General features: G+C 65.8%; 100 protein-coding genes and 1 tRNA gene (2 of these 101 running past the window's edge). 33 read left to right on the top strand and 68 right to left on the bottom strand.

What is annotated here, in order from left to right; genetic code table 11:
- The 10 genes from OHZ10_RS23995 to OHZ10_RS23950 form a co-directional block, all read right to left on the bottom strand.
- A protein-coding gene (locus OHZ10_RS23995; protein ID WP_174992723.1) for an SPOR domain-containing protein crosses the window boundary here: on the bottom strand, positions 1 to 762 show its 5' portion. It extends 78 nt beyond the left edge of the window; 762 of the gene's 840 nt are visible here — the first part of the coding sequence; the start codon lies at positions 760 to 762; the stop codon falls past the left edge of the window.
- 29 nt (positions 763 to 791) lie between these two features.
- Positions 792 to 2,102, bottom strand: a complete 1,311-nt coding sequence (folC, locus tag OHZ10_RS23990; RefSeq protein WP_059237230.1) for a bifunctional tetrahydrofolate synthase/dihydrofolate synthase — start codon at positions 2,100 to 2,102, stop codon at positions 792 to 794.
- Positions 2,103 to 2,202: 100 nt separating this feature from the next.
- A complete protein-coding gene (accD, locus tag OHZ10_RS23985) occupies positions 2,203 to 3,075 on the bottom strand; it encodes an acetyl-CoA carboxylase, carboxyltransferase subunit beta (protein WP_059237231.1) in 873 nt (290 codons plus the stop codon).
- Positions 3,076 to 3,137: 62 nt separating this feature from the next.
- Positions 3,138 to 3,953 (bottom strand): tryptophan synthase subunit alpha, encoded by an 816-nt coding sequence (trpA, locus tag OHZ10_RS23980; RefSeq protein WP_059237232.1) that lies wholly within the window; start codon positions 3,951 to 3,953, stop codon positions 3,138 to 3,140.
- A 90-nt stretch (positions 3,954 to 4,043) separates the two neighbouring features.
- Positions 4,044 to 4,895: a DNA-methyltransferase gene (locus tag OHZ10_RS23975; RefSeq protein ID WP_059237233.1), complete on the bottom strand. Its 852-nt coding sequence runs from the start codon at positions 4,893 to 4,895 to the stop codon at positions 4,044 to 4,046.
- Between the two features lie 9 nt (positions 4,896 to 4,904).
- Complete coding sequence (gene trpB / locus OHZ10_RS23970; protein ID WP_059237234.1) at positions 4,905 to 6,098, bottom strand: tryptophan synthase subunit beta; 1,194 nt, start codon at positions 6,096 to 6,098, stop codon at positions 4,905 to 4,907.
- Between the two features lie 54 nt (positions 6,099 to 6,152).
- A complete protein-coding gene (locus tag OHZ10_RS23965) occupies positions 6,153 to 6,854 on the bottom strand; it encodes a phosphoribosylanthranilate isomerase (RefSeq protein ID WP_342705908.1) in 702 nt (233 codons plus the stop codon).
- Positions 6,851 to 7,666: a tRNA pseudouridine(38-40) synthase TruA gene (gene truA / locus OHZ10_RS23960; protein ID WP_342705907.1), complete on the bottom strand. Its 816-nt coding sequence runs from the start codon at positions 7,664 to 7,666 to the stop codon at positions 6,851 to 6,853. Before truA ends, OHZ10_RS23965 begins: the two co-directional genes overlap by 4 nt.
- Positions 7,663 to 9,774, bottom strand: coding sequence for a FimV/HubP family polar landmark protein (locus tag OHZ10_RS23955; protein WP_342705906.1), 2,112 nt, complete (start codon positions 9,772 to 9,774; stop codon positions 7,663 to 7,665). The genes truA and OHZ10_RS23955 overlap by 4 nt, the downstream gene beginning before the upstream one ends.
- Before the next feature lie 608 nt (positions 9,775 to 10,382).
- Positions 10,383 to 10,580, bottom strand: coding sequence for a hypothetical protein (locus OHZ10_RS23950; RefSeq protein ID WP_155627210.1), 198 nt, complete (start codon positions 10,578 to 10,580; stop codon positions 10,383 to 10,385).
- A 26-nt stretch (positions 10,581 to 10,606) separates the two neighbouring features.
- On the opposite strand from OHZ10_RS23950, the gene flgE reads away from it, so the two are divergent.
- Positions 10,607 to 11,851, top strand: a complete 1,245-nt coding sequence (gene flgE, locus OHZ10_RS23945) for a flagellar hook protein FlgE (protein WP_059237238.1) — start codon at positions 10,607 to 10,609, stop codon at positions 11,849 to 11,851.
- 98 nt (positions 11,852 to 11,949) lie between these two features.
- Here the strand turns inward: flgE and asd are convergent, their stop codons facing one another.
- From asd to OHZ10_RS23905, 8 genes are all read right to left on the bottom strand, one after another.
- Positions 11,950 to 13,071, bottom strand: coding sequence for an aspartate-semialdehyde dehydrogenase (asd, locus tag OHZ10_RS23940; protein WP_059237239.1), 1,122 nt, complete (start codon positions 13,069 to 13,071; stop codon positions 11,950 to 11,952).
- Between the two features lie 85 nt (positions 13,072 to 13,156).
- Positions 13,157 to 13,276 carry a hypothetical protein gene (locus OHZ10_RS23935; protein WP_006756675.1) on the bottom strand — a complete coding sequence of 40 codons (120 nt, stop codon included), beginning with the start codon at positions 13,274 to 13,276 and terminating at the stop codon, positions 13,157 to 13,159.
- Between the two features lie 110 nt (positions 13,277 to 13,386).
- Positions 13,387 to 14,454: a 3-isopropylmalate dehydrogenase gene (leuB, locus tag OHZ10_RS23930; RefSeq protein WP_059237240.1), complete on the bottom strand. Its 1,068-nt coding sequence runs from the start codon at positions 14,452 to 14,454 to the stop codon at positions 13,387 to 13,389.
- 79 nt (positions 14,455 to 14,533) lie between these two features.
- Positions 14,534 to 15,184: a 3-isopropylmalate dehydratase small subunit gene (gene leuD / locus OHZ10_RS23925; protein WP_059237241.1), complete on the bottom strand. Its 651-nt coding sequence runs from the start codon at positions 15,182 to 15,184 to the stop codon at positions 14,534 to 14,536.
- A 67-nt stretch (positions 15,185 to 15,251) separates the two neighbouring features.
- A complete protein-coding gene (locus tag OHZ10_RS23920) occupies positions 15,252 to 15,398 on the bottom strand; it encodes an entericidin A/B family lipoprotein (protein ID WP_059237242.1) in 147 nt (48 codons plus the stop codon).
- Positions 15,399 to 15,401: 3 nt separating this feature from the next.
- Positions 15,402 to 16,811, bottom strand: coding sequence for a 3-isopropylmalate dehydratase large subunit (leuC, locus tag OHZ10_RS23915; protein ID WP_059237243.1), 1,410 nt, complete (start codon positions 16,809 to 16,811; stop codon positions 15,402 to 15,404).
- A 234-nt stretch (positions 16,812 to 17,045) separates the two neighbouring features.
- Positions 17,046 to 17,804 (bottom strand): hypothetical protein, encoded by a 759-nt coding sequence (locus OHZ10_RS23910; RefSeq protein WP_059237244.1) that lies wholly within the window; start codon positions 17,802 to 17,804, stop codon positions 17,046 to 17,048.
- A gap of 32 nt (positions 17,805 to 17,836) precedes the next feature.
- Positions 17,837 to 18,658: a hypothetical protein gene (locus tag OHZ10_RS23905; protein ID WP_059237245.1), complete on the bottom strand. Its 822-nt coding sequence runs from the start codon at positions 18,656 to 18,658 to the stop codon at positions 17,837 to 17,839.
- 366 nt (positions 18,659 to 19,024) lie between these two features.
- Between OHZ10_RS23905 and OHZ10_RS23900 the strand changes: the two genes are divergently transcribed.
- Complete coding sequence (locus OHZ10_RS23900) at positions 19,025 to 19,345, top strand: cupin domain-containing protein (protein WP_342705905.1); 321 nt, start codon at positions 19,025 to 19,027, stop codon at positions 19,343 to 19,345.
- Positions 19,346 to 19,466: 121 nt separating this feature from the next.
- Positions 19,467 to 20,192, top strand: a complete 726-nt coding sequence (locus tag OHZ10_RS23895) for a glutathione S-transferase family protein (RefSeq protein WP_256086588.1) — start codon at positions 19,467 to 19,469, stop codon at positions 20,190 to 20,192.
- Positions 20,193 to 20,213: 21 nt separating this feature from the next.
- On the opposite strand, the gene OHZ10_RS23890 is transcribed toward OHZ10_RS23895, so the two are convergent.
- Together OHZ10_RS23890 and OHZ10_RS23885 are read right to left on the bottom strand one after the other, a co-directional pair.
- Positions 20,214 to 20,612, bottom strand: a complete 399-nt coding sequence (locus OHZ10_RS23890) for a hypothetical protein (protein WP_059237248.1) — start codon at positions 20,610 to 20,612, stop codon at positions 20,214 to 20,216.
- 15 nt (positions 20,613 to 20,627) lie between these two features.
- Complete coding sequence (locus tag OHZ10_RS23885; RefSeq protein WP_059237249.1) at positions 20,628 to 22,013, bottom strand: MFS transporter; 1,386 nt, start codon at positions 22,011 to 22,013, stop codon at positions 20,628 to 20,630.
- Positions 22,014 to 22,214: 201 nt separating this feature from the next.
- Here OHZ10_RS23885 and OHZ10_RS23880 point away from each other — a divergent pair, with 201 nt between their 5' ends.
- Positions 22,215 to 23,129 carry a LysR family transcriptional regulator gene (locus OHZ10_RS23880; RefSeq protein ID WP_059237250.1) on the top strand — a complete coding sequence of 305 codons (915 nt, stop codon included), beginning with the start codon at positions 22,215 to 22,217 and terminating at the stop codon, positions 23,127 to 23,129.
- Between the two features lie 94 nt (positions 23,130 to 23,223).
- Here the strand turns inward: OHZ10_RS23880 and OHZ10_RS23875 are convergent, their stop codons facing one another.
- The 5 genes from OHZ10_RS23875 to OHZ10_RS23855 form a co-directional block, all read right to left on the bottom strand.
- Entirely contained in the window at positions 23,224 to 24,756 is a 1,533-nt protein-coding gene (locus OHZ10_RS23875; RefSeq protein ID WP_342705904.1) for an amino acid permease, read from the bottom strand.
- A gap of 102 nt (positions 24,757 to 24,858) precedes the next feature.
- A complete protein-coding gene (locus OHZ10_RS23870; protein ID WP_049028515.1) occupies positions 24,859 to 25,323 on the bottom strand; it encodes an Lrp/AsnC family transcriptional regulator in 465 nt (154 codons plus the stop codon).
- Positions 25,324 to 25,421: 98 nt separating this feature from the next.
- Positions 25,422 to 26,180, bottom strand: a complete 759-nt coding sequence (locus tag OHZ10_RS23865) for a dimethylarginine dimethylaminohydrolase family protein (protein ID WP_059240762.1) — start codon at positions 26,178 to 26,180, stop codon at positions 25,422 to 25,424.
- Between the two features lie 209 nt (positions 26,181 to 26,389).
- Positions 26,390 to 27,640, bottom strand: coding sequence for a DUF1479 domain-containing protein (locus OHZ10_RS23860; protein WP_342705903.1), 1,251 nt, complete (start codon positions 27,638 to 27,640; stop codon positions 26,390 to 26,392).
- 110 nt (positions 27,641 to 27,750) lie between these two features.
- A complete protein-coding gene (locus OHZ10_RS23855; protein ID WP_256086593.1) occupies positions 27,751 to 28,140 on the bottom strand; it encodes a VOC family protein in 390 nt (129 codons plus the stop codon).
- 73 nt (positions 28,141 to 28,213) lie between these two features.
- On the opposite strand from OHZ10_RS23855, the gene OHZ10_RS23850 reads away from it, so the two are divergent.
- On the top strand, positions 28,214 to 29,179 hold the full coding sequence (locus tag OHZ10_RS23850) for an AraC family transcriptional regulator (RefSeq protein ID WP_340625160.1): 966 nt from the start codon (positions 28,214 to 28,216) through the stop codon (positions 29,177 to 29,179).
- A gap of 91 nt (positions 29,180 to 29,270) precedes the next feature.
- Here the strand turns inward: OHZ10_RS23850 and gltA are convergent, their stop codons facing one another.
- The 7 genes from gltA to OHZ10_RS23815 all read right to left on the bottom strand — a co-directional run bounded on the left by gltA (position 29,271) and on the right by OHZ10_RS23815 (position 35,207).
- Positions 29,271 to 30,572 carry a citrate synthase gene (gene gltA / locus OHZ10_RS23845; RefSeq protein WP_048250513.1) on the bottom strand — a complete coding sequence of 434 codons (1,302 nt, stop codon included), beginning with the start codon at positions 30,570 to 30,572 and terminating at the stop codon, positions 29,271 to 29,273.
- A gap of 66 nt (positions 30,573 to 30,638) precedes the next feature.
- The gene (locus OHZ10_RS23840; protein WP_011355742.1) at positions 30,639 to 30,911 is read right to left on the bottom strand and encodes a succinate dehydrogenase assembly factor 2; all 273 of its coding nucleotides are present in this window, start codon (positions 30,909 to 30,911) and stop codon (positions 30,639 to 30,641) included.
- Between the two features lie 10 nt (positions 30,912 to 30,921).
- Positions 30,922 to 31,623: a succinate dehydrogenase iron-sulfur subunit gene (locus OHZ10_RS23835; protein ID WP_059237255.1), complete on the bottom strand. Its 702-nt coding sequence runs from the start codon at positions 31,621 to 31,623 to the stop codon at positions 30,922 to 30,924.
- Between the two features lie 21 nt (positions 31,624 to 31,644).
- Entirely contained in the window at positions 31,645 to 33,420 is a 1,776-nt protein-coding gene (sdhA, locus tag OHZ10_RS23830) for a succinate dehydrogenase flavoprotein subunit (RefSeq protein WP_059237256.1), read from the bottom strand.
- Between the two features lie 3 nt (positions 33,421 to 33,423).
- The gene (sdhD, locus tag OHZ10_RS23825) at positions 33,424 to 33,792 is read right to left on the bottom strand and encodes a succinate dehydrogenase, hydrophobic membrane anchor protein (RefSeq protein WP_011355745.1); all 369 of its coding nucleotides are present in this window, start codon (positions 33,790 to 33,792) and stop codon (positions 33,424 to 33,426) included.
- A gap of 4 nt (positions 33,793 to 33,796) precedes the next feature.
- Positions 33,797 to 34,213 carry a succinate dehydrogenase, cytochrome b556 subunit gene (gene sdhC, locus OHZ10_RS23820; RefSeq protein WP_034185792.1) on the bottom strand — a complete coding sequence of 139 codons (417 nt, stop codon included), beginning with the start codon at positions 34,211 to 34,213 and terminating at the stop codon, positions 33,797 to 33,799.
- Positions 34,214 to 34,382: 169 nt separating this feature from the next.
- Positions 34,383 to 35,207, bottom strand: a complete 825-nt coding sequence (locus tag OHZ10_RS23815; protein WP_081051930.1) for a GntR family transcriptional regulator — start codon at positions 35,205 to 35,207, stop codon at positions 34,383 to 34,385.
- Between the two features lie 288 nt (positions 35,208 to 35,495).
- Between OHZ10_RS23815 and OHZ10_RS23810 the strand changes: the two genes are divergently transcribed.
- The 6 genes from OHZ10_RS23810 (at position 35,496) to OHZ10_RS23785 (ending at position 43,795) form a co-directional block, all read left to right on the top strand.
- Complete coding sequence (locus OHZ10_RS23810; protein ID WP_059237257.1) at positions 35,496 to 36,482, top strand: malate dehydrogenase; 987 nt, start codon at positions 35,496 to 35,498, stop codon at positions 36,480 to 36,482.
- A 184-nt stretch (positions 36,483 to 36,666) separates the two neighbouring features.
- Complete coding sequence (locus tag OHZ10_RS23805; protein ID WP_174992734.1) at positions 36,667 to 37,674, top strand: HpcH/HpaI aldolase/citrate lyase family protein; 1,008 nt, start codon at positions 36,667 to 36,669, stop codon at positions 37,672 to 37,674.
- 230 nt (positions 37,675 to 37,904) lie between these two features.
- The gene (locus OHZ10_RS23800; protein ID WP_059237259.1) at positions 37,905 to 38,420 is read left to right on the top strand and encodes a hypothetical protein; all 516 of its coding nucleotides are present in this window, start codon (positions 37,905 to 37,907) and stop codon (positions 38,418 to 38,420) included.
- A gap of 22 nt (positions 38,421 to 38,442) precedes the next feature.
- Positions 38,443 to 39,894 carry a bifunctional 2-methylcitrate dehydratase/aconitate hydratase gene (locus tag OHZ10_RS23795; RefSeq protein WP_342705902.1) on the top strand — a complete coding sequence of 484 codons (1,452 nt, stop codon included), beginning with the start codon at positions 38,443 to 38,445 and terminating at the stop codon, positions 39,892 to 39,894.
- A gap of 52 nt (positions 39,895 to 39,946) precedes the next feature.
- On the top strand, positions 39,947 to 42,664 hold the full coding sequence (acnA, locus tag OHZ10_RS23790) for an aconitate hydratase AcnA (RefSeq protein WP_342705901.1): 2,718 nt from the start codon (positions 39,947 to 39,949) through the stop codon (positions 42,662 to 42,664).
- A 51-nt stretch (positions 42,665 to 42,715) separates the two neighbouring features.
- A complete protein-coding gene (locus OHZ10_RS23785; RefSeq protein ID WP_342705900.1) occupies positions 42,716 to 43,795 on the top strand; it encodes a hypothetical protein in 1,080 nt (359 codons plus the stop codon).
- Between the two features lie 15 nt (positions 43,796 to 43,810).
- On the opposite strand, the gene OHZ10_RS23780 is transcribed toward OHZ10_RS23785, so the two are convergent.
- The 4 genes from OHZ10_RS23780 to OHZ10_RS23765 form a co-directional block, all read right to left on the bottom strand.
- Positions 43,811 to 44,245, bottom strand: a complete 435-nt coding sequence (locus OHZ10_RS23780) for a DUF1801 domain-containing protein (RefSeq protein WP_059237263.1) — start codon at positions 44,243 to 44,245, stop codon at positions 43,811 to 43,813.
- A complete protein-coding gene (locus OHZ10_RS23775) occupies positions 44,242 to 44,673 on the bottom strand; it encodes an SRPBCC family protein (protein ID WP_059237264.1) in 432 nt (143 codons plus the stop codon). The genes OHZ10_RS23780 and OHZ10_RS23775 overlap by 4 nt, the downstream gene beginning before the upstream one ends.
- The gene (locus OHZ10_RS23770; RefSeq protein ID WP_342705899.1) at positions 44,673 to 44,996 is read right to left on the bottom strand and encodes a metalloregulator ArsR/SmtB family transcription factor; all 324 of its coding nucleotides are present in this window, start codon (positions 44,994 to 44,996) and stop codon (positions 44,673 to 44,675) included. The genes OHZ10_RS23775 and OHZ10_RS23770 overlap by 1 nt, the downstream gene beginning before the upstream one ends.
- A 116-nt stretch (positions 44,997 to 45,112) precedes the next feature.
- The gene (locus tag OHZ10_RS23765) at positions 45,113 to 45,304 is read right to left on the bottom strand and encodes a hypothetical protein (RefSeq protein ID WP_174992737.1); all 192 of its coding nucleotides are present in this window, start codon (positions 45,302 to 45,304) and stop codon (positions 45,113 to 45,115) included.
- Between the two features lie 341 nt (positions 45,305 to 45,645).
- Between OHZ10_RS23765 and OHZ10_RS23760 the strand changes: the two genes are divergently transcribed.
- Positions 45,646 to 47,379, top strand: coding sequence for a S53 family peptidase (locus OHZ10_RS23760; RefSeq protein ID WP_059237265.1), 1,734 nt, complete (start codon positions 45,646 to 45,648; stop codon positions 47,377 to 47,379).
- Between the two features lie 64 nt (positions 47,380 to 47,443).
- On the opposite strand, the gene OHZ10_RS23755 is transcribed toward OHZ10_RS23760, so the two are convergent.
- The 5 genes from OHZ10_RS23755 to OHZ10_RS23735 all read right to left on the bottom strand — a co-directional run bounded on the left by OHZ10_RS23755 (position 47,444) and on the right by OHZ10_RS23735 (position 53,513).
- Positions 47,444 to 48,862: an MFS transporter gene (locus OHZ10_RS23755; RefSeq protein WP_059240765.1), complete on the bottom strand. Its 1,419-nt coding sequence runs from the start codon at positions 48,860 to 48,862 to the stop codon at positions 47,444 to 47,446.
- Positions 48,863 to 49,044: 182 nt separating this feature from the next.
- A complete protein-coding gene (locus OHZ10_RS23750) occupies positions 49,045 to 49,881 on the bottom strand; it encodes an ABC transporter permease (protein ID WP_059237266.1) in 837 nt (278 codons plus the stop codon).
- Between the two features lie 46 nt (positions 49,882 to 49,927).
- Entirely contained in the window at positions 49,928 to 51,184 is a 1,257-nt protein-coding gene (locus OHZ10_RS23745; protein WP_256087313.1) for an ABC transporter permease, read from the bottom strand.
- 111 nt (positions 51,185 to 51,295) lie between these two features.
- Positions 51,296 to 52,342, bottom strand: coding sequence for an ABC transporter substrate-binding protein (locus tag OHZ10_RS23740; protein WP_059237268.1), 1,047 nt, complete (start codon positions 52,340 to 52,342; stop codon positions 51,296 to 51,298).
- A gap of 76 nt (positions 52,343 to 52,418) precedes the next feature.
- Positions 52,419 to 53,513 (bottom strand): ABC transporter ATP-binding protein, encoded by a 1,095-nt coding sequence (locus OHZ10_RS23735; protein ID WP_059237269.1) that lies wholly within the window; start codon positions 53,511 to 53,513, stop codon positions 52,419 to 52,421.
- 108 nt (positions 53,514 to 53,621) lie between these two features.
- On the opposite strand from OHZ10_RS23735, the gene OHZ10_RS23730 reads away from it, so the two are divergent.
- Positions 53,622 to 55,145, top strand: a complete 1,524-nt coding sequence (locus tag OHZ10_RS23730; protein ID WP_340625165.1) for a PLP-dependent aminotransferase family protein — start codon at positions 53,622 to 53,624, stop codon at positions 55,143 to 55,145.
- Between the two features lie 27 nt (positions 55,146 to 55,172).
- On the opposite strand, the gene OHZ10_RS23725 is transcribed toward OHZ10_RS23730, so the two are convergent.
- The 5 genes from OHZ10_RS23725 to OHZ10_RS23705 all read right to left on the bottom strand — a co-directional run bounded on the left by OHZ10_RS23725 (position 55,173) and on the right by OHZ10_RS23705 (position 60,809).
- A complete protein-coding gene (locus OHZ10_RS23725) occupies positions 55,173 to 56,207 on the bottom strand; it encodes a lipase secretion chaperone (protein WP_342705898.1) in 1,035 nt (344 codons plus the stop codon).
- A gap of 3 nt (positions 56,208 to 56,210) precedes the next feature.
- Entirely contained in the window at positions 56,211 to 57,305 is a 1,095-nt protein-coding gene (locus OHZ10_RS23720) for a triacylglycerol lipase (protein WP_340625167.1), read from the bottom strand.
- Between the two features lie 228 nt (positions 57,306 to 57,533).
- Positions 57,534 to 59,666 carry a TonB-dependent copper receptor gene (locus OHZ10_RS23715; protein ID WP_059237273.1) on the bottom strand — a complete coding sequence of 711 codons (2,133 nt, stop codon included), beginning with the start codon at positions 59,664 to 59,666 and terminating at the stop codon, positions 57,534 to 57,536.
- An 83-nt stretch (positions 59,667 to 59,749) separates the two neighbouring features.
- Positions 59,750 to 60,118, bottom strand: coding sequence for a DUF2946 domain-containing protein (locus OHZ10_RS23710; RefSeq protein ID WP_174992742.1), 369 nt, complete (start codon positions 60,116 to 60,118; stop codon positions 59,750 to 59,752).
- A gap of 154 nt (positions 60,119 to 60,272) precedes the next feature.
- The gene (locus tag OHZ10_RS23705; protein WP_256086600.1) at positions 60,273 to 60,809 is read right to left on the bottom strand and encodes a cytochrome b; all 537 of its coding nucleotides are present in this window, start codon (positions 60,807 to 60,809) and stop codon (positions 60,273 to 60,275) included.
- A gap of 228 nt (positions 60,810 to 61,037) precedes the next feature.
- Here OHZ10_RS23705 and OHZ10_RS23700 point away from each other — a divergent pair, with 228 nt between their 5' ends.
- Positions 61,038 to 61,676: a Pr6Pr family membrane protein gene (locus OHZ10_RS23700; RefSeq protein WP_059240766.1), complete on the top strand. Its 639-nt coding sequence runs from the start codon at positions 61,038 to 61,040 to the stop codon at positions 61,674 to 61,676.
- A 48-nt stretch (positions 61,677 to 61,724) separates the two neighbouring features.
- Here OHZ10_RS23700 and OHZ10_RS23695 read toward each other — a convergent pair whose 3' ends face one another.
- Positions 61,725 to 62,456 carry a peptidoglycan DD-metalloendopeptidase family protein gene (locus OHZ10_RS23695; protein ID WP_059237276.1) on the bottom strand — a complete coding sequence of 244 codons (732 nt, stop codon included), beginning with the start codon at positions 62,454 to 62,456 and terminating at the stop codon, positions 61,725 to 61,727.
- A gap of 425 nt (positions 62,457 to 62,881) precedes the next feature.
- Here OHZ10_RS23695 and OHZ10_RS23690 point away from each other — a divergent pair, with 425 nt between their 5' ends.
- Positions 62,882 to 63,202 (top strand): hypothetical protein, encoded by a 321-nt coding sequence (locus OHZ10_RS23690; protein WP_059237277.1) that lies wholly within the window; start codon positions 62,882 to 62,884, stop codon positions 63,200 to 63,202.
- Between the two features lie 111 nt (positions 63,203 to 63,313).
- Here OHZ10_RS23690 and OHZ10_RS23685 read toward each other — a convergent pair whose 3' ends face one another.
- From OHZ10_RS23685 to OHZ10_RS23670, 4 genes are all read right to left on the bottom strand, one after another.
- Positions 63,314 to 63,658 (bottom strand): DUF4148 domain-containing protein, encoded by a 345-nt coding sequence (locus tag OHZ10_RS23685; protein WP_174992744.1) that lies wholly within the window; start codon positions 63,656 to 63,658, stop codon positions 63,314 to 63,316.
- Between the two features lie 200 nt (positions 63,659 to 63,858).
- On the bottom strand, positions 63,859 to 65,271 hold the full coding sequence (gene gndA / locus OHZ10_RS23680) for an NADP-dependent phosphogluconate dehydrogenase (protein WP_059237279.1): 1,413 nt from the start codon (positions 65,269 to 65,271) through the stop codon (positions 63,859 to 63,861).
- 97 nt (positions 65,272 to 65,368) lie between these two features.
- Positions 65,369 to 66,010, bottom strand: a complete 642-nt coding sequence (locus OHZ10_RS23675) for a DUF938 domain-containing protein (protein ID WP_256086602.1) — start codon at positions 66,008 to 66,010, stop codon at positions 65,369 to 65,371.
- Entirely contained in the window at positions 66,007 to 66,903 is an 897-nt protein-coding gene (locus tag OHZ10_RS23670) for an NAD-dependent protein deacetylase (RefSeq protein ID WP_342705897.1), read from the bottom strand. The genes OHZ10_RS23675 and OHZ10_RS23670 overlap by 4 nt, the downstream gene beginning before the upstream one ends.
- Positions 66,904 to 67,949: 1,046 nt before the next feature.
- Here OHZ10_RS23670 and OHZ10_RS23665 point away from each other — a divergent pair.
- The 3 genes from OHZ10_RS23665 to OHZ10_RS23655 all read left to right on the top strand — a co-directional run bounded on the left by OHZ10_RS23665 (position 67,950) and on the right by OHZ10_RS23655 (position 72,566).
- Positions 67,950 to 68,681, top strand: coding sequence for a GNAT family N-acetyltransferase (locus OHZ10_RS23665; RefSeq protein WP_342705896.1), 732 nt, complete (start codon positions 67,950 to 67,952; stop codon positions 68,679 to 68,681).
- Positions 68,682 to 68,789: 108 nt separating this feature from the next.
- Positions 68,790 to 69,749, top strand: coding sequence for an LLM class oxidoreductase (locus OHZ10_RS23660; protein ID WP_342705895.1), 960 nt, complete (start codon positions 68,790 to 68,792; stop codon positions 69,747 to 69,749).
- Positions 69,750 to 70,097: 348 nt separating this feature from the next.
- A complete protein-coding gene (locus tag OHZ10_RS23655; protein WP_342705894.1) occupies positions 70,098 to 72,566 on the top strand; it encodes a mechanosensitive ion channel family protein in 2,469 nt (822 codons plus the stop codon).
- A gap of 27 nt (positions 72,567 to 72,593) precedes the next feature.
- On the opposite strand, the gene OHZ10_RS23650 is transcribed toward OHZ10_RS23655, so the two are convergent.
- Positions 72,594 to 73,430 (bottom strand): CerR family C-terminal domain-containing protein, encoded by an 837-nt coding sequence (locus OHZ10_RS23650; RefSeq protein WP_342705893.1) that lies wholly within the window; start codon positions 73,428 to 73,430, stop codon positions 72,594 to 72,596.
- Between the two features lie 92 nt (positions 73,431 to 73,522).
- Between OHZ10_RS23650 and OHZ10_RS23645 the strand changes: the two genes are divergently transcribed.
- The 6 genes from OHZ10_RS23645 (at position 73,523) to OHZ10_RS23620 (ending at position 81,386) form a co-directional block, all read left to right on the top strand.
- Positions 73,523 to 74,647: an HlyD family secretion protein gene (locus OHZ10_RS23645; protein WP_342705892.1), complete on the top strand. Its 1,125-nt coding sequence runs from the start codon at positions 73,523 to 73,525 to the stop codon at positions 74,645 to 74,647.
- Complete coding sequence (locus tag OHZ10_RS23640; protein ID WP_342705891.1) at positions 74,640 to 76,226, top strand: MDR family MFS transporter; 1,587 nt, start codon at positions 74,640 to 74,642, stop codon at positions 76,224 to 76,226. The genes OHZ10_RS23645 and OHZ10_RS23640 overlap by 8 nt, the downstream gene beginning before the upstream one ends.
- A 13-nt stretch (positions 76,227 to 76,239) precedes the next feature.
- Positions 76,240 to 77,727 carry an efflux transporter outer membrane subunit gene (locus tag OHZ10_RS23635; RefSeq protein WP_342705890.1) on the top strand — a complete coding sequence of 496 codons (1,488 nt, stop codon included), beginning with the start codon at positions 76,240 to 76,242 and terminating at the stop codon, positions 77,725 to 77,727.
- Positions 77,728 to 77,952: 225 nt separating this feature from the next.
- Entirely contained in the window at positions 77,953 to 79,488 is a 1,536-nt protein-coding gene (locus tag OHZ10_RS23630) for a catalase (protein ID WP_342705889.1), read from the top strand.
- A gap of 77 nt (positions 79,489 to 79,565) precedes the next feature.
- A complete protein-coding gene (locus OHZ10_RS23625; RefSeq protein WP_342705888.1) occupies positions 79,566 to 80,177 on the top strand; it encodes an ankyrin repeat domain-containing protein in 612 nt (203 codons plus the stop codon).
- Between the two features lie 357 nt (positions 80,178 to 80,534).
- Positions 80,535 to 81,386, top strand: coding sequence for a D-alanyl-D-alanine carboxypeptidase family protein (locus OHZ10_RS23620; protein ID WP_174992755.1), 852 nt, complete (start codon positions 80,535 to 80,537; stop codon positions 81,384 to 81,386).
- A gap of 34 nt (positions 81,387 to 81,420) precedes the next feature.
- Here the strand turns inward: OHZ10_RS23620 and OHZ10_RS23615 are convergent, their stop codons facing one another.
- On the bottom strand, positions 81,421 to 82,215 hold the full coding sequence (locus OHZ10_RS23615) for an APH(3')-II family aminoglycoside O-phosphotransferase (protein ID WP_425394796.1): 795 nt from the start codon (positions 82,213 to 82,215) through the stop codon (positions 81,421 to 81,423).
- 237 nt (positions 82,216 to 82,452) lie between these two features.
- Here OHZ10_RS23615 and OHZ10_RS23610 point away from each other — a divergent pair, with 237 nt between their 5' ends.
- From OHZ10_RS23610 to OHZ10_RS23580, 7 genes are all read left to right on the top strand, one after another.
- Complete coding sequence (locus tag OHZ10_RS23610) at positions 82,453 to 83,613, top strand: efflux RND transporter periplasmic adaptor subunit (protein ID WP_342705887.1); 1,161 nt, start codon at positions 82,453 to 82,455, stop codon at positions 83,611 to 83,613.
- Between the two features lie 20 nt (positions 83,614 to 83,633).
- Positions 83,634 to 86,777, top strand: coding sequence for a multidrug efflux RND transporter permease subunit (locus tag OHZ10_RS23605; protein WP_059237292.1), 3,144 nt, complete (start codon positions 83,634 to 83,636; stop codon positions 86,775 to 86,777).
- 4 nt (positions 86,778 to 86,781) lie between these two features.
- Positions 86,782 to 88,212 carry an efflux transporter outer membrane subunit gene (locus OHZ10_RS23600; protein ID WP_174992758.1) on the top strand — a complete coding sequence of 477 codons (1,431 nt, stop codon included), beginning with the start codon at positions 86,782 to 86,784 and terminating at the stop codon, positions 88,210 to 88,212.
- A 101-nt stretch (positions 88,213 to 88,313) separates the two neighbouring features.
- Positions 88,314 to 89,006, top strand: a complete 693-nt coding sequence (locus OHZ10_RS23595) for a response regulator (RefSeq protein ID WP_256086616.1) — start codon at positions 88,314 to 88,316, stop codon at positions 89,004 to 89,006.
- Positions 89,007 to 89,179: 173 nt separating this feature from the next.
- Positions 89,180 to 90,025 (top strand): sensor histidine kinase, encoded by an 846-nt coding sequence (locus tag OHZ10_RS23590; protein ID WP_226195959.1) that lies wholly within the window; start codon positions 89,180 to 89,182, stop codon positions 90,023 to 90,025.
- Between the two features lie 629 nt (positions 90,026 to 90,654).
- Positions 90,655 to 92,487 (top strand): S53 family peptidase, encoded by a 1,833-nt coding sequence (locus OHZ10_RS23585; protein ID WP_342705886.1) that lies wholly within the window; start codon positions 90,655 to 90,657, stop codon positions 92,485 to 92,487.
- A gap of 404 nt (positions 92,488 to 92,891) precedes the next feature.
- A complete protein-coding gene (locus OHZ10_RS23580) occupies positions 92,892 to 94,556 on the top strand; it encodes a DUF3300 domain-containing protein (protein WP_340625180.1) in 1,665 nt (554 codons plus the stop codon).
- 138 nt (positions 94,557 to 94,694) lie between these two features.
- Here OHZ10_RS23580 and OHZ10_RS23575 read toward each other — a convergent pair whose 3' ends face one another.
- Positions 94,695 to 95,345 carry a pyridoxamine 5'-phosphate oxidase family protein gene (locus OHZ10_RS23575; protein WP_340625181.1) on the bottom strand — a complete coding sequence of 217 codons (651 nt, stop codon included), beginning with the start codon at positions 95,343 to 95,345 and terminating at the stop codon, positions 94,695 to 94,697.
- Positions 95,346 to 95,671: 326 nt separating this feature from the next.
- Between OHZ10_RS23575 and OHZ10_RS23570 the strand changes: the two genes are divergently transcribed.
- Positions 95,672 to 97,138, top strand: coding sequence for a PLP-dependent aminotransferase family protein (locus OHZ10_RS23570; protein WP_342705885.1), 1,467 nt, complete (start codon positions 95,672 to 95,674; stop codon positions 97,136 to 97,138).
- Between the two features lie 22 nt (positions 97,139 to 97,160).
- Here the strand turns inward: OHZ10_RS23570 and OHZ10_RS23565 are convergent, their stop codons facing one another.
- Complete coding sequence (locus tag OHZ10_RS23565) at positions 97,161 to 98,711, bottom strand: phospholipase D family protein (RefSeq protein WP_174992764.1); 1,551 nt, start codon at positions 98,709 to 98,711, stop codon at positions 97,161 to 97,163.
- 615 nt (positions 98,712 to 99,326) lie between these two features.
- On the opposite strand from OHZ10_RS23565, the gene OHZ10_RS23560 reads away from it, so the two are divergent.
- Positions 99,327 to 99,611, top strand: coding sequence for an H-NS histone family protein (locus OHZ10_RS23560; RefSeq protein ID WP_340625182.1), 285 nt, complete (start codon positions 99,327 to 99,329; stop codon positions 99,609 to 99,611).
- Positions 99,612 to 99,829: 218 nt separating this feature from the next.
- Here the strand turns inward: OHZ10_RS23560 and OHZ10_RS23555 are convergent, their stop codons facing one another.
- The 13 genes from OHZ10_RS23555 to dnaG all read right to left on the bottom strand — a co-directional run.
- Entirely contained in the window at positions 99,830 to 100,795 is a 966-nt protein-coding gene (locus OHZ10_RS23555) for a Csu type fimbrial protein (protein ID WP_059237300.1), read from the bottom strand.
- 10 nt (positions 100,796 to 100,805) lie between these two features.
- Positions 100,806 to 103,190: a fimbria/pilus outer membrane usher protein gene (locus OHZ10_RS23550; RefSeq protein WP_342705884.1), complete on the bottom strand. Its 2,385-nt coding sequence runs from the start codon at positions 103,188 to 103,190 to the stop codon at positions 100,806 to 100,808.
- Between the two features lie 79 nt (positions 103,191 to 103,269).
- Positions 103,270 to 104,097, bottom strand: coding sequence for a fimbrial biogenesis chaperone (locus tag OHZ10_RS23545; protein WP_425394795.1), 828 nt, complete (start codon positions 104,095 to 104,097; stop codon positions 103,270 to 103,272).
- A gap of 18 nt (positions 104,098 to 104,115) precedes the next feature.
- Entirely contained in the window at positions 104,116 to 104,637 is a 522-nt protein-coding gene (locus tag OHZ10_RS23540) for a spore coat U domain-containing protein (protein WP_340625184.1), read from the bottom strand.
- 75 nt (positions 104,638 to 104,712) lie between these two features.
- Positions 104,713 to 105,273: a spore coat protein U domain-containing protein gene (locus tag OHZ10_RS23535; RefSeq protein ID WP_059237303.1), complete on the bottom strand. Its 561-nt coding sequence runs from the start codon at positions 105,271 to 105,273 to the stop codon at positions 104,713 to 104,715.
- 422 nt (positions 105,274 to 105,695) lie between these two features.
- Complete coding sequence (locus OHZ10_RS23530) at positions 105,696 to 106,193, bottom strand: hypothetical protein (RefSeq protein WP_155627212.1); 498 nt, start codon at positions 106,191 to 106,193, stop codon at positions 105,696 to 105,698.
- 12 nt (positions 106,194 to 106,205) lie between these two features.
- Positions 106,206 to 108,131 (bottom strand): S8 family serine peptidase, encoded by a 1,926-nt coding sequence (locus OHZ10_RS23525; protein WP_059237305.1) that lies wholly within the window; start codon positions 108,129 to 108,131, stop codon positions 106,206 to 106,208.
- 141 nt (positions 108,132 to 108,272) lie between these two features.
- Complete coding sequence (locus tag OHZ10_RS23520; protein WP_342705882.1) at positions 108,273 to 109,037, bottom strand: response regulator transcription factor; 765 nt, start codon at positions 109,035 to 109,037, stop codon at positions 108,273 to 108,275.
- 243 nt (positions 109,038 to 109,280) lie between these two features.
- Positions 109,281 to 110,288, bottom strand: coding sequence for an AraC family transcriptional regulator (locus tag OHZ10_RS23515; RefSeq protein ID WP_174992770.1), 1,008 nt, complete (start codon positions 110,286 to 110,288; stop codon positions 109,281 to 109,283).
- A gap of 911 nt (positions 110,289 to 111,199) precedes the next feature.
- Positions 111,200 to 112,231, bottom strand: a complete 1,032-nt coding sequence (locus OHZ10_RS23510; RefSeq protein WP_342705881.1) for a helix-turn-helix transcriptional regulator — start codon at positions 112,229 to 112,231, stop codon at positions 111,200 to 111,202.
- A gap of 361 nt (positions 112,232 to 112,592) precedes the next feature.
- Positions 112,593 to 112,668: transfer RNA gene (locus OHZ10_RS23505), tRNA-Ile, on the bottom strand.
- Positions 112,669 to 112,797: 129 nt separating this feature from the next.
- Entirely contained in the window at positions 112,798 to 115,215 is a 2,418-nt protein-coding gene (gene rpoD / locus OHZ10_RS23500) for an RNA polymerase sigma factor RpoD (RefSeq protein WP_081051933.1), read from the bottom strand.
- An 88-nt stretch (positions 115,216 to 115,303) separates the two neighbouring features.
- A protein-coding gene (gene dnaG, locus OHZ10_RS23495) for a DNA primase (protein WP_059237310.1) crosses the window boundary here: on the bottom strand, positions 115,304 to 115,343 show its final stretch. Its footprint extends 1,829 nt past the window's final position; 40 of the gene's 1,869 nt are visible here — the last part of the coding sequence; its start codon lies off the right edge, out of view; it ends in the stop codon at positions 115,304 to 115,306.

Genomic DNA, 115,343 nt, shown 5'->3' with positions numbered 1-115,343 from the left:
CAACAGTGTAGCCGTGCTGCCGTCTGCCTGCTTGCGATGCTCGACATATGCGGGCACACCCGCCGATTTCAATTTGGTCGCCCACGAACGGGCCGTCGCGTCATCCTTGAACGACCCGAGCTGCACCGCGAAGCGCGCACCGGCCGGCGAGGCCGGCGACGATGCGTCGCCGCTGTCCGGGCTCGCGGCGTCGGCATTCGCGACGGTGGCGGGCGCGGGTTTCGGCGCAGCCGGTTTCGCCGCGGGGGCGGCCGGCTTCGGCGCGGGCTTCGGCGGCGTCACGCTCGCGGTGGTCGTCGTATCGGGTTTCGCGGCCGGCTTGGCTGCGGGCGCCGGCACAGGTGCCGGTGCGGCCACAACGGCCGTATCGGATGCCGGCGGCTCGTCATGCGCGACGCCGGCCTGCACGTCGGACGCATCGTCGTCGCGCGGCGCGACCGCCTGGTGCGCGGGCCGGTTCGGGATGTCGATCGCGATGTCGTCCGTGACCGGCTTCGGGTGCGAATCGAGCACCATCGGCAGCACGATCACGGCCGCCACGACGAGCGCGATCGCACCCACGAGGCGACGGCGTGCGCGTTGCTTTTCTGGAAGGGTCGGATCAAGGAGCAGCGCGTCCGATTCCGGACGCTCGGTGCGGCGCGAGCGGCGCTCGACGCGTTCAGTGGTGCGCTCCGTGCGCACGTTCCGGGAGGTCCCGGTGCGACCGCCGCGCCGCGGGGGCGCGTCGTCGTCTTTTTTGCCGAACGAGAAAATTCCCATGAATGGCTGAGTCCGAAACTGCCCGTCAGTCAGTGTTGCTGCGATTTACGGTAGGCCAGCACGCCGGCAACCGTATGGAAACTGCCGAAAACCACGATTCTATCATTCTCGGATGCTCTTTTTAGTGCATCGCGAAACGCTTCTGCCGGCGACGCGTAACGCGTCACGCTCGAATCGGGCCCCTCCTCCACGCCTGCCTTGCGCAGCGCGGCTTCGAGCTGCTCCGCGGAGGCCGCGCGCGGCAGCGGCAGGTCGGTCACGCACCAGTGGTCGATCTCGCCCTTCAGGTGCTGCAGCACGCCGTCGATGTCCTTGTCGTGCATCGCGCCGAACACCGCGTACGTGTACGGGAAGAAGCCCATGTTGCCGAGGTTCTGCTCGAGCACGGCCGACGCATGCGGGTTGTGCGCGACGTCGAGCACGATCGCCGGCTTGCCGGGCAGCACCTGGAAGCGCCCCGGCAGCTCGACGTTCGCGAGCCCGAGCCGGATGTCCTGCGCGGACACTGGCAGCACCGGGCGCAACGCCTCGAGCGCGGCGAGCGCGGCCGACGCATTGATCAGCTGATTCGCGCCGCGCAGCGCCGGGTATGCGAGCGCCGGATAGCGCTTCTCGCGGCCGAGGTAGCTCCACTGCTGGCGCTCCGCGCCTGCCTGCGCCTCGTAGCGGAAATCGCGGCCGACCAGCCACAGGTCGGCGCCGATCGCTTCGGCGTGGTCGATCAGCGTTTGCGGCGCGGCCGGATCGCCGCAGATTGCCGGCTTGCCCGCGCGGAAGATCCCGGCCTTCTCGAACGCAATCTTCTCGCGCGTGTCGCCGAGGTATTCGGTGTGGTCGATGTCGATGCTCGTGACGATCGCGCAATCGGTATCGATGATGTTGACCGCATCGAGCCGGCCGCCGAGGCCGACTTCGAGGATCACCGCGTCGAGCCCGCGCGACGCGAACAGGTGCATGATCGCGAGCGTCGTGAATTCGAAATACGTGAGCGACACGGGCTCGGGCAGCGACGTGCGCGCGGCTTCGACCGCCTCGAAATGCGGCAGCAGTTCGTCATCGGTGACGTTCTGGCCGTTCACGCGTGCGCGCTCGTTGAATTCGAGCAGGTGCGGCGACGTATGGCAGCCGACCTTGTAGCCCGCGCGCACGAGGATCGTCTCGAGGAACGCACAGGTCGAGCCCTTGCCGTTCGTGCCGCCGACGGTGATGACGGGGCATGCGAATTCAAGCTGCAGCGCCGCCTTGACCTGCCCGATGCGGGTCAGACCCATGTCGATGCCGACCGGGTGCGCGCGTTCGAGATGCGAAAGCCACGCGTCGAGAGTGGGAAAAGTGCTCATCGGATCAAATCTGGATCGGTACCGCCACTACGCCAAAAAACGAAGCGCGCCGCCTGACGCTGAAGCCAGGCGACGCGCAGAGTTCACAACCTTGCGCCGGTCAAGCCAGCGCGTCGGCCGGCTGTCGCTGCAGCAGCGCGAGCAATTGCGCGATTTCGTCGCGCATCCTGCGGCGGTCGACGATCATGTCGATCGCGCCCGTCTTCAGCAGGAATTCGGCGCGCTGGAAGCCTTCCGGCAGCTTTTCACGCACCGTCTGCTCGATCACGCGCGGGCCGGCGAAGCCGATCAGCGCCTTCGGCTCGGCGATCACGACGTCGCCGAGGAACGCAAAGCTCGCCGACACGCCGCCCATCGTCGGGTCGGTCAGCACCGAGATGAACGGCAGCTTCGCCTCGGCCAGCTTGGTCAGCATCGCGGTGGTCTTGGCCATCTGCAGCAGCGACAGCAGGCTTTCCTGCATCCGTGCGCCGCCCGATGCGGTGAAGCAGATGAACGGCACGTGCTGTTCCAGCGCGTTCTGCGCGCCGCGCGCGAAGCGCTCGCCGACGACCGAACCCATCGAGCCGCCCATGAACGAGAACTCGAAGCAGGCCGCGACGACGGGCAGCGTGTGGATCGCCCCGCCCATCACGACCATCGCGTCGGTCTCGCCCGTCTCGTCCATCGCTTCCTTCAGACGATCGGGGTACTTGCGGCTGTCCTTGAACTTCAGCGTGTCGACCGGCACGATTTCCTGGCCGATTTCATAGCGGCCTTCCGGATCGAGCAGCCCGTCGAGACGCTCACGCGCGCCGATGCGCATGTGGTGATCGCACTTCGGGCATACGTGCAGGTTCGCATCCACGTCGTTGCGGTACAGCACGGCCTCGCAGGACGGGCACTTGACCCACAGGCCTTCCGGAATGCCCTTGCGGCTTTTCGGGTCGGTCTGCTTGATCTTCGGCGGCAACAGTTTGTCGAGCCAGCTCATCGTATGGTTTCCTGTTCCGTGGCGGGACGGGCCGCTTGGCCCGCCCGCTTCCTGTGTTGTGTTTATCGCGCCGTCTTGCCCGCGCCGTCCAGGGCGGCACGCAGCTCGGCGATGAAGGTCTTCAGCGCGGCGGCGGCAGCATCCGGCGCAGCGCTTTCGAGCAGCTGCACGAGGCGGCTGCCGATCACGACGGCGTCCGACACTTCGGCCACCGCGCGCGCCGTTTCGGCGTCGCGGATACCGAAGCCGACGCCCACCGGAACCGGCACGCGCGACTTGATGGCCGGGATTTTACCCGCAATGCTCGAAACATCCAGATTTCCCGCGCCGGTCACCCCCTTGAGCGACACGTAATACACGTAGCCGCTCGCGATCTTGCCGACGTCGGCGATGCGTTCGTCGGTCGACGTGGGCGCGAGCAGGAAGATCGGATCGATCTGCGCGGCACGCATCTTTTCGGCGAATACGCCCGCCTCTTCCGGCGGATAGTCGACGACCAGCACGCCGTCGACGCCGGCCGCGTGCGCCTCGGCCGCGAACGCGTCGACGCCCATCCGTTCGATCGGGTTCGCATAGCCCATCAGCACGACGGGGGTTTTAGGGTCGGTCTCGCGAAAACGCTTCACGTCGGCCAGCACGCTCTTGAGCGTGACGCCGCGCGCGAGCGCGCGCTCCGACGAGCGCTGGATCACGGGGCCGTCGGCCATCGGGTCCGAGAACGGCACGCCGAGTTCGATCACGTCCGCGCCGCCGGCGGCGAGCGCGTGCATGAATTCGACGGTTTTCGCGGGATCGGGGTCGCCGGCCGTGATGAACGGGATCAGGCCCTTACGGCCTTGTTCGGCGAGCGCGGCGAAGGTTTGCTGAATACGGGACATGGCAATTTTCCTGTGTCGATCCGGAGTTGGCGCTTCAGCGCTTACTCCGGACCCATACAAAGTTAGAGTTCGGCGATGCGGCGGCGCGATTCACGCGCACGCCGGCGCAGCGAGCGCGTTCACGCGCTCGTGCGCGATCGCACAATAACTTTCGTTGATCTCGTAGCCGACGAAGTTGCGCCCCTGCCGTGCGCAGGCCACCGCGGTCGTGCCGCTGCCCATGAACGGATCGAGCACGCGGCCGCCCGGCGGGCAGCTTGCGAGCACCATCCGCTCGATGATTTCCAGCGGCTTCTGGGTCGGATGATCGACGCGCTCCGCGTGTTGCCGGTGCAGGCGCGAGACCGACCAGACGTCCTTCGGGTTGTAGCCCATCTCCAGCCACTTGCTGCCCTCGAACAGCTTGCGCGAGCGGGCCTTCTTCGTATCGGCGTCGTACGGGATGCGGACCGGATCGAGATCGAAGTAATACGCCTTGGAAACCGCGAAAAAGCCGATGTTGTCGTGCACCGACGTGAAACGGCGCGTCGTGCCGCCCATGCTCGGCACGCGCCGGTCCCAGATGATCTCGTTGACCATCGTGAGCTTCGTCTTCAGGAAACTGAAGATTTCCGGCGCGTACTGCCACGTGCAGAAGATGTACATCGACCCGCTCGGCTTCAGCTTCGGAATCGCGAGCTCGAGCCACTCGCGCGTCCACGCGAGGAAATCGTCGCCCGAACGCTTGTCCGAGTCGTTGCCGTAGTCCTTGCCGAGCCCGTACGGCGGATCGGCGACGATCAGGTCGATCGACGCATCCGGCAGGTGCGCGGCATCGGTCAGGAAATCGCGGTTATGCAGTTCGATCCCGGACGGCAGCGCGCGCGGCACCGCGACGGCGGGCTGAACCGCCTCCGCCTCGCTCGCGGCACCGCCGCCCGGTTCTTCGATCAGGTCACGCATCGGTCGGGGTCAGAGGTCGATACCCGATCGCTCGGCGACCGTGTGCATGTCCTTGTCGCCACGGCCCGACAGGTTGACGAGCAGGATCTTGTCCTTCGGCAACGTCGGCGCGAGCTTCACGCCATACGCGATCGCGTGGCTCGACTCGAGCGCGGGAATGATCCCTTCGATCCGGCAGCAATCGTGGAATGCCTTCAGCGCTTCGTCGTCGGTGATCGGCACGTACTGCGCGCGGCCGCTGTCCTTCAGCCATGCGTGTTCGGGGCCGACGCCCGGATAGTCGAGACCTGCCGACACCGAATGCGTCTCGATGATCTGGCCGTTGTCGTCCTGCAGCAGGTACGTGCGGTTGCCGTGCAGCACGCCCGGGCTGCCGGCGATCAGCGATGCCGCGTGATGGCCGGTGTCGAGGCCGTCGCCGGCCGCTTCGACGCCGATCAGCTGCACCGACGTGTCGTCGATGTACGGATAGAAGATGCCCATTGCGTTCGAGCCGCCGCCGACGCAGGCGATCACCGCGTCGGGCTGCCGGCCCGCGAGTTCAGGCATCTGCACCTTGCACTCGTCGCCGATCACGCGCTGGAAGTCGCGCACCATCATCGGGTACGGGTGCGGGCCCGCCACCGTGCCGATGATGTAGAACGTGCTTTCGATGTTCGTGACCCAGTCGCGCATCGCCTCGTTCAGCGCATCCTTCAGCGTGCGCGAGCCCGACTCGACCGGCACGACCGTCGCGCCGAGCAGCTTCATCCGGTACACGTTCGCGGCCTGCCGGCGCACGTCTTCGGCGCCCATGTAGACGATGCACTCCATCCCGAAGCGCGCGCAGATCGTCGCGGTTGCAACGCCGTGCTGGCCGGCGCCCGTTTCCGCGATCACGCGCTTCTTGCCCATGCGCTTCGCGAGCAGCGCCTGGCCGATCACGTTGTTGATCTTGTGCGCGCCCGTGTGGTTCAGGTCTTCGCGCTTCAGGTAGATCTGCGCGCCGCCCAGCATCTCGCTCCAGCGCTGCGCGTGATAGATCGGCGACGGACGGCCGACGAAATACTTCAGTTCGCGCTCGTACTCGGCGACGAAATCGGGGTCGTTCTGGAATTTTTCATACGCCGCGCGCAGTTCGTCCAGCGCGTGAATCAGCGTCTCGGCGACGAACACGCCGCCATACGGGCCGAAATGGCCGCGATCATCAGGAAGGTTGTACATGGTGTCTCTCTCGATCGGTCGGCGCGCCCCGCTTGTCAGGCCGCACCGCTTGCATCACCGGGCGTCCGCTTCGCGCACCGCGCGTACGAACGCCGCCATCCGGGCGTGGTCCTTCACGCCCTTTGCGCCCTCCACTTCGATGCCACTCGAGACATCGACAGCAAACGGACGCAGCTGGCGGATCGCATCACCGACGTTTTGCGCGCTCAAGCCACCACTCAAAACGGCCCGATGCGCGAGCTCTGCGGGAATAAGAGACCAATCGAAGACCTTGCCGCTACCGCCGTAATCCGGCACCAGGGTGTCGAACAGGAGGCCGCGCGCTTTCGAGTAATGAAGAGCCGATTCTACCAAATCGGACGGCTGCGTCGAGGGGCCGACGCGCACCGCGCGCAGCCACGGCAGCCGTGCCGCGCGACCGAGCGCATCGCACTGCCCGGGTGTCTCGTCGCCGTGGAACTGCAGCACCGTCAGCGGCACGTCGCGCACGACGGACTCGATCTCGGCTTCGGTCGCATTCACGAACAGCCCGACCACCGACACGAACGGCGGCGCGAGGCTCGCCAGCTCGGCCGCCTGCGCGATGGTCACCGCCCGCGGGCTCTTCGGATAGAACACGAGGCCGATCGCGTCGGCGCCGAGCGCCGCCGCGTGCAGCACGTCCTCGGGACGCGACAGCCCGCACAGCTTGATGCGCGTGCGCGGCGCCAGGCCGGTCGCGGCGGAAGTCGGGGAAGACACGGCGTGATCCGTCATGATTGAGGGTCCAGATCGGCCCAGACGCTGCTCCACGGCACGCTGCCGAGCTGCGCGGGCGGGACGGCGAATTCCGCCGGGTAGCCGACGTGGGCGAGGTACAGCCCGTCGGCCATGAAAGTGGGCGCCGCGAGATTGCGGTCGCGCCCGGCCAGCACGTCGGCGAGCCAGTCGGCCGGATAGCGGCCGCGCCCGACCGCGACGAGACAGCCCATCAGGTTGCGCACCATGTGATGCAGGAACGCGTTGGCGCGGAAGCGGAAATGGATGAAATGCCCGTCGCGCCGCACGTCGATCCGATACAGGTGTTTGACCGGTGTCTTCGACTGGCATTCCGACGACCGGAACGACGAGAAGTCGCGCTCGCCGATCAGGTGCGCGGCGGCGGCGCGCATCGCATCGTCGTCGAGCGGCGTGTGGATCCAGCCCGCACGCCCGGCCAGCATCGGCGAGCGCACGGGATGCACGTACAGCGCGTAGTAATAGGTGCGCTCGAATGCCGAGAACCGGGCGTGGAACGTGTCCGGCATCGGCTTCGCCCATTGCACCGACACGGTCGACGGCAGGAACGCGTTGGTGCCGCGCACCCACGAGAACACCTCACGGTCGAGGTCGGTGTCGAAGTGCACGACTTGCCCGAGCCCGTGCACGCCGGTGTCGGTCCGCCCGGCCACCGTCGTGTGCAGCGGCACCCGTGCGAACTCGGCCAGTGCATGTTCGAGCCGGTCCTGTACGGTCTTGCCGTGCGGCTGCGCCTGCCAGCCGCAAAACGCCGCACCGTCGTACTGGACACCCAGCGCGATCCGCTTCACGCCTCGTCCGCCAGTTTCGCGAGCAGCGCACGCGCGTCGTCGCGCGTCGCGGTGTCGTTCGCGTCGACCACTTCCTGCAGCAGCGTCCGCGCGCCGGACAGGTCGCCCAATTCGACGTACTCCGACGCGAGATCGAGCTTGTTGCGCGCAATGCGGGCGAGTTCGTCCGGCGTGAGCGCAGGCAGCGCGGCGCCCGGCGCGGACGGCAGGTCGAGATCGAAATCGAGCTTCAACGCGCCGAACTGCGCGCCGCCGAGCGGCGGCAGCGACGACGTCGCGAGCGGGCTGCCCGCGTGGCCGGCAGGCGTCGCCGCGTCCGGATCCCAGTCGAACTCGTCGTCCTGATCGGCCGGATGTTCCAGGGCCGCATCGTTCGAGCCAATCGGCAGGTGCTGGGCGGATTGACCGTTAGTTGCAATTTTCTCGGCGTCGAACTGCCCTGCCCGCGCGGACAGCTCGTCCGGCGTCAACGCCGGTTCGTCCATCGCGCGCGGCGGCAGCGGCATGTCGAGACTGTTGAGCGCGCTGATCGCGTTCTGCATCAGCGTCGCGTGCTGCGCTTCGGTCACGGAAGGCGTGGCGGGTACGGCGCTCCGCTCGGCCTGCTCGGCCTGCTTGTCCACGGCAGCGGCTTGTTCTGCCTGATCCGCGTCATGCGGCGCCGAAGCCGAAACCGCCTCGTTCGCAGGCGATACCGCAGCGTGGGCAGACGGCAAGCCGAGCGGCTCGTCGTGCGTCGTCACTTCGGACGCAGGCGATACATCCGCCGCAAGCGGCTCGATCGTCTCGGCTGCTGCGGCAGTCGCCGCGGCGAGGTTCATGTCGGAAGCCGCGTCGCGCGCGACCGGCATTTCGGGCTGGATCGGCAGCTCGCGTTCGACGGGCGGCGCGGCTTCCGCAGCCGCGCCGCCACCCGTTGCAACAGCGGCAGCCGCCGCCCCCTCATCACCCGATTGCCGGCCTTTCCGGCGCTTGCGCCACGCAAAGCCGGCCGCGAGGACGATCACGGCTGCACCGGCCACGGCGGCCGGGCGCCAGTCCATCTGCTCGGTACGGCGGGCGGGCGTCGCAACCGGGGCGACAGGAGCGGCCGGCTGCGCAGAAGCCGATGCCGGTTGCGGCGCGCTGGCAGCCGCACCCGACGCGGCTTCGCCTGCCGTCGATGCAGCGGCCGGCGCACCCGTGTCGTTCGCGGCCGGACGCGGTGCGGCGGGCACCGGCCCGGGCGCAGGCGCGACGCCGGTCGTCGTAGCCTGCTTGCCGATGCCGTGCTTCTGCAACTCCATCAGCACACGATTCTTCAGCGCCAGCAATTGCTGCAGGCTCGACGGGCGCGGTTGCGACGCGCCCGTGGCAGGCGCCGCGCCGGCCGGTTCGTGCACACCCGAAACCTGGCTGCCCGGCATCGACTGAACCGCGGCCTCGCTCGCGGACGACGGCGCCGATTGGATCGCACCGCTCCAGACATGCGGCCCGCTTGCACCCGCGGCAGGCGCCGCCGGCGTGCTTTCGACGGCCGATGCACCATGCGCGGCCGAGGCGCCGATCGAAGCCGACGCCCCCGCAGCCGTCGCAACACTCGCACCGCTCACCGGCGCCGCATGCACGGCCGGCACCGGCGGCGCGGACTGCACGGCCGAGCCGGGATGCGGCGCGGATGCGCCATGCTGCGCGAGCGCCGCCCCGCCCGATGCGGCGGCGGGTGCGGAAGCGGCCGCCGCGCCGGAGGCAGCGGCGGCGCCAGCCGGCACGAGCGCCGCGCCGGTCGCGTCGAGCGCGGGCACGGTCAGCGTCGCGCCGACTTTCAGGCGGCTCGCGTCGCGCTTCATGAACGCCTGCGGATTGGCGTCGAACAGTGCGCGACCGGCGCGCGCGAGCACGCCGGGATCGTGCGATTGCGTCGCCGCTTTCGCGATGTCGTTCAGCGACTGGCCAGGCTGGACCGTCACGGTAAGCGGTGCGGTGGCGCCGGCAGCGGAGGACGCCGGCAGTTCGCCGGCGCCGGCCGCCCAGGCCGATGCAGCTGCGCCGAGCGCCAGGATCGCCAGCGCGCCACGCACGGCGCGCGACAGACGGGACTGACGCGGAAACAAGGAAATTCGGGACATCGTTGGCTCTATCGCCGCGCGCGGGCGCGGCTCGGATTCGCGGTTGGAAGCGTCAATAAAGTTGCCGCAGAAATGCAAAAGCGTCGCGCGGAACGCGACGCTTTCGGCGGGTCTGTGCGTCGTAACCGCGTAGTTTACTTCACGCGCTCACGTTCGGGCCGAATTCCTCGCCGGCAGGTGCAACCGGCGCGATCAGGCGTCCGGGCCGCCCGGTCCGCACGCGGCATGCCGCATGCCGCATGCCGCAGCCTGTGCACCGGATCGGCCGGATCGCGCCCGCATCCATTGCCCGAAGCCGTCGCGGCAGCATCGCCCGCCGGCCCGGACGACGCGGCTTGCCGGCGTTCACTGCACATCGGCCGGAGGGCCAGGGCGGCAGAATCGGGACGCGTTCGCTCAACAATTCGCGCCGCCTGCCGTTAATGGATTAACAGCCGGAAATCAAAAAAATCCCGACCGGCCGCCAATTCCACTCCAATCCATTTCAATTCACCGATAAGAAGGCAATTCTCCTCTCTTATCGACGAAATGAAGATTCCCCCCGCCAAACCCCCGCCCCATAAGGCTTTCAGCCGATACCGCACGACCCTTTGCTCATACAAAAGCGGTCATTTCTTCACCAATTCAATTACATTACACAAAATTACACAGATCAAATAATTGCCGTCGCTAGGATCGTCTTCAAACAGGAATCGGCACATTTCGACCTTCGTGCCTGCACATGCCGGAAAGGCGGGAGCACGATCGGCCGGGCTGATGCCGTGAAGTGCCAGAGGGTCATCGCGCAGTCGCACGACTGCATTCACTCACCAGCTCGTTACGGGGATCGAACATGGGCTATCAGCAGGGTTTGAGCGGGTTGGCCGGCGCGTCGAGCAATCTCGACGTGATTGGCAACAACATCGCGAATGCAAACACGGTTGGCTTCAAGCAGGGGCGCGCGCACTTCGCCGACATGTACGCGAATTCAGTCGCGACGTCGGTCAACACGCAGATCGGCATCGGCACACACCTCGCATCGGTGGAACAGAATTTCAGCCAGGGGTCGATCAATTCGACGAAGTCGTCGCTCGACGTTGCCATCAACGGCAACGGCTTCTTCCAGATGTCGAACAACGGCGTGACCACCTACTCGCGCGACGGCACGTTCCACCGCGACAAGAACGGCGCCATCGTCGACGCGCAAGGCCGCAACCTGATGGGCTATGCGGCAGGCGCGGGCGGCGTGATCAACACCGCGCAGACCGTGCCGCTGCAGGCGCCGACCAACAACATCGCGCCGCGCGCGACGAACAAGATCACCGGCCAGTTCAACCTGAACTCGCAGGACAAGGTGCCGGCCAAGACGCCGTTCAACGCGAGCGACAACACCACGTACAACTACAACTCGTCGATCCAGGTCTACGACACGCTCGGCGGCTCGCAGCAGGTCACGATGTACTTCGCGAAGAGTGCTGCCGGCACGTGGCAGGCCTACGCGGGCGTGCAGGGCCAGACGCCGACCAACCTCGGCACCGTCACGTTCGACGCGTCGGGCCGGATCAGCTCGACGACGTCGGCCGCGACCGGCCAGCCGACGCCGAGCCTCGGCCAGTTCGCGTTCTCGATCCCGAACACGACGGGCGGCGCGAACCCGCAGAACCTGACGCTCGACCTCGGCGGCACCACGCAGTACGGCGGCAAGGACGGCGTGACCAACCTCGCGCAGGATGGCTTCGCGAGCGGCACGCTGACGACGTTCTCGATCGGCACCGACGGCAAGCTGACCGGCAACTACTCGAACGGCCAGAGCGCGGTGCTCGGCCTGATCGCGCTCGCGAACTTCAACAATCCGAACGGGCTCGTGAACATCGGCGGCAACCAGTATGCGGAAAGTGCCGCATCGGGCGTCCCGCAGATCTCCGCGCCGGGCAGCACGAATCACGGCACGCTGCAGGGCAGCGCGCAGGAAAACTCGAACGTCAACCTGACGACCGAGCTCGTGAACCTGATCACTGCGCAGCGCAATTACCAGGCCAACGCGCAGACGATCAAGACCCAGCAGGCGGTCGACCAGACGCTGCTGAACCTGCGCTGATCCACGCATGAAAACGCGCCGCGCCAGCCTCGAATCTCGAGGCCGGCGCGGCGCGTCGTCATGTGCCGCCCGGCCCGCAGGCCGGGCCGGCAGCGTACTTACTTGTCGAGCAGGATGCGCAGCATGCGGCGCAGCGGCTCGGCCGCGCCCCACAGCAGCTGGTCGCCGACCGTGAACGCCGACAGGTACTCGCCGCCCATCGCGAGCTTGCGCAGGCGGCCGACCGGCACCGTCAGCGTGCCCGTGATCTTCGCCGGCGACAGGTCGCGCATCGACGCTTCACGCTCGTTCGGCACGACCTTCACCCAGTCGTTCGCCGACGCGAGGATGCCGTTGATCTCGTCGAGCGGCACGTCCTTCTTCAGCTTGATCGTCAGTGCCTGCGAGTGGCAACGCATTGCGCCGATCCGCACGCACAGCCCGTCGACCGGGATCGAACCCGGCTCGCCCATCGCCGGCTTGCCGAGGATCTTGTTGGTTTCCGCGCCGCCCTTCCACTCTTCCTTCGACATCCCGTTGCCGAGATCCTTGTCGATCCACGGAATCAGCGAGCCGGCCAGCGGCACGCCGAAGTGGCTCGTCGGCATCGCATCGCTGTTCATCGCGGCCAGCACGCGGCGGTCGATGTCGAGGATCGCGGAAGCCGGATCGGCCAGCTGTTCCTGCACCGCGCCGTTCAGCGCACCCATCTGCGACAGCAGCTCGCGCATGTTCTGCGCGCCGGCGCCCGATGCGGCCTGGTAGGTCATCGCCGTCATCCAGTCGACCAGGTTCTCGCGGAACAGGCCGCCGAGCGCCATCAGCATCAGGCTGACCGTGCAGTTGCCGCCGACGAAGTTCTTCGTGCCCTTGACGAGCGCGTCCTTGATCACGTCGAGGTTGACCGGATCGAGGATGATCACCGCGTCATCCTTCATCCGCAGCGACGATGCCGCGTCGATCCAGTAGCCGTTCCAGCCGGCCGCGCGCAGCTTCGGGAACACGTCGTTCGTGTAGTCGCCGCCCTGGCACGTGATGATCACGTCGCACTTCTTCAGCTCGTCGACGTTGGTCGCGTCCTTGAGCGTAGTCTCGTTTTTCGCGAACGACGGCGCTTTGCCGCCCGTGTTGCTGGTGCTGAAAAACACCGGTTCGATCAGGTCGAAATCGCCCTCTTCCTGCATGCGCTGCATCAGGACGCTGCCGACCATGCCGCGCCAACCTACGAGACCTACGTTCATGACTAACCCTTTGCTTTGAATGGAGCTTCCCCGCCATTTCCGTCCCCGCGTGACCGCGCGGGGAAACAGGCGGGCACGACGGCGATCAGCGTTTAATGATCGTTTTCGTGGTAATGGTTTTCGTGATGACGATGGCGCGCGCACCCGCACGGGCAGTGTTGCCGTGGAGTTTCAGGACCGGGGAGATCAGGGAAATCAGCGCCATCGTTCGAGTCTACACAAAGCCGGTGGCCCGCACAACGGCCAACCGTGGGCGAACCGGCCGATTTTCGCGGCCCGTTCGCGCCCTTTCTACACTATCGGTGCCGCATCGCGTTACAGCGCCGCGACCACCGCGTCACCCATCGCCGTCGTGCCGACCTGCCGGCAGCCCGGCGTGGCGATGTCGCCCGTACGGTAACCCTGCTCGAGCACCGTTTTCACCGCGCGCTCGATACGATCGGCCTGCTCCGCACGATTCAGCGAGTAGCGCAGCATCATCGCAGCCGACAGGATCGTTGCGAGCGGGTTGGCAATGCCCTTGCCCGCGATGTCCGGCGCCGAACCGTGCGACGGCTCGTACAGACCCTTGTTGTTCTTGTCGAGCGACGCCGACGGCAGCATGCCGATCGACCCCGTCAGCATCGACGCTTCGTCCGACAGGATGTCGCCGAACATGTTGCCCGTGACGATCACGTCGAACTGCTTCGGCGCCTTCGCGAGCTGCATCGCCGCGTTGTCGACGTACATGTGCGACAGCTCGACGTCCGCGTATTCCTTCGACACGTCGATCATGATGTCGCGCCAGAACTGCGACGTTTCGAGCACGTTCGCCTTGTCGACCGACAGCAGCTTCTTCGCGCGCTTGCGGGCGGCCTGGAACGCGACGTGCGCGATGCGGCGCACTTCCGGTTCCGAGTAGCGCATCGTGTCGAAGCCTTCGCGCTCGCCCGCGAACGGGCCGTCCGGTGCAGCGCGCACGCCGCGCGGCTGGCCGAAGTAGATGTCGCCGTTCAGTTCGCGCACGATCAGGATGTCGAGGCCCGCGACGAGCTCGGCTTTGAGCGGCGACGCATCGACGAGCTGCGGATAGCAGATCGCCGGGCGGAAGTTCGCGAACAGCTCGAGATGCTTGCGCAGCCCGAGGATCGCCTGCTCGGGGCGCAGCGCGCGCTCGAGCGAGTCGTACTTCCAGTCGCCGACCGCGCCGAACAGGATCGCGTCGGCTTCCTTTGCGAGCGCCAGCGTCGCGTCGGGCAGCGGATGGCCGCTCGCCTCGTAGCCCGCGCCGCCGACCGGCGCCTGTTCGAGTTCGAACTTCTCGTCGAGTGCGTTCAGCACCTTCACGGCTTCATTGACGATTTCCGGACCGATGCCGTCGCCGGGCAGCACTGCAATCTTCATGCGAAATTCCTGACTGGGTAGGTGGTTATGGAGGCAGGCCGGCGAACGCGCCGCCGGCGCGCCCGCCCGAAAGGCACGATCAGCCGACCAGCTTGGTGTTGAGCCACGGCTGCTTGACGAGCCGCTCGGCTTCGAACTGGCGGATCTTGTCCGCGTGGCGCAGCGTGAGGCCGATGTCGTCGAAGCCGTTCAGCAGGCAGTACTTGCGGAACGCGGCGATCTCGAACGGATACTCGCGGCCGTCACCTGAACGCACGACCTGTGCGTCGAGGTCGATCGTCAGTTGAAAGCCGTTGAACGCAACCGTCTCGTTGAACAGGTGATCGACCTGCTGCTCGGTCAGCACGATCGGCAGCAGACCGTTCTTGTAGCAGTTGTTGAAGAAGATGTCCGCGAAGCTCGGCGCGATGATCGCGCGGAAGCCGTACTGCTGCAGCGCCCATGGCGCGTGCTCGCGCGAGCTGCCGCAACCGAAGTTCTTGCGTGCGATCAGCACCGACGCGCCCTGGTAACGCGGCTGGTTCAGCACGAAGTCGGGATTCAGCGGGCGCTTCGAGTTGTCCTGGCCCGGCTCGCCGTGATCGAGGTAACGCCATTCGTCGAACGCATTCGGACCGAAGCCCGTGCGCTTGATCGACTTCAGGAACTGCTTCGGGATGATCGCGTCGGTGTCCACGTTCTCGCGATCGAGCGGCGCCACGACGCCGGTATGTACAGTGAATTTTTCCATGATCCGTCTATCCGGTTGAAGGGCCGGCACGCGGCCGGCACACATCGACAAATTCTCGGTGGCAGTGTCAGTCCGCGGCGCGCTGAAGCGCGTTGCCCGCGGCGTTGACGTCCTCGCCGAAGCCTCGGACGGTATTGCAGCCCGCGAGGCCGAAGCCCAGCCCCGCCAGCGCCAGCGCGGCAACCAGCCGCGCGATGACCTTCGATACCGTCACGCGTTACCCCAGCTGGCGAATGTCGACGAAGTGGCCTTCGATCGCCGCGGCTGCCGCCATCGCGGGGCTCACGAGGTGCGTGCGGCCGCCCGCGCCCTGCCGGCCCTCGAAGTTGCGGTTCGACGTCGACGCGCAACGCTCGCCCGGATCGAGCCGGTCGGCGTTCATCGCGAGGCACATCGAGCAGCCCGGTTCGCGCCATTCGAAGCCGGCGTCCGTGAACACCTTGTCGAGCCCTTCGCGCTCGGCCTGCGCCTTCACGAGGCCCGAACCCGGCACGACCATCGCGAGCCGCACGTTCGATGCGATGCGACGGTTCAGCTTCTTCACGACGTACGCGGCCGCGCGGATATCTTCGATCCGTGCGTTCGTGCACGAGCCGATGAAGATCTTGTCGACCTTGATCGATTCGATCGGCGTGTTCGGCTCGAGCGCCATGTACGCCAGCGCGCGCTCCATCGCGTCGCGCTTGACCGGATCCTTCTCGCGCTCGGGATCGGGCACGCGACCGTCGATCGACGTGACCATTTCCGGCGACGTGCCCCACGTGACCTGCGGGACGATCTCGGCTGCATTCAGCTCGACCACGCGGTCGAACTGCGCGCCGTCGTCCGACTTGAACTGGCGCCAGTATTCGACGGCCTGGTCCCATTCCGCGCCGGTCGGCACGAACGGACGGCCCAACAGGTAATCGATCGTCGTGTCGTCGACGGCGACCATGCCCGCGCGCGCGCCGGCTTCGATCGCCATGTTGCAGACGGTCATGCGGCCTTCCATCGTCAGCGCGCGGATCGTCGAGCCGCCGAATTCGATTGCGTAGCCCGTGCCGCCTGCCGTGCCGATCTTGCCGATGATCGCGAGCACGATGTCCTTCGCGGTACAGCCGCGCGGCAGTGCGCCCTCGACCTTCACGAGCATGTTCTTGCTCTTCTTCTGCAGCAAGGTTTGGGTGGCGAGCACGTGCTCGACTTCCGACGTGCCGATGCCGTGCGCGAGCGCGCCGAACGCGCCGTGCGTCGACGTGTGCGAATCGCCGCACACGATCGTCATGCCCGGCAGCGTCGCGCCCTGCTCCGGCCCGATGATGTGGACGATGCCCTGGCGCACGTCGTTCATCTTGAACTGCGTGATGCCGAACGCATCGCAGTTCGCGTCGAGCGTATCGACCTGCAGCTTCGAGACGGGATCGGCGATGCCGTGGCTGCGGTCCGTCGTCGGCACGTTGTGGTCCGACACGGCCAGGTTCGCGCTGATGCGCCATACCGGACGCTGCGCGATCTTCAGCCCTTCGAACGCCTGCGGGCTCGTGACTTCGTGCAGCAGCTGACGGTCGATATAGAGCAGGGTCGTGCCGTCTTCCTCGGTGTGGACCACGTGGGTGTTCCACAGTTTGTCGTAGAGAGTCTGTGCCATGGGTATGCGGGGTCGTTGTGACTACAAGCCTTGCGGATGGAGTCGATTATGCCACGCAGTGCGCGTCGCGGCGCAGGCCGGACGCGAAAAAACCCATTAAAAACAGTGGTTTGGCTGGTAGTGCCAATACCTGTATCGGCATTACCCGGCAAAACGGGGCACGCACGATCCGGCGGGCGGCGATCGCGCAAACGCGTCGCCCGGATCCCGCGCCGTGCCCCGTGGCCGGCGGCGTCAGCCGTTCGGGTACTCGCGGTTGATCAGGTCGAGCCGCAGCATCGCGAGCTGCATGCCGGCGTTGCTCAGCAGGTAGAGATCGCGCCGCCGCATGGCCGGCATCTGCGCGGCCGTATCGTAGAGCGACGGCAGCGCGAAGGCAGCCGGCACCGCCGCCTGCATCCCCGCCGCATTCGACACGCGCACGGCGAGCGACGCCTGATCCAGATGCGTGACGACGCCGACCTTGCCGGGCGCCGAGGCCGAGCCGGCCTGTTTGACGATCGCGGCGGCGACGCCGTCGGGCGTCGGTATCGGGCTGCCTGCGGCCACGGCAGGTGTCGCGATCGACGTCACGCCGGCCGTCAGGCCGTATTTCGATGCGAGCACGCTCGCGATCTCCTGCTGCGCGAAGACCGGCGCCGTGACCTTCTGCCGAAGCTGGAACACGGCGTCGGCAATCGCCTCGTTGACGGGACCCGGCACCGGTGCGGCGGCCGATGCGCCGGCACGACTGCCAAAGCTGAACGCGACAATCGTATTGATGGCGGCCACGGCGACGGTCGGCGGCGTCCACGAGAAAAACGTGTCGAGCAGATAGCCGGTTTCGTCGGTGGCGGTCGCGCGATCGTTCAGTTCGTTCGTCAGCTTGCCGAGCATCTGGCGCTGCAGTTCCGCATCGGAAACGGGGGCATCGCTCGCGAAAGCGGGCGCCGCGGCGGCGCACGATGCGGCGAGCAAGGAAGTGGAAGCCAGGAAATGGCGGCGGTTCGTCATGGTCACGGAATTCGAATGGGAAACGGAAGGCATCAGCCCTTCGGGAACGCCTGCATCGTCGCGGTCATCGCGCGCGTCAGCATCTGCGCATACATGTCGTGCACGAGGTAGAGGCTGCGGTTGCGCGTCCACGGCTGGCCCGACTGCGGGTCGTACGTCGTCGGCAGCGGCACCTCGGCAACCGCTGCCGCCTTCATGCCCGCCTGCTGCGACGTCTGGATGCAGCGCTTCGCGTGATCGCGATGGCCGACCACCGCGACGGTGCCCATCGCCGTCGCGCCGCCCGCGCGTGACACGGCCACGGCCGCGACGCCTGCCGTGCTCAGGTACACGATCGAGCCGTCGCTCGCGATCACCGGTTCGACCGACGACAGCACGTCGGCGCCCATCCCGTATTTCGACACGAGGAAACGCGCGATTTCCCACTGCGCATAGACCTTGACGGGCTTCAGCTGACGGATGCGGTACACGGCATCCGCGAGCGCTTCGTTCACGGGCCCCGGATCGGGCAGCGCCGACTGGTTGCCGCCGGTGCTCGACGTGTTGCCGCTCGCCGCGTTCGGACGGTTGCCGAAGCTGTATGCGACGATCGCGCCGATCTGCGCGGCCGGCACCGTCGGCAGGTCCCACGTGAAGCCGACGTCGGTCAGCGCCGGTACGATCGCGTTGACCGTCGCCGCATCGCCGAGCTGGGCGTTCAGTTTCGCGGACATTTGCGCGGCGAGCGCGCTGTCGGCGATCGGCGCCGGCGTGACGTCGTCGCCCCCGCATGCGCTCAGCAGTGACGAGGCCGCGACGGCTGGCGCGGCGGCGAGGAATTTTCTTCGGGACGAAGCCGGGGAATGCTGACTCATGAGCACGATACGCAATGATGCGAATGACGACCGTGCCTGAGGACAGGCAGGGTCAACGCAATTCGCAGGGGTCAAGGGGAAAGGCAATCGGGCAACCGCGCGCGAACCGGAATCGCGGCGCGCCACCGATCGACGAAGCGCGATCCTAGGCGGCGTTGGTTAAATTGCGGTGAAAGCGCCGGCTGAATCCGCTCGATCGCCGCGCCGTTTCGCCGGCGGACGATTTTGTTTCACATGCGGTGAGCGAACCGCCTGCCTGTTTCGCCGGTGGAGCGCTCGCGACAGGCACGGGGTTTCGATGTCGCGACACCCGCGCTACGATGGCGCAACACACGTCCCCACGATCCGGACCCGGAGCCCACCACGATGAAGCTCGGCCTGAACGAATCGCTCGCGCGCCTCGACGACGAAGGCACGCTGTTCACGACACTGTTTCGCCACGGCACGCTCGACGTCGAGCTGTACCGGCCGCGCGTCGAGGACCTGCAGACGCCGCACTCGCGCGACGAGGTCTACGTGATCGCGACCGGCACGTCGCGCTTCGTCGTCGACGGCCGCGAATGCGACGTCGCGGCCGGTGACACGCTATTCGTTCCCGCCTGCGCGGCGCATCGCTTCGTCGGCTTCTCCGACGATTTCTCGACCTGGGTGTTCTTCTACGGCCCGGAAGGCGGCGAGCGCACGTGACGCACGATGCGCGCGGCGCTTTTCCTGCGATCGCCTAGACTGTCTATTCGCAACGGGCGGCGCACGGCCGCCCGGTCGTCACGATGCCGGCAGCATCCGGTTCAACGAACAGGAAGACAGCATGCGATATGAACTCTATTACTGGCCCGAGATCCAGGGTCGCGGCGAGTACGTGCGGCTCGCGCTGGAGGCAGCCGAGGCCGACTATGTCGACGTCGCGCGCGAGTCGGGGCGCGGGATGGGCGTACCGGCAATGATGCGCATGATGAACAGCACGCAGGCCGAATGCGTGCCGTTCGCGCCGCCATTCCTGAAGGCCGGCGACCTGGTCGTCGGGCAAACGGCGAACATCCTGCTGTTTCTCGGCGCACGGCTCGGGCTCGCGCCCGACGACGAAGCCGGCCGCCTGTGGGTACACCAGCTCCAGTTGACCGTCGCCGACTTCGTCACCGAGATCCACGACACGCATCACCCGATCGCCAGCGGCCTGTACTACGAGGACCAGAAGGCGGAAGCGGCCGAGCGTGCGGCCGATTTCCTCGAGAACCGGCTACCGAAATTCCTCGGTTACTTCGATCGCGTGCTCGGACAGAATCCGCACAGGAGCGGCTATATCGCGGGCAGTGCGCTGAGCTATGCGGACCTGTCGATATTCCAGATCGTCGAGGGCCTGCGCTATGCGTTTCCGAAAGCGATGAAGCGCGCGGAGCGGAACATCCCGGCGCTCGTTGCGCTGCATGATCGCGTCGCGCAGCATCCGCCCGTCGCGCGCTATCTCGAATCGGAACGCCGCATCCCGTTCAACGACATGGGGATCTTCCGGCACTATCCGGAGTTGGACGCATAGCGGCGCGGCGAGCGCTCGGGCTTATGCGGCGACCGCTGTCTCGTGCAGATGACGCCACGCGATCAAGCCATCGGCCTCGCGCCGGAACATGGCCGTCGAGCGCCGCACCGTGCGCCGCCCTTCTCCGTCGGTTTGCGTCTCGCGATAGCCGATCGCCGCGCCGTCGGACCACACGGCAAGCGCGCGCAATTCGTCGATGCCGATCACCAGCCCGGGACGCGCGCCGTGCCCATGTGAAAACAGCGCATCGACGCCTGCGTAATCGAGCACCGTGCCCGACATCGTTATCATCGAAAATTCCGGTGAAAAGCGCGCCATCAGCGTCGCGAGCCGCTCGCGGCCCGCACGGCCGGACAGCCAGCATTCGATGTCGGCGACGGTATCGACGACTTCCTTGAAAAACGGATTCGGCAGATTCATACGGCTCTCAGGTTCTCAATAGTGGGATGAAACGGGTTGCGCGACCGGCGCGCGGTGCCCGGGCAGCCGGGCGATCAGGCCGAGCGGCAGCAACGTCAGCAGCGCCGCCAGCCCGAAGCACCACCGGTACGGCGCGAGCGGCGGGCCGCCCGCATCGAACGCCAGCAACGCGTTGAGCGCGCTGCCAAGCACGGCCACGCCGATGCAAAAGCTCAATTGGCGATTGATGTTCCACAGCGCACTCGCGTCGCCCATCCGCTCCGCCGGCACCCCGGTGAACGCCGCGCTTTGCGACGTGCTCGTGCACAGGCTCGCGCCGTACCCCATCGCGACGAACGCCACGATACGCACGGCTTCGACGCTCGCCCACGGCGTTGCGAGCAGCGCGATGCCGACACAATCGATCGCGATCCCGCACACGAACAGCGGCTTCGCGCCATGGCGAGGAAAACAGCGGCGTGTCGTCGCGATCGCGAAGAACGCCGCGATTGCCCACGGCAGCATCAGCGCGCCGGCATGCGCGGCGCTCAACCCGAGCGCGTTCTGCAGGTAGAGCGACGCGACGAGATTGACGCCCGTGAAGATGCCCGGCACGCACAGATAGACCGCGACACCAGTGCGCAGCAACGGTTGCGCGAGCAGGCTCAGGTCGAGCACCGGCGACGCGGCACGACGCGCATGCCACACGTAACCGGTACCGGCGGTCACCGCGATCGCCAGCATCGCAAGCGGAAAGGCCGCGCCGCCGGGCTGCCCCGCCGCGGTCAGCCCGAGCAGCAACGCGACGAGCGCCGCGGCGCTCAGGCCAAGCCCCGGCAGGTCCAGACGCGGCGGCCGCCCGTGCGCACCGGCGCGCGGCAGCCAGGCACACGCAAGCGCGCAGGTCGCGGCTGCAACCGGCACCATCACGAAGAAAATCGCGCGCCACGACCCGCGATCGACGATCGCACCGCCGATCGCGGGCGACAGTGCCGGCACGAGCAGCGCGACCATCATCACGATCGACGTGAGCCGAGCGTGCGCGTGCGGCGGATACGCTCGATAGGTCATCGTCTGTCCGACCGGAATCAGCAGCCCGCCGCCGAGCCCCTGGACCAGCCGCGATGCCAGCAGCGCTTCAATTGACGGTGCCGCGCCGACGGCGGCGCTGCCGAGCGCGAACAGCAGCAACGACGCGACGAATACGCGACACTCGCCGCAGCGGCGCGCCAGCCACGTGCCGAACGGAATCACGACGGTCAGGCCGAGCACGTACATGTTGCCGACCCACGCGAGCTGCGCGACCGACGCGTGCAGTTCGCGCTGCAGTGCCGGATAGGCGGCGTTCAGCATGAACATGTTCGCGAGATCGATCGCGAATCCGAGCAGGTAGACGACGGCAATTCTGGAACGGTCTGGCATGGTGCGGCCGGGACATCACGAAACGCCGCAGTGTAGAAGCCGGCAACCGCATCCGTAAGCGGCCGGATTCGACCAGTCCGGTCGAAAAATTTTGACAATCGGCGCGCGCCCGGGCAGCCCGATGCATGACGCTCCGCACGCGACCGCACATTCGGGTACCCTTCGAGCGATCCCACGCACAGACAGGACCCACGACTCGACATGGTGAGCCTCGATCGTTTCGTCGTGTTCCGTGCCGTCGTCGAAGCCGGCTCGTTCACGGCCGCCGCGACTGCACTGAACCAGGCCCGCGCGGCCGTCAGCTTCAACATCAAGCAGCTCGAGGCGGAGCTCGGCGTCACGCTGCTCACGCGGACGACCCGGCGCGTCGAGCTGACCGATGCCGGCGAGCGCTTCTACCAGCGCTGCCTGCGCGTGCTCGACGAAGCCGAAGGCGCGATCGACGACGCGCGCGGCGAACATGGCGGGATGGAAGGCATCCTGCGCGTGACGTCGACGGTCGAATATGCGGCACGCGTACTCGCACCGGCGCTGCATGCGTTTACCGCGCGTCATCCCGCGTTGCGCGTGCGGCTCGACACGCATACGTCGCAGGCCGATCTCGTGCGCGACCGCTTCGACGTCGCGATCCGGCTCGGACGCCACGAGCATTTTCGCGACCTCCCCTATCGCGGCATCTGTCTCGCCACCTACGACGTGCTTCCCGTGATGGCGCCCGGGCTGCCTGCGCGGGCCGGCGTGCCGCAACCGGCATCGCCTGACGATCTGGCGCGCCTGCCGCAGCTCGGGCACAGCCGGCTCGAGCGGATCGCCGAATGGGCACTCACCGACCGCGCAGGCCGCGAGCATGCATTCCGGCCTCGCACGAAGCCCCACATCGTCGTCGACAACGCATCGGTCTTGCGTGAACTCGCGCGGCAAGGCAGTGGCGTCGCGCTGCTGCCCGAATGGCTCGTACACGACGATCTCGAAAGCGGTGCACTGGTCGACGCGCTGCCCGCGTACCGGTTTCCGCAACAGAACGTCTATGCGCTGTACGTCGCGACACGGCACGTGCCGCAGAAAGTGCGCGCGTGGGTCGATTTCATGAAGGCGCAGTTGAAGCCCGCGCGCTGAGCGCGCCATTCGCGCGTCGCCGCCCGGGGGCCTGAAGCAATGCCGGCCGCGCAATGCGGCCGGCTCCCGTTACAGCGCTGTCACCCGCGGGCAGTCAGTGCGGCTGCCCGTGCTGCCCGGCCGCTGCGTCGACGGCCTCGACCGAGCGCGTCAGCCACGGCCCGATGTCCATCTCCTCATAGCGCACGAGCCGGCTCTTGCGCACGCGGCGATACGCCCACCAGATCGCGACGAACAGCGGAATCCACACGTAGATCGACAGCACCTCCATCCAGTCGACGCGGGCCGCGAAGAACGCCTGGTAATCCTGGCCGAGCGAAATCACGATGCAGATCGCGATCGCGAACAGCGGCCCGAACGGGAACCACTTCGCGCGGTACGGCAGCTGGTCGAGCCGGTAGCCCTGCTTCAGGAAGCCCTTGCGGAACCGGTAATGGCAGACCGCGATCCCGAGCCACGCGATGAATCCCGTGATGCCGACCGTATTCAGCAGCCACAGATAGATACTCTGATTGTTGGTCAGCGACGTGAGGAAGCACAGCCCGCCGACCGCCATCGTCGCGTACAGCGCGTTGCGCGGCACGCCGCCCGGCGACAGCGTCGCGAACATCGCCGGCGCGCGCCCTTCCGCTGCGAGGTTGTACAGCATCCGCGTCGCCGCATAGGTGCCGGAATTGCCGGCCGACAGCACGGCCGTCAGGATCACCAGGTTCATCGCACCGGCGGCAAGCGGGAAGCCCGCGTGGCTGAACACCAGCGTGAACGGGCTCACGCCGATGTCGGTCACGTCGCTCTTCAGCAGGTTCGGGTCGGTGTACGGCACGAGCAGGCCGATCACGAAGATCGCGAGCACGTAGAACAGCATGATCCGCCAGAAGATCTGCTTCACCGCGCGCGGGATCGTCTTGCGCGGGTTTTCCGATTCGCCGGCCGTGATCCCGACCAGCTCGGTGCCGAGGAACGAGAAGCCCGCGATCAGCGCGACGCTCATCATCGCGTGCACGCCGCCGACGAACGGCGCGTCGCCCGTCGTGAAGTTGCGCCAGCCGACCGGATGCCCGGTGCCGAGCACGCCGGCCGCGATCAGCAGCCCGGCCGCGATGAACGCGATCACGGTGACGACCTTGATCAGCGAGAACCAGTATTCCGATTCACCAAAGCCGCGCACCGACAGCGTATTGAGCAGGAAGATCAGCACGAGAAAGCCCGCGCCCCACCACACGCCCGGCACCGACGGAAACCAGTAGCGCATCACGATCTGTGCGGCGACCAGTTCGATCGCGATCGTCACGGCCCAGCTGTACCAGTAGGTCCAGCCAAGCGCGACGCCGAAGCCTTCGTCGACGTACTTCTCGCCGTAGATCGCGAACGAGCCCGACACCGGCATCAGCGCCGCCATCTCGCCGAGCCCGGTGACGACGAAGTAGACCATGATCCCGATCGCGAGATACGCGGCGATCGCACCGCCCGGCCCCGCCTGCGCGACCGACGCGCCCGACGCGACGAACAGCCCCGTGCCGATCGAGCCGCCGATCGCGATCATCGCGATGTGGCGGCCCTGCAGACGGCGCTTGAGCGCCGTCCCGGACGGCGCGGCCGTCTCCGCTGCCGCTTGCATAGCATCCATAGTGTTCACCCTGATTGGATCCGGGTCAGCCGATTCGATTCGGAATGCAAATCGATTGCCCGGGTCATTCGCCTCGAAACCGGCCCTGTCCGGCCGGTTGTCTCACACGACGCTGCGCTTGATTGCCTGCAGTTCGGCCGTCGTCACGATCTTCTCGATCCGGAATCGCGGGCTTTCCAGCCACACGTTCGCGATGCGCCGGTACTCGTCGAGATCCTCGCACGCGAGCCGCACCAGAAAATCGAACGTGCCGCTGACGAGCCAGCAATCGAGCACGGCCGGATTCGCGCGCATTTCGTCCTCGAACGGCGCCTGCGAACGCCCGTGGTCGGCCAGCACGATCTGCGCGATCACGACGATCGGCTTGGTCGCGCGCGGCGCCTTGATCACCGCGCGGTAGCCTTCGATCACGCCGAGCGCCTCGAGCCGCTCCACGCGCGCCTGGCAGGGCCGCGGCGTGAGGTTCACGCGCTCCGACAGCTTCCGGTAGGAAATCCGCCCGTCGGTACGCAGGATGTCGAGGATCCGGAGATCGATCTTGTCGAGCTGCATCTTCTTGTCGGTCATCCGCGTTCGCTCCGGTCGGATCGTGGCTGGTGCGCGGAACGTCTCCATTTCCGCGCGGGGGCCACATTATCCGGCCGAAGCGGCCGCGCGCCAATCGGCTAGAACCGCAGCGACAGGCAGGTCAGGCCGCCGTCCATCTTGCGGAACTCGCTCGTATCGATCACGTGCAGCGGCAACCCGAGCGGCGCGATCGCGTCATGGACGCGCGGATAACCGGCCGGCGTGATCAGCGTGCCGTTCACGCGCAGCGTGTTGCCCGCGTATTCGTCGGCAGCGGAGATCGCGATCCGGCGATAGTCGGCGAATGCCGGATGCGCGGCCAGCGCCTCGGTCACGAGCAGCGTGTCGTCGCCGAGCGCGTTGACGACCGACTTCAGGTGCAGGCCGGCGCCGACCGGCACCGCGACGACCGAGTAGCCGTAGCGTGACACCAGCGCGTCGAACGCGGCGATGCCTTCGGCATCGGTGCGGCCCGTCAGGCCGATGAAGAAGCGCTTGCCGACCAGCATCACGTCGCCGCCGTCGAGACGGCCGTCCTGCATCGGCAGCAGGTCGCGGTGCGCGGCGAGCGCCGCTTCGATATGCACCGTCTCGCCGCGCCGTGCAGGTGCGCCGGGGCGCGTGATCACCGCGAATTCAGGCGTCACGACCGCAACGTCCTCGACGAAATGCGAATCGGGGAATCCGTCCAGCGGCGGCAGCTCGGTCAGCTCGACGCCGAGTGCGCGCAGCGCGTCGCAATACGCGTGGAACTGCGTGAGCGTCTTGTCGTAGTCGGGCGCGCCGAGTTCGGCGGTGGTCAGGCCCGCGCCGCAGGACGGTGCGGGACGGCGAACGATCGCTTGCGTGAATTGCATCGACTCCTCCATGGTCTGCGCCGCACCCGTGCGGCGCACGGGCCAGCGGCGTTGTGTCCGGACCATTATCGGAAGCCAAATTGCGCAATTCGTGTCGATTTCGGCTGCGCTGACAGCCGATTGCGTCGAATTGCGCACGGCACGCAGCGGATTCGGCAGACGGCCGTTCATCGCATCGCGAACGGCCGTCTGCGCAGTGGGCGGGGCCGTTACGCGCCCGGCCCGAACCCCATCTGCGAGCGCCCGGGCGCCGTCAGGTCGCCCTCCTCGCCACGCCCGTCGAATTCGACCTCGAAATGATCGGCCGGGAAATCGGGCGGGCTCTCGCCGCGCAGGAACGCGGATCGCTGGCGCTGCAGGTACGCCGCGTTCTTCGCACAGCCCGGTGCGGCCGCGATGTACATCACGTTGCTGTCGCCGCTGCCGCGGTGCGCATCCTCGACCGCATGCACGACGTCGCCGTGCCAGAACACCGCGTCGCCCGGTTCCATGTGCGGGATCGGCACCAGCGCGTCGAGCAGCAGCGCGTGCCATTCGGGCCGGATCGACAGCGCGCGGCCGGGACGCGCGCCGCACAGGTCGTCGTCGGCGACATCGTCCTGCAGCGCGCGCAGCACGACGTACGCCATCGCGTTCGCGACCGGGATCAACTGCAGCGTGCCGTCGCCGGGCCCCTGCGGCGTCAGCGCGGTCCAGCCCTGGAACGTGCGGAACATCGAACACACGGCCGGCGACGGAATCTCCTCGACGTCAGCGCGGAACGCCGCATCGAACGGATCGTAGTCGCGCCAGCGGCCGGCCAGCACGTGACGGTAGACCTGCCGGAAGTTCGCACCGAGCCAGCGCTCGACGGAGCCGCCGTCGACGTGCGGCGACAGCCCGAGCGACGTCGAACCGGGCGGCCGGCGGCGGATCCGGTCCGCATAGGCAGGCACCTGGTCGGGATCGAAATGCGTGTGCGTGGCGTCCGCATGCCGCCACAAACGGTTCAGGAACACACGCGCCTGCGTCAGTGCCGGCGACTGGCGCGCGGCCACCTGCGGCTTCGACCAGTAAACGCCGTAGATCTGCGGCTTGCCCGATGCGAGATTGCCGAAATAGCGGTCTTCCGCACGCGCATTCAACCGGTCGGCAAAGCGGTTCGCGTCCAGATACGCGCCAATCTCGTCGTTCCAGTCGTCCGCCTGCCGTACATCGAACACGCCGCGAATCACGACCGCGCCATGCGTACGGATCGCGGCAATCGCGCGCGGATCGACCGTCCCGCCCGCGATATCCGCGAACGGCACGACCGGAATCACGTCTCGGCCGTGCGCCTGCGCGCGGCGGATCGCGTCGACCTGCCGCGCGATGTCGCCCGCCAGTTCGCGGAACGTGGCCGCATAACCGGGCAGGTCGGCGCGCAGCGCCCGTTTCGCCGTCCGGATCGCGGCGGGCAGATCGTCGATCGTCAGTTGCATCGTGGTCTCCTCGCTGAAGCGTGTCGTGATGTGCTGTCAGCGTAAGGCCGGCACATGGCCGCCATTGCCACTATCCGGTCAACTATCGATACAATTCTGACAACCGCGCGTTACGCCGGACGATGACAGACCACGCAAAGCTTGTTGCCGTCCGGATCGCGGAAATAGGCGCCGTAGTAGTCGCGGTGATAGTCCGGCCGCAGGCCCGGCGGCCCTTCGCAGGTGCCGCCATGCCGCAGCGCGAGCGCGTGGCAGCGGTCGACGTGCGCACGGGTCGGCGCAGCGAACGCGATCGTATGGCCATTGCCCGGTTCGGGCGCGCGGCCGTCGAGCGGTTTGCCGAAGAAGAACAGCGGCCGGTCGGCATCGGCCGGCATCCAGCCCGACCACCCGTCCGGCTCGCGGAATTTCAGGCGCAGCCCGAGTGCCGCGAACAGCGGTGCGTAGAAATCGTAGGCGCGCGTCGTATCGCTGACGCCCACGCAGACATGTGAAAACATGGCATCGCTCCGTGGTAACGATCGCGCTCACGATCATGCCACGACACGCTGCCCACCCCCATCGGAGGCCGCGATGAAACCGCAGTACGAGCACGTGACGTTCGCGCCCGGCTGTTCGATCCGCGTCTATCACCGCCAGCTCGCGCGCATCCCGTTCGAATGGCACCGCCACCCCGAGTACGAACTGACGCTGACGCTCAACAGCCGCGGCCAGCGCTTCATCGGCGATCACGTCGCGCGCTACGCGGACGACGATCTCGTGCTCGTGCCGCCCAACCTGCCGCATACGTGGTCGTCGAACGCACGGATCGATCGCGAGGCGCCCGAAGTCGCGCTCGTCGTCTGGTTCGACGGCGACTGGGTGCGGCGGCTGGCCGATTGCTGCCCCGAATACGCGCCGCTGCGCTCGCTGCTGCGACGCGCGGCGCCGGGCCTGCGTTTCGACGTGGCAGCCGCCCGCGCGATGCGTGCGCGGCTGCCGCAATTGCTCGATCCATTACCGCGCGCACGGCTCGCAGCTGCGCTCGATACACTCGCCGATCTCGCGGAAGCCGGCGGCGAGCCGCTCGCCACCGCGCAGGCGTATGACCGGCCTGACGGCACGAGACCTTCCGTCGATACGGCCGCGCCCGAAGCCGAACGCCTCGACCGCGTGCTCGACGCGATCGACCGGCGCTTTCACGAACCGCTGCGCATCGACGCGCTCGCCGCTGCCGCGCACATGTCCGAACGCACGCTGCAGCGCCTGTTCGTCCGGCACCTCGGTGAAAGCGTCGGCCGCTACGTGCAGCGGTTGCGGCTCGCGCACGCGTGCCGCCACCTGGTTGGCACCGACTGGCCGATCGCGACAGTGGCCGCGCGCTGCGGCATTCCGAATGCCGCGAACTTCAACCGCCAGTTCCTCGCCGCACGCGGGATGACGCCGGGTGCGTACCGGCAGTTCTTCGAGCAGCACGGCCACGCCCCCGACGACGACGCGCCGTCACTCGACACACGTCCGCCATCGCTGGAGCGCCGCGCCGATCCGTCGCGCAAATGAAAACACCCCGACGGGATGACCCGTCGGGGTGTCGTGGCGTTGCGTTTCGCCCGACGCGAGCGGCCTGCCGGCCGTTCGCGCCGCACACGACTTAACGTGCGCTGATCGGCTTCGCTTCGCGCGGCGAATCGCCGATGAACAGCTGGCGCGGACGGCCGATCTTCTGTTCCGGATCGGCAATCATTTCGTTCCACTGTGCGATCCAGCCGACCGTACGTGCCATCGCGAAGATACACGTGAACATCGACGTCGGGATGCCCAGCGCGCGCTGGACGATGCCCGAGTAGAAGTCGACGTTCGGGTACAGCTTGCGCGACACGAAGTATTCGTCTTCCAGCGCGATCTTCTCGAGCTGCATCGCGAGCTTGAACAGCGGGTCGTCGTGCAGGCCCAGTTCGTTCAGCACTTCGTAGCACGTTTCGCGCATCAGCTTCGCACGCGGATCGTAGTTCTTGTACACGCGGTGGCCGAAGCCCATCAGCTTCACGCCCGAATTCTTGTCCTTCACCTGCTTGATGAATTCGGGGATGTTGTCCGGCGAACCGATCTGCTCGAGCATGTTCAGCGCGGCTTCGTTCGCACCACCGTGCGCCGGGCCCCACAGACACGCGATACCGGCAGCGATACACGCGAACGGGTTCGCGCCCGACGAGCCGGCCAGACGGACGGTCGACGTCGATGCGTTCTGCTCGTGGTCGGCGTGCAGGATCAGGATGCGGTCGAGTGCGCGGACGAGCACGTCGTTGACCTTGTACTCTTCGCACGGGTTCGAGAACATCATGTGCATGAAGTTCGCGCTGTACGACAGCGAGTTCTTCGGATACACGAACGGCTGGCCGATGCTGTACTTGTACGCCATCGCGACGAGCGTCGGCAGCTTCGCGATCATGCGGATCGCCGACACTTCACGGTGACGCGGATCGTTGATGTCGAGCGAGTCGTGGTAGAACGCGGACAGCGCGCCGACTGCGGCGACCAAGATCGCCATCGGGTGCGCGTCGCGGCGGAAGCCACGGAAGAAGAAGTGCATCTGCTCGTGCACCATCGTGTGCTTCGTGACGGTGTCGACGAATTCCTTCTTCTGCGCTGCGTTCGGCAGTTCACCCTTCAGCAGCAGGTAGCAGCTTTCGAGGAAGTCCGCGTTTTGCGCGAGGTTGTCGATCGGGTAACCGCGGTACAGCAGCTCGCCCTTGTCGCCGTCGATGTACGTGATCGCCGAATTACAAGCCGCCGTCGACATGAAGCCCGGGTCATACGTGAACTTGCCGGTCTGGCCGTACAGCTTGCGGATGTCGATTACGTCCGGGCCCATCGTGCCCTTGTAGATCGGCAGTTCGACGCTCGGCGAGTTGTCGCTGAACGATAGCGTGGCTTTAACATCAGACGGAGTCATGGCACATCCTCAATCGAAATAAAGAAACGGGATTCGATAACGGGCACAGCGTGTCACACCTTGGCGTTACACGTTGCGCAGCATCTCCAACAGCCGGTGAATGTCCGGGCTGTCTAGGTCGCCTTCTGGTTCCTTGCGCGCGAGGAGCAAGTCCATCAGGTCGTTGTCGCTCAGATCGAGCAGGCGCGACAACGCGCCTACGTCTGCATCGGTGAGGTCATGCTCGTATCTGCTGAAGAAACGCTCGAAGATGATGTCGTTTTCCAGCAGACCCCGCCGCGCGCGCCAGCGGAGGCGCGCGCGACGGTGCGGGTCGGATTGATGCGAATCGTCGCTCATTGCCCCGGCCTTAAACCGCGCGGCGGACCATCAGTTCCTTGATCTTGCCGATCGCCTTCGTCGGGTTCAGGCCCTTCGGGCAAACGTCGACGCAGTTCATGATCGTGTGGCAACGGAACAGACGGTACGGGTCTTCCAGGTTGTCGAGACGCTCGCCGGTGGCGGTGTCGCGGCTGTCCGCGATGAAGCGGTAAGCCTGCAGCAGGCCGGCCGGGCCGACGAACTTGTCCGGGTTCCACCAGAAGCTCGGGCACGACGTCGAGCAGCTCGCACACAGAATGCACTCGTACACGCCGTCGAGCTCGTCGCGCTCTTCCGGCGACTGGAGGCGTTCCTTCTCCGGCGGCGGCGCGTCGTTGATCAGGTACGGCTTGATCGAGTGGTACTGGTTGAAGAAGTGCGTCATGTCGACGATCAGGTCGCGCACGACGGGCAGGCCCGGCAGCGGACGCAGCACGATCTTCTGCGGCAGGTCGTTCAGGTTCGTCAGACACGCGAGACCGTTCTTGCCGTTGATGTTCATCGCGTCCGAACCGCACACGCCTTCACGGCACGAACGGCGGAACGACAGCGTCTCGTCCAGTGCCTTCAGCTTCACCAGTGCGTCGAGCAGCATGCGCTCATGCTGGATGTCGAGCTCGTACGTCTGCATGCGCGGCGCTGCGTCCTTGTCCGGATCGTAGCGGTAGACTTCAAAAATGCGTTTTGCCATTTCGGATTCCTTTGACTCGGCTTAGAACGTGCGCGGCTTCGGCGGCACGGATTCGACCGTCAGCGGCTTCATTTGAACCGGCTTGTAGTCGAGGCGATCGCCTTCGCTGTACCACAGCGTGTGGCGCAGCCAGTTTTCGTCGTCGCGATGTTCGTAGTCGCTGTGTGCGTGCGCGCCGCGGCTTTCCTTGCGCGCTTCCGCCGACACCATCGTGGCGCGGGCCACTTCGATCAGGTTCTCCAGCTCGAGCGCTTCGACGCGCGCGGTGTTGAACACCTTCGACTTGTCCTTCAGGTGGATGTTTTCCACGCGCGCAGCCAGGCCGGCCATCTGATCGACGCCTTCCTTCAGCAGCGCCGACGTGCGGAACACGCCTGCGTGTTTCTGCATCGTCGCGCGGATGTCGTTCGCGACATCCTGCGTGTACTCACCCGACGTCGACTTGTCGAGCTTCGCGAGGCGCGCCAGCGAGAATTCGCCTGCATCGGCCGGCAGCGGCTTGTGTTCCTTCTGGTTCTTCACGTGCTCGACGATGTGGTTGCCGGCCGCGCGGCCGAACACCACGAGGTCCAGCAGCGAGTTCGTGCCGAGGCGGTTCGCGCCGTGCACGGACACGCACGAGCACTCGCCCACTGCGTAGAAGCCGTTGACCGGTTCCTTGTGATCGCGCGACGTGCCGACGACCTGACCGTGGATGTTGGTCGGGATGCCGCCCATCTGGTAGTGGATCGTCGGGACGACCGGGATCGGTTCCTTGATCGCGTCGACGTTCGCGAACTTCAGCGCGATTTCGCGGATCGACGGCAGACGCTTCATGATCGTCTCGGCGCCGATGTGCGACAGGTCGAGCAGCACGTGATCCTTGTTCGGACCGACGCCGCGACCTTCCTTGATTTCCTGGTCCATCGAACGCGACACGAAGTCACGCGGCGCCAGATCCTTCAGCGTCGGCGCGTAGCGCTCCATGAAACGCTCGCCGTTCGCGTTGCGCAGGATACCGCCTTCGCCGCGCACGCCTTCGGTGATCAGCACGCCCGCGCCGGCCACGCCGGTCGGGTGGAACTGCCAGAACTCCATGTCCTGCAGCGCGATGCCCGAACGCGCAGCCATGCCGAGGCCGTCGCCGGTGTTGATGAACGCGTTGGTCGACGCCGCGAAGATCCGGCCTGCGCCGCCCGTCGCGAACAGCGTCGTCTTGCCTTCCATGATGTAGACGTCACCCGTCTCCATCTCGAGGGCCGTCACGCCGAGCACGTCGCCATCCGCGTCGCGGATCAGGTCGAGCGCCATCCATTCGACGAAGAACTGCGTCTTCGCTTCGACGTTCTGCTGGTACAGCGTGTGCAGCAGCGCGTGACCGGTACGGTCGGCGGCCGCGCAAGCGCGCTGGACCGGCTTCTCGCCGTAGTTCGCGGTGTGGCCGCCGAACGGGCGCTGGTAGATCGTGCCGTCCGCGTTACGGTCGAACGGCATGCCGAAGTGCTCGAGTTCGTACACGACGTTCGGCGCTTCACGGCACATGAATTCGATCGCGTCCTGGTCGCCGAGCCAGTCGGAGCCCTTGATCGTGTCGTAGAAGTGGAAGTGCCAGTTGTCTTCGCTCATGTTGCCGAGCGATGCACCGATACCGCCCTGCGCGGCCACCGTGTGCGAACGCGTCGGGAACACCTTCGACAGCACGCCGACCGACAGGCCCGCGCGCGACAGTTGCAGCGCTGCGCGCAAGCCGGAGCCGCCCGCGCCGACGATCACCACGTCGAACTTGCGGCGCGGGAGATTAGATTTGATTGCAGCCATTCTTTACACTCTCCAGAGAATCTGCGCGGCGTAGCCCGCACATGCGAGCAGCCAGACGATGGTCAGCGATTGCAGCAGCAGGCGCACACCGACGGGCTTCACGTAGTCCATCCAGATGTCTCGCACGCCGACCCATGCGTGGTAGAAGAGGGAAAGCAGCATCACGAAGGTGGCAAGCTTCATCCATTGCGCGGCGAAGATCGATGCCCAGCCTTCGTACGAGAAATCGTGCGCGCCGAAGAACAGGACGAGCAGAATGACCGTGTAGACCGCCATGATCGTGGCGGTGATGCGTTGCGCAAGCCAGTCGCGCAGGCCGTAGTGAGCGCCGACGACGAGGCGCTTCGAGCCGATTCGGTTATTGGCTGCCATTTTCTTAGAATGCTCCGAACAGTTTGAGTGCCATGGCGATCGTCAGGGCGATCGAGACGACAAAGACGACGACTGCCGTCCGCTTGCCGCCTTCCTTCGTGACGGCGTCGTGGTTGACGTCCATCAGCAGGTGGCGAATGCCGGCGCAGAAATGGTGGAAGAAGGCCCACGACAGTGCGAGGACGATCAGCTTGACGATGATGTTGGAGAGGAAAGCCTTGAAGACTTCGAAGCTGAGCTCGGACGTCAGGCTCTGGTCGAAGAGGAACAGCAGGAACGGCAGGAACAAGAACAGCAGCGCGCCGCTGACTCGATGGAGAATCGACAATATCGCTGCCAGCGGCATGCGATATTTCATCGTGATATCGCCGAATCCGATGTTCCGGTATTCCGGCCTCGGCTTTCTTACTGCATCAGTCATGCTAGACCCCTACTATGTTGTCACACTAATCCGCGATTTTAGCGCCTTTTTATATCGCGCTGCAGCGAAAGTCTGCTCTGGATAGTTGCGCGAACAAGAACAAAGGCGGCCCGAAACGTGCTTCGCGAGCGTGGGAATCGCGAAACACTCGGCTTGAGCCGAAACAACGTCAACTCAAGTCATTCTGATAGTAATACCCGGTTGTGACATACCAGCCGCGACGCACTTCCACCGGCCGGTCTCCGTATGTATAGGACACGCGCTCGACGGACAGCAACGGAAAACCCGCAGGCACATGCAGCAGGTCGGCCACCGACGGCTCGGCCGCGACCGCGCGGATCTTCTCCGTCGCGCGGATCATCCGCGTGCCGAACTCCGTCTCGAACATGGCGTAGAGCGGCCCCTTGTACTCGCTCAGCCGCTCGAACGTGAGCCCGCGGAACATCGCGCCCGGCAGCCAGATCTCGTCCAGCACCGTCACCTCGTTCTCGAACTCCAGCAGGCGGCGCACCTGGACGACCGGATCGGCCGGCTTCAGGTCGAGCTGCCGCGCGATCTCGGCCGGCGCACGCAGGCGGCGGCATTCGAGCAGGCGGCTCACGTGCGGATGCTCGGCACCGTCGTCGGCCAGCAGACGCAGGAAGCGGAACTGCGCGCGATCCTCGTTGTGCGTTGCAACAAAAGTGCCCTTGCCCTGCCGCCGGACCACGAGGTTTTCGGCGGCCAGTTCGTCGATCGCCTTGCGAACGGTGCCCTGGCTGACCTTGTAGCGGGCCGCGAGCTCCACTTCGCTGGGGATGATCTCGCCCGGCTTCCATTCACCGGTTTCGAGACTTTGCGTGATCAATGACTTAATCTGCTGGTATAACGGGCTGAACGTCGGCGACGGCGGCGCCGCAGGCGATGGTGCGGGATCGCCCGCGCCCGGCTGCCCTGGGCTGCCTGCGCCGGTCTGATTCGCGGTATTCGCCTGGTTCGATGTCATGGCGCGCATTTCATCACAAACCGCACTTTTTCGTCCACTCAATTTCCGCAAAACATCTGTCTTATATAAGACATATGATACCGTTTGACTTTGCGCGTGACGGCTCCTACACTCCGGGTCGAGCAAGGGTTCGCGGGTGCAACAGCGCGTCCCCGGCTACGTGCCACGGCCGTCTCCAGGTTCACCGCGTCTGCCATCGCGAGTCCTCCGCCCTGCTTCAATGCAACGCTACGCACAACGCGCATAGAATGGCGTTTTCGCTAGCGTCCAACGCTTCACCCGTCCTGGAGATTTTCAATGGCTAAGCCCGCAAAGCGCGTTGCCGTCACCGGCGCCGCAGGTCAAATCGCTTACTCCCTGCTGTTCCGCATCGCGAACGGCGACCTGCTCGGCAAGGACCAGCCGGTCATCCTGCAACTGCTCGACCTCCCGCAAGCCCAAGGTGCCGTCAAAGGCGTCGTGATGGAACTCGACGATTGCGCGTTCCCGCTGCTCGCGGGCGTCGTGATCACAGACGATCCCAAGGTCGCATTCAAGGATGCAGACGTCGCGCTGCTGGTCGGTGCACGTCCGCGCTCGAAGGGCATGGAGCGCAAGGACCTGCTGTCGGCAAACGCTGAAATCTTCACGGTTCAGGGCGCTGCGCTGAACGAAGTCGCCAGCCGCGACGTGAAGGTGCTGGTCGTCGGCAACCCGGCGAACACCAACGCCTACATCGCAATGAAGTCGGCACCGGATCTGCCGAAGAAGAACTTCACGGCCATGCTGCGCCTCGACCACAACCGCGCGCTGTCGCAGCTCGCCGCCAAGTCGGGCAAGCCGGTCGCATCGATCGAAAAGCTCGCCGTGTGGGGCAACCACTCGCCGACGATGTACCCGGACTTCCGCTTCGCGACCGCCGAAGGCGAATCGCTGCTGAAGCTGATCAACGACGACGTGTGGAACCGCGACACGTTCATCCCGACCGTCGGCAAGCGCGGCGCGGCGATCATCGAAGCGCGCGGCCTGTCGTCGGCAGCGTCGGCAGCGAACGCGGCGATCGACCACGTCCGTGACTGGGTGCTCGGCACGAACGGCAAGTGGGTCACGATGGGCATCCCGTCGGACGGCTCGTACGGCATCCCCGAAGACATCATCTACGGTGTGCCGGTCGTGTGCGAAAACGGCGAGTACAAGCGCATCGAAGGCCTGGAAATCGACGCGTTCTCGCGCGAGAAGATGGACGGCACGCTGGCCGAGCTGCTCGAAGAGCGCGATGGCGTCGCCCACCTGCTGAAGAACTAAGCATCACCCGCATGACCGGGCGGCCCTCGGGCCACCCGGTTTCGGTCCGGGCCGGCCTGTCGCCGGCCTTGCCGAACGATCCGATTCGCGCACGTTTTGCCGCCCCGCGCCCGCCGCGTACCGGCCCAGAACCTGCCCGAATCCGATTTTCTCCACGCTGACACGCTCCCCTGACGTCGAAGAGATGGCCGCGCTCACTCCTGCACAAGTGCTGTACGACGGGGCGTCCCCGCCCGCGATCCTGCCCTGCTGCGATCATTACGCGGGCAGCGAAAAGCTGATGCGCAAATCGCTCGCGCTACAGGCCGAGCTGGGTCCCGTATTCGACATCACGTTCGACTGCGAGGACGGCGCCGCCGTCGGCCAGGAAGCCGCGCACGCGGCGCTCGTCGCCGACCTGCTCGGCAGCGACGAGAACCGCTTCGGCCGCGTCGGCGTCCGGATCCACGACTTTTCCCACCCGCACTGGCGCGACGATGTCCGCATCGTGCTGCGCGCCGCACGCGCACCGGCCTACATCACGCTCCCGAAGATCGCGAACGCCGCCGATGCCGCGGAAATGACCGCGTTCATCGAAGGTGCGCGCCGCGAGCTCGGTATCGCGCAGCCGATTCCGGTCGACGTGCTGGTCGAGACGCATGGCGCGCTGGCGCAAGCCGCGGCCCTCGCCGCGCTGCCGACGGTCGGCACGCTGAGCTTCGGGCTGATGGATTTCGTCTCCGCGCACCATGGCGCGATTCCCGATTCCGCGATGCGCTCGCCCGGCCAGTTCGAACACCCGCTCGTGCGCCGCGCGAAGCTGGAAATCGCCGCGGCCTGCCACGCGCACGGCAAGACGCCGTCGCACAACGTGACGACCGAAGTGCGCGACATGCGCGTCGTGGCCGGCGATGCACGCCGCGCGCGCGACGAATTCGCGTTCACGCGGATGTGGAGCATCCATCCCGCGCAGATCCGCCCGATCGTCGACGCATTCGCGCCGCGCACCGACGAAGTCGCGCTGGCCGCCGAGATCCTGCTGGCCGCGCAGGCCGCCGACTGGGGCCCGACGCGCCACGGTGATACGCTGCACGATCGCGCGAGTTATCGCTATTACTGGTCGGTGCTGCGCCGTGCGCGGGCCACCGGCCAGCCCGTACCGGCCGAGGCCGCGCCGCTGTTCGGCCCGGCCGCCGCAGGCCCCGCGCCGTAAGTGCGCGCCGCCCGCCGATACACGAGTTTCATGCATTCACCGGGGCGCAAACCGGTCAGAGGTTTGCGAAACGACAAAAAACGTAACGGAGCCCGAAAACCTGAAATATGCGCGGCCAAATAGGTGAAAATAGCGGCCGCTGCGCGCTTTCGGGGCGCGTGCAGTTTCAAACCGGCCGGCAGCTTCGATTGCCGGCCCTTGTCAACTGATTATCGAAAGGTTCTGACTCCATGAAGAAACTCCTGATCGCTACCGCCATCGGCGCCTTGTCCGCCACGATGCTGGTGTCGGCTCCGAGCGCGTTTGCCCAGGGTACGGCCACGACGACCGCAAAGAAGGCAACGGCCAAGCGCCCGGCGCCGGCCAAGCGCATCATCCCGCGCAGCAAGAAGGCGCAGGCGCGCGCAGCCGCCAAGGTCGATCCGGTACCGGACGGCGCGGTCAAGTGGGCCTGTAAGGAAGGCCTGTCGTTCGACCTCGCCGGCGACATGAAGCGCGACCAGGTCGTCACGGTTCACTGGGCGAAGAAGAACTACAAGCTGCCGCGTCAGGCCACGACGACGGGCGCCGACACGTTCTACGATCCGGCAGCAGGCTTCAAGCTGGTCGTGATCCCGACCAAGGCGATGCTGTTCTCGGACGCAAACGGCGGCGAGCGCCTCGCGGACGAATGCGTGACGCCGGAAATGGCACAAGGCACGGCAGCGCCGACGCAATCGAACGAGCTGAAGCCGGCAACGAACTAAGCGCGTTCCCCTCGGCCCCTCGATGTCCGCCCCGGTCTCCAACGTCCGCCCTGCTCCGGATACGGTACTCGTCGATATCGTCGACTACGTGCTGAACACCGGCATCGACAGCGCGCTCGCGCTGGAGACGGCGCGTCATTGCCTGATCGACACGCTCGGATGTGGACTCGAGGCGCTGTCCTACCCTGCCTGCACCAAGCTGCTCGGCCCCGTCGTGCCCGGCACGATCGTGCCGAACGGCGCGAAGGTGCCCGGCACGTCCTTCCAGCTCGATCCCGTCCAGGCCGCGTTCGGCATCGGCGCGATGATCCGCTGGCTGGACTTCAACGACACCTGGCTCGCTGCCGAATGGGGTCATCCGTCCGACAACCTCGGCGGAATCCTGGCGACGGCCGACTGGCTCTCCCGCACGGCCGTCGCGGCCGGCAGGAAGCCGCTCCCGATGCGCGACGTCCTGGTCGCGATGATCCAGGCCCACGAGATCCAGGGCTGCCTCGCACTCGAGAATTCATTCAACGCGGTCGGGCTCGACCACGTGCTGCTCGTGAAGGTCGCGTCGACCGCCGTCGTCGGCCGGCTGCTCGGGCTCACGCGCGACGAGCTGCTCAACGCGTTGTCCAACGCGTTCGTCGACGGCCACGCGCTGCGCACCTATCGCCACGCACCGAACACCGGTTCGCGCAAGTCGTGGGCGGCCGGCGACGCCACGTCCCGCGCGGTGCGCCTCGCGCTGATCGCGAAAACGGGCGAAATGGGCTACCCGTCGGCACTCACCGCGAAAACCTGGGGCTTCTACGACGTGCTGTTCGACGGCAAGCCGTTCCGCTTCCAGCGCCCGTACGGCACGTACGTGATGGAAAACGTGCTGTTCAAGATCGCATTCCCCGCCGAGTTCCACGCGCAGACGGCCGCCGAATCCGCGCTGCAGCTGCACGCGCAGCTCGCCGCGGCCGGCCGCACGACCGACGACATCGGCAAGATCACGATCCGCACACATGCGGCCGCGATCCGCATCATCGACAAGCAGGGCCCGCTCGCCAATCCGGCCGACCGCGACCACTGCATCCAGTACATGGTCGCCGTGCCGCTGCTGTTCGGCCGGCTGACCGCGGCCGACTACGAAGATTCGGCCGCCGCCGATCCCCGCATCGACGCGCTGCGCGCGAAGACCGTATGCGTCGAGGATCCGCAGTTCACGAAGGATTATCACGATCCGGACAAGCGCTCGATCGCGAATGCGCTGACGATCGAGTTCACGGACGGATCGAAGCTTGCCGAAGTGGCGGTCGAATACCCGCTCGGCCATCGGCGCCGCCGCACGGACGGCATCCCGCTCCTGGTCGACAAGTTCAGGACCAACCTCGCCCGCCGCTTCCCGGCAAAGCAGCAACAAGCGATTCTCGACGTGTCGCTGGACCAGGCAAAGCTCGAAGCGATGCCGGTCGATGAGTACGTCGACTTGTATGTGATATAGCCGTCAGATACAGGACACGTAGTTTCCTAGCCTTAAACCCAGGAAAATCACCATGGCCCACAATCTCCACAAGACCCTCAAGGAATTCGACAGCGGTTCCGGCAAAGGCAAGTTCTACTCGCTGCCGCAGCTCGGCAAGGAGCTGAAGACGAAGATCGAGCGCCTGCCGGTGTCGATCCGTATCGTGCTCGAGTCCGTGCTGCGCAACTACGACGGCAAGAAAATCACCGAAGAGCACATCGAGCAGCTCGCGAACTGGAAGCCGACCGCAAAGCGCGTCGACGAGATTCCGTTCGTCGTGTCGCGCGTCGTGCTGCAGGACTTCACGGGCGTGCCGCTGCTCGCCGACATCGCGGCCATGCGCGGCGTCGCCGAGCGTACGGGCAAGAACCCGAAGAAGATCGAGCCGCTGGTCCCGGTCGATCTCGTCGTCGACCACTCGGTCCAGATCGACTACTTCCGCCAGAAGGACGCGCTCGACCTGAACATGAAACTGGAATTCCAGCGCAACAACGAGCGCTACCAGTTCATGAAGTGGGGCATGCAGGCATTCGACACGTTCAAGGTCGTGCCGCCGGGCGTCGGCATCGTCCACCAGGTGAACCTCGAATACCTCGCGCGCGGCGTCCACAAGAAGGCCGAAGGCAGCGACACCGTGTACTACCCGGACACCCTCGTCGGCACGGACAGCCACACGACGATGATCAACGGCATCGGCGTGGTCGGCTGGGGCGTGGGCGGCATCGAGGCGGAAGCCGGCATGCTCGGCCAGCCGGTGTACTTCCTGACGCCGGACGTCGTCGGCGTCGAGCTGAAGGGCAAGCTGCGCGAAGGCGTGACGGCCACCGACCTGGTGCTGACGATCACCGAAATGCTGCGCAAGGAGAAGGTCGTCGGCAAGTTCGTCGAATTCTTCGGCGAAGGCACGAAGTCGCTGTCGCTGCCGGACCGCGCGACGATCGGCAACATGGCGCCGGAATACGGCGCAACGATGGGCTTCTTCCCGGTCGACGAAAAGACGATCGACTACTTCGAAGGCACGGGCCGCACGAAGGCCGAAATCGCTGCGTTCGAAAACTACTTCAAGGCGCAGAAGCTGTTCGGCATCCCGAAGGCCGGCGACATCGACTACACGAAGGTCGTGACGCTGGATCTGACGACGGTCGCCCCGTCGCTGGCCGGCCCGAAGCGCCCGCAGGACCGCATCGAGATCGGCCACGTCAAGTCGACGTTCACCGACCTGTTCTCGAAGCCGGTCGCGGAAAACGGCTTCGCGAAGAAGGCGGACGACCTGGGCGCGCAGTACACGACGAGCAACGGCGTCGACGTGAAGAACGGCGACATCCTGATCGCCGCGATCACGTCGTGCACGAACACGTCGAACCCGAGCGTGCTGCTGGCCGCCGGCCTGCTCGCGAAGAAGGCCGTCGAAGCCGGCCTCACGGTCGATCCGAAGATCAAGACCTCGCTCGCGCCGGGATCGCGCATCGTCACCGAGTACCTGACGAAGACGGGCCTGCTGCCCTACCTGTCGAAGCTCGGCTTCGAAGTCGCGGCCTACGGCTGCACGACCTGTATCGGCAACGCGGGCGACCTCACGCCGGAACTGAACGAAGCGATCACGAAGAACGACATCGTCGCGGCAGCCGTGCTGTCGGGCAACCGCAACTTCGAAGCGCGTATCCACCCGAACATCCGCGCGAACTTCCTCGCGTCGCCGCCGCTGGTCGTCGCGTACGCGATCGCCGGCAACATCACGCGCGACCTGATGACGGAACCGGTCGGCAAGGGCAAGGGCGGCCGCGACATCTACCTCGGCGACATCTGGCCGACGAGCGAGGAAATCCACGCGCTGCTCAAGTTCGCGCTCGATCCGAAGAAGTTCGAGGACAACTACTCGAAGCTGACCAAGAAGGGCGACCTCTGGAGCAAGATCGAGGGCGAATCGGGCCAGGTGTACGACTGGCCGAAGTCGACGTACATCGCCGAGCCGCCGTTCTTCGGCAGCGACTTCTCGATGGAACCGGCTGCGTCGATCCCGACGGTCAAGGGCGCGCGCGCGCTGGGCATCTTCGGCGACTCGGTCACGACCGACCACATCAGCCCGGCAGGCTCGATCAAGGAAGACTCGCCGGCAGGCAAGTGGCTGAAGGAAAACGGCGTGCAGAAGGCCGACTTCAACAGCTACGGCTCGCGCCGCGGCAACCATGACGTGATGATGCGCGGCACGTTCGCGAACGTCCGGATCAAGAACCTGATGATCCCGGCGAAGGCGGACGGCACGCGCGTCGAAGGCGGCCTGACGATCCACCAGCCGAGCGGCGAACAACAGTCGATCTACGACGCGGCGATGCAGTACGTCGGCGCCGACACGCCGACCGTCGTGTTCGCGGGCGAAGAGTACGGCACGGGCTCGTCGCGCGACTGGGCCGCGAAGGGTACGCAACTGCTCGGCGTGAAGGCCGTGATCGCACGCAGCTTCGAGCGGATCCACCGCTCGAACCTGGTCGGCATGGGCGTGCTGCCGCTGCAGTTCAAGGGCGCGGACAGCATCCAGTCGCTCGGCATCACCGGTGAAGAGACGTACGACATCGAAGGCCTCGGCGACGACTTCAAGCCGCAGCAGGACGTCACGCTCGTGATCAACCGCGAGAACGGCGAAACGCAACGCGTGCCGGTGCTGCTGCGCATCGATACGCCGATCGAAGTCGACTACTACAAGCACGGCGGTATCCTGCCGTTCGTGCTGCGCTCGCTGCTCGCAGCGTAAGCGCCCTGCTTTTGCAGGTGTCGCAGCCGCCTCGCGGCGGTTGCGGCCGATTTGGATGCCCGACTTCGGTCGGGCTTTTTTTTGGTCCATCGCGGATACATCGACGCCCTGCCGACTGGCCGCGCCACGCACACGGACAGCCGCGCTGCAACGCAGGGCACCGTGTCACAATGGCGCCACCCTCGACCCCGGCCGCGCCCCATGCTCCGTCCCGCCCTGCAACTTGCCGCAGTGCTTCTGTCCTTGATGACCGCCACGACGGCGCTGGCCGACGGTCAGTACTTCCACAAGCGCTTTGCAGGCCGGATCGACGGCCGCCATGCGTTCACGATGGATCTCAAGAATGTCGACGGAAGACTGACGGGAAGCTATCGCTACGCCGGCAAGCGCATCGATCTCTCGCTGAGCGGAAACATCGATGCGGCGGGCGCCTTTACGATGGACGAGACCGGAAGCGACGGCCAGCGCACCGGCACCTTCACGGGCAAGGTGGTCGACGACACGCTCGACGGTACCTGGGCATCGGCCCGCGGCGACCGGCATTTGCCCGTCGACGCGCACCAGACGTCGGAAATCGTCATCGGCTCGAAACGCGAGATTCTCACGCAGGCGATCGGCACGTATGTGCTCGACAGCATCTCCGGCTTCGGCGGAGCCAACGGCATGTGGGATTCATGGCGCGACAAAGGCCGATGGAAATCGAACATTTCGGCCATCGCAATGGCGCGCCGCGAGTTCTCGGACGTGAACCTGACACGCGAGGACCTGCACCGGCTCGACAGCATGACCGTCACCGTGGACCGGGCGCTCGCGACGCACCTGAGCGTCGACGGCAAGGTGCTGCTGTCGATCCCGTACCGCGACGCAGGCATGCAGTACGAGCTTGGCCGGCCCCACGACGACACCGCGGCCCTGTCGCCCGCCACGACGGTTCATGACGAGCATCTCTACCTGCTCGCGCGCGACGAGATCGATTTCGTCCCGGCGATGTCGGGTCGCTTTTTGCCCAACGATCACCTGGACGTCGCGACCATCAGCTATGCCGTCGTCGACAAGACCTTCGACGTCTCCTTGCAGGACAGCAACTGCTGTAGCGGCACCGTGTTCACGTTCCGGCGCAAGGATCGGTAACGGCGCCGCGCCGCGTCACGCCGCATCGCTGCGTCGCGCCTTCGCGCCGGCACCCGCCCGCGCGTTCTTCTTCAGATGCGTGCGGTTGTATTCGATCGCCGCGCGCACCAGCGTCTTCAGCGCCTGCTTGTCGATCCGGTCGCCTTCGAACAGATCGATCGCGCGCCGCGCATTGCCTTCCAGGCCGTCGTTGAACAGCTTCTCGGGATCGGGCAGCTGCGCGCCGTGCATGAAGGTCACTTTCACCTTGCCCTTGTGCGCGTTCGCCACCGCGATCATCCCGTCGCACGACCAGACGGGGCTGCCCATCCATTTCCATTCCTCGACGATGCCCGCTTGCGCGGCGAGAATCGTCTGGCGCAGGTCGGCGAACGTCTTGCCGCGCCAGTCGGCGATGCCTGCAATCAGCGCGTCGATGCGCTCCGACGGCGTGAGGTCGGTTGAGCTCATGCGCGCGCCTCCGTGCCTTCGTCAGGGCGCGCCAGCACCTGTTCGAGCGACTCGAAGAACCGTACCCAGCCGTGCTGCGCACCACGGTACGCCTGCTCCTGATCCGCGCGGAAGCCGACCTGCTCCATGCGCAGGTGCGTACCGGCCGGCGTCGGCGTGAGCGTCCACGTGACGACGCTGTCGAGGCCGTACGCCGCCCACGTGTAGGAGAGCGTGCGCGGCGGCTCGATCGTCAGCACCGTGCAGTCGACCGAGCCCCAGTCCGCGCGAAAGCTGAATGCGCGCCCCGCGACGGGCTCGAAGTCGCTCTTCATCAGCCACGCCTCGATCAGGTGCGGTTGCGTGAGCGCGCGCCAGATCTTCTCCGGCGGATGCGGCAGCTCCCGGTCGACGACGACGGAGCGCGTTTCGGTCGTGGCTTGGTTCATTACTGATCCATCCTTTTGAGCAAATCTTCGAGGGCACCGAACCGGCTCTGCCAGAAGCCTGCCATCTGGCTCGTCCAGTCGATCAACGGGGCCAGCGCCTGCGGCTGCGCGCTGTAGTGCGTCTGCCGGCCTTCGTGACGGTCGTTCACGAGTCCGGCCTGCTTCAGTACGCCGAGGTGCTTCGACACGGCCGGCTGCGAGACGCCCGCATGGGCCGTCAGTGCGGCGACCGTCAGCTCGCCCTCCGCGCACAGCCGCTCGAATAGCGCGCGGCGCGTCGGATCGGCAAGCGTCCTGAAAAGCATGTCGTGAGCGTTCTGCATGTCGTCCAAAATCCATAACCAACCGGTTATGGATTGAAGGATATCCGCTGATCGGCGCACGTCAAGGCGGGATTTCGCGAACGATGTCATTCGATCGCGAGCGGGTGGCGCGGACGTCACGCCGGCTCGCGCGCGTCGGCCAATTCGAGCGTTTCCTCTAATCCGCAATCGCGGCACGCGATCCGAAAGGCGCCTGCAAGACTGCCCGCCGCGCTGTTCCACAGTTCGGGAAACGTTTGCGTGTAGCCGGCCCCGTTTTTGTGCATGCGTGCATCCGTTCCTGACGAGGTGCTTTCGCTTGACCACATAGTGCGACTCGGCGAGTGGCAACGGACACGCAAACGCCACGCATGTGCGCGTCGGTCCGCTCCGCGATCGCGCACGTTCCGATGCCGCGACGAATGACTCGTGCGTGCGAACGTCGCGACTCGTCATGCCCCCGTGCCGCGAACCGGTTCCGCTCGCCGGACCGGCCATCGCTTGCACGCACGACGCGACATGCGCGTGCGCACGCAACGATGTCAGAACTACCAGCTATGGAAAATGGCAGCTACCCGAACGGCACCGACGCCCTACGCTCGTCACCGCTCGCGGCCCCACAAGGGCCGGGGGTTCCAGTAACGTCGCCTCTCCTAAAAAAGGACTCCCGATGAAAAGGAACGCCTGGTTTGCCCTTCCCCTTCCGTCGCCCCGCCGCCTCGCGTGCGTGGCACCGCTCGTGTTCGCCGCAGCCGCGGCGCATGCGGCGACGGATTGGGTCGATACTCATACGAAGGCCTTTCTGACCGGCCCGCAGTTGATGGCGCGCAGTGCGGCGCCGTCGCTCGAACTGGCAGCCGGTGAAACGACCAACGTCGTCGTCAGCCTGAAGCTGCGCAACGCCGCGCAGCTCAAGCAACTGGCGCGCGACGTGAACCGGCCCGGCAGCGCGCATTACCGCAAGTACCTGACGCACGAGCAGTTCCTCGCCAACTATGCGCCGACGGATGCGCAGGTGAAGTCGGTCGTCGACTATCTGCACAAGAGCGGCTTCGTGAACGTCGAAGTCGCGCCGAACCGGCTGCTGGTGTCCGCCAGCGGCACGGCCGGCACGGTGAAGACGGCCTTCAATACGTCGCTCGTGCACTTCCAGTACGCGGGCCGTTCGGGCTTCGCCAATGCGTCGACCGCGCAGGTGCCGCGCGCCCTCGCCGACGTCGTCGGCTCGGTGCTCGGGCTGCAGAGCGTCGCGCACGCACGGCCGATGCTGCGCATCGGCAACGTGGCCAAGCCGCAGGCACTCGCGGCAGGCACGGCGACGGGCCACTATCCGAAGGAATTCCCGGGCCTCTACAACGCGACCGGCGTGCCGACCGCGGCCGGCGTGACCGTCGGCATCATCACGATCGGCGGCGTGTCGCAGACGCTGCAGGACCTGAAGCAGTTCACGTCGAGCAACGGCTATGGCGCGGTCGCGACGCAAACCGTCAAGACCAACGGCTCGGGCGGCAGCTACACCGACGACCAGGACGGCCAGGGCGAATGGGATCTCGACAGCCAGTCGATCGTCGGCTCGGCCGGCGGCCAGGTCGGCAAGCTCGTGTTCTACATGGCGGACCTCAACGCCGCCGGCAACACGGGCCTCACGCAGGCGTTCAACCGCGCGGTGTCGGACAACACCGCGAAGGTGATCAACGTGTCGCTCGGCTGGTGCGAAACCGACGCGAACGCGGACGGCACGATCGACGCCGAGGAGCAGATCTTCACGACGGCAGCGGCGCAAGGCCAGACGTTCTCGGTGTCGTCGGGCGACGAAGGCGTGTACGAGTGCAACAACCGCGGCTACCCGGACGGCTCGAACTACACGGTGTCGTGGCCGGCCTCGTCGCCGCACGTCCTCGCGATCGGCGGCACGACGCTCTACACGACGTCGGCAGGCGCGTTCTCGAACGAGACGGTGTGGAACGAAGGGCTCGACGGCAACGGCAAGCTGTGGGCGACGGGCGGCGGCGTCAGCACGATCCTGCCCGCTCCGTCGTGGCAGTCGGGCAGCAACCGCCAGTTGCCGGACGTTTCATTCGACGCCGCGCAAAGCACGGGGGCATACATCTACAACTACGGCCAGTTGCAGCAGATCGGCGGCACGAGCCTCGCCGCACCGATCTTCACGGGTTTCTGGGCGCGTCTGCTCGCGGCGAACGGCACGGGCCTCGGTTTCCCGGCCGGCAACTTCTATGCGGACGTGCCGTCGCATCCGTCGCTCGTGCGCTATGACGTCGTGTCGGGCAACAACGGCTATCAGGGGTATGGCTATACCGCCGGCACCGGTTGGGATCTGACGACCGGCTTCGGCAGCCTGAACATCGCGAACCTCAACCAGCTGATCAAGTCGGGCGGGTTCTGAGCGATGCATGAAGGCCGGCGCGCGGCGGCGTTTGCCGCGCGCCGGTTTGTGATCGTCCCGCGCCCTACTCCGTCGCCCGCTCCTTCACGCGTGCCGACGTGGCCGGCGCACCGTTGCGATGCGACGGTGCAAACAGCCGCAGCCCGCTCGCGACGCTCGCCGCGCCGGCGAACCCCGCACCGAGCATCAACGCAAGCGTCGGCCCGTGACGCCCCGCGATCCCGAACGACAATGCGACGAGCGCCGCTCCCGTTGCCTGCCCGATCAGCCGCGCGGTCGCGATGATCCCGCTCGCGCCGCCGCTGCGCTCGGGCGGCGCGCTCGACATCAGCGCCTTCAGGTTCGGCGACTGGAAGAAGCCGAAGCCCGCCCCGCACAGCATCATCCGCCAGCCGATGTCGACGACGCCCGGCGACACCGGCAGCGCGGCAAGCGACACCATGCCGGCGCTCAGCAACGCGAGCCCGATCGCGCCGAGCAGACCGGGCGGATAACGATCCGACAACCGGCCCGCGATCGGCGCGGCGAACGCGACGATCGCCGACCACGGCGTCATCAGGAAGCCCGTCTCGACCGCGCTGCGATGCAGGACGGTTTCGAAATAGAACGGCAGCGACACGAACGCGAGCCCCTGCGCGGCGAACGCGCACACGGCCGTCAGTGCGGACAGCGTGAACACGGGCCGGCGAAACAGGTCGACCGGCAGCATCGGCGCCGGATGCCCGGCCTGGCGGCGGATCAGCAGCCAGCCGAACGCGAGCGCAACCGCGGCCGACGCGAACACGATCGAAAGCGGCCCGCGCTGCGCGAATTCGCCGAGTGCGAAGATCAGCGACGCAAACGTGATCACGTTGAACAGCGCGGCAACCGGGTCGAACGCATGTTTGCCGCGTGCCGTCTGCGGCAGCGACGGAATCGCCACGGCAAGCGCGAATACGCCGAGCGGCACGTTCACCGCGAACAGCCACGGCCACGCGGCAACCGACAGGATCAGCGACGCGATCGTCGGCCCCACCGCGAACGACACGCCGACGACGAGCGCGTTGAAGCCGACGCCGCGCCCGAGCCGGTGCGCGGGAAACAGCCCGCGGATCAGCGCGACGTTGACGCTCATGATCGCGCTCGCGCCGAAACCCTGCACGATCCGCGCGGCCGTCAGCATCGGCAGCGTCGACGCGAGCGAACAGCCGAGCGATGCGAGCGTGAACACCGCGAGCCCGGCGATGTACACGCGCTTGTGGCCGACGATGTCGCCGAGCGACGCGAACGGCAGCAGCGTCGCGACCATCGCAAGCTGATACGCGTTGATGATCCATACGGAAGCGGCCGGCGACGCATGCAGGTCGGTGGCGATCGCGGGCAGCGCGGTGTTCGCGATCGCGGTGTCGAGCGTCGCGAGCGCGACGGCCAGCAGCACCGCGGACATCGCGCGCCAGTTGACGGCCGGCTCATGGGCGCCGGCGGGGGAAGCGAATTCGGACAAGATCGGGCTCGGCTGACGAGCGGCGCGTGACGCCGCGTCGCGGATTGAACTCGCGGCGGCGTTCCGGCCGGACCGCCCGGAGCGCACGCCACTGCGCCCCGTATTGTTGCAGAGCCGCATCGAACGTGCAGGCGGCCGCGTCGTCAGTCAGCGAAATGAAAGCAAATGCCGTACTCGATGTGTCAGCTCACCGCGCGCCGTGCATTGCGCCCGCGCAGCCATTCGAGCGCCAGCAGCAGGCTCGTCGAGAAGACGATCAGGATCGTGGCGAGCGCAGCGATCGTCGGGCTGATGTTCTCGCGGATACCCGTGAACATCTGGCGCGGCAACGTCGTCTGGTCCGCGCCCGCGAGGAACAGCGTGACGACCACTTCGTCGAACGACGTCGCGAACGCGAACAGCGCGCCCGACATCACGCCCGGCGCGATCACCGGCAGCGTCACGCGGAAGAAAGTCGACACCGGGTTCGCGCCGAGCGACAGGCTCGCACGCACGAGGTTCTGGTTGAAGCCCTGCAGCGTCGCGGCGACCGTCGTCACGACGAACGGCACACCGAGCGCCGCGTGCGCGGCAATCAGCCCCGTATAGGTGTTCGCGAGCCCGAGCGGCGCAAAGAACAGGTACATGCCGACGCCCACCACCACGACCGGCACGATCATCGGCGACAGCAGCACGGCCATCAGCAGCCCCTTGCCGCGGAAGTCGGCCTTCGTGAGGCCGATCGCGGCGAGCGTGCCGAGCACGGTCGCGACGACGGTCGCCGACGGCGCGACGATGAAGCTGTTCTTCGCGGCCATCCGCCACTCGTCCGACGCGATCAGGTTCTCGTACCAGCGCATCGAGAAGCCCGGGATCGGATAGACGAGGAACGTGCTCGACGAGAACGACAGCGGCACGATCGCGAGCACCGGCAGGATCAGGTACAGCAGCGTCAGCACGACGAGCACGCGCAATGCGACGTACCACGCGCGCTCGACGAACGACATGTGCGGCGCGAACAGCGGCCTGGCGAGTTTCATGATCGGAATCCCCTTCCCGTTTCGTTGCGTGTGCCGGTCCGGACGCTCAGCCGAGGCTCACGTTGGTGCGCGTGAAGCGCCCGTACACCGCGTACAGCACGAGCGTCGCCGCAAGCAGCAGCCCGCCGAGCGCGCACGCCATGCCCCAGTTGATCGTCACGTTCGTGAAGTACGCGACGTAGTAGCTGACCATCTGGTCATTCGGCCCGCCCAGCAGCGCGGGCGTGATGTAGTAGCCGATCGCGAGGATGAACACGAGCAGCGCGCCCGCGCCGACGCCCGGATAGGTCTGCGGCACGTACACGCGCCAGAACGCGGCGAACGGATGGCTGCCGAGCGACACGGCCGCACGCTGGTAGGTCGGCGGAATCGACTTCATCACGCTGTACAGCGGCAGGATCATGAACGGCAGCAGGATGTGCGTCATCGAGATGTACACGCCGACGCGGTTGAACAGCAGCGTCAGCGGCTGCGAGATCAGCCCGCTGCCGATCAGCGCCGTGTTGATCAACCCTTCGCTCTGCAGCAGCACGATCCACGCGGCGACGCGCACGAGCACCGACGTCCAGAACGGAATCAGCACGAGGATCATCACGAGGTTCGCGCGCCGCTCCGACAGCGTCGAGATCCAGTACGCGAGCGGATAACCGAGCAGCAGCGCAAAGAGCGTGACGGCGATGCCGATCACGAACGTGCGGCCGAAGATCGCGAGGTAGATCGACTGGTCGGGATCGGCCTGCACGATGTGGCCGAAGCCGTCCTGCTTGTGGTCGAGCGCGGCGAGCAGGTAGAACGGCGACACCTGGCTGCCGTTCTTCGCGATCGCTTGCCAGTACGCGACATCGCCCCAGCGCGAGTCGAGGTCGATGAATTTCGCGCGCGTCTGCGCGGGCGTCGGCGCCGCGTCGTTGTCGCCCTTCAGCGGCATCGCGCGCGCCGTCTTCGCGACGAGCGAGCGATAGCCGGGAATCTCGGTGTTCAGGCGCCGCGCGAGCGCACCCATCGCCTCGCTGTCGGCCACCTTCGTCATGTCGGCCGCGAGCGCGACATACGCGGCGTCGGCCGGCGGCGCCTTGCGGTCCCAGCCCGACAGCGCGGCGACCGTGTTCGGCAATGCGGTCGCGATCTCGGGGTTCTGCACGGCGCGCGTGAGCAGCGTGCCGATCGGCACGACGAAAATCAGCAGCAGGAAAATCGCGAGCGGCGCGACCAGCAGCAGCGCCATCGTGCGCTTGCGGGCCTCGGCAGCCTTCAGCTCGCGCTTGAGCGCGGCGTTCGACGGCGAGGAAGGTGCGATCGTCAACGTATTCAACGGTTCTCTCCGGCCGGGCACGCTCCGGCGGAATGCCGCGCGACGCGTTCGACGCGTCGCGCGGCCGGTTGCATCAGGGCACCAGTCAGGATGCCTGACCGGTTACTTCGTTGCCCATGCGGCGAAGCGCTGCTCGAGCTCGTCGCTGTGATCGGTCCAGAAACCGATGTCCTCCAGCACCGCGTTCTTGCCGTTGGCCGGCGAGTTCGGCAGGTTCGCGAGCGTCTTCGCGTCGAGCGACTTGATCGCCGCGATGTTCGACGGGCCGTACGCGATGTGCTGCGCATACGCCTGCTGCGGCTTCGGCGTCAGCGAATACGCGATGTACTGCTCGGCCAGCGCCTTGTTCGGCGAGCCCTTCGGAATCGCCCAGTAGTCGAGGTCGTAGATGCTGCCGTTCCACACGACCTTGAGGTTCTTGCCTTCCTTCTGCGCGGCATCGATGCGGCCGTTGTACGCGGTCGACATCACGACGTCGCCGGCGACGAGGAACTGCGGCGGCTGTGCGCCCGCTTCCCACCACTGGATGTACGGCTTCAGCTCGTCGAGCTTCTTGAACGCGCGGTCCTGGCCCGCCTTCGTGCCGAGCACCTTGTAGACGTCCTTCGTCGCGACGCCGTCGGCCATCAGCGCGAACTCGAGGTTATAGCGTGCGCCCTTGCGCATCCCGCGCTTGCCCGGGAATTTCTTCACGTTCCAGAAATCGGCCCAGCCGGTCGGCGCCGACTTCAGCTTGTCCGCGTTGTACGACAGCGCCGTCGACCACACGAAGAAGCCCACGCCGCACACTTGCGGCGATTCCGGAATCAGGTCCGACTTCTTCGCGATCTTCGACCAGTCGAGCTTCTCGTAGAGCCCTTCGTCGCAGCCGCGGTTCAGGTCGCCCGATTCGACTTCGACCACGTCCCAGTTGACGTGCTTCGCCTCGACCATCGCCTTCACCTTCGCCTGCTCGCCGTTGTACTCGACGGCGGTGACCTTGTTGCCGGTCGCCTTCTCGAACGGCTGGTTGAACGCGACCTTCTGCGCGTCGCCGTTCGCGCCGCCGAAGTTGACGACCGTGAGTTCCGCAGCCGATGCCGATGCACCGAACGCGATCAGCGCCAGTGCGAGTGCCGTGCGGCGCGCGTTGAAGCTTGCTCGTTTCATGATGGTTCCTCTCCTCTCGTGGTGGAAGTGGGCTTTGTTGTTGACGACGTGCGGCGGAAAAGCAGGGAAACCGGGGTTACGCGAACACACGCAGGTGTTCGGGTGCGAATGCGAGCGAAACGGGCGCGCCGGGCGAGAAAGCGTCGAGCGCACCGGTGCCGAGCGGCACCTTCACGAAGCATTCGTCCTGGCCTGGCAGCGCGCAGCGCATGCGCACGTGATCGCCGAAATAGATGAGGCTGCGTGCTTCGCCGCTCAGGCGGTTGGCGGCGCCGTTCGCGTGGCCGTTGACAGCGAGGCTCATGCGTTCGGGGCGGATGCACGCGACGGCCGCTGCGCCCTCGGCGGCTTCGCCAATATGGCGGCCGACGAGCTTCGTGCCGTCGTCGAGCCGGAACTCGCAGAAATCGCCGTCGACGCGCGCGATGGTGCCGCGCAGCCGGTTGCTGTCGCCGATAAAGTTCGCGACGAATTCGTTGCACGGCGATTCGTACAGGCGATCGACGGTGTCGAGCTGCTGCACGATGCCCTTGTCGAACACGGCGACGCGGTCCGACATCGTCAGCGCCTCGCCCTGGTCGTGCGTCACGTAGACGAAGGTCACGCCGAGCTTTTCGTGCAGCGCCTTCAGTTCGTACTGCATGTGTTCGCGCAACTGTTTGTCGAGCGCGCCGAGCGGCTCGTCCATCAGCACCAGCTTCGGCTCGAACACGAGTGCGCGCGCCAGGGCAATGCGCTGCTGCTGGCCGCCCGACAACTGCGCCGGATAGCGTTTCGCGAAACGCTCCATCTGCACCATCTTCAGCGCATGCGCGACGCGGTCCGCGCGCTCGCCGGCCGGCAGCTTGCGCACGGTCAGCGGATACGCGACGTTCTGTTCGACCGTCAGGTGCGGGAACAGCGCGTAGTTCTGGAACACCATGCCGATGTTGCGCTTGTGCGGCGGCACGTTGTTCAGCAGCTCGCCGTCGAGGCGGATCTCGCCGCCGGTCGGGAATTCGAAGCCGGCGAGCATCATCAGGCAGGTGGTCTTGCCCGAGCCGGACGGCCCGAGCAGCGTCAGGAATTCCCCTCGGTGGATGTCGAGGTCGAGCGATTTGACGACCAGCGTTTCGCCATCGTAGGTCTTCCGCACGCCGCGAAAGCTGACGATCACATCATCGGACTTCATCGTGGCTGTCCCCTTGCTTCGCGACAATTGATTTTGAGATGCGAGCCACTATACGGCGCGCACGGTTCTACAATAGGGAACCATTTCAATATTCCAAGTAGGACCACTTTGGATACCGTGATCGTCGCCGACTGGCTCTCCGCCCGCCTCGACCGCAGCTCGCCGGAGCCGATGTACCGGCAGTTGCTGCAACTGATGCAGCAGGCCATCCTGACCGGGGAATTGGGGCCAGGGACGAAACTGCCGAGCTCGCGCACGCTCGCGGGCGACCTGTCGATCGCGCGGAATACCGTGCTGCACGTGTACGACCAGCTGACGGCCGAAGGCTACGTGCTGACGACGACCGGCAGCGGCACCTATGTGGCCGACACGCGCCCGGACGCCGCGGCGATCCACGTGCCGGGCACGGCGGCGGCGCCGTCAGCCGCCGGCGATCTGCCGCTGCCGGACGCGCAAGGCAGCCTGTCGACGCGCGGCCGGCAACTGATCGAACATGCGGGGGTGTCGCGACGCCAGTGGGGCGCGTTCATGCCGGGCGTGCCGGACGTGTCGGAATTCCCGAGCCGCACGTGGAGCCGCCTGCAGGCGCGGCTGTGGAAGGAAGCAAACCCCGAGTTGCTGACCTATGCGCCGGGCGGCGGCTACCGGCCATTGCGGCGTGCGCTCGCCGATTACCTGCGCGTCGCGCGTTCAGTCAAATGCTCGCCGGACCAGGTGATCATCACGACGGGCATTCATCAGTCAATTGATCTCGCGGTGCGGCTGCTGTCCGACATCGGCGATCGCGCGTGGGTCGAGGAGCCGTGCTACTGGGGCGTGCGTAGCGTCCTGCAGGCGGCCGGCCTCACGCTCGCGCCGGTACCGGTCGACCAGGAAGGGCTCGACCCAAGTGCCAACGACATGCAGCATCCGCCGCGGCTCGTGCTCGTCACGCCGTCGCACCAGTACCCGCTCGGGATGGTGATGAGCCTCGCGCGGCGCCGGATGCTGCTCGAATATGCGCGCCAGCACCGCTGCTGGATCATCGAAGACGATTACGACAGCGAGTTCCGCTACGGCAGCCGCCCGCTCGCGTCGCTGCAGGGGCTCGACGACGGCGGCCGCGTGATCTACGTCGGCAGTCTCGGCAAGATGCTGTTCCCGGGGCTCCGGATGGGCTACATGGTCGTGCCCGAGCATCTGGTCGATACGTTCCGCACCGGGTTGTCGGAGCTGTACCGCGAAGGCCAGCTGATGCAGCAGGCGGTGCTCGCCGAGTTCATCATGGACGGCCACCTGACTTCGCACGTCCGGCGGATGCGCACGCTGTACGGCGAGCGCCGGCAGCTGATGATCGACGCGATCCGCGCACGCTTCGGCGATGCGCTGCCCGTGATGGGCGACGAGGCCGGCCTGCATCTCGTGCTCGGCCTGCCCGATGCGTGCGACGATCGCGCGGTCACGCAGAGCGCATTCGACGCGGGCGTGATCGTGCGCCCGCTCACCAGCTACTACAGCAACCTCGACACCGCGCGGCAGGGCCTGCTGCTCGGCTATGCGTGCGTCGCGCACGAAGGCATCGGCCCCGCGTTCGACACGCTCGGCGATACCATCGAGCAGCATCTGCCGCGCGACATCACGCGCGCGGCATAAGGCCGGCCCCGCGCAGCAACGCCCGCGTCATTGCGCGCCACCTGCTCCGCGATCGAGCGAAGCCGCGCGCACGGCTTCGCCGGGCTTCGTGAACACACGCTGCCGCAGCGCGGCGATCTGCGCATCGCGATCCTGCGGCGACAGGCCGGCCGATTCGATCTGCGCACGCTGCGCCGCGTAGTCCGCATAACGGCTCTGCCACGATGCATCGTCCTGCTGCAATTGCGCGACGCGCGCGGCGGCCTCGGGGCCGAGTGTCTGCGTCAGTTGCGCGCGCATCGCATCGGGTGTCGCGCCGCTCTTCTGCAGTTGCGCGATCTGGTCGATCGCGGCGCGCTGCCGCTCAACCCGCGCCTGCGCAGCGCGTTCGTCGGCCGGCATCTGCTGCTCCAGCGCCGCGAGCCGCTCGGCCTTCTGCGCATCGGTCAATGAGCGATCCTGAGCGATCTTCAGGCGTGCGAGATCGTAACGCTGCCGCCACTGCTCCGCACCGAAGAACGGCTGGCTCCAGTCGCCGAGCGTGCGATACGCGATCGACGCGCGCTGATCGAGCGCAAGCTGCAATGCACCGAGATCGGACTTGTCGACCGCGCCGGCATCGCGCAATTTCGCGAGCGCGTCGAGATACGCGCGATACCGGTGCCACACGTCGAGCGCCTCGACCTGCGCGACCGTGCCGTCGAGCTGCGCGGCGATCTCGCGCACAACAAATGCATCGAGCGCGGCCGCGCTCAGGTCGCTCTGCGCGGTCAGGCAGTAGTCGAAGAAATCGCGCACCGCGCGCGACTTCGCGAGATGGCCACCTGCGTCGAGCGGCAACCGCGGCGCGCTGGAACCGGCCAGCGAAGGCGGCAGGCCCGCACTCGCCGGCACGGCGGCCTGCGGCCGTGCCGCTGTCACGCCACCGACCGCCGCCGCATCCGGCGAATCGCCCGCCGCACCCGAGCCGTGATGCCACGCCGCTCCGCTCCACATCGCGACGCCGGCGACCGCCGCCAGCCCCACGACACCATAGATTGCTGCGCGCCGCGCCAGCGGCGCGCGCCCTTCACGTGCCGTCATCGATTACACGCCCGCGAGCTGCAGCCGGTTCGCATGCGTGCGGATCACCGCGACCGGATCTTCCGCATACGCGCCGCGCACGCCGAGCAGTTGGTTGATCTCGTCGATATGGTTCCACTTGTAGCTCGTGCTCAGCACCTTGCCGTACAGCGCGCTGCACTTCGACACGAGCCCGTCATTCTGGCCCGAGCCACGGTTGATCATCACCGTGCCGGTGCCGAACAGCGCGAGCGTCGACGGGTCGAGCACGTTTGCGGGATCGACGAGCGGAATGGTGCTCGTGTCCTGCGCCCCCGTCACGCCGAACAGCGAAAGCGTCGGCTGGATCGCCGTGCCGGCCCACGAATACAGCAGATGCGTGTTGCCGCCGACCGTTTCCGTCGGCGCGCCGGTCTGGCAACTGCCCGGTGCGCCAAGGCCCGCGCTCGGATAGTTCTGGTTGTAGGTCGCCGCCTGCGAAGTCGTCAGCGTCTTCAGCGATGCGAGCGCATCCTGATTCGTGTTGTGACTGCTGCTCGTCAGGATACCGAACACATTGACGAACGCCGCGATCACTGTCGACGACAGCCCGGTCGGATCGTACGCGAGCACGCTCTGCACGAAATCCGCGAACTCGGAGCCGCGATGCGGCGTGCCGATCGTCGTCACCGACGCGACGAGATCGGGCGCGACGGCCGCGACATAGCGCGACGTCAGCCCGCCCTGGCTGTGACCGACGAGATTGACCTTGGTCGCCCCCGTCGCGGCGAGTACCGTCTTCACGTAGGCGAGCAGCTGTTCGCCGCGCCCGTTCGGGCCGTCGTCGCTCTGGAAGCCCGACAGGTTCGCGACGTAGACGGTCGCGCCATGCTGCTGCAGATCCTCCTGGATACCGTACCAGTACTCGAGCACGCCGGCGTACTTGTCGGTGCCCGTGAGCCCGTGCACGAGGATGATCGGATAGCGCGTCGCCGCGTAGTTGTCGGCGGGCGCGGTCGCCGCCATCGCCGCGTGTGTCGTTGCGAGCGTCATCAGCGCGGTCGTCCCCGCGAACGGCGCGACGCTCATCGCGCATGCTACTGCCCCTGCCACCACCCTGGAACGCATCGATCTGGCCATGCATGTTCTCCTGATTATTGTGCTGCCGGTGAGAATGAAACCGGATCGACACGCACAATGCATCGCAACCGTCGCAAGCACCGTGTGCGTCGAATGCGGGAGTGAAGCACGAGTCGCGAACGTTTGCGCCCCGACTAGATACGGTTCTCTAATCGGTTGACGCGCCCCGCCCGTTCGGGCGGGGCCGCGTTCGCGCGTACGCATGCTGCAATGCACACGCGCTGCCGGCTACAGCTTCGCGCTCACGCGTACCCAGGCGGTCCGGCCCGGCTCCATCACCGGCGCATTCGCCGGATAGCCGAAACCTGCGTTGCCGGCGAGGTTCAGATGCTCGGTGTAGGCCTTGTTCAGCACGTTGTCGACACCGACCGAGATCTGCACGGTCTTGCTCACGTTGTACTGCGTATGCAGCGACAGCACGCCGAAACCGGCGCTCGGGCCGAAGTCCTTGCCGACCACGTTGCCCTCATTCAGTGCATAGCGATGCTGCGGCGCAACGATTCGCCACAGGCCGCCGGCCGACCATGCGCCGCGCGTGTATTCGAGCCCGATGCGCGCCTCGAGCGGCGGCATCTGCGGCAGCGGATCGCCGCTCGCCACGTTGCGCCCCCACGCGTACGCGAGCGATGTCTCGACGCGCAGCGGCGCAACCGGCCGCCACGACACGCCGGCTTCGCCCCCCATGATCTGCGCGTTGACGTTGGTCGCCTGCGTGGTCGGCCCCATCATGCCGGCCGCGTAGTTGAACAGGATGAAGTCCTGAACATAGCCCGCGTACGCCGACACCCAGGCATCGAACCGGTCGCTCTTGTACTGCGCGCCGATGTCGAGCTGCGTGGTCTTCTCCGGCTGCACCGCCGAGAACGCATTGACCGAACCGGCCGGCCCGCGCGTCGCGGAGAACAGCTCCCAGTAGTCGGGATAGCGCTCCGCGTGGCCGATGCCCGCGTACCACGTGACGGGCAGCGACGCGAGATCGCGCTCGTAGCGCACGAAGCCGCTCGGCAACACGCGCGAACGATCGTCGTCGAAGGTCGGGTTCGGCTTGCTCATCATCATCCCGCTCGTCATCGCGCGCTTATCGCGGGCGCTCGCATAGTCGATGCGCGCGCCGCCGATCACGCGCGACACTTCGCTCGCGTACCACGTCAGCTCGCCGAACACGCCGGCATTCCACATCGTCGCCTGCGCATCCCACGGCTGGTCGCGATAGTTCTGCTGCCCCATCGACGAGCGCGAATCGAGCCGGTTCGATTGCGCGTCGACACCCGTGACAAACTTGAAGTCGTCGCCGAAGCGGAAGGTCGCGGCCGCACGCGCGCCGACCGTGCGGCGGCGCACATCGGCGGCCATTCGCATCGGCATGCTGCTGGTCGGGTCGGGTTGCCGCAACGTGTAGTTGTCCATCACGTGATCGGCTTCGTTGTAGTACACGCGTGCCTCGATCCGGTCGAGCACGTCGCCGAGATGCCGCTTGTCGAACGACAGCCCGAACGTCTCGCGGCGGAAATGCGCGCCGTCCATCCCGCGCCCCGCGTAACGCGCATAGCCGTCGCCGGTGCCGGCGGTCAACTCGACGCGCGTGTGGTCGTCAGGCGTCCAGCCGAGCGCCGCGTCAGCGTTCCACTTGTCCCACTGCGACGGCACCGTGTTGCCGTTGCCGTCCTTGTAGTCCTGCGAATGCGCGTGGTTCGCGGTCACGCGGCCATAGACGTCCGGCGTTCCGGCCGTCAGGTCGATGTTCTGGTCATTGCGGCCGAACGACCCGCCGACCAGGCTGCCGTCGAAACGCATGCCGGGGCGCTCGAAACGCGGCGTCACGCGCTCGAACAGCACGGTGCCGGCCGATGCGCCGGGACCGTACAACACGGACTGCGGCCCCTTCACGACGGTGACCTTGTCATAGCTTTCCGGCGCGATGTACGACGTCGGCGCATCCATCCGGTTCGGACACGCGCCGAGCGTCGGCATCCCGTTCGCCAGGATGTTCAGCCGCGAACCGAACATCCCGCGCAGCACGGGGTCGCCGTTCGTGCCGCCGCTACGGATCGACGTGAAGCCGGGGATCGTCTTCAGGTAATCCGCGCCGTCGCTGGCAGGCAGCGGCTGGCGCGGCGCCTTCGGATCCGTGACGACGACGAGCGGCGTCGACAGCGGCGATGCGACGACTTCGACGGGCGGCAGCAGCGCGGCCGACTCGTTCACGGGCGTGGCGTCCACGCGCGCCGTTTCGGCCGCCGCGGCACTCGCTGCCAGCGCGCCGGCAGCCAGCGCAGGAACGGTAAGTTTCAACATGCGCGGCACGCGCCGCGCACAGGCATTGCGTGACGCCCGCGGCGCACGCAACTGGAAATTGGTCATGATCGAAAGCCCGAGTAACGCCCTCCACGCGGCCGCGACGGGCCGCACGGATATCGGCGGTGGTATGAACGGATAACAGCGCGTCAGGCGCGCTCGGGCGGTGCGCGTGGATACGCGCGCGGATAGCGGTCGGCTCGCGCTGCGACGACAGGTGGCGCGGCGGCGGCAACGGATACGACGGGAATGGAGCCGAACGACGCGGCGGCGGGCGCGCCGATCGCGGGGCTATGGGCGAAGAAGCCGCAGTAGCCGCACGCGTCGAGATGCAGCGCGTGATCGTGCATGCTGCCCGCATCGACCGACCGATGTGCACCATGCTCTGTACTGCAGACGGTTGCGTCGGGTGTGGCCGCCTGCGCGATGCGCCACTGCGACACCAGCGGCGCCGCGATCGCGATCCAGATCGCGAGCACGCCAAGCCAGGCAGTCAGGTGACGATGTCGGTGCAGCATGCGCGGCGACGAGTAAGCGGAATGTAAAAACAGCCGAGATGTTACAGAATGTTCAGCGCAATGACCAGCACGGCAGACCGTAAACGGACCGGGGGCGCATGGTTGTCACCACAACCATGCGCCCCCGCCTGCCGGGCGTTTCCGGATCCCGCGATTACGGCGCCATGCGCCGCAGCACGTCGTCGCGCCGGATGAAATGGTGATACAGCGCGGCCAGCGCATGCAGGCCGATCACGAAGTAGAACGCGTTGCCGATCAGCTCGTGCGCTTCCTTGATCGTCGGCCGCAGCGCCTTGTCGGGGCCGAACAGCGTGAACGACACGCCGAGCCAGTCGAGCGACACCGGCTTGCCGCCCATGTTGATCATCATGATGCCGAGCAGCGGCTGCGCGATGATGAACACATAGAGCGCGACATGCGCGAGCTTCGACAGCCAGCGCAGCAGCGCCGCCTGCGGAATGGCCTCGGGCACGCGGCTGACGACCCGCCACAACACGCGCAGCACCGACAGCACGAGCACGAACGTGCCCGCGGTGAGGTGCACGTTCATCCAGAACACCCGGCTGTCGCTGCCTTTCGGCCCGCGGATCTCGATGGCCAGGTAGGCCAGCGCCACCAGCAGGAAAATGGCCCAGTGGAAGAAGATCGCGGGCGAGCTGTAGCGCGTCTGTTTCGCGAGGATGTTTCTCATGCTTCGTCTCGTGTTGTATGCGGGGAGGCGCGCAGATGGCAACCAGGCCCTGCGCCTGGCAAAGCTTTCACGATTGTAGCCGCACGGGCGTCCGGTTTTACGCGGCACGGTCAAATATCCGACGAATCGTTGACACGCACCGTGGACATCCCGCATATGGAAAGTCCGCATCGCGCGCGCAAACGGCTGTGGCACGATGAAGTTTTGGTGCGACGGCGCGCGGGCATCATGAGCAAAGCGTTCTTCGTTGCGGCCTACCGGCTGACCGCCGCGTTGCTCGCGGTATCCACCACGCTGCACAGCGTCGCCGACTACTGGCACCTGCCGGACTTCCGTCTCGGCAACTATCTCAGCTACTTCACGCAACTGAGCAGCCTCTACGCGGCCGCGATGCTGGCTGCGGGGCTCTGGCGCATCGCGCGCCCCGGCTCGGCCCGCTACGAATCGATGCGCGGCGCCGCCGTGCTGTACGTGCTGATCACCGCGATCGTCTACGAACTCCTGCTGGCGCGGCTCGATGCGCTGCGCCATGTCACGCCGGCGTTCAACAACTGGGTGCTGCACCGGATCGTGCCGCTCGTGATGCTGTGCGACTGGCTCTACGTCGAGCCGCGCAGGCCGATCGCGCGAAGCAGCGCGTTCGTGTGGCTCGGTTTTCCGGTCGTCTATCTCGGCTATACGCTCGTGCGCGGCGCGCTGGAGAACTGGTATCCCTACCCGTTCGTCGATCCGCGCCCACACGGCTACCTGCCGGTCGCGATCCAGTGTTCGCTGATCGCGCTCGGCGCGGCGGCGCTCGCATTGGGCATCCGCTGGCTCGGCAATCACGCGAGACAGTCCGGTACCGCGACACTCAAGGAGGGATGAAAGCGAGAACGTGTGCGCCGCCCGGCGCACACGGGGTACTGCAGGCCGTCAGCCGCCGTTGCGCGGCAGGAAATTCATCGGGTCGACGACCTTGCCGTTCTGGCGGACTTCGAACTCGAACGTCGAACGACCGTTCGCGTCGGTGCCCATTTCGGCGACCGGCTGGCCCTGGCGCACCGCATCGCCTTCGTTGACGAGCAGCTTGCCGTTGTGCCCGTAGGCCGTGATGAGCCCGTTGTCGTGCTTCAGGATCACGAGCGGACCGTAAGCCTTGACGCCGGACCCGGCGTAGACCACCCGCCCGTTTGCAGCGGCCCGCACCGAATGGTCGGGCCCGGAGGCGGCGATCACGACGCCGCGCGTCTTGCCGGCCGAGAACGGTGTCGCGACAACACCCGTGGCCGGCCATGCGAGCGAGCCCGGCTGGGCCGCCGCCAGCGGCTGCCCGGGCGAGGTCGCAGCCTGCGGCGGCGCGACGCGCAGCACCTGGCCGGGCGACACGGCGTCGGTAGGCGCCATGTGGTTCCAGCTGGCGACGTCCTGCACGCGCTGCCCGTAAGCGTTCGCGACGCCTGCCAGCGTATCGCCCGGGTTCACGCGGTAATAGCCGGCAATCACGCCCGGCGTCGCAACCGACGTGGGGGTCGACTGGCGTGCCGGCTGCCAGCTGTCGGTCCACGGCGTCATCGTGCAGCCCGTCAGCGCGATGGCCGCGGCAACGAGCGCTGCCTGCGGCAGCCAGCGCGTCAGCGCATCGTGGATGGGAATAGTTTCTCTCAAGGGTCCTCCCGGATTTGCGTCGTTGCGCCGCCCACCGCCCCCCGGCGCGCGACGCACGATGTCCGGCCGAACGGCCGGATCAACCAGTATCCGACCGCTCTCGCGGCCGTCAGTTTCCACAGCGGAACGTCAGCGCGAATGAGCTCACCGGCCCCTTTTTCGCGTCGTCCCGATCGGCAAAGATACCATTTGTCGCGGTCAAGGCCGCGACAGTTGCCCGATCCGGCAACAATCTTGCGGCGTCGCACCGGGGTGCGGGCAAGCTGCGCAGCCCGCCGCGCGGGCCGCCCGGCGGGCTTCCGCCGGCTTTTTCGCCGGCCCGGCCGCCGTCGCGCGCCGTATCGGCCCCGTCATATTCTCCGCTCCGATCGCCGCCTATACTCGGTGATGCAGCGTACAAGCCAACGACAACGAGGAGCATGACAATGAATAATGCGACGTTTCTCTCCGTGCAGCTCGACGCCGACGATTTCGCCGGTTCCAGCAGCCTGGTCGAATTGCTCAACCGGCACTTGCTGTTCGCGACCGACGTCGCCGAAGCTGCGGACGCGCTCGTCCAGCTGGCGAGCGTCACGCACCTGACCGGTGCCACGCGGCACAGCGTCGAGCTGCCGGTTCTCGCGATCGAACGGCTGCGCGATGCGCTCGACACGCTGAGCGGGTACGACGAAACGTGGCTGCAGGTGCTGGAACCGGCCGAAGCGCTGTTCCGCGATATCGGGCGCGGCAAACGCTCGCTGCACTGAGCGCCGGCGCGTTGCGCGCCACCCATGAAAACAGCCCGTCGTTCCGCTATGCGGAACGACGGGCTGTTTGTACTACGGGGGTCGGATCCGGCCGCCAGAGCGGCCGCATCATTAACGACCCTTGTAGACCGGTGCGCCGTCAGCGATACGCTTGACTTGCCAGCCGGTCTTTGCAGCAGCCGGGGCGCCCGATTCTTGCGCACCGGCCGGTTGCGCGCCGTAGCCGGTCGTGTCGGCGGCGGCGACGTTTTGTTGCGGGTTCAGGCGCGCTTCAGCAGCCTGGATGCCTTCCGGGTAGTTCGTGCGGTCGCTGCCCAGCTTGTAGCCGGCTTGCTGGACGGCGACGAGATCGGCCTTCACCTGTGCGCGGGTGACGGGCGCATTCTGTTGAGCGAACGAGACGGCGGGAACGGCGAGGACAGCAGCTGCAGCGAACGTAGCGATCAGCGATTTCATGATTACCTCCGGGATTTTTTTGCTCCGCCGCACACACCATGTCTGCAGCGATGGAACAGAGTTTAGTCCCGGCAGCACCTAGGGAAAACCATGAAAGAACGAAAACACTGTTTCCCCGGAGCCAACAATGTCGGCATCCGGGATAGAGAAACCCTATTCATAGAATAGATTTTCGCAACAATGCTGTCCCCACGAGCCGGTTACGACCAGTTCGCGTGGAAGCTGCCCGGCTTGTCGGTGCGCTCGAACGTGTGCGCGCCGAAGAAGTCGCGCTGCGCCTGCACCAGGTTCGCCGGCAGGCGTTCGGAACGGTAGCTGTCGAAGTACGCGACTGCCGACGCAAACGCCGGTACCGGCACGCCGGCCTTCACCGCGGCGACCACGACATCCCGCAGCGCCGTCTGGTAGTTCGCGGCGATGTCCTTGAAGTACGGGTCGAGCAGCAGGTTCGCGAGCGCCGGATCCTTGGCATAGGCGTCCGTGATCTTCTGCAGGAAGCGCGCGCGGATGATGCAGCCCGCGCGGAAGATCTTCGCGATCGTCCCGAGATCGAGGTTCCAGCCGTACTCTTCCGACGCCGTGCGCAGTTGCGCGAAGCCCTGCGCGTACGAGATCACCTTGCTCAGGTACAGCGCGCGGCGCACCGCTTCGACGAACGCGGCGCGATCGCCGTCGAACGGCGCAGCGGCCGGGCCCGACAGGATCTTGCTGGCCGCGACGCGCTCGGTCTTCAGCGACGACAGCACGCGCGCGAACACCGACTCGGTGATGAGCGGCAGCGGCACGCCGAGATCCAGCGCGTTCTGGCTCGTCCACTTGCCGGTGCCCTTCTGCGCGGCGCGATCGAGGATCACGTCGACGAGATGCTTGCCGGTCTCTTCATCCTTCTTGCCGAAGATCTTCGACGTGATCTCGATCAGGTAGCTGTCGAGCTCACCCTGGTTCCATTCGGTGTACACCGCGCCGAGTTCGTCGTTGGTCAGGCCCGCGACGTCCTTCAGCACCGAGTAGCTTTCGGCGATCAACTGCATGTCGCCGTATTCGATGCCGTTGTGGACCATCTTCACGTAGTGGCCCGCACCGTCCGGGCCCATGTATGCGACGCACGGCTCGCCGTCCGACGGCGCCTTCGCGGCGATCTGCTTGAGGATCGGCTCGACGAGGTCGTACGCGTCGCGCTGGCCGCCGGGCATGATCGACGGGCCGCGCAGCGCGCCCTCTTCGCCGCCCGACACGCCGGTGCCGATGAAATGCAGGCCCGATTGCGCGAGTTCCTGGTTGCGGCGGATCGTGTCGGTGAAATGCGTATTGCCGCCGTCGATCAGTACGTCGCCCTTCTCGAGCAGCGGCTTGAGCGATGCGATCGTCGCATCGGTCGCTTCACCGGCCTTCACCATCATCAGGATCCGGCGCGGCGTTTCGAGCGACGCGACGAACGCCTCGAGCGTGTAGGTCGGCACCAGGTTGCGGCCGGGGAATTCGGCGATCAGTTCGTCGGTTTTCTCGCGGCTGCGGTTGTACACCGACACCGCGTAACCGCGGCTCTCGATATTGAGTGCGAGATTGCGGCCCATCACCGCGAGCCCGATCACACCGATTGCTTGTTTGCCCATTAGTCAATTCTCCGGAAAAAACGGGGCGCGACCCGAGCCGGGCCGCGCGCACAGGCGAAAGGATAGTGGAAACCCGGCGGCGATGCGCGCTTGCGTGTCATTGCTCCGCGTGCGGCAGCCGCCGGAACACGACGCTCAGGTTGTTCGCCGGCATCTCGACGATCTCGATGCAGTCGAGCCCGCGATCGAGGCCGAGCGCGACGACGGTCTCGAGATCGCGCACGCCCCACGACGGGTCGCGGCTGCGCAATTGCAGGTCGAAGGCTTCGTTCGACGGCGCCGTATGCCGGCCGTCGCGACGGTACGGGCCGTACAGGAACAGCACGCCGCCCGGCCGCAGCAGGCGCGATGCGCCCGCGAACAGCGCTTCCGTGCAGGCCCACGGCGAGATGTGAATCATGTTGATGCAGACGATCGCGTCGAGCGCCGCGACCGGCCACGATGCGTCGCGCACGTCGAATGCCAGCGGCCCGGCGACGTTCGCGAGGCCCGCATGCGCGATCCACGCGGCGATCGAGTGCCGCGCCTGTTCGTCGGGGTCGCTCGGCTGCCAGCGCAAATCCGGCAATGCGTGTGCGAAATGGACGACATGCTGGCCGGTGCCGCTCGCGATTTCGAGTACGTTGCCGCTCGCCGGCAGCACGCGGCGCAACACGTCGAGGATCGGCTCGCGGTTGCGTTCGGCCGCGGGCGCCAGCAACCGCGCGGCGGGATCGGGCGAAGGTTTTGCGCCAGTCACGATGCCTGCTCCAGTGTGTTGCCGCGCAGACCCAGCCGCGCCGTGAGCGCGTCGAGCGCGGGTGCGCACGGCGCCTCGACCTTCAGCGTCAGTATCGGATCGGCGCGCGTATGGCCGAGATTGAGCGCGGCGACCGGCTTCTGCTGCGCCTGCGCCCATACGCAGAAGCGGTAGCCGGAATACACCATCAGCGACGAACCGACGACGAGCAACGCATCGGCCGCATCGAGCGCCTGCGACGCCAGCGCGACGCGCTCGCGCGGCACGTTCTCGCCGAAAAACACGACCGCCGGCTTCAACAGTCCGCCGCACTCGGGGCACGCCGGAATGCGAAACGAATCGAGCGCAGCCCATTCGAGGTGCGCGTCGCCGTCCGCGGCCGGCTCGGCCTGCGCGCCCAGCAGTTCGGGATTGTCGGCTTCGAGCACGGCCTGGATCGTCGCCCGCGCGTGATGCGCGCCGCATCCAAGGCAGGTCACGCCGTTGATTCCGCCGTGCAGCTCGATCACGTCGTCGCTGCCCGCGCGCTGATGCAGGCCGTCGACGTTCTGCGTGACGAGGCGCTCGATCCGGCCCGCGCCACCGAGCCGCGCCAGCGCGACATGCGACCCGTTCGGCCGCGCGCGGCCGACGACGGGCCAGCCGATCATGCTGCGCGCCCAGTAGCGCCGCCGCGCGGCATCGGAGCCGAGGAATTCGTGGAGCTGGATCGGCGGCGAGCGCATCCATTGGCCGTTGCGGTCGCGATAGCCGGGAATGCCGGAATCGGTGCTGATGCCCGCGCCGGTCAGCACGAGCAGGCGCGGATGACGCGCGACGAACGTGTGCAGCGCATCGAGCGCGGCCGGATCGACGCCAGCGGTTGAGGGGTCGTGCAGGACTTTATCGTTCATGTTGGCAACGCGTGATCGGGTGCGCCGGCAGGCCGTGCGCCCGCACGGGCGGCCAGGCACGCCAGCACATGATACAGAACGCCGCGCGATCGGGCGGGCGCCCCCGCGGCAAACCGGCGCACAAAAAAAGACGCCCATCGCCACTCGGCGACGGGCGCTTCAACAATTGATCCATCGGGGTAGTGGATCAACTGACAGCACAACGTTGCGGCGCCCGCCATGCCGAGCATGAAGGACGCATTCCCCGGACTACGCGTGTTCCGTGATGCCGCGCGCATCGCTGCGTTACCGGCTTGCCGATCCGCCCCGGCGCCTCGAACGCGTCACGCCGATGCCATACACGGCGCGCGAACGCATCCGCCGCGCGACGACTTGCGTTGCGCCATGGCATGACGATCCGGGATCCAGGCCGGGGCCATCCGCCCGCGTTCGCGGTTCATCCCCGACGGCCGACCGGGACCGGTCGGCCTCGTGCGTCACGCATGCACGTCGTCGTTCAGAACGAACCCGATTGCTCGGATGGAACGGAAAGCCGCCGCTCACGTCGCCGCAATCAACGGCGAAGCGAACACCCTGGCAGGTCGGCGATTCATGTTTGCAACACGACATGTTGCATTTCGGTCTTTTTTCATTCTCTTGTCCCCGTCTTCGATACGTCCGACCCACTGAAGCGATTGCCGGGCCGACTGCGCCCGCGATCGCGCTCACGGCCCCTACAGATATGCAAGGAGCGCACCATGCTTCACGCCGCAAGGCCGCGCGGGCGGATACGCGGCTGTCGGCGCGAATCGCGCACCAGCAGAAAGCGTGAACGTTTCGAAACTGAAACGCGGGGGGTGGCGTCCGGTCGAAGACGTCCGGTCGTGCCTGCCTGCGCGGCGCTCACTCACGCCCCGGGCCGTGATCGCGGCGTTGCATCCGCGCGCCATCGCCGGCCGGCTTACAATCGCCCCACAATGGCCGCCCGCACATGAGCGCATGTGCGGGCCGGATCTTGCCTCGCGCGCGCGGCGCTTCGCCGCCTGACCGGAGACCCCACCCGACGCATGACCGACGCAAACGACTGGCTGGATATCGACTACCGGACGCTGTTTCGGCTGCGCCCGGATCGCCGAATCGAACGCGAGAACGATCCCGGCTGCTCGCCCGGGCCGCGCTTCTGGCTGGGCCGATGCGCATGCGGCACGCTGGCGGGCGTCCGCGCCGACGTGCCTGCGGACCTTGCGGACGAACTGACGCGCATGGCCGACAGCGAGCCGCCGTTGTCGGACAGCGTTCAGCCTGCGCATCTCGAACGCTATCTCGCGCAGCTCGCGCCTGTTTCGAACTGGAACATCGGCCTCGTGTACGCGCTGCCGAACGCGCTTGAATTCGACACCGGCGCGCACGTCGCGCTGGTCGACGGCAACAGCGACGCAGGCCGGCAATTGCGGCAATCGCTGTCCGCGCACGGAATGCCCGGCGGCCTGCGCTCGATGGGCTTGTGCAGCATCGCCGATTTGTGGGCGCCGTGGTGCGCGGCTGTCGTCGACGGCGAAGTCGTGTCGGTCGCGTTTGCCGCGCGGCTGTCCGATACCGGCGCCGAACTCGGTCTCGCAACGGCCCCGGCGTTCCGCGGGCGCGGCCTCGCGGCAGCCGTTACCGCCGCGTGGTCGCGGTTGCCGTCGCTTCGCACGCGCACGCTGTTCTACAGCACCGACCGCGACAACCGCGCGTCGCAACGCGTGGCGTCACGCCTCGGGCTCGCGCTGCGCGGCACGACGCTGCGGGTCACATAGCACCGGAGGGGACAGCACGGGCCGCCCCGCTCGCGCGTGACACAAACACGCTAGCATTCCGACACGGCACCCCACACGTGCGCCCTGCCTCGCCCCAAAGGATCCGACATGCCCCCCCTCGCTCCCGCCCGCCCCGACGTCACGCATCGCGTGTTTTGCACCGGGCGGCTGTCGATCGGCCTCACGCTTCCGCTGCTGCGCAGCGGCCAGATCGTCGCCGACTTCGACGAACAGCTCGAACTCGCCGCGCTGGCCGATACGCTCGGCTTTCGTGCGCTGTGGATTCGCGACGTGCCGCTGAACAGCGCCGACTATCCCGATCCGGTCGGCCATCTCGACCCGTGGGTGCTGCTCGGCGCACTGGCGGCGCGCACGCGCCGGATCGTGCTCGCCAGCGGCGCGATCGTGCTGCCGCTGCGTCATCCGCTGCATATCGCGAAAGGCGCGCTGTCGGTCGCGACGCTGTCGGGCGGACGCTTCATCCTCGGGCTCGGCTCCGGCGACCGGCCGCCCGAATACGCGGCGTTCGGCGTCGACGCGGAAACGCGGCGCGACCGCTATCGCGCGCACTGGGACGTCGTCGCGGCCGCGCTCGGCCTGCCGTCGCGCGTATTGCCCGACGAAGCGCCGCCCGATGCGCCCGAATTCACGCTGCTGCCGCGTGGCGACGACGCGGTGCCGATGCTTGCCGTCGGCTCGGGCGGACAAAGCGTCGACTGGATCGCACGGCATTCGATCGGCTGGATGACGTATCACCGCGATCCGGAAACGCAGCGCGCACGCTATTCGATGTGGCGCGCGGCGGTCGACCGGCTCGCTTCGCCGGACTTTCGTGCATTCGGCGTGTCGATGCGGCTCGATCTCGCCGCGGCCCCCGATGCGCCGGCCACCGCGCTGCCGCTCGGTTACGCAACCGGGCGCCGCGCGTTGGTCGACATCCTCCGGGACATGCGTGCCGCGGGTACGCATCATGTCACGCTGAACCCAGGATCGGACCGGCCCGTACGGGAAGTCATCGAAGAAATCGCGGAGCACGTGCTGCCGTTCTTTCATGACGAAAATGCCTGATTCATCAGGAATCCGAATCCACTTGATGCGATACACAGGCCGATCGTGACCGGACGAACGCTCACGTAACGATGCGCCGCGCGCCGGTGCCGGTGCCGGCGCCTGCCAACACGCGCTACAGGCGCCTAACGACCGGGCACGCAGGCTGCTCCCGCATTCCGGTCGGTCGCACGCCTGCGTCCGGCACCTGCCTGCGCGAACGCGCCGCCAACGCCCGCGCCGCCTCGCGCATGCCCGATTCGAATCGTCGTCGACGGAACTATTCGGTCCCGATCGCGATCATGTTAACTTCCGTCCATCGTTCAGCCTGGCGGGCCGCGTGCCGATGCGCGCCCGCATGCCCACTCCATGCGACATTTCCTTCTCGGCTGGCTGCTTGCCGCCTTCGTCTCGGCCGCCCATGCGGCCGCCCCCGCCCCGGCCGCGGCGTCGGCCGCCTCCGGCACCGCGCCCGCCCTGACGCCGCAACAGGCCCAGCAGGCACTCAATGTGCTCGAAAACCCGCGCGATCGCGCGCAAGTCGAAACGACGCTGCGCGCGATCGCAGCCGTCGGCGCCTTGAGTGCGCCTGCGGTCGCGGCCAGCGAAGCGGCCGCCGCCAGCGGCGCATCGGCTGCCGCCGCCCCGACCGCACTCACATCGAACGGACTCGCATCGCTGCTCGTCCGCCAGGGATCGCGCTGGACCACCGAAATCGGCGGCGCACTGAAGGAGTCGCTACGCTCGCTGCTCGATATCGGTTCGGTAGGAAGCTGGTGGCATGACAGGCTCGTGCGCGCCGACGAGCGCGCGAATCTCACGCACGCGATCTGGATCATGCTCGCCGTGCTCGCGCCGGCGCTCTTCGTCGAATGGCTCGCGAAGCGGCTGCTGCGACGCGCGCTGGCCGCGGTGGCCGCACGGCGCGGCGACGCATCGCGCCAAACAGCATCCGATCCCGCCGCACCGGACGCGGACGACGCGGAGCCGGCAGACACCGCCCCCCCGCCCGACGCTGCCGGCGCCGACACGCCGGACGCAGCCCCCTCGGCGTCGCCTGGACGAGGCCACGCGCGGCGGCACACCACACTGCTGCACCGGATGCCGCGCGCGCTCGTCAGCCTCGCGCTGCGCGTGGTGCCGCTGCTCGCGTTCGTCGGTGCAGCGAGCCTGACGATGTCGCTGATCGATGACGCAGGCACGCCGGTCGAATCCGCACTCGAAGCATTGATCGACATCTACGTGATCTGCCGGCTCGTCACGATCGTCAGCCGGCTGTTCTTCCAGCCCGATGCGCGGCAGTTGCGCCTCGTGCACATCAGCGACGCATGGGCCGATTTCGCGCAACGCTCGATCGCGCGGATCGCGATCGTGGTCGGCGCGTGCACGGCGGCCGTCGAGATCGCCGCGAACTTCGGCCTCAGCGAAGCCGGCCATGTCGCGCTGCTGAAGGCCGTCGCGCTCGTCGGGCACCTGATGATCTCGGTGCTGATCCTCCAGTGCCGCCAGCCGGTCGCGGCACGGATCCGTGCCGCCGGCGCCGACCGGCCGGCCTTCGCGGTCGTCGGCAACGCGCTCGCGGATGCCTGGGCGCCCGTATCGGTCTTCATCGTGATGGCCCTGTGGTTCGTCTGGGCGCTCGACGTCCACAACGGCTACCGCGTGCTGATCACTCTTGGCGGCCGTTCGATCGCCGTGATGATCGCGATGCGAATGGTGTCGATCGTCGTGTTCGGCGCGCTCGCGCGGCTGTTCCAGGGCCGCGACGAAGACCGCACGCTCGTCCATCTGCACGCGTACCGCTATTACCCGCTGCTGCGCCAGATCGTGTCGGGGGCGATCGGCATCGTGACCGTCGTGCTGCTGCTGCAGATCTGGGGCGTACCGGTCTTCCGCGCGTTCGAGACGGGCACGATCGGCCACCGGCTCGCGTCCGCGCTGGTGACGATCGCGATCGCGGCGATCGTCGCGCTCGTCGTGTGGGAAGCGGCCAACATCGCGATCGAACGCCGCCTGCAGCGCTGGACGCGCGAAGGCAACCTGGTGCGCGCGGCGCGGCTGCGCACGCTGCTGCCGATGCTGCGTTCGCTGCTGTTCGTGATGATCGCGCTCGTCGTCGTGCTGACGGGCCTCAGCGAACTCGGCGTGAACGTCGGCCCGCTGCTGGCCGGCGCAAGCATCTTCGGCGTCGCACTCGGTTTCGGCTCGCAGAAGCTCGTGCAGGACTTCATCACCGGGATCTTCCTGCTGATGGAGAACGCCATGCAGGTCGGCGACTGGGTCACGCTCGCCGGCGTGTCGGGCACGGTCGAATACCTCTCGATCCGTACCGTGCGGCTGCGCGCGGGCGACGGATCGCTGTACACGATCCCGTTCAGCTCGGTGACGACCGTCAACAACACGAATCGCGGGCTCGGCAACGCGGCCGTCAAGGTCAGCATCGCGTACGGCGAGGACATCGATCGCGCGATTGCGACGCTCAAGGAAATCGGCGCCGCATTGCGCGACGATCCGAAGTACCACGACGGCATCCTGTCGGACTTCAGCTACTGGGGCATCGACCAGGTCGACGGCGCGGCGCTCGCGCTGGCCGGACAGATGCAGTGCACGGACTCGACGCGCTGGAGCGTGCAGCGCGAATTCAACCGGCGGATCGCGGAGACGTTCCGCGAACGCGGCATCCGGATCGCCAATCCGCAGCGCAGCCTGGTGGCCTATGCGGACGGATCCCGGCCTGCCGGCAATGGTGAAGGCGAGCACGCCACCGACAACGGCAACGCGCCGGCAACGGCAGCCCGGCCGCCGTCGCCCGGCAACGGGGAGCACAAGCCGGGCTGACCATTCAAGGCGCGTGACGCGCCGTGCTCAACGCGCGGCGGGTTTCTTCACGCGCCCCGCGCTGTTCGCCGCGGGCGTTGCCGCCCCCGGTTTCGCCGTGCGTTTCGACGCGGCGGAACCCTGCCCGCGCTTCGCCACGGTTTCCGAGCCGGCCGCCGGCACATCGCGCTGCGCATGCCATTGTTCGAGCAGCACGCGCGTCTGGTCGGCAATCGTCTCGATCAGCAACGCCGCGCGTTCGCCCTCGAAAGCATCCCAGTCGAGCAACTGCAGCGCCGAACGCTGCGCGATGTGGAACACCGTGAGCTGCCCGAACAGGCTCAGCGCGCGCAACCGCGTGACAGGATCGTCGCCCGGCCGCCCCGAAATGCGGCCGATCAGCTCGGCGCTCACGTCGTTCAGCGGCTTGCGCATGCGCGTCATCAGGATTTCGCTCGCGCTCGCCGGTTCCTGACCGCCCTGCTCGCGCGCGAAGAACATCCGCTGGTTCATCGTCTTCGGCGCGGTAAACATCCGGTCCGACAGCGCGCGCAGCAGCCCGATGAACGCGTCGACCAGCACGTCGACGTCCGCGTCCGCATCGAGCATCGCCCACGCATGGCCGACCGCCGGCGCGAACACTTCCCAGCCGTTCTCGGCAATCGTCTCGACACACGCGCGGTACACGCCTTCCTTGTTCTCGAAGTAGTACTGGAGCGCCGGCGCGTTCACCCCCGCCATCGCGGCGATCTCGCGCGTCGACGCGCCCGCGAACCCGCGTTCGCCGAACAGCTCGATCGCCGCCTCGATGATCCGCTGGCGCGTTTCGTCGCCGCGCGCGTAGCCGCCCGCCGACGTGCGGCGCAGCTTCTTCGCTTCGTTCATGCCTTCCTCGTCATTCGCTCGATCGACATTCTACTTGACACAATTTTATCAACTGGAATAATTCTTCCACTTGGAATAAATTGGATGCCAGCATGTCGACGCTGCAAGACCCGCCACAGAAAGCGAATCGTCAGGAAACCGCAACAACGCCACGCAAGGGAAACAGCGGATTGAAGCGGCGCGTCCTGCTCATTGCCGCCGTGCTTGCGGCCATCGGCGGCGCCGTCTGGCTCGGCCGCTGGTGGACGGTCGGCCGCTTCATCGAAAGCACCAACGACGCGTACCTGCAGGCGGACAGCATGACTGCCGCGCCGAAAGTCGCCGGCTACGTGACCGATGTCTACGTGCGCGACAACCAGCCCGTGAAGGCCGGCGATCCGCTCGTGCGGCTCGACGTGCGCCAGTACCAGGTTGCGCTCGCGCAATCGCTCGCGACCGTCGACGCCCGCCGCGCGGATATCGCGCGCGCAGAAGCCGACATCAGCCAGCAGCACGCGAATCTCGAACAGGCCGATGCGCAGGCGAAGGTGTCGCGAATCAACGCGCAGCACGCGAGCGACGAATACACGCGCTATGCACCGCTCGCGGCGACCGGCGCGGAAACGCACGAACGCGTCGCCGACCTGAAGAGCACGCGCGACCAGGCAGCCGCGACGCTGGCCGCGAACAACGCGTCGATCGCCGCCGCGCGCACGCAGATCGCGTCGTTCACCGCGCAGCGCCAGCAGGCGCGCGCACAGCTCGAGGCCGCGCAGGCCAGCGCCGCGCAGGCGCAACTCGATCTCGACAACACGACCGTCCGCAGCACGCTCGCCGGTCGCGTCGGCGATCGCACGGTGCGCGTCGGCCAGTACGTGCAGCCCGGCACGCGGCTGCTGACCGTCGTGCCGGTCGACTCGATCTATCTCGTCGCGAACTTCAAGGAAACGCAGATCGGCAACATGCGCATCGGCCAGCCCGTCGAACTGCATGTCGATGCGCTGCCGGACGGCGCACTGTCCGGCGTCGTCGACAGCTTCGCGCCCGGCACCGGCGCGCAGTTCGCGCTGCTGCCGCCCGAGAACGCGACCGGCAATTTCACGAAGATCGTCCAGCGCGTGCCCGTGCGCATCCGCCTTGCCGCCGATGCGCGCGCACAACGCATGCTGCTGCCGGGGCTGTCCGTGACGGTCGACGTCGATACCCGTTCGGTCCGCGACGAGAAGCGCCATGGCTGACACCCCCGTCACGATGCCCGCGCCGCCGCACGAAGGCCGCGCGAGCGTGACCGACTGGATCGCGGTTGCTGCCGGCGCGCTCGGCGCACTGATGGCGACGCTCGACATCTCGATCACGAACTCCGCGCTGCCGCAGATCCAGGGCGAAATTGGCGCGACGGGCACCGAAGGCACGTGGATCTCGACCGGCTACCTGATGTCGGAAATCGTGATGATCCCGCTCGCCGCATGGCTCACGCGTGTGTTCGGGCTGCGCAATTTCCTGCTGACGAACTCCGCGCTGTTCATCGCGTTCTCGATGATGTGCGGCTGGTCGCATTCGCTGCCGATGATGATCGCCGGCCGGATCGGCCAGGGCTTCACGGGCGGCGCGCTGATTCCGACCGCGCAGACCATCATCCGCACGCGGCTGCCGCTGTCGCAACTGCCGGTCGGGATGACGCTGTTCGGCCTGATCGTGCTGCTCGGGCCGCTGTTCGGCCCCGTGCTCGGCGGCTGGCTCGCGGAGAACGTGAACTGGAGCTGGTGCTTCTTCCTGAACCTGCCCGTGTGCCTGCTGCTGATGGCGTTGCTGGTGTTCGGGCTGCCGTCGGACCGACCTCAATGGCACTCGTTCTTCAACGCGGACTGGCTCGGCATCCTCGGCCTCGCGATCGGCCTGAGTTCGCTCACCGTCGTGCTCGAGGAAGGCCAGCGCGAACGCTGGTTCGAATCGCAGATGATCGTCACGCTGAGCATCGTGTCGTTTGCCGGAATGGTCCTGATCGCGCTGTCGCAGCGCTTCGCGAAGCGGCCGATCATGCGGCTGTCGCTGATGCGCAACCCGCGCTACGCGAGCGTGATCGTGATCGTGTCCGCGGTCGGCGCCGGGCTGTACGGCGTGTCCTACCTGCTGCCTCAGTTTCTCGCGATCGTCGCCGGCTACAACGCGGAACAGGCCGGCGCGATCATGCTGCTATCGGGGCTGCCTGCCTTTCTCGTGATGCCGATCCTGCCGCGCCTGCTCGGCAAGGTCGATTTCCGCATTCTCGTGATCTCGGGGCTGCTGCTGTTCTGCCTGAGCTGCATGCTCGACATCAGCCTGACCGCGCAGAGCGTCGGCCATGACTTCGTGTGGTCGCAGCTGATCCGCGGCGTCGCGCAGATGCTCGCGATGATGCCGCTCAACCAGGCGTCGATGGCGGCCGTCGCACGCGAAGACTCGGGCGATGCGGCCGGGCTCTACAACATGGCGCGCAATCTCGGCGGCTCGATCGGGCTCGCGATCATCGGCACCGTGATCGACCGGCGCACGACCTTCCATACGGCCGCGCTCCGCGAATCGGTGACCGCGAACTCGCTGATCGGGCAGGATCGATTGTCCGCCTATGCGGCCAACTGGTTCGCACACACCGGCGACCTCGCGTATTCGAACATGCGCGCGCTCGGGCAACTGGCGCAGCAGATCCAGATCCAGGCCGTCGTGATGACCTACTCCGAAACCTTCTATCTGCTGGGCCTCGCGCTGCTCGCCTGCGTGCCGCTCGCGCTGCTGCTGAGAACGCCGCGCGGGCCGCAACCGATGTCGTCCGGCCATTGAACCGTCTTACGCGATGAAACCCTTCTCCCTGCCCCGCCACCCTGTGCTCACGTTGTGCGCGGCCGCGTGCCTGCTCGCCGGCTGCACGGTCGGCCCCGACTACCCCGGCGCGCCCGCCGCACCCGATGCACCGGCCTTCGTGCGCGCGCCGGCTGCCGGCATCGATGCCACCGCGCCCGCGCCGAGCGCGTGGTGGCATGCGTTGAACGATCGCCAGCTCGACGACCTGATCACTGCCGCGCTCGTGTACAACCCCGATCTGCACGCCGCGCAGGCACGCTTGCGCGCCGCGCGCGCGCAGCTCTCGCAACAGCGCGCGGCGCAGCTGCCAAAATCGTCGGCCACCGTCGCGGCCATCCGCATGCGCGAACCGGACGTCAGCGCGCTCGGCTCACTGCTGCCGTCCAACGGCTCGAACCAGTCGGGCGGCACGTCGCCGTCGCTCGGCGGCTCGGGGCCGTTGCAGCTCTATTCGGCGGGCTTCGACGCAACCTGGGAAATCGACCTGTTCGGCGGCACGCGGCGCGCGGTCGAAGCGGCGTCCGCACAGGCCGAAGCGGTCGATGCGGACCTCGCCGATACGCAGGTGTCGATCGCGGCCGAAGTCGCGAATGCGTATGTCGACCTGCGCGACCAGCAGCAACGGCTCGCGCTGTCGCAGCGTACCGCCGGGTTGCAGCAGAAAATGCTCGAACTCACGCAGCAGCGCCGCGCGCGCGGCGTCGCGGCCGATGCGGACCTCGAACGCCTGACGACGCAGGTCGAAAACACGCGTGCGTCGCTGATCCCGCTCGACGCGCAAGTCACCGAATCGCTCGACCGGCTCGCGATCCTGACGGGCCGCGCGCCGGGCGCGCTCGACGCCGCGCTGTCGACACCGGATGCCCCGCTGCCGACGCTGCCCGGCACCGTCGCGATCGGCGATCCGGCCACGCTGCTGAAACAGCGTCCCGACATTCGCGCGGCCGAACGCCGGCTCGCCTCGAGCAATGCGCAGATCGGCGAGCATGTCGCCGACTATTTCCCGAAGGTGACGCTGCTCGGCGATCTCGGCTTCAGCGCGACGGACCCCGGCCATCTGTTCCGCAAGCAGAATTTCACGTGGGTCGGTGCGCCGTACCTGCAATGGAACATCCTCGATTTCGGGCGCACACGCGGCGCAGTGCGGGCAGCCGAAGCATCGCGTGACGAAGCGGAAGCCAACTATCAGAAAGCCGTGCTCGGTGCATTGCAGGATGCCAACACCGCATTGCAGCGTTACGGGCATCAGCGCGAACACGTCGTCGCGTTGACGAAGGTGCAAACGTCGGCCGTGCGTTCGCGCTCGCTGATGGACCAGCGCTATCGCGCGGGCGTCGCGTCGATGATCGACCTGCTCGATACGCAACGCGAAGCGCTGTCCGCGCAACAGAACGTGATTGCGGGGCAAGCCGAGCTGATCAAGGACTACGTGTCGCTGCAAAAGAGCCTCGGGCTCGGCTGGCAGACGAACGCCGCGTGACGGCGCCGGCGCGCATGATGCACGATCGACGCATCATGCGTGCCGCAATCATTCATTGCGCACGCAACAATACAGATTCGTTTCGTCCGCAACGAACGGGCTCTCGCCGTGTCGATTCCGCCGCTATCGACGACATATCGAATATCAATTAGCCAATCCCCTGACGATCTCTTCTAATTCAGTCGGCTTCCCCACCACCGATCGGATTCAAGGAGTTCCATCGTCATGTCCTCATCCTCCAATCGCGTGCTGCGGCACGCAGTTGCCGCCATCTGCGTTGCCCTCTCCGCTTCTCCGTATGCCGCCGAACTCACGCGCGACACCGGCGCACCCATCGGCGACAACCAGAATTCGCAGACGGCCGGCCCGGCCGGCCCCGTGCTCCTGCAGGACTCCGCGCTCATCGAAAAACTGCAGCGCTTCGACCGCGAGCGCATTCCGGAACGTGTCGTGCATGCGCGCGGCACCGGCGCATTCGGCGAGTTCGTCCCGAGCGCCGACCTCTCCGACCTGACGAAAGCGAAGGTCTTCACGCCGGGCACCCGCACACCGGTGTTCGTGCGCTTTTCCACCGTGATGGGCTATCGCGGCTCGCCCGAGCAGGCACGCGACCCGCGCGGCTTCGCGGTGAAGTTCTATACGCAGCAGGGCAACTGGGACATGGTCGGCATCAACTTGCCCGTGTTCTTCATTCGCGACGGCATCAAGTTCCCCGACTTCGTTCACGCGAACAAGCCAAGCGCCGTGACCGGCGTGCAGGATCCGAACCTCGCGTTCGACTTCTTCGCGCACACGCCCGAAGCGACCCACATGCTGACGATGCTGTACTCGAACGCGGGCATGCCCGATTCGTATCGCCACATGGACGGCTTCGCGGTGCATGCGTTCAAGTTCGTCAACGCGCAAGGCGACGTGCACTACGTGAAGTTCCACTGGAAGAGCCAGCAAGGCGTGCATGGCCTGCGTCCGCAGGACATCGCCGCTTCGATCGGGCGCGACTGGAACATGATGACGAACGACCTGTACGGCACGCTCAAACAAGGCGATTTCCCGAAATGGGATCTGTATGTGCAGGTGCTCGCGCCGAAGGACCTGAACCGCTTCGACTTCGACGCACTCGACGACACGAAGGTCTGGGCTGGCGTACCTGAACGCAAGGTCGGCACGATGACGCTCAATCGCGTGCCCGACAACTACTTCCAGTCGACCGAGGAATCGGCGTTCGCACCGTCGCGGCTCGTGCCGGGCATCGAGCCGTCCGAAGACCGGATGCTGCAGGATCGTCTGTTCGCGTACGCCGACACGCAGATGTACCGGCTCGGCGCGAACTACATGGACCTGCCGGTCAACCGCCCTGTCGTGCCAGTGGTCAACAACAACCAGGACGGCAAGATGAATGCCGGCGACCGCAAGGGCGAAGTGAACTACGAGCCGTCGACACAGCGCGAGCTTGCGCAGGATCCGCAGTACAAGTCCGTGCGCATGGCGCTCAACGGCACGACGCAACAGGAAGCGATCCACAAGAAGCTGCTGTTCCGTCAGGCCGGCGAGTACTACCGCGGCCTGTCGCAGCAGGACAAGGACGATCTCGTCACTGCGTTGTCCGGCGATCTTGGCCAGGTGAAGAACGCGCAAAACCAGTACGCGATGCTGTCGTACTTCTACAAGGCCGATGCGGACTACGGCACGCGTCTCGCGCAAGCCGTTCACGCAAATGTCCAGCAGGTGCAGTCGCTCGCGGCGAAGCTGAGCGAGAACTGATCCCGCGACGCCGGTCGCTGCCGACGTGCGCGGTTGTGCCGCGCACGTCGGCCTGACTTCTTCATCAGGACACCCCCATGCGCTCAGAACGCTTCACACGCGCGATCCGCGCGGCTGCAATGACTGTGGCGCTGGCCGCGATCGCCGGCTGCGCGCACCTGCCCGACCAGCCGACGTACGGCAAGGCCGATCCCGCCGCACTGCGCCGCTACGACGGCGACTGGTTCGACGCTGCGCGCGTCGGACGCGTCGATATCCTGCGCGCGTTGCGCGACGCCGGCTATCCCGTCGACGCCACCGACAGCCACGGCTATACGGCCGTGATACTCGCGTCGTACGACGGCCAGCCTGCCGCGCTCGACTACCTGCTGTCGGCCGGCGCCAACGCGTGCATCGGCGATCGCCACGGCAATACGGCGCTGATGGGTGCGCTCTTCAGGAACGCGCCCGGCATCGCCCGGCGCCTGCTCGACACGCGTTGCCCGATCGATCAGACGAACGGCGCCGGCGAAACCGCGCTGGGGTTCGCGACGCTCTTCAATCGCTTCGAACTGATTCCGCTGCTCGTCGCGCATGGCGCAAATCCGAACCATGTCGACCGGTGCGGACAGTCGCTGCTGCAGCTTGCGCTGACGCACGACAACATTTACGCCGCGGATGCGCTGCGGCAAGCCGGTGCCAGGCAGTAGCGCGGCCGGCCGGCAGGCAGATCGGCCGGCCACTCGATGGCCTCGTTCCGGACAATGCGGCGCCAACCGAGCCGGCCGCCTATTCACGCTCGTGACCGGCATCGCCGAGGCACTTTTGTCCGGAAATGCCCACGACTCGCTGCATGCATATCTCGTAAAATACGGACCGACGAAGCACGACGATCGTCAACACCACAGTCGACATCGAGGCCAGCCGGCCGAAGCAAGTATCGATTCATGGCGTCGCGTCGGCACACCGATTCATCCCCCCACACAGGTTGCAACTTGAAGTCGCATCACCATTCACTCCGTCTCCGCCTGCCGACGCTCGTCGCAGCCTTCGCATCGTGTGTCGCCATGTCGACGGGGCACGCCGCCGCCAGCCCATCGCCCAACGTCCGCGCCGCATCGTGGATCGTCGTCGACGGCGAGTCGGGCCAGACGCTCGTCGAACATGACGCCGACGCCGAACGCCAGCCCGCCTCGCTCACCAAGCTGATGACGGCCTATCTCGTGCTCGACGCGCTCAAGCACGGCACCGTGCGATGGGACGAGAAGCTGGCCGTCGACGCGGCCGACATCGGTTCGGTCGGCAACGATGAAGCACGGATGTATCTCGTGCCCGGCCAGCATGTCCCGGTGAAGGAACTCGTCCTGGGTCTCATCGCGGCGTCCGCGAACGACGCGGCACTGGTGCTCGCGAAGCGCATCGGCGGCTCGCCCGAAGGGTTCGAGCAGAAGATGAACGCGATGGCGCACCAGCTCGGGATGAACCACACGCACTACACGACGCCGTCCGGCATCACGACGCAGGGGAACACCACGACGGCACGCGACCTGTCGGTGCTGGCGTTGCGCCTGACGAACGATTTTCCGGAGTACTACACCTTCTCGTCCGAGCAGAATTTCTCGTACGGCTCATTCCGCAAGCGCAACAAGAACTGGCTGCTCGGAAAGGATCCTTCCGTCGACGGGATGAAGACCGGCCACACGCAAGCGGCTGGCTACTGCATCGTGGCCACTGCGAAGCGCCGGCAAGCATCTCCGCCGATGACGCGACGCGTATTCGCGGTCGTGCTCGGGGCGCCCACGGCGAACGACCGGATCGTCGGCGCCGGCAAACTGCTGAACTATGGATTCTCGGCATACAACGATCAGCCGGCCGCCGGCAGTTCCGGGACGCACGTGGTTACGCAGAGGGTGCAGTAAGGCGTTCGCTCACCATCGGTGAACACCTGCGCACTCAGAAAAACTCGTCGAGCAGCCGATAGAACGCAATCCGGTCGGGATCGGGGTGTTCGATCCCGTAGCGCGTGAAGAAACGCGCGACCCATTCGCTGCCCAGATCCGCTTCGATATCGCGCGCGGCCAGCGCCAGATCCTGGTAGCGATCGGCGACACCGAGGCGCCCGCAATCGATGAAGCCGGAAAACCCGCCTTCGTCGACCATGATGTTGGGCAGGCACGCATCGCCATGCGTGACGACCCGGTCCTCCGTCGCCGGCCGGTGCGTCAGCAGCGTCGCGAACAGCACGTCGAGCGGCACCCCCGTATTCACGTCGTCGAGATTGTCTTCGTCGACGAGCCCAGCGTCGATCCGCGCCCGGGCGCGCGCGATACGATGCGCGGCGCCGTGATCGAACGGGCACGTGGCCGGATCGAGCCGATGCAGCGCACGCAGCGCGTCGGCCATGATCGCCACCTTCTCGGCCGGCGCGAGCTGCGCCGTTTCGAGGTTGTCGCCGCGCACGGCGCTCAGCAGCATCCACTCGCGCCCCGCCGCCGACGCCACGTCGAGCACCTGCGCGCCCGGCAGGCCCGTGCTCGCCAGCCAGCGCAGCCGCGCCGCCTCGTCGCGCAATTCGCCCAGCGGCCCCGCGGGCGCCGTCTTCACGAACCGGCGTGAGCCGTCGCGCGCATCGAGCCGGAACACGACGGCGTCCGACTGGCCGTCCGTCTGTCGCGTCCATCGGCAGCCGGCCAGCCTGGCCTGCCACGCCATCGGCACTTCGTTGCCGAGCGGGTCGTTATCGATCACGTCGCGGTCGATCCTCGTTGACTGGGCCGACAGGCGGAATGCCGACGACACCGCGCGCATGATACAGCGCCGCGCCCATTCGTCCGACCATTCCGGCGCTCGCCAACACCCTCTTTTCGATTCCTTTCGCCGGCTCCATCGAATCTCCATCTTTCCGCATAAAAGCCCCCAACTAATCCACGCAAACTCCGCCCCGTCAAAGCAGGCAGTGGGCTGCCTGCGTTTCCTGGAGTCGCGATGAAAAATCAGAAACGATGCTGCTACAGCACGGTATGCGCGCTGGTGGCGGCAATGCTGGCGGGTTGCGGGCCCTCCGAACAGCAGGCCGCCGCACCGGCCACCCCGGTTGCGGCCATGACCGTGGCAGCCACGCCCCTCGACGTCACCGAGGATCTGCCGGGCCGCGTCGCGGCCGTGCGGGTGGCCGAGATCCGGCCGCAGGTGAGCGGCATCGTGCAGCGCCGCCTGTTCGAACAAGGCACCGAAGTACGCATGGGCCAGCCGCTGTTCCAGATCAATCCGGCGCCGTTCAAGGCTGAAATGGACACGGCCGCGGCATCGCTGCAGCGTGCGCAGGCCGCGCTCGAACGCGCCAAGGTGCAGACGGCCCGCTTCAAGCCGCTCGTCGAAGCCGACGCGATCAGTCGCCAGGTGTACGACGACGCCGTCTCGCAACGCGACCAGGCCGCTGCCGACGTGGCGCAGGCCCGCGCGACGCTCGCGCGCCGCCAGCTCGACTTGAAGTTCGCGACCGTTGAAGCGCCGATCGCCGGCCGCATCGACCAGGCGCTCGTGACCGAAGGCGCGCTGGTGTCGAGCGGCGACAGCCAGCCGATGGCGCGCATCCAGCAGATCGACCAGGTCTACGTGGACGTGCGCCAGCCCGCCGCGTCGCTCGAATCGTTGCGCGGCGCACTCGCGGCGCAACCGCGAACGTCGGACAGCAACGGCCTGCCGGTCGACGTGCTGCGCGACGACGACACGCGTTACGACGTGAAGGGCCGCATGCTGTTCTCGGGCGTCAACGTCGATCCGGGCACCGGCGACGTGCTGCTGCGCGTGCTGGTCGACAACCCGAAACGCCAGCTGCTGCCGGGCATGTACGTGCGTGCCCGCATTCCGCGCGCGCACTACGCGAACGCGGTGATGGTGCCGCAACAGGCGGTCGTACGCGCCGGCGGCAAGCCGCAGGTATGGGTGCTCGACGCGAAGGGTACCGCGCATCTGAAGGCTGTCGAAGTCGGCGAACTGACGAACCGCAGCTATCGCATCAAGTCGGGCCTGCAGGCCGGCCAGAAGGTCGTCGTCGAAGGCATGGAACGCCTGATCGACGGCGCGCCGGCCGCCGCGACCGACTGGAAGTCGCCTGACGCGGCCGCCACCGCGTCCGCGCACTGAGTCACGAGGAGCCTCCAGTCATGGCTGAATTCTTTATCCGACGCCCGGTGTTTGCCTGGGTGATCGCGCTCTTCATCATCCTGACGGGGCTGATCGCGATCCCGCAACTGCCGGTCGCGCGCTACCCGTCAGTCGCGCCGCCGTCCGTCACGATCACCGCGAGCTACCCCGGCGCCACGCCGCAGACGATGAACGACGGCGTGCTGAGCCTCATCGAGCGCGAACTGTCCGGCGTCAAGAACCTGCTGTACTTCGAATCGTCGGCCGATACGTCCGGCTCTGCGCAGATCACCGTGACGTTCAAGCCCGGCACCAATCCGGAGTTGGCGCAGGTCGACGTGCAGAACAAGATCAAGTCGGTCGAGCCGCGCCTGCCCGCGGCCGTGCGCCAGAACGGGCTGATCGTCGAATCCGCTTCGTCCGGCTTTCTGATGATCGTCGGCCTGCGCTCCGACAACGGCCGCTTCGACGAAAGCGCGCTCGCCGACTACATGGCGCGCAGCGTGTCCGAGGAGCTCCGGCGAGTCGACGGCGTCGGGCGTGTGCTGCAGTTCGGCTCCGAACGCGCGATGCGCATCTGGGTCGATCCGCAGAAGCTGATCAATTTCGGCCTGTCGATGAGCGACCTGACGACCGCGATCGGCCAGCAGAACGTCCAGATCGCACCGGGCAGCCTTGGTGCGCTGCCCGCGCTGCCGGGCCAGCGCGTGACCGTGCCGCTCACCGCGCAGGGCCAGCTCACGACGCCGGAAGAGTTCGCGAAGGTCGTGCTGCGTGCGAACGCGGACGGCTCGAAGGTCGTGCTCGGCGACGTCGCGCGCGTCGAGCTCGGCTCGCAGAACTACACGTTCGTGAGCCGCGAGAACAACAAGCCGGCCACCCTCGCCGGCGTGCAGCTCGCACCGGGCGCCAACGCGGTGAAGACCGCGGACGCGATCCGTGCGCGCATGGCCGAACTGAGCAAGTCGATGCCATCGGGCATGACCTACTCGATCCCGCTCGACACGTCGCCGTTCGTGAAGATCTCGATCGAGAAAGTGCTGCACACGCTGCTCGAAGCGATGGTGCTCGTGTTCCTCGTGATGTACCTGTTCCTGCAGAACGTGCGCTATACGCTGATCCCGGCCATCGTCGCGCCGGTCGCGATGCTCGGTACGTTCACGGTGATGCTGCTGACCGGTTTCTCGATCAACGTGCTGACGATGTTCGGCATGGTGCTCGCGATCGGCATCATCGTCGACGATGCGATCGTCGTCGTCGAGAACGTCGAACGCCTGATGGCCGAGGAAGGACTGTCGCCGAAGGACGCGACGTCGAAGGCGATGAAGGAGATCACCGGCGCGATCGTCGGCGTCACGCTGGTGCTGACCGCGGTGTTCCTGCCGATGGCGATGGCAAGCGGCTCGGTCGGCGTGATCTACAAGCAGTTCACGATGTCGATGGCCGTGTCGATCCTGTTCTCGGCGCTGCTGGCGCTGACGCTCACGCCGGCCCTGTGCGCAACGATGCTCAAGCCGCTCGAACCGGGCCACCACGAAAAGCGCGGCTTCTTCGGCTGGTTCAACCGCCGCTTCGACCGCCTGACGAAATGGTACGAGACGCGCGTCGGCCGCCTGGTCGGCCGCACGGGCCGCGTGATGCTGGTGTTCGTCGCGATTTCGGGCGCGCTGGTGTTCGGCTTCCGCAGCCTGCCATCGTCGTTCCTGCCGGACGAGGACCAGGGCTACTTCATCACCAGCTTTCTGCTGCCCGCAGACGCTACCGCCGAGCGTACGCACGATGTGGTCAAGACGCTGGAGAAGCATCTTGCTTCGCGTCCGGCAATCCAGTCGAGCATTTCCGTGATCGGCTACGGCTTCTCGGGCCAAGGTCCGAACGCGGCGATCAACTGGTCCGTGATGAAGGACTGGAAGAACCGCGGCGGCTCGTCGACGATCGAGGAAGGCATGCTCGCGCAGCAGGCGATGGCCGGCGTAACCGAAGGCACGGTGATGAGCTTGCTGCCGCCGGCGATCGACGAACTCGGCAACAGCTCGGGCTTCTCGATGCGCCTTGAAGACCGCGCCAACCAGGGCACTGCCGCGCTCAAGGCGGCGGAAGCCAAGCTGCTCGAACTCGCCGCGCAAAGCAAGGTCGTGACCGGCGTGTATCCGGACAGCCTGCCGGCCGGCACGAGCATCCGCCTCGAGATCGACCGCGCGAAAGCGCAGGCGCTCGGCGTGTCGTTCACGACGCTCAGCGACACGCTGTCGACCGCAATGGGTTCGACCTACGTGAACGACTTCCCGAACGCAGGCCGCATGCAGCAGGTGATCATCCAGGCCGATGCACCCGCGCGCATGCAGATCGACAACGTGATGAAGCTGTACGTGCGCAACGCAGCCGGCGGCATGGTGCCGATGTCCGAGGTGGTGCGCCCGGTGTGGGCCGAGACGCCGCTGCAGATGGTGCGCTTCAAGGGCTATCCGTCGGCGCGGATCTCGGGCACCGCCGCCCCGGGCCAGTCGAGCGGTGCGGCGATGGCCGAGATGGAACGTCTCGCCGCGCAACTGCCGCCGGGCTTCGCGGTCGAGTGGACCGGCCAGTCGCTGCAGGAACGCCAGTCGGCGTCGCAGGCGCCGATGCTGATGGCGCTGTCGATGATCGTCGTGTTCCTGGTGCTTGCCGCACTGTACGAAAGCTGGTCGATCCCGCTGTCGGTGATGCTGGTGGTGCCGCTCGGCCTGATCGGCGCGATCGGTGCGGTGCTGCTGCGCGGGATGCCGAACGACGTGTTCTTCAAGGTCGGGATGATCACCGTGATCGGCCTGTCCGCGAAGAACGCGATCCTGATCGTCGAGTTCGCGAAGCAGTTGCGCGAGGAAGGCAAGGGGTTGATCGAAGCGGCCGTGCAGGCGTCGAAGCTGCGCCTGCGCCCGATCCTGATGACCTCGCTCGCGTTCGGCCTCGGTGTCGTGCCGCTGATGATCGCGACCGGCGCCAGCGCCGAAACGCAGCACGCGATCGGTACCGGCGTGTTCGGCGGCATGGTGACCGCCACGGTACTGGCCATTTTCTTCGTCCCTGTTTTCTTTGTGTTCGTGATGAGCATCCAGGAGCGCATCGGCGCATGGCGGGCTTCCCGCAAGCAGCCGGCCGCCCCGACTCACGGACAGGAAGGTTGATGCCATGCGATTGCTTATTCTTCCCCTCGTCCTCGCCCTGTCGGCCTGCTCGCTGGCGCCGACGCTGGTCAAACCCTCGATGCCGGTGCCGACGGCCTACACGGCCGCCGCAGCCGCCGACCTCAAGGCCAACGCCGCCGATCTCGGCTGGCGCACGATGTTCGGCGATCGCCGCCTGCAGCGCCTGATCGAGCTGGCGCTCGAGCACAACCGCGACCTGCGCCTGGCGGCGCTGAACGTCGAAGCTGCCGAAGCGCAATACGGCATCCAGCGTTCCGCGCGCCTGCCGTCGATCGGCGCCGGTGCGAACTTCACGCGCCAGCGCACGTCGGACGACACGCAGTCGAGTCCGCCGCTGTTCGGCACGACGCAGAACCAGTACGGCGTGAACCTCGGCATCAGCGCGTTCGAGATCGACCTGTTCGGCCGCGTGAAATCGATGTCGGATGCGGCCTTCGCGCGCTACCTCGCGACCGATCATGGCCGCCGCGCGGTGCAGATCTCGCTGGTCGGCGGCGTCGCGGATGCCTATTTCGCCGAACGCCTCGCGCAGGAGCAACGCCAGTTGTCCGAGCGCACGCTCGCCGACTGGCAGCAGTCGCTCGATCTCGCGCGCCGCCTGAAGGAAGCGCATCAGGCGAGCGGCGTCGACATCGCACAGGCCGAAGGCCAGGTCGCGAGCGCCACGGCCGATCTCGAAGCGCGCACGCGCGCCGTCGAGCAGGCACGCAACGCACTGCGCCTGCTGGTCGGCACCGAGCTGCCGAAGGATCTGCCCGATCCGGTGCCGCTTCAGCAGCAGCCCGTGATGACGCAACTGCCGGCCGGCCTGCCGTCCGAGCTGCTGTTCCGCCGCCCGGATCTCCAGCAGGCCGAACAGAATCTCGTCGCTGCGAATGCCGATATCGGCGCCGCGCGCGCCGCGTTCTTCCCGCGCCTGTCGCTGACGTCGTCGATCGGCTTCCTCAGCCCGGCGATGGGCAGCCTGTTCGACGGCGGACAGCGCACGTGGAGCTTCGCGCCGCAGGTCACGGTGCCGATCTTCCAGGGCGGCCGGCTACGTTCCGAGCTGCGTCTCGCGGAAGTGCGCAAGTCCAGCGCCGTCGCCGAGTACGAACGCTCGATCCAGACCGCGTTCCGCGAAGTGGCCGACGGTCTCGCCGGGCGCGAAACCTTCGGCCGCCAGATCGAAGCGCAGACGCGCGTGGTTGGCTCGGCCGAACGCCGCACCGACCTGTCGAACCTGCGCTATCGCGCGGGCGTCGAAGGACGGCTGGAACTGCTCGATTCGCAGCGGCAGCTCTATTCGGCACGGCAGGCGCTGCTCGACCTGCGCCGCAGCGAGCTCAGCAACGCCGTTGCGCTGTACAAGGCACTCGGCGGCGGCCTGACGGACAAGGACGTCGCGGCGTCGAAGAGCGTGGTGCAGGACTGAACGAACGGCACCGTACCGTCCGGCACGACGGCGGGACGGTACGGTGCAACCCGGCCCGGCAACGGGCTGCCCCGATTGTTCGACATCGCACGGCAAACTCCATGACGAATTCCCTGATACTGATTGCAGAAGACGAGCCCGACATTTCGGACATCCTCGATGCATACCTGAAGCACGACGGCTTTCGCACCTACCGCGTCGCCGACGGTCAAGCGGTGCTCGATGTACAACCGCGCCTGAAGCCCGACCTGATCCTGCTCGACGTGAAGATGCCGCAGAAAAACGGCTGGGCTGTACTCACCGAGCTTCGGCAGCGCGGCAATACGCCCGTCGTCGTCCTCACCGCATTCGACCGCGACCTCGACCGGCTGCAGGCGCTGCATGCCGGCGCAGACGACTACATCGTCAAGCCGTTCAACCCGGCCGAGGTCGTCGCGCGGCTGCGCGCGATCCTGCGCCGGTCGGCCGCGCCACCGCCCACACGCGTGCTGCGCGTCGGCGACCTGGAGATCGACACCGACAGCTATCTGGCCCGCGTGCGGACGCGTTCCGTCGAGGTGCCGATCACGCTGACGCTGACGGAGTTCCGGCTGCTCGCGCACATGGCGCGATCGCCGAGCCGCGTGTTCACGCGCGGCGAACTGCTCGATGCGTGCATGGCCGACGTCAGCGCGCTGGAACGCACGGTCGACAGCCACATCTGCAGGCTGCGCAAGAAGCTCGAACAGGCCGGCGCGCCGGGCATGCCCGAAGTGATGCGCGGCGTCGGCTACCGGCTGCGGGGTTTGCAGTGACGCTGCCGGCGCGGCCCGGCCGGCATATCGGGCAGACGATCGGCACGGGCGCGCTCGTCGTCGTGCTGATCGCCTGCACCGTTGCATTCTTCATCTACGCGCTGCATAAGCCGGCCGCGTTGCCGCACGACGCAACGGCCGACGCGATGATCCACAGCGCGTCCACTTACCTTGTGCTCGCGACGGCGCTGCTCGTCTGCCTGCTGACGGCCGCGTTCGACCTCGTCAGGCTGATGCGTCGCACGCTCCGGTCGCTCGACGCGGTTGCGGAATCCGCCGGCCGCATCGCTGCCGGCGATCCGTCGGCGCGCGCAGTTTCCCGCGACGACTGCCCGGCCGACATGTCGCGCTTCATCGAGCACTTCAATGCGATGACTCATCGACTGAAACACGCCCCTTCATCCAATGCGGCCGCCGCCAACGGCACCATCCGCCACGACATGCGCACGCCGCTCGCGGATCTCGAAACCCGCCTCGATGCCATCAAGGCGCTCGCCACCGGCGCCGATGCGCTTTCACGCGACGCGCTGCTGCATCATGTCGACGGGCTATTCCGGCTCGTCGACGATCTTCAGCTAGCCGAACGACCCGCTGCGCTGATACTCGATCTGCAACCGGCGGCACTCGACCGCGAGATCGAACATGCCATCGATTCCGCACGCGACGCGCTTCGAGAAGCGGGGTTCGTCGTCGCTCTGGAGGCCGACACGATCGTCCTGGCCTGCGACGGCGCACGCATCCGGCAGGCCGTGCTCGCGCTGTTCGACGACGTACGGCGCCGCTCCACCCCCGGCAAACTGAAACTCTCCGTCAAAGAACGGCCCGCGGGCGCGATCGTCCGGATCGAAGACCAGGGCACGCGCCGGTTCGACGAAACCGGTCTCGGCGTGTGCGTCGTTCGCACGGTCGTCGAAGCGCACGGCGGACAGGTCCGCCATCTCGCGTCGCTGTGCGGCGATGCCGTCCTCGAATTCGACATCCCGCGACGGGCCCCTGCCATTCGAGCATTTCCTCGATAACGATTGCCCGTTTCAAAACGCCTCGGAAAGGATCGGCGAGTCACGTTCGGCATTACCTGCCTTACCGGTTTCGAACATTACAAATAGCCGCCGATCTTTTCAAAATCATTGCGCTTTATTCGATTTAATTTTGTTTCATATAATCAAAAAAAGTTTGAAACCCCGCTTTCGTTCTTGATACCGTCCGATGCAAGCAATCTGACGAATTGCTCACCACGCAATCGATTCCGCTCCACGTTTTTTCGCTTCCGCTGCACCGACGTGCTCGCCGCCGGATGACACGCTTTCACGCCGGCGCGTGCAACATTCCGATGCATCTCACTGGACGGCTGCCATCCGGCAGCAGGCCGAAGGATCGAATCAAATGAGCAGGACAACGAAGTTGTTGCTCTAGCAATCCCGCCCGCGCCATGTCCGGCACGGCTGCCCCGCAGCGCGGCGCAGCCTCCCCGTTACCGCGTTTTCCGTATTTCGCCCCCGGAGAAAAACCGCTTTCCGGATCGGGCGAAAGGCCCTGCCGCGTCCGTGTCATCCGCACGCATGCGGCAGAAAGCGGCGGTGCATCACCCGCACCGTTGTCGACCGTTGTTGTTCGTGCAGTTCGATGTTCAACCGGAGGGGTAATTCAAATGAATCAGGTTGCAAACAAGAAACAGAAGCACATTCGCCTCGTGAAACTCGTATTCGCCGCCGCAGCCGCCGCTTCGTTCGGCATGGCGACCGCCCATGCCGCGCCCGCGGCCGGCTGGACGGAAACGCGCACCAAGGGGTTCCTGCCGCTCGTGCAGCAAAACGAAGCCGGCACCGCCGGCGCGCCCGCCGCGAGCACGGCCGCCGCTGCCGCTGCGGCCATCGAAATGGCGCCCGGCGAATCGGTGGACGTCGTGCTCGGGCTGAACCTGCGCAACGAAGCCCAGCTCGACCAGTACCTGCGCGACCTGCATACGCCCGGCTCGCCGCACTACCGGCAGTTCCTCACGCCTGCGCAGTTCGCCGCGCAATATGCGCCGACCGACCAGCAGGTCGCATCCGTCGTCGCACACCTGCGCAAGGCAGGCTTCGTGAATATCGTGGTCGCGCCGAACCGGCTGCTGGTGTCCGCGTCGGGCACCGCGGCAACCATCAAGTCCGCGTTCCGCACGACCCTCAAGCGCTTCACGCGCAACGGCCGCAGCGTCTATGCGAACACCGATGCCGCGCAAGTGCCGAACGGGATCGGCGGCATCGTCGGTACGGTGCTCGGCCTGCAGAACGTCGAGCTGATGCATACGGGCGCGGGCAGCAAGCCGCAAGGCAACACCAGCAACCTGACGATCCCGGCCGGCGCGTCGGCCGTGCCGCACAACCCGACCGAGTTCTCGTCGATCTACGGCGGCGACGGCACGCCGACCGCCTCGCAGACCACGGTCGGCATCATCTCCGAAGGCGACCTGTCGCAGACGGTGAGCGACCTCAATACGTTCGCTGCGAACAACGGCCTCGGCTCGATCAGCAGCAGCATCGTGAAGACGGGCCCGGCCGGCAGTTCGTACACCGACACCGACGGCACCGTCGAATGGAATCTCGACAGCCAGTCGATCGTCGGCGCGGCCGGCGGCAGCGTGAAGCAGGTCGTGTTCTACGCCGCGCCGTCGATGTCGCTCACGGCGATCACGGCCGCCTACAACAAGGCCGTGACCGACAACGTCGCGAAGGTGATCAACGTGTCGCTCGGCGTGTGCGAATCGTCCGCGAACAGCACCGGCTCGCAGGCCACCGACGACACCATCTTCAAGCAGGCGGTCGCGCAAGGGCAAACCTTCTCCGTTTCCGCCGGCGACCACGGCGCGTACGAATGCGCGAGCGGCACGCCGTCGCGTTCGACCTACACTGTGAGCGAGCCGGCCACGTCGCCGTACGTGATCGCGGTGGGCGGCACGACGCTGTTCACCAATTCGTCGACCAACGCGTACAACAGCGAGATCGTCTGGAACGATCCGAGCTGGCAGCCGGGTACCGTGTGGTCGACGGGCGGCGGGTACAGCAAGTACGAGGCCGCGCCGACGTGGCAGTCGTCGAGCCTCACGGGGTCGACCAAGCGCGCACTGCCCGACGTCGGCTTCGACGCCGACCTGCGCACCGGCGCGATTCTCGTCGTGAACGGCCAGACGTCCGACACGCTGTGGGGTTCGGGCTACCTGAACAACGAAGGCGGCACGAGTCTCGCCGCGCCGATCTTCACGGGCATCTGGGCGCGGCTGCAGTCGGCCAACAACAATGCGCTCGGGTTCCCCGCGTCGAGCATCTACAAGTACTTCCCGTCCAACGCGGCGCTGGTGCACGACGTCACGTCCGGCAACAACGGCAGCGGCACCTACGGCTACAAGGCGAAGGCCGGCTGGGACGCGACGACGGGCTTCGGCAGCGTGAACATCTCGAAGCTGAACGCCTTCATCCAGAGCACGTCGGATTTCGCGCGCTGATGGACGGCTGACCGCCCCGGTTCCGGGCGTGCGCCGCTTCGCGCGCCCGGAACCGCATACCCCCGCGTAACAAGAACCCGCGACGGCTGCAAAGCCGTCGCGGGTTTTCTGCATTCCGCGTAATCTCGCGGAGCATGCCACCGGGACGATACGCTCGCGACCTTGCAATCGTTGCGCAAGCAACTTTCATATCGCTTACCCGGCCGGCGCCCACCCGCTTACGGACTGCAAGGTACACACACTGTTACACAACCCACTGACACCTTCCGTGCGTGTCGTGCGTTTAACTGAATATATCGATTCGTCGCGGGACACCCGCCATGCGAACATGGGCTCGGCACAGTGCTGATGCCGATCGCGCGGCCCGCGTGCCCGACAACGCCGCACCACACCGAACCAACACCATGAAAACCGCACGTGCACATCACCGCCCCGTCAGAACGCTGATCGCGTCGTCCATCATCGTGTCGCTGCTCGGCCTGTCGGCCTGCAACAAGAACAGCGACAGCAACGCCGCCGTACCGGCCAGCGACGCAAACACGGCCTCGGCGGCACTGCCCGCGTCGGCACCGGTCGCGTACACGCCGCCGACGGCCGACCAGCTCTACCAGATGGTCGCGCCGATCGCGCTGTTCCCCGACAAGCTCGTCGCACTGGTGCTGGCGGGTGCAACGTATCCGGACCAGGTGACGGGCGCCAATACCTGGGTGACGCAGAATCCGTCGCTGAAGGGGCCGGCGCTCGCGACCGCCGCCGATACGCAGCCGTGGGACCCGTCCGTCAAGGCGTTGACCGCGTTCCCCGCGGTGCTCGCGCAGATGGCGTCGAACCCGGCCTGGACCACGTCGCTCGGCCAGGCGTACTACAACGATCCGACCGACGTGATGAACGCGATTCAGGTGATGCGCCAGCGCGCGCAGACGTCCGGGCATCTCCGCTCCGGCGGCCAGATGCGGGTCACGCAAGTCGCTCAGGCCGCGCCGGCCGGCTATACGCCGGCCACCGACGCGCCCGTGGTCTACGCCGGGCCGGCAATCGTGCCGCCGCCCGAGCAGGCGATCGAGATCGAGTCCGCGCAGCCCGACGTCGTCTACGTCCCGTCGTACAACCCGACCGTCGTCTACGGCGAGCCGGTTTCAGCCTACCCCGGTTATGTGTATCGGCCGCCCGCATACAGCACCGGCGAAATCGTCGCGGCCGGCGTGATCACATTCGGCGTCGGCATCGCCGTCGGCGCCGCGATCTTCGGACACCACGACTGGGGCTGGCATGCATGGGGCATGAACTGGGGCGCGCCGCATCCGGACGGCCCGCGCTGGAACGGCGGCTGGCAACGCCCGGCCGTGGTGTACAACCACACCACGTACGTGACGAAGTCGACCACCGTGATCAACAACATCACCAACATCCGCAACACGCGCATCACGAACAATTACGGCGGCAACGTCACCAACAACACGACGATCGAACGCAATACGATGCAGCCGGGTACGGAGCCGATACGCGGACAGGCGATGGAGCAACGCCCGGGCGCCGCGCCGATGACGATGCCGCATTTCGCCGCGAACGACGCGCGCCCCGGTGCCCGGCCGGCGCCAGAAGCCTTCGCGCAGCACCGCGCGAATGAGCCGCATGCCGATGCACCGGCGCAGCACCCGCCCGGCGCGATGCACGACGAGCGGCAGCAGGCGATGCAGCAGGAACGCGCCGCGCCGGAAAATCGCGCGGCCGTGCAGCAGCAGCAACTTCAGCAACAGCAGCGCAACGAGGCGCAGCGGCAACACGAAGCGATGCAACAGCACGACGCGGCACGGCAGGAGCAGCAACAACGAGAGGAAATGCAGCAACACAACGCGGCGCAGCAACAACAGCGCGAAGCAATGCAGCAACGTAACGCGGCCGAGCAGCAACAACACAAGGAGGCGCAACCACGCAACGAAGCGCACCCGCAGGAACACGCGGCCGCGCCGCCGCGGCAACCGGCGCCCGAGCACGCGCCCGCTCCGCATCCGCACCCTGCGGAATCGCATCCGCCGCAGCACGAGTCGCGCGAACACCGTCCGGAGTGACAACGCCACACCACGGCAGCACGACACGGATCACGCTGCGGTGTGAAAACGGCGCGGCCTATCGCGCCGCGCACCTTTTGTATCGCACGCGACGCGCGCCGCCTGCTTCGTCAACGCTTCTCGGCCCTGCCGCGCCATTCAATCTGCCCAGTTGCGAACGTAGTCCGGCACGGGCACGTTGCCGTCGGCATGAATGGGCGTGCCGCGCGCCGTCTTCAGCGGCAGGATCCCTGACCAGACAGCGAGCTCCAGATCTTCGTCCTTGTCGGACGGCATCGAGTCGCTGACTTTCACCGCCGCTTCCGCAAGAGCAATCCGCAGCACGCTGGTCGCGTTGAGCTCCTTCGAATTGCCCGGCCGCGCTTCATGCTTGCGACCCGCGGCGATCTTGTCCATGAAGGCATCCAGCGCCTCGAGCTTCTCCGCACTGCCCTCCACCACATCGAACTGCCCGTAGATCACCGCGGATCGATAATTCATCGAATGACTGAAGGCCGACTTGGCCAACACCAGCCCGTCCAGCAACGTGATGGCGACGGAGGCCGGTGCGCCCGCCGACAGCGCCTTGACCATCCTGCTGCCGTTGGACCCGTGGATATAGAGGTCGTCGCCCCGTCTCCAGTGCGCGGTCGGGATGCAATGCGTGTCCTCGCCGGCGCTGAACGCGATGTGGCAAACGTACGCGTCGTCCACGATACGGTAGAGCATCGCGCGATCGCGATTCGCCAGTTCGGGCAGGCGGCGAATGGTGGTACGGGATGTGGGAGAGAGGACGGCCTGGTCTTTCATGTTTCGTTTTCCTGTTCGCACGACCTTGCGCGCATCGATCGGCCCGCATTTCGGCAAGTCGCGGGTATCCGCTCGAACATATATTTGTACTGCGAATTGCATGAATTCGGGATCGAAGCGGAATCGTGCGGCATCCACGCCTGAGCGACCACTCGATCGGCCTATCGACAGCCGCTCGCCAAATCGATCAAAATACGCGCGGGCCCCGAGCCGAAACGACCACCGGAAATGCCAGCGTACTGGCCTGCACCGCGAGAACGTGAACAATACGATGCGCGTCGAATCTTAAAAAGAACCAGCTCAAGGATATTTTTTAGAACCAGCCCATGGATCTCGCGCTGCTCATCTCATCGTTTTCCCGACAGGACGGCACGACAACGCACAGCCAGCAGGAAGCCCTCTACCGGAACCTGCGCAACATGCTGCTGGACGGGCACATTCCGCCCGGCACGCGGCTCGCGTCGACACGCGTGCTCGCAGCGGAGCTGGGTATCGCGCGCAATTCGGCGGTCTATGCGTACGAGCGCCTTGCCGAGGAAGGCTTCGTGGCCGCCACGCGTAACGGCACGATCACGCTATGGGACGGTTGCGGCCGCCCGAGCGCCGCGCACGAAAACGGCCCGGCCCCGGTTCGCCTGTCCGAGCGTGTGCACGGGCTCGAAAACGCCCACCCCGAACCCGAACGCATGCTGCCGTTCGTCCCCGGCCTCCCTTCACTCGACGAATTCCCCGTTGCCCAGTGGCGCCGTTGCATCGAGCGCGCGTGGAAAGTCATCAAGCCCACCCAGCTCGCGTATGGCCCGGTCGAAGGGCTGCCCGAATTGCGGCGCGCCGTGGCCGCGTATATCCGGGTCTCGCGCGGCGTGCGCTGCGAAACCGGGCAGGTCTTCATCACCGACGGCACGCAAAGCAGCCTCGAATTGTGCGCGCGCATGCTGGCGAATCCCGGCGAGTTCGGCTGGCTCGAGAACCCCTGCTACAACGGCGCCCGTACCGCATTCCAGTCGACCGGCCTGAATATCGTGCCGATCGACGTCGATCACGAAGGGATGGCGCCGACCGGCGAACAGTGGCGCACGCAACCGCCCCGGCTGATCTATACGACGCCCTCGCATCAATACCCGCTCGGCGCGCTGATGAGCCCACGGCGGCGAGCGGCGCTCGTCGAGCACGCGCGTACGTGCGGCGCGTGGATCATCGAGGACGACTACGACAGCGAGTTCCGCCACGGCGGGCAGCCGCTGCCCGCGATCCAGGGCCTGCATGCCGACGCGCCGGTCTGCTATCTCGGCACGTTCAGCAAGACGATGTTTCCCGCCCTTCGGCTCGGCTTCATGGTGGTGCCGCCGATCCTGGTCGACCGCTTCACCAGCACGCTGCGCGAACTCGTCCATCGCGGTCATTCGGCTGATCAACTCGCGATGGCCGAATTCATCGACACCGGCCTGTTTGCGCGGCACCTGCGCAAGATGAGGGCGCTCTACGCAGACCGGCGGAGCAGTCTCGAAGCGGCACTCGCCCGCCACCTCGGCACCACGCTGAGCATTCGGGCCAGCCCGGGCGGCATGCATCTTTCCGCGGACCTCGCGATTGCGCTGCACGACACCGACATCGCCCGCGCCGCATCCGCGCAGGGCTTGCAGCTTCAGCCGTTGAGCAGCTATGGCGTCGGCGACGGCCGCCGCTACAACGGCTTCGTGCTCGGGTATTCGGGGCTGAACGACGCGACGATCGAGACAGCGGCGATGCAGTTCGCGACCGTCATCGAGCAGCACGCACGCAAGCGGCCCTGAGCGTCACACGACGCATCGCCGCTCACAGTTGCGATTCGATCGGAAACAGCCCGAGAAACCACACCTCCATCCGGCGCGCCGTCGACACTTCGGGGTCATGGTCGAACTCGGTGACCTTCCCGTCCGAATCGGTCTGAATCCACTTGAGCCGCCCTTTCCCTGCCGGATCGGTCCGCGGCTCGACACGCCACGCGATCCGGTCGAGTCGCGATTCCAGATCGTTCGCCACCTGCGCCGCAATCGCCGGGCTCTCGCAGAAAACGCCGATCTCGGTATTGAGGTTCAGCGAGCGCGGATCGAAATTCATCGATCCGATGAAAATGCGCTTGTGGTCGAACACGTAGGTCTTCGCATGCAGCGACGCACGCGACGACCCGATGATGACGTCCTTCGAAATGCTCTTGTCGCCCGACGGCCGCCGTTCGTAAAGCCGCACGCCGGCCGCCACGAGATCGCTCCGGTAGCGCCGATAGCCGGCATGCACGGCCGCCACGTCGGTCGACGCAAGCGAATTGGTGAGCACCGTCACGCGCACGCCGCGCGCCGAATACGCGCGCAGCCGCTCGACGAAGTCCTTGCCCGGCACGAAATACGGCGACACGATCAGCAGGTCATGTTCGGGCTGCAATACGATGGCGCGCAACTGCGGCAACAGGTGCCCGTCGCTGTCCTTCGGCGAATGCGCGATCTTCGACGGATCGTCGTACAGCACCGTCGCGTGCCCCCACGACAGTTCCGTGCCCTGCCCGTGAACGATCCGGTCGAGCCGCTGCCTGGCCTCGATCACGTAAGGATTGTCTTCCATCGTCCTCAGGTAGTCGCGCAACCGTTCGCGCTCGCGATCCAGCCCGCCCGGTGCCGCTGCGTGCCCGACCAGTGCGTCGATCGGATACGCATACGGGGAATTCCAGAACGTGTCGAATTCCGTCGAGATGGCTTTCACGGCCGGACCGTGGACAACGACATCGATATCGCCGAACTCCAGCATCGTCGATGCACCGAAGTATTCGTCGCCGATATTGCGGCCGCCGACGATCGCCGCCTGGTTGTCCGCGATCATCGCCTTGTTGTGCATGCGCCGGTTGACGCGCGAGAACTCGAACACCGTGCCGATCTTCTTGAACCGGCGCGTGGCAACCGGATTGAACAGCCGGATCTCGATGTTCGGGTGCGAACTGATCTCGAGCAGCTTGCGGTCGTCCGCGTTCGTGCCGAGATCGTCGAGCAGCACGCGCACACGAACGCCGCGATCGGCCGCGCGAATGATCGCATCGGCCAGTTCATGCCCGGTCAGGTCGTCGTGCCAGATGTAGTACTGGAGGTCCAGCGAACGGTCGGCGCGGTCGGCAAGCAGCACGCGCGCATCCAGCGCGTCGACCGGATCGGTCAGCACATGAAACGCGTCCTGCCCCGGATGCGTGCTGGCCTGCTGCTGGAACGCGGCGCCTAGCCGCGTGCTTTCCGTGTCGGTGAACGCATGGGTCGGTACACGATCGGCCTGCGGCGGAAGGCTGGCGCACGCAACGAGCACCAGCGACGAAAGAATCGCACCCCACGAACGCAGCATGGTCATGATTGACGCCCCCCACTCGCGGGCGAAGGTTGTTTATTCTGGCCACCGGATGAATCACGGGGCTGGCCGGTTATCCGCCGCGCGCGGCCGATGTCCGGTAGTCGCACGTATCGGTCGCGCTACAGCATACTTCGATTGCCGACGGCGCGGCACCCTCTCCGTGTTTTCCCGATCCGGACGTACGCTCACGCAAAGAAAAACCCGCGACGCATGAAGCCGTCGCGGGTTTTCGGCATGCCATGACACGACGCGGCATACCTTCCGTTTCTTGCACGAAAGTCGCGCACATTCATTGCCACGCGTGCAGCAGCCGACTACCCGGTAGTGGCGAAACCTCGGACGACTTCGCGAAGCAATCCAGCCGTGCCCAAGCCTCGAGATAGCGATACGTCGGCACGCCTTTCGTGCGCGGCGCGTGGCCTTTACGTTTCTGCTTCCTGATTAACCCATCATCGACACGAGTCGACATTTACCACAACAATTCAATTCAATAATAAACAATCGTCAAATCCACCCCTGGCACAAAAATCAACACATCATTCAATTTTTATTCATCATCATAAAAAAATCATGCGATAGCCTGAAAATCAACAACCACCTCAACAGGAGAACAACTTGTCCATATATCGCGATTTAATCGAGCAACGAGCCGAGCTGGAAAGGCAGATAAATGCCGTGAAATCGAGCGAACGGGCTGCCGTACTCGACGAAGTAAGGCGGCTCGTGATCGAATTCGAGATCAACGCGCGTGAAATCTTTGGTGCGAATAAATCGAAAAATGGTATTAAACTAACCCCGAAGTTCCGCGACCCGGAAACAGGCAAAACCTGGTGCGGCCGCGGGAGAACGCCCTTGTGGCTCAAAGACAAGGATCCCAAGAACTATTTAATTGCCCGATAGACTATCGATGCGATATCCGAGCGATGTCGCATTTCGATATCCGGCAGGCGTATTAAGTCGTTGAAGCCCTGCCCCGCCGCGTTGCCTCCCGGTCAGTCCGCTCGCCCCCTGGGTCGACAGCAAGAACGGCGCGGGCCGAAGTCTTCCGCCCGTCTCCCGATTCGTGCGCATGTAGTCGAATGCGCGTTACGTAACGTCAACCACCCAGGTCCGGGCCATCAGTAACGTACATCGACGATCACGCTGTCCGTGTAGCTACCGACCGGCGGGGTCGACTGATCGGTGTAAATTCGGGCGACATACGGAAATGTCTGCACCGCCGTGCCGTCCGCTGCCCCGCCGCTGCCGACCCGATTCGTTGCCTGCCCCCAGATCGTGCCGCCATTGGCCGCATAGATGTCGTACTGCAAGACGTTCGTGCCGCTCGTCATCTGCCTGCGTCCGTTCGCGGCGGCATGGCTGCCCGGGCTCAGGCCGACGGTATAGGTCATGCCTTTCGTGCAGGTCAACGACAGACTCCCGTTGACCTGCGCGAAACTCGCTACGGTCGGCGCGGATCCGAAGTTCACGTCGGGGGCGGTGATCGTGCAATCGTTGGTCACCGTCAGCGTGACCGGAAACGTCGCCGTGTTCTGTCCGTCGTTCCATCCAAGGCAGAATGATCCGAAACCGGCGCCACTGCAGACATGCCAGTTCCACGCAATCGTTAAGGTATCGGTGTAGGTTCCGGCGGCAACATTGCTTCCCAGTGCGGTTCGGAAAAACAACGAAAGCGCGACGCTCGAACCGCCGCCCAAACCGAGAAAGCTCACGAATTGGGTATCGGCCCAGTTATAGAGCTGCCCGAAGTTCAACGGCTGCGAGTAATTCTTGTCGGCGAACATCGTATAGGCGATTGCATCGCCGGCGGCACCACGCAGCTTGCCGCCGTTGGCCGACGTGATCGTTCCGTTGATCGCATTTCCGCTCACGAGAAAGGCAAAAAGCGCGCCACCGCACGACAGCCCGGCGCTCGGCGACGACGTGGATTGCTGTTGGCTTGACAGGTTCAGCGACGTGACCGAGCCGAACGCCGCCGGCGAAGGATTGGCCGTCGTGCAGTCCGCGTAGGCGGGTATCGGGGCAATCGTCGCGATGAGCGCCACGAATGCCGCACGTCGAATGAATCCGAGAAGCGATCTCATGGGATTGACCTCACAGTGACTCGTTGCATGACAGTGGCCCGATACGGCTCGTCCCGGCGGCGTTCACATCAAGAGGAAACGCCGCGCTGCAATGCTTGCCGTCCGGCAATGCGACGCTCAGATGATTGGTGCTCGAGAGCCCTTCGAAATAGGTTTCCCCGTTCCAGCCGACGAGCGACGTTTGCCCGCTCTCGCGGTGCGTCACCGTTGAGCCGACCTTGACCGGTTTGCCATTCGCGTCGACCAGCAGGATGGTGGCCGACACCACACGTTCGATCGGAAACGTCACAAGCGCGCCGGCACGGTGCCTCACGGCGACGCGCCGTTCGACCATCGACACCCGCATGTCGTCCGGCAGGCCAAGCGGGTCGATCTCGTACTTTGCCCCGTAGTAGGACGGCGCCCACGGCACCAGCAGATGGCCGCCGTTGTCCGTCGTGCCGATGCGCTGATTCTCGTAGCGCACCGGAATACCTTTCTGCCCTTGGGTGTCGACCAGCACGAACGAATCGTCGACGCGATTGGCCGGCAGCACCGCACCGTCCATGACGACCAGCGATCCCTGCATGTCGCCCCAGCGCGTATACCCCTCGCGCGAACCGTATCCGTAGACGCCGCCCTGCACCTGGAAGTAGCGATTGCGCCACGTCATGTCGCCCTGCTGATACCGGGAACCGCCGCCGGCATACGCGAGATTCCAGCCGAAGCCGCCATCGCTCGGCACGCTGCGGCTGTACTGCACGCGCTCGCTCCGGTTGTCGTTGCCGTCTCGCGACGCGCTGACGCTCACCGTGCCCCGGCCACCGAGCGGCACGATCAGCTGAACCTGTGCATCGATGCCGCGGTTGCCCATCGTTCGGTTCAGCGATGCGTAAAGCGTCGCCCGGTCAAAGAGCGGCCGCGTGTACGAGACGTTCGCGATCCGCATGCGCGAGCCGTCGCTGCCGCGTACGTCGAAATAACCCGCGCCGATCGCGCCGCCAATCGCACCGAGATTCAGCGCGCCCGTGGCCTGCGTGCTGCTGCGTACCTGTCGGTAAACGAGGCCCGCCGACAGATCGTATGCCGACAGATCCCGGAATCCGCCGGTTCGCTGAATTCGCTGCAATGAGACGCTGAAGCGTTGCGACGAATAGCCGTAACCGAACGCGTATTGCTGCCCCGACGTTCCGCCCATCGTGCTCTGGCTCGCGGCAACACTGGCGACGCCGAGCCGGCCGACGCCGAGACCGAAACCCAGGCCGCCGAGCGCGAAACGTTCGCCGCCTTCCACGTGCCCTTCGATCGTCAGCGCGTTCGTCAGGCCATGACGCACGGTTCCCGACACCGCAGACTTGCCGTACGAAAGCGAGCTGATCCCGTAGTCGCGCCGCATGGCGCCCGCCGACAACGAGAAATCGGACAATCCTTTCTTCAGCAGCGTATTGGCGACGTAGAACGGAATGGTCGTCGCAACCTGACGTCCGAGCGCATCGGTCGTCACGACGGTGGCCTCGCCCGCACCGTTGATGAACGGCACGTTGTTCAGCGTGAAGGGTCCCGGGTTGACCTGGCCGGTCGTCGCCTTGCTGCCGTTGATGAACAGATCGACCGCAGTCGGCACGGCCGCCTGCCCCGAAAACTGCGGCAGCGGATACGTCACGATGTCCGGACGCACGCTGAAGTCGCGTGCCACGGATATGCCGCCGAGACGCACGGCGCTGGTCCACGAAAGAGCCCCGGTGACAAGGTCGCCCGCCGTATACGTCAGCATCCGGTTCTGATCGGAGTAGCTCCAGGTCGTGTCGTAGCGCAGGTAGCGATTGTCGCCGCGCATGCCCGCGCCGCTACCGTACGATCGCCGGTAGACGCCGGTATTGGTCAGGATGCCCCAGCGATCGAACAGGCGCTGCTCGGTCCAGGCCGACGTATAGCCCGTGCCGCGCGTCGGCGAACTGGTGTAGACGTCGTAATTGAGCAGCAGGCCGCGACTCACCGCGGCAGGCGTCCTGTCGTACACCCTCGCCGATCCCACGCTCTGCTCCGGCAGCCAGTCGGATGGCACGGTCAGGTTCAACCGCTGTGCCGCGCCGTCGTATTCGACCTCGACGCCGTCGAGCCTGGCGAGATCGACCATTTCGTCGGCGGACGCTCCCGTACGGACGGAAACCTTCGCAAGGTCTCCGGCCCGGACCGTATAGGTCCCGTCAAGATAGCGCACCGGCACGATCTGTCCGGTTGCCAGATGATTGACCACCAGTTCGAGAAACAGCGTGCCGCTACGAACTAACCGAGTGGGCGGCGGCAGTCCCGTGGCGTAGCTTTCCGCGAGCGTCGCATCGCCCGCATGCGCCGCGCTCGCCGCCGCCGCGAATGCAAGCCCGGTAACCCATACGGTGCCACGCATGCGCGGCATCCACTCGTTTCCTGCTCGAATATCTCGCACCGGCCCCCCGTCGAGTATCGTGATTGTCCGTTCCGAGCGACCTGTGAAACTACGGATGCATGTCAGCGTCATCCGGACGCATTTCGACGCCTGTCTTGCCGTTGACCGTGGCAACCAGATTCGACTGCGCGGCGAGCTTCAGGTCCTGCGGCAACGGCCAGCGCATCCGAGCACCGGGCAACACGTAGCCCAGCAGCCCCCGCTCGATCTCGGTGCGCTGTTCCCCCGACTCGAGCACAATCTGCGTGATGCGCGCATGCACGACGCCGCGATTCGCCACCACGAGCCAGCGCTTGCCGTCCTCGCGAGCGATATGCCAGCCGAGCACCGGCGCCGAAGCCGTGGCCGGATCGCGGCGTTTGTCCGGGTCTTCCTTGGTCCATACGCCGTTCCCGTCGACGAACAGCGGTATCGAGTAATGCATCTGGAACCGCACGCCGAGCGACGTATTGCCGCCTTCCCCCCCGGAATCCTCGGCCTGGGGAATCTCGTCGATGAGCACCCGATACGCGTCCTCGGCTCCAGGCGCGACATCGACCAGTTTCGTCAAGCGGATCAACTGCCGCTTGCCGGGCAGCACCGTCGCCATCGGCGGGCTGCTCACGACGCGGCGTTGATTCTCCGCATGAAGCTCCTTCCAGTCGGCCTCGCGCCACGCGAGCACGCGAATCTGCAACGTGACCGGCTTGACGTCCTGATTCTCGAGCCACAACGCACTCGCGCGCTGGTCGCTCTCGATCACCGGATCGATCGGCCAGATCATCACCGACGTGGCCGCATGAGCGGCGCCTGTGCATGCGATCGTCGTCGACACCGCCATCGCGGTCGCGCGTCGCATCGTGCGTCCCGGCCGAGCGGTCGCAATCGGATCGTTCATCTCGGATTCCATCCTGATTCAGTAACTGATCGTGACCTGGGCGGTATCTGTATAAGTACCGGCCGGCGTGGAACCGCCCGGCAGACTGAGCGAGCCGTAGATCGGCAAGCTCGCGACGCCCGACACGGGCATCGATACCGGTTGTCCGATGTTGAGCGCTTGCGTGTGGGCGGCATCCGCATAGAGCTGATAACCGATGAGCGTTTCGCCCGGTCCCTGCAGATTCCGTTGCGTATTGCCCGACGCGGGATTGAGTCCACCGTCGACGGCGATCTTCAGCGTCGTGCCGGACGAACACTGGATCTGCAGTGCACTACCGGTCGCGACCGCATTGACCTGCCCGGCCGACACGGCGGGATAGGTGCCGAAATCCAGCAGCCCGAAATTGACGCTGGTACCGCCGCCCGACACACCACACCCCGACACGATCCGCGCGCTGATCGCGAAGGTCTTCGTCGTCGGTATCGGCGTATCCGCCATGCCGGTAACCGGAAACATGACAGCACTCAACAGAAGAGCCCGGGTTTTGCAGAGCCACATAGCGATCCCGTCGTGAGATGCGCGTCTTGCGGCACCGTCGGCCGCCGCAAGACCGGAGAGGGTTGGCGAGTGCGCTTACCAGCCGACCGTGACGTTCAGCACGTCGGTATACGTACCGGCCGCGAGAGCGGACGTGCTGGTCTTGTTCACGACACCATAGATCGGCAGCGCGAGCGCCGTGCCCGCAGTCAACGGTACGGTCTGCGCGGTACTCGCCACATACTGATTCTTGAACGCGTTATCCGAATAGACTTCGTACGGAACGTAAGACGTACCGTTCGCCAGTGCGCGCGTACCCGTTCCGACGCTGGCCCCCTTCCCCGCGTTCTTGCCGCCGTCGACCGTGACTTTCACCGAGGTCACGTCGGGCGAACAGGTTATCTGAGTCGTGCTCGTTCCGGTCCCGGTCGTTTGCGCATTCAACGACCCGGTAAAGCCGCTCGGCTGCGTGCCGAAGTTGAGCGAACCGAAATTGGTGGTCGTGCTGACCGAACCGCTGCCGGCATTGATCGCGCAACCGCTGGTCAGCACGAGCTGCGCATTGACGGTACCGTTGATCGGATTCGATTGCGCATGCGCAAGCCCGCCGGCCACGGCGAACGAGACGGCAAGCAGAGCTTTCAAGTGAGCCTTCATGTTTTTCCCCGGTTAAGTTGATCACTGCATGGTTGACAACTGGAAGCACAACGCTCGCCGGCACCACCGCCAACCAGGCGACGGGGCCGATTCAGACAATCCGCAAACGAAACCCCGAACCATTCGAGTGCCGTCTGCACCAGAACCTTGAAAGGTTCGTCGACGTCATCAATTTGATTCGCAATACGAATTAATTGATGGACAGCATTGAAAACGATACTTGTTTGAACGCTTCCTTACCGATTTCAGGCTTGTTCCGTTCAATCGGTTCGGACTCGATTAAATCATCCACACCGATTGCAGGAAAGAGCACGAACGGACACGCGAGACGTAGTTCCGGACACCGATATCTCATCGAGATCCGGCGGGCTGTTCGGTAAATACCGGATACTCCACCGCACGGCACAGCATCCTCGTCACGATCAGCGCGCCTTCGATGTCGCGTATCGGATCGGCAAATTGACTCTCGCCTGCGGCAGCAACTTGATCAGCTTCGCCCGTGCCTCGACCGCGTCCTCGAACGATGCGAAGCGCAGCGTGCTGATGCGCACCGGCGCGAAGTAGGCCGTCGCCACCGGTGATCTGCCGAGCTGACCGGCCACCTCGCGCACGCGATCCGGTTCGACTTGCGAGACGACCAGTTCATTGCGGGTCTCACCCACCACGCCACGCTCGTTGACAAGCAGCGTCGCTCGATCGCCTGCCGAACCGGCACGCATGGATTTGGCAGTTTCGCCCGCATTCAGATGCTTGAAGGTCTGACCATCCAGCCGCACCGACGGCGCATGCGCGTACTGCGCCAGCTCCTGCGGCGACAATTGCTTGCCGGCGATCGATTCAGCCGCGTTCACATGCAGCGTTGCGAGCAGCGACAGCATCGCGCCTGAAATCCAGTACCTGATGAAAGATTGATGGCTCATGATCCGGGTCTCTCAACGAGCTGCGATGATGCGGTATTCGACGGACAACGGTTTGCTCAGGCGCGTGAGGTTACCGGGGGAGCTGTTGCATTCGGGCTGCGGCACTACGTTGACCGCGTAGACTTCCCAGGTTCCGGCGGATTGCTCACCGTAGAATGCGTAGCTGCCGAGGCCGTAGTGGCTGACCTCCGAAACATTGTTCGTGTAGTAGCTGTTATACGGCAATGCAAGCGTCGAAATCGTACCGGACGGCGATTTGACGTACACACCCATGCTGCCGATACAGACACTCCCGGTCAGGCGAAGCTGCAACTGATCGACGTTGTCGTTGCCGGATACGCTGAATTGGCCAAGCTTCTGAACGTGCCCGTATCGTATCTGCATGACGTCTGGAAACGCCCGAGCGAAACCAGGAATCGTCAAATCGGCAGCGGCGTGCGATGTGTAGGATCTCGCCTTCCGGACCGCCGCCGCAGCGTCGATCAGACCGAAGCCGTACCATGTCGAATATGCGTTGCCGGCACCATTCGTCTGCCAGCCATAGTCAAGACGCGCGGTGGTCGCTCCGTCGACAAGGTCCGAGCGGGTGTCGTACGAGGCGCTACCGTCGCCGAGATCGATCCTTGCGTCACGTCCGTCACGCGAACCATAACCAGCATCGATCTTTCGCGCGGTGGTGCGCAGGATGTCCCTGACGTCGCGCCATGTCAGCGTCGGGTTGACCGACAGCATCAACGCCACAATGCCTGACACCATCGGAGTGGCCGCCGATGTGCCATTCATGCTCGAGTACTTGCAGTCGGGATTCTCGCGAAGGTTGACACGCTTGCCGGCGGTGTCGAAGTCGTTCATCGCTTCGTTCTTCGAGTCAGCCGGAGAACGGTAGCGACTGTAACCGCGGTGACAGCCTGTCAAATCCGTCGAGAAAATCTTCGGACCAGGAACTGTCTCGCCGTACGCGCCACTATCCCCGTCTTCGCCTCCCAAAGCGGTAATCCAGTTGACCGGGCCGGCATTCGAGTCGCTTGCCTTTCTCCCCATCGCGTTGGCGGAGGCCACCATGATCACGCCCGGTTCGAGTCCTTCCGGATCATTGGCCGGATTTTCGCAGGAAATCATGCCGCGCTTGCCTCCAACCGTCGGGCAATCGCGCGTGGTCCTGGTCGCCTCATCATAAATTCCGGTGTATTCGTTTCCCGTCGCCTTGAGCATGACGAGCCCCTTGCCGCCACGGCGCTCCGGAAAAGACCGGACGGCCTCCGTGCTGGACGTGTCGGTATCGTATTCAATCGGGCTCCGCGGATTGATCCCATACGATGCATTGATGATGTCAGCGTTCTCCGACCACGACACGCCGCCGTAAGCGGCGACCTGATTCGAAACGTCATCGTCGAAGCCGAGAAAGCGCGCACCGCCCAGATTCACATCCGGCGCAACGCCCACGATGCCTTTGCCATTCATTGCCGCTGCGGCTATTCCCGCGACGTGGGTTCCGTGAGCCGATTCGATATCGTCTGGCGTGGGGTCGTTCGTATCGTTGAAGAAGTTATGCATCATCGAGCGTTTGACGTTCGGCGCCAGATCTTCGTGTGCGATGTCGATACCGTCGTCCAGCACCAGCAGATTGACGCCCTGCCCCAAAACCCCATCACGAAATACGCTCTCGATGTCGAGATCCGTCTCGCCGTCGGCCACGTTCGGGAAATCCGCGAAGTAGCTCCCTGGCTGCTTCAATGCCCATTGATATTTGAAAAGCGGCTCGCACTCGAAAACGAGTGCGCCCTGGAATGGGCAAGCCATTTTCGCCGTGCTGTCGCTTCCGTTGGCGCGGCTGCCCGCGGCGGCACCGGTGCCTGACGCATCGTCGCCGCCGCAGGCAGACAACGCCAGGCTCGCGATCAGCGTCAAGCCGAATGTTTTTCGATAACGATAGAGCATGGAATTTTCAGATCGATGTTGATGGGTATGCGCTGGTCCGCTGCCAGGATCACGCTGCGATGCCGGCGTCGGAATCTTCGCCTCGCGCTCGTACAACGGCGCAACGCGCCTTTTCCTGCCATTGACCTCCTCAAGAAGTGTTCAGGACGTACTCCAATCCAGTTCAACCTCGTCGCATTTGCCCGACAACCGGTCTCGACCTGGAATCAATTCAAGTCGATACCCATATCCCCTCACGGCGGTGAGCAGGTAGCCATTCTCCGGCGTCAGGTCGAGCTTCCTCTTCAGATTCGACACGTGCGTCCTTATCTTCCCGCGAGCTTCCCCGGTCGAAACGCCCCAAGTCATTTCCTCGAGATAGTTCAACGAAAGTGACTCGCCGAGATTCCGAAAAAGCGAAAGAGAAATATGGAATTCCATCACGTTGACCGGAATGTTCGTTCTCTGCCGCCGGACCTTCTTGCTGAGCAGGTCGAATTCGTACGCTCCGTGAATTTCCCTGCTGGGACGCGACTTCCTCGCCCTCGCGCGCCTCACGAGCGCATCGACATACGACAGAAAAACGGGACGTGACGCGGTGGTCGCGATATATGCGTCAGCACCCGCGTCCAGCATCGACACGATTTTCCATTTCTCCACACCCGACGTTACGAAAAGAATCGGCGTTTTTTCGAGCGCACCATTTTTCCGGCGAAGCAAGACCCGCCCCGACACGGAATCCAGATCCTCGAATCTCGTTACAAGGATGCTTAAATCTTCCGGGTTCTCATAACTTAATATATCGTTGAAATTTATAAAAAATATGCAATCGTAATCCGACTCTTCCAGATTTTTAATAATCCACGATTCTATTTTCGAATCTCTTGATAAAATTGCCGCCCTCTTCTTCGGCATCGTCAAAATCACGCGGCCACCTCGTTTCGTCCTCGACGCTTCAATTCGACACGCACGGCAGATCGACCGACTATCGCTCGGTTCTGCGCCCCCTCATCCGAATCACGACCCTGACGATCCGCGCAGATACGGAATCACACCCCGCTCCACGGCGATCTATCGATCGCAAAAGCCGTCGGCCAGATATCTCGCCGCGCGATCCCGGCGCCACGACCGGCCGATACGCGGGTACCGCGAACTTCGACTCGCCGAACGCTATACGACGCCGGCATCTCGCCGAAAATCACTCGGGCTACATCCGGTCCACCGGCGGAACGCATTTCTGAAGCTCGACGTATCCGCGTAACCGAGCTTTTCGGCAATGTCGTCCATGCGCAAACGCTTATCCAGCAGCAGGCGCTTGGCCCTTTTTTGTCGCACCATATCCAGGACCTCGCGATAGCTGCAGCCTTCGTCGGTCAATCGCCGGCGCAGCGTTCGCTCGTTGATGCCAAGATGCCGGGCGACATCACTGCTGTCCGGATACTGATCGGGAAGGGATTCAAGCAACGAGAGAATGCGTTCGCGATATCCGCGCACTTCCCGCGAGAGCATCGTATCTAGCGCTTCTCCGCTCATCGCGATGGCTGCCTGAAAGACCGCCCGGTTTGCACTCGGTATCTCCTGATCGAAGCAACCGCCCGGTAACGTGAAAACAATGCTCCGGCCACCGAACCGAACCGGAACACCGAAATGCGCCTCATACGGGCCCGGATCGTCGGCCGCTTCAGGAAGCCGCAGGCGAATCAAATCGATCTTGTCGCGCAGCAAATTCCTGGTGATCGCATATGACGCCGCGGCAACCACATTGGCATTGAAAAGCCTCAGTTCCGGGGGTAAATCCGGGCTGTCGCGCAAATCGATGCTGACATCGACGGTACCGGCATCGGCATCGGACGCGTCGACACGCACACCACGAATGTTCTGGTTAAGCGGCAGCATGTACGTCCTGACGACTTGAAACGCCTCTCCAAAGTTGGCGGCAGTCTTCAGAGCCAATCCGACAACGCCGTAATCCGACAGCCGATAGTGCTCGCCGATGCGAAGCGCTTCCCGCGGCGACATGCTGTTCTGGGCAATCCAGTCGTAAAGCAGCCCGCTAGGCAAGCGCCCCGCCGACCGGGAGTCGCCCCACAGATCGGGAATCGCGACACCCTTCTCCTTCAGATAATTGATGAGAGGCCGCCATTCGATATCGAATCCGATGGTGTCGACGTGATCCATCCACCCTCTCTTTCCGTTCCCGTGCCCTATGCAATGACGCCGTGCACCCGACATTTCATCTTTCATTCACTCGTCGTCCATCGTGTATCTGTCATACGCCGAGTTCATCGCGCCCTTCGGTGACGCGGATCAACACATGCTTCTCCAACGAAATCGATGCCCGACGCCAGCTTCGTGACATCGCAAACCACAACGCTGTCGCAACGCTGCCGTTCACAATCGGCGCATCTTTTGTTTCCTATTAATTCGTTATCCGAATTTTTTAATCGACATTAGAACTCTGACCAATGCGATTGCCCTTCTCAGTCAAGCAAAAAGGCCGACATGCAACGGCTCGAGAACTTCCATGAACCGCATCCGGCCTCCGCGCAATCGATCGCGCGTGTATCGAATGACTACTGCCTGCTCAATGCAAAAATTAGAACATTCGGCCCTGAACCGGGGAAGCGTAACAGCGGACAATGAGCAGGTTTTTTCGGACAACGCAATGCTGCCGTCGTCGCGATGAGAACCATGGTCTGCATCGCCAATGCATGCTGGCGAACTGGTCAGGATCCGGTCGCTGGCCGGAGCCGGCTGCCCCTGAACCGCTGTCGAACCGAAAGTATTCTCCCATGGCACGATCAGCACTCGATACTCTGCAAATGCAGACGCGCATTCCCAGCAGTTACCCATCGTGCAGAAAACCGGAACGATCGGGGAAATGGTCCGAGCAGGTATGACGCCGGACCGGTAAAGATCCAACCCTTGCCGGAGACGCCAGCGTCATTTTCCGATCGTGACTCGCATACACGAGGGTCGGTTGAGGAACGAGCAATGACCGGCGATCATCCCCGCGTCAAGCGACGCGCCGCGACAGGATTCAGCGGCTTCGGACGCGTCGGCAGGTGACATGCGGGCGGGTACCGCGGTCAGAATGGCTGGGAACCCTCAACCTGGCCATCTGCCGAATCCGGAGCGAGCACCCTGCCCAACTGGACCTTGTTGCTCACCCCGAGGTGCGCATAGACACGCTGCAAATAGGTTCTGACCGTTGCGGGCGACAGGCCGATCACGCGTGAAATTTCCTTGTACGAGCGACCGGCAGCAAACTGATGCGCAATCGCCCTCTCCTTGGGCGACAGGACGAACCCATGCCCGTCCGGTGCAAGGGATACATGCAGATAGGATCCGAAATAGCCGATCTCGACCGCCCTTCCCCCCAGACGCGTACGGCAAGGCGCGTCGTTGAAGAGCTGAACGAACTCTTGCGGCAGCGTTCCGCCACGCCACGTCGGCCAGTTCACGGAGATGAACTCGCACAGCCCTCCGCCTATGCCGACAATTCTTCCGTCCTTGTCCGCAATCCCGCTCGAGTGCACGTTGTCTGCGGCTGGAACGGAAAGCATGCGCTGAAGATTCTTTCGCCATATCTGCAGTGTGTACTTCATGATCTGCCCGAAATATGCCATGTCGATTTCATCGAACGGCTGCGCATCCTGCCCTCGGTACAGCGTGCAAAAGAAATGATTCCTCGTGAACGGCTCACTCAGCAATACCGATACGCCATGCGCCAGATCGTATTCCCGGCAAAAAGCCCTGACCTCCTCGGTTTTCCCGGGAGCGCTGTAGTTCTCGTCCGTAGAAAAAGCATGAACCTCCCCGATACGGCGTTCGACTTCTATCGCGAATGCGTCCTGTGCCGAGATGAGAAGCCACCTTTCCTCGAAGTCCGCCGGTAGTCCGATCAATTCCTTCTTGTAGACCGTCGGTGTGACTTCATTGGCCCCACGACCAACCAGCCCCCACCACGCGGAACGACAGGATATTGATTGACTGACAAGTGAAACCGCGGAGCCGATGAAGGAAGGGGCGGGAATTTCGCACGAAAGCGCGTGGACCCGCAACAAAACGTCTCCGAGGAAATTGATCGAATCAACCGATTCGCTCCGACTCGCCTGCATCACATATTTCCTAACGAGAAGAATTCAAACGCAATGAATGCAATCGTCGCATCGACGCGAGGTAAGCCGGCATGGAGCGTTGAGTTGTTGCGGGAGGAAGGGCTTGGGGCCAACGCATCGGCTTGATGGAGCCGGGGTCCGGTTGGGCGGAGCCAGTTGGTCGAGTTCGTGAGATTACCGACAGTCGTCGATCTTAAGCGATAGGACCGGACGGCGTGATGCCACACCGGCATGGCCTGATGCGTGAGAGGCATACCGGCTGCCTACGAAACCACCCGGACACCCTGAAAAACAAAAAACCCGTGAAGCCTTGCGGCATCACGGGTTTGGAATTTTCCTCGGCTGACCTTGGAACGGAATATGGTGGGCCCGGCGGGGTTCGAACCCGCGACCAATCGATTATGAGTCGACTGCTCTAACCGCTGAGCTACAAGCCCTGATGAGATACGACGCGTGCTACACGCCGCCCCGGCAACGAAGCCGGGCCGGCATTGTAACAACAAAGGGGACAAACGCCACCGGCATCACGCAGATGCCGGCGGCGTTCGCAGGAGAGACGCTGGAAATCAGTTCCCTTCGAGGAACGACTTCAGCTTGTCGGAGCGGCTCGGGTGACGCAGCTTGCGCAGCGCCTTGGCCTCGATCTGACGGATCCGCTCGCGCGTGACGTCGAACTGCTTGCCGACTTCCTCGAGCGTGTGGTCGGTGCTCATCTCGATACCGAAACGCATCCGCAGCACCTTCGCCTCGCGCGGCGTCAGCGAATCGAGCACGTCCTTCACGACGTCGCGCATGCTGGCATGCAGCGCTGCATCCGCCGGCGCGACCGTGTTGTTGTCCTCGATGAAGTCGCCCAGATGGGAATCGTCGTCGTCACCGATCGGCGTTTCCATCGAGATCGGCTCCTTCGCGATCTTCATGATCTTGCGGATCTTGTCTTCCGGCATCTCCATCTTCTCGGCGAGCGTTGCCGGATCCGGCTCGAGACCGGTTTCCTGCAGGATCTGCCGCGAGATGCGGTTCATCTTGTTGATCGTTTCGATCATGTGAACCGGAATACGGATCGTGCGCGCCTGGTCCGCGATCGAACGCGTGATGGCCTGACGGATCCACCACGTCGCGTAGGTCGAGAACTTGTAGCCACGACGGTATTCGAACTTGTCCACCGCCTTCATCAGGCCGATGTTGCCTTCCTGGATCAGGTCGAGGAACTGCAGGCCGCGGTTCGTGTACTTCTTCGCAATCGAGATCACGAGACGCAGGTTCGCCTCGGTCATTTCGCGCTTCGCCTGGCGCGCCTTCAGTTCGCCGGCCGCCATCTGGCGGTTGGTTTCCTTCAGGTCCTTCAGCGGCAGCACGACACGCGCCTGCAGGTCGAGCAGGCGCTGCTGCTGTTCGCGGATCGCCGGAACGTTACGCGACAGCACCGCGCTGTACGAATGGCCTTCGGCCATGATCTTCTCGGACCAGTCGAGATCCGTCTCGCTGCCCGGGAAGCGCGCGATGAATTCCGAACGCGGCATGCCGCACTTGTCGACGACGATGTGCAGGATCTGGCGCTCGACCTGGCGCACTTCGTCCACCTGCGCACGAAGCGTGTCGCACAGGCGTTCGACGGTACGCGCGGTGAAGCGGATCGTCATCAGTTCGGTCTGGATCGTTTCCTGCGCCTTCAGGTAGGCCTTCGACTTGTAGCCTTCCTTCTCGAACGCGCGACGCATCTTGTCGAACCACTCGCTGATCTGCGAGAACTTGTCGAGCGACGCACGCTTGAGGGCTTCGAGCTGGGCGGCGTTCGCCGATGCCTGGGCGGCACCGTCGTCCTCCTCCTCTTCCTCTTCTTCCTCTTCCTCTTCGGCTTCCTCGTTCTCGTTCTCGATGGCTTCCGCTTCCTTCGCGGAGAAGCCGTCGGTGTCGGCCGAGTCCGAAGCATTCGGATCGAGCAGGCCGTCGACGAGCTCGTCGACGCGGATCTCTTCGTTCGCGACGCGTTCGGCCATCGCGAGGATGTCGGCGATCGTCGTCGGGCATGCGGAGATGGCCATCACCATGTGGCGCAGGCCGTCCTCGATCCGCTTCGCGATCTCGATTTCGCCTTCGCGCGTGAGCAGCTCGACCGTGCCCATTTCGCGCATGTACATCCGGACCGGATCGGTCGTGCGGCCGAATTCCGAATCGACGGTGGACAGCGCGACTTCCGCTTCCTCTTCGACTTCATCGTCCGACGACGCGGCGGGCGCGTTGTCGTTCAGGAGCAGCGTTTCCGCGTCCGGAGCCTGCTCGTAAACCGCCACGCCCATGTCGTTGAACGTGCCGATGATGCCTTCGAGGGCTTCGGTCTCGGTGAAGTTGTCCGGCAGGTGGTCGTTTATTTCGGCGTACGTCAGGAAGCCGCGCTCCTTGCCGAGCTTGATCAGCGCGCGCAGTTTCACGCGGCGCTCTTCGAGCTCCTCGGCCGTGCCCGGCGTGCTCGTCGCAAACGCTTCCTTCAGCAGCGCCTTTTCCTTGGCGCGACGATCGCGCACCTTGGATTTGCCCGGTGCAGCCGCGGCTGCGGGCTGCTCGTCGCTCTGATTTGCGTCGTCTTCGACGGATACTTCGTTCAGCTTTTTGGTCATGGAGTTCGCCGTACCGGCTATATCGACTCGCGGCTGCTGGACGACAGCCGGTTGAACCGTGGGTGCATGAGTAGTACGTACTGCCGTTTCGTCCGCGTCGGCAGTCGTGTCCCTTGCGCTTTTCGCACTTGCCCGCTTCGCCGCCGGCTTGGCCGGCCCGGAGTCGGGTCTGGCGGCAGCCCGTGTTCTGGCTGCCGGCGCCGGCGCAGCCTGAGCAGTGCCGGCCGCGGTTTTCTTTCCTGCAGGGGCTGACGTGGCTGAAGACGTTGTCCTGGTGGAAGAAGCAGACTTGGCCGCTGTGACCTTCTTGGTCGGCTCCGTCGAGCCCTTGCCTGTTGCTTTCTTTCCGCCTGTCGTCTTTGCCATCGCGATTCTCGCCTCTGCTTAGAAAACAAACCGCTGGAAACCTTATATTATAGCACGCTGGGGAGCCCTCTCTAAGCGCCCCGGCCGCCTACAGCCCGAGCCGACGTTTCATGTCGGTTCGCTGCTGG

Origin of the sequence: Burkholderia arboris (genome assembly GCF_038723655.1) — a bacterium.
GTDB lineage: Bacteria > Pseudomonadota > Gammaproteobacteria > Burkholderiales > Burkholderiaceae > Burkholderia > Burkholderia arboris.
Note: the sequence above shows the minus strand (reverse complement) of the source record. Positions and strands in the feature narration are given on the sequence as shown.

Coding starts and splice junctions, on each gene's coding strand:
- OHZ10_RS23875 (WP_342705904.1), bottom strand. CDS start 24,756: ATGGATGCTATGCAAGCGGCAGCGGAGACGGCCGCGCCGTCCGGGACG.
- leuD (WP_059237241.1), bottom strand. CDS start 15,184: ATGGAAAAATTCACTGTACATACCGGCGTCGTGGCGCCGCTCGATCGC.
- OHZ10_RS23725 (WP_342705898.1), bottom strand. CDS start 56,207: ATGACGGCACGTGAAGGGCGCGCGCCGCTGGCGCGGCGCGCAGCAATC.
- sdhA (WP_059237256.1), bottom strand. CDS start 33,420: ATGGCTGCAATCAAATCTAATCTCCCGCGCCGCAAGTTCGACGTGGTG.
- OHZ10_RS23525 (WP_059237305.1), bottom strand. CDS start 108,131: ATGCTCTATCGTTATCGAAAAACATTCGGCTTGACGCTGATCGCGAGC.
- asd (WP_059237239.1), bottom strand. CDS start 13,071: ATGAACGTAGGTCTCGTAGGTTGGCGCGGCATGGTCGGCAGCGTCCTG.
- OHZ10_RS23545 (WP_425394795.1), bottom strand. CDS start 104,097: ATGAACGATCCGATTGCGACCGCTCGGCCGGGACGCACGATGCGACGC.
- trpB (WP_059237234.1), bottom strand. CDS start 6,098: ATGTACAACCTTCCTGATGATCGCGGCCATTTCGGCCCGTATGGCGGC.
- rpoD (WP_081051933.1), bottom strand. CDS start 115,215: ATGGCAAAGACGACAGGCGGAAAGAAAGCAACAGGCAAGGGCTCGACG.
- OHZ10_RS23595 (WP_256086616.1), top strand. CDS start 88,314: ATGACGAATTCCCTGATACTGATTGCAGAAGACGAGCCCGACATTTCG.
- OHZ10_RS23700 (WP_059240766.1), top strand. CDS start 61,038: ATGAGCAAAGCGTTCTTCGTTGCGGCCTACCGGCTGACCGCCGCGTTG.
- OHZ10_RS23880 (WP_059237250.1), top strand. CDS start 22,215: ATGGTGAGCCTCGATCGTTTCGTCGTGTTCCGTGCCGTCGTCGAAGCC.
- sdhC (WP_034185792.1), bottom strand. CDS start 34,213: ATGACTGATGCAGTAAGAAAGCCGAGGCCGGAATACCGGAACATCGGA.
- OHZ10_RS23555 (WP_059237300.1), bottom strand. CDS start 100,795: ATGAGATCGCTTCTCGGATTCATTCGACGTGCGGCATTCGTGGCGCTC.
- OHZ10_RS23510 (WP_342705881.1), bottom strand. CDS start 112,231: ATGCAGGCGAGTCGGAGCGAATCGGTTGATTCGATCAATTTCCTCGGA.
- OHZ10_RS23535 (WP_059237303.1), bottom strand. CDS start 105,273: ATGAAGGCTCACTTGAAAGCTCTGCTTGCCGTCTCGTTCGCCGTGGCC.
- OHZ10_RS23620 (WP_174992755.1), top strand. CDS start 80,535: ATGTCGACGGGGCACGCCGCCGCCAGCCCATCGCCCAACGTCCGCGCC.
- OHZ10_RS23805 (WP_174992734.1), top strand. CDS start 36,667: ATGGCCGCGCTCACTCCTGCACAAGTGCTGTACGACGGGGCGTCCCCG.
- OHZ10_RS23650 (WP_342705893.1), bottom strand. CDS start 73,430: ATGAACGAAGCGAAGAAGCTGCGCCGCACGTCGGCGGGCGGCTACGCG.
- gltA (WP_048250513.1), bottom strand. CDS start 30,572: ATGACTCCGTCTGATGTTAAAGCCACGCTATCGTTCAGCGACAACTCG.
- gndA (WP_059237279.1), bottom strand. CDS start 65,271: ATGGGCAAACAAGCAATCGGTGTGATCGGGCTCGCGGTGATGGGCCGC.
- OHZ10_RS23655 (WP_342705894.1), top strand. CDS start 70,098: ATGCGACATTTCCTTCTCGGCTGGCTGCTTGCCGCCTTCGTCTCGGCC.
- acnA (WP_342705901.1), top strand. CDS start 39,947: ATGGCCCACAATCTCCACAAGACCCTCAAGGAATTCGACAGCGGTTCC.
- OHZ10_RS23850 (WP_340625160.1), top strand. CDS start 28,214: ATGAAACCGCAGTACGAGCACGTGACGTTCGCGCCCGGCTGTTCGATC.
- OHZ10_RS23905 (WP_059237245.1), bottom strand. CDS start 18,658: ATGAGTCAGCATTCCCCGGCTTCGTCCCGAAGAAAATTCCTCGCCGCC.
- OHZ10_RS23710 (WP_174992742.1), bottom strand. CDS start 60,118: ATGCTGCACCGACATCGTCACCTGACTGCCTGGCTTGGCGTGCTCGCG.
- OHZ10_RS23665 (WP_342705896.1), top strand. CDS start 67,950: ATGACCGACGCAAACGACTGGCTGGATATCGACTACCGGACGCTGTTT.
- leuC (WP_059237243.1), bottom strand. CDS start 16,811: ATGGCACAGACTCTCTACGACAAACTGTGGAACACCCACGTGGTCCAC.
- OHZ10_RS23885 (WP_059237249.1), bottom strand. CDS start 22,013: ATGCCAGACCGTTCCAGAATTGCCGTCGTCTACCTGCTCGGATTCGCG.
- OHZ10_RS23840 (WP_011355742.1), bottom strand. CDS start 30,911: ATGAGCGACGATTCGCATCAATCCGACCCGCACCGTCGCGCGCGCCTC.
- OHZ10_RS23780 (WP_059237263.1), bottom strand. CDS start 44,245: ATGAGCTCAACCGACCTCACGCCGTCGGAGCGCATCGACGCGCTGATT.
- OHZ10_RS23810 (WP_059237257.1), top strand. CDS start 35,496: ATGGCTAAGCCCGCAAAGCGCGTTGCCGTCACCGGCGCCGCAGGTCAA.
- OHZ10_RS23750 (WP_059237266.1), bottom strand. CDS start 49,881: ATGAAACTCGCCAGGCCGCTGTTCGCGCCGCACATGTCGTTCGTCGAG.
- OHZ10_RS23605 (WP_059237292.1), top strand. CDS start 83,634: ATGGCTGAATTCTTTATCCGACGCCCGGTGTTTGCCTGGGTGATCGCG.
- OHZ10_RS23855 (WP_256086593.1), bottom strand. CDS start 28,140: ATGTTTTCACATGTCTGCGTGGGCGTCAGCGATACGACGCGCGCCTAC.
- OHZ10_RS23910 (WP_059237244.1), bottom strand. CDS start 17,804: ATGACGAACCGCCGCCATTTCCTGGCTTCCACTTCCTTGCTCGCCGCA.
- folC (WP_059237230.1), bottom strand. CDS start 2,102: ATGAGCACTTTTCCCACTCTCGACGCGTGGCTTTCGCATCTCGAACGC.
- OHZ10_RS23735 (WP_059237269.1), bottom strand. CDS start 53,513: ATGAAGTCCGATGATGTGATCGTCAGCTTTCGCGGCGTGCGGAAGACC.
- OHZ10_RS23800 (WP_059237259.1), top strand. CDS start 37,905: ATGAAGAAACTCCTGATCGCTACCGCCATCGGCGCCTTGTCCGCCACG.
- OHZ10_RS23670 (WP_342705897.1), bottom strand. CDS start 66,903: ATGAACGATAAAGTCCTGCACGACCCCTCAACCGCTGGCGTCGATCCG.
- OHZ10_RS23625 (WP_342705888.1), top strand. CDS start 79,566: ATGCGCTCAGAACGCTTCACACGCGCGATCCGCGCGGCTGCAATGACT.
- OHZ10_RS23935 (WP_006756675.1), bottom strand. CDS start 13,276: ATGGCGCTGATTTCCCTGATCTCCCCGGTCCTGAAACTCCACGGCAAC.
- flgE (WP_059237238.1), top strand. CDS start 10,607: ATGGGCTATCAGCAGGGTTTGAGCGGGTTGGCCGGCGCGTCGAGCAAT.
- OHZ10_RS23515 (WP_174992770.1), bottom strand. CDS start 110,288: ATGGATCACGTCGACACCATCGGATTCGATATCGAATGGCGGCCTCTC.
- OHZ10_RS23540 (WP_340625184.1), bottom strand. CDS start 104,637: ATGTGGCTCTGCAAAACCCGGGCTCTTCTGTTGAGTGCTGTCATGTTT.
- OHZ10_RS23965 (WP_342705908.1), bottom strand. CDS start 6,854: ATGACGGATCACGCCGTGTCTTCCCCGACTTCCGCCGCGACCGGCCTG.
- OHZ10_RS23765 (WP_174992737.1), bottom strand. CDS start 45,304: ATGTGGTCAAGCGAAAGCACCTCGTCAGGAACGGATGCACGCATGCAC.
- OHZ10_RS23865 (WP_059240762.1), bottom strand. CDS start 26,180: ATGCAATTCACGCAAGCGATCGTTCGCCGTCCCGCACCGTCCTGCGGC.
- OHZ10_RS23685 (WP_174992744.1), bottom strand. CDS start 63,658: ATGAAATCGCTGATCGCTACGTTCGCTGCAGCTGCTGTCCTCGCCGTT.
- OHZ10_RS23570 (WP_342705885.1), top strand. CDS start 95,672: ATGGATCTCGCGCTGCTCATCTCATCGTTTTCCCGACAGGACGGCACG.
- OHZ10_RS23815 (WP_081051930.1), bottom strand. CDS start 35,207: ATGCGCGCCATGACATCGAACCAGGCGAATACCGCGAATCAGACCGGC.
- OHZ10_RS23550 (WP_342705884.1), bottom strand. CDS start 103,190: ATGCCGCGCATGCGTGGCACCGTATGGGTTACCGGGCTTGCATTCGCG.
- OHZ10_RS23900 (WP_342705905.1), top strand. CDS start 19,025: ATGAAGCTCGGCCTGAACGAATCGCTCGCGCGCCTCGACGACGAAGGC.
- OHZ10_RS23860 (WP_342705903.1), bottom strand. CDS start 27,640: ATGCAACTGACGATCGACGATCTGCCCGCCGCGATCCGGACGGCGAAA.
- OHZ10_RS23640 (WP_342705891.1), top strand. CDS start 74,640: ATGGCTGACACCCCCGTCACGATGCCCGCGCCGCCGCACGAAGGCCGC.
- OHZ10_RS23895 (WP_256086588.1), top strand. CDS start 19,467: ATGCGATATGAACTCTATTACTGGCCCGAGATCCAGGGTCGCGGCGAG.
- OHZ10_RS23760 (WP_059237265.1), top strand. CDS start 45,646: ATGAAAAGGAACGCCTGGTTTGCCCTTCCCCTTCCGTCGCCCCGCCGC.
- OHZ10_RS23530 (WP_155627212.1), bottom strand. CDS start 106,193: ATGAGCCATCAATCTTTCATCAGGTACTGGATTTCAGGCGCGATGCTG.
- accD (WP_059237231.1), bottom strand. CDS start 3,075: ATGAGCTGGCTCGACAAACTGTTGCCGCCGAAGATCAAGCAGACCGAC.
- OHZ10_RS23795 (WP_342705902.1), top strand. CDS start 38,443: ATGTCCGCCCCGGTCTCCAACGTCCGCCCTGCTCCGGATACGGTACTC.
- OHZ10_RS23715 (WP_059237273.1), bottom strand. CDS start 59,666: ATGACCAATTTCCAGTTGCGTGCGCCGCGGGCGTCACGCAATGCCTGT.
- OHZ10_RS23565 (WP_174992764.1), bottom strand. CDS start 98,711: ATGACCATGCTGCGTTCGTGGGGTGCGATTCTTTCGTCGCTGGTGCTC.
- OHZ10_RS23630 (WP_342705889.1), top strand. CDS start 77,953: ATGTCCTCATCCTCCAATCGCGTGCTGCGGCACGCAGTTGCCGCCATC.
- OHZ10_RS23955 (WP_342705906.1), bottom strand. CDS start 9,774: ATGTCCCGAATTTCCTTGTTTCCGCGTCAGTCCCGTCTGTCGCGCGCC.
- OHZ10_RS23705 (WP_256086600.1), bottom strand. CDS start 60,809: ATGAGAAACATCCTCGCGAAACAGACGCGCTACAGCTCGCCCGCGATC.
- OHZ10_RS23610 (WP_342705887.1), top strand. CDS start 82,453: ATGAAAAATCAGAAACGATGCTGCTACAGCACGGTATGCGCGCTGGTG.
- OHZ10_RS23720 (WP_340625167.1), bottom strand. CDS start 57,305: ATGGCCAGATCGATGCGTTCCAGGGTGGTGGCAGGGGCAGTAGCATGC.
- OHZ10_RS23635 (WP_342705890.1), top strand. CDS start 76,240: ATGAAACCCTTCTCCCTGCCCCGCCACCCTGTGCTCACGTTGTGCGCG.
- trpA (WP_059237232.1), bottom strand. CDS start 3,953: ATGTCCCGTATTCAGCAAACCTTCGCCGCGCTCGCCGAACAAGGCCGT.
- OHZ10_RS23660 (WP_342705895.1), top strand. CDS start 68,790: ATGCCCCCCCTCGCTCCCGCCCGCCCCGACGTCACGCATCGCGTGTTT.
- OHZ10_RS23585 (WP_342705886.1), top strand. CDS start 90,655: ATGAATCAGGTTGCAAACAAGAAACAGAAGCACATTCGCCTCGTGAAA.
- OHZ10_RS23580 (WP_340625180.1), top strand. CDS start 92,892: ATGAAAACCGCACGTGCACATCACCGCCCCGTCAGAACGCTGATCGCG.
- OHZ10_RS23890 (WP_059237248.1), bottom strand. CDS start 20,612: ATGAATCTGCCGAATCCGTTTTTCAAGGAAGTCGTCGATACCGTCGCC.
- leuB (WP_059237240.1), bottom strand. CDS start 14,454: ATGAAGATTGCAGTGCTGCCCGGCGACGGCATCGGTCCGGAAATCGTC.
- OHZ10_RS23870 (WP_049028515.1), bottom strand. CDS start 25,323: ATGACCGACAAGAAGATGCAGCTCGACAAGATCGATCTCCGGATCCTC.
- OHZ10_RS23600 (WP_174992758.1), top strand. CDS start 86,782: ATGCGATTGCTTATTCTTCCCCTCGTCCTCGCCCTGTCGGCCTGCTCG.
- OHZ10_RS23975 (WP_059237233.1), bottom strand. CDS start 4,895: ATGCGTGACCTGATCGAAGAACCGGGCGGCGGTGCCGCGAGCGAGGCG.
- OHZ10_RS23645 (WP_342705892.1), top strand. CDS start 73,523: ATGTCGACGCTGCAAGACCCGCCACAGAAAGCGAATCGTCAGGAAACC.
- OHZ10_RS23770 (WP_342705899.1), bottom strand. CDS start 44,996: ATGCAGAACGCTCACGACATGCTTTTCAGGACGCTTGCCGATCCGACG.
- OHZ10_RS23740 (WP_059237268.1), bottom strand. CDS start 52,342: ATGAAACGAGCAAGCTTCAACGCGCGCCGCACGGCACTCGCACTGGCG.
- OHZ10_RS23835 (WP_059237255.1), bottom strand. CDS start 31,623: ATGGCAAAACGCATTTTTGAAGTCTACCGCTACGATCCGGACAAGGAC.
- OHZ10_RS23690 (WP_059237277.1), top strand. CDS start 62,882: ATGAATAATGCGACGTTTCTCTCCGTGCAGCTCGACGCCGACGATTTC.
- sdhD (WP_011355745.1), bottom strand. CDS start 33,792: ATGGCAGCCAATAACCGAATCGGCTCGAAGCGCCTCGTCGTCGGCGCT.
- OHZ10_RS23575 (WP_340625181.1), bottom strand. CDS start 95,345: ATGAAAGACCAGGCCGTCCTCTCTCCCACATCCCGTACCACCATTCGC.
- OHZ10_RS23775 (WP_059237264.1), bottom strand. CDS start 44,673: ATGAACCAAGCCACGACCGAAACGCGCTCCGTCGTCGTCGACCGGGAG.